107 protein-coding genes, 4 tRNA genes, 2 pseudogenes and 1 riboswitch (2 of these 114 only partly in view) are annotated in these 112,019 nt (G+C 71.5%); of the genes and pseudogenes, 72 read left to right on the top strand and 41 right to left on the bottom strand.

Annotation, left to right across the window (positions count from 1 at the left end):
- The 4 genes in view from KIS93_RS24260 to KIS93_RS24245 are tightly spaced (at most 39 nt apart) and all read left to right on the top strand, a layout consistent with a single transcriptional unit that may run on beyond the window.
- Positions 1-453: the 3' portion of an ABC transporter ATP-binding protein gene (locus KIS93_RS24260; protein WP_080045504.1), read on the top strand. It extends 300 nt beyond the left edge of the window; the window shows 453 of its 753 coding nt (coding positions 301-753); the start codon falls outside the window, past its left edge; it ends in the stop codon at positions 451-453.
- The gene (locus tag KIS93_RS24255; protein ID WP_080045505.1) at positions 450-1,199 is read left to right on the top strand and encodes an ABC transporter permease; all 750 of its coding nucleotides are present in this window, start codon (positions 450-452) and stop codon (positions 1,197-1,199) included. Before KIS93_RS24260 ends, KIS93_RS24255 begins: the two co-directional genes overlap by 4 nt.
- Entirely contained in the window at positions 1,196-1,975 is a 780-nt protein-coding gene (locus KIS93_RS24250; protein ID WP_080045506.1) for an ABC transporter permease, read from the top strand. Before KIS93_RS24255 ends, KIS93_RS24250 begins: the two co-directional genes overlap by 4 nt.
- Before the next feature lie 39 nt (positions 1,976-2,014).
- Positions 2,015-2,932 (top strand): hypothetical protein, encoded by a 918-nt coding sequence (locus KIS93_RS24245; protein WP_080045507.1) that lies wholly within the window; start codon positions 2,015-2,017, stop codon positions 2,930-2,932.
- Positions 2,933-3,084: 152 nt separating this feature from the next.
- Here the strand turns inward: KIS93_RS24245 and KIS93_RS24240 are convergent, their stop codons facing one another.
- The 3 genes from KIS93_RS24240 to KIS93_RS24230 form a co-directional block, all read right to left on the bottom strand.
- On the bottom strand, positions 3,085-3,597 hold the full coding sequence (locus KIS93_RS24240; protein WP_080045508.1) for a CAP domain-containing protein: 513 nt from the start codon (positions 3,595-3,597) through the stop codon (positions 3,085-3,087).
- A 197-nt stretch (positions 3,598-3,794) separates the two neighbouring features.
- Positions 3,795-5,339: a D-alanyl-D-alanine carboxypeptidase/D-alanyl-D-alanine endopeptidase gene (dacB, locus tag KIS93_RS24235; RefSeq protein ID WP_080045509.1), complete on the bottom strand. Its 1,545-nt coding sequence runs from the start codon at positions 5,337-5,339 to the stop codon at positions 3,795-3,797.
- Positions 5,340-5,499: 160 nt separating this feature from the next.
- Positions 5,500-6,048 carry a DUF1707 and FHA domain-containing protein gene (locus KIS93_RS24230; RefSeq protein WP_080045510.1) on the bottom strand — a complete coding sequence of 183 codons (549 nt, stop codon included), beginning with the start codon at positions 6,046-6,048 and terminating at the stop codon, positions 5,500-5,502.
- A gap of 89 nt (positions 6,049-6,137) precedes the next feature.
- Here KIS93_RS24230 and KIS93_RS24225 point away from each other — a divergent pair, with 89 nt between their 5' ends.
- The 3 genes from KIS93_RS24225 to KIS93_RS24215 are packed head-to-tail and all read left to right on the top strand — an operon-like array spanning position 6,138 to position 9,936.
- Positions 6,138-6,647: a PadR family transcriptional regulator gene (locus KIS93_RS24225; RefSeq protein ID WP_080045511.1), complete on the top strand. Its 510-nt coding sequence runs from the start codon at positions 6,138-6,140 to the stop codon at positions 6,645-6,647.
- Complete coding sequence (locus KIS93_RS24220) at positions 6,644-7,324, top strand: ABC transporter ATP-binding protein (RefSeq protein ID WP_080045512.1); 681 nt, start codon at positions 6,644-6,646, stop codon at positions 7,322-7,324. Before KIS93_RS24225 ends, KIS93_RS24220 begins: the two co-directional genes overlap by 4 nt.
- Positions 7,321-9,936, top strand: a complete 2,616-nt coding sequence (locus tag KIS93_RS24215; RefSeq protein ID WP_080045513.1) for an FtsX-like permease family protein — start codon at positions 7,321-7,323, stop codon at positions 9,934-9,936. The genes KIS93_RS24220 and KIS93_RS24215 overlap by 4 nt, the downstream gene beginning before the upstream one ends.
- On the opposite strand, the gene KIS93_RS24210 is transcribed toward KIS93_RS24215, so the two are convergent.
- The gene (locus KIS93_RS24210) at positions 9,896-11,257 is read right to left on the bottom strand and encodes an MFS transporter (protein WP_080045514.1); all 1,362 of its coding nucleotides are present in this window, start codon (positions 11,255-11,257) and stop codon (positions 9,896-9,898) included. The two genes, KIS93_RS24215 and KIS93_RS24210, sit on opposite strands and share 41 nt — an antisense overlap.
- 68 nt (positions 11,258-11,325) lie before the next feature.
- Positions 11,326-12,087 carry a hypothetical protein gene (locus KIS93_RS24205; RefSeq protein WP_230465821.1) on the bottom strand — a complete coding sequence of 254 codons (762 nt, stop codon included), beginning with the start codon at positions 12,085-12,087 and terminating at the stop codon, positions 11,326-11,328.
- Positions 12,088-12,416: 329 nt separating this feature from the next.
- Between KIS93_RS24205 and serA the strand changes: the two genes are divergently transcribed.
- Both serA and KIS93_RS24195 read left to right on the top strand, forming a co-directional pair.
- Positions 12,417-14,006: a phosphoglycerate dehydrogenase gene (gene serA / locus KIS93_RS24200; protein ID WP_080045516.1), complete on the top strand. Its 1,590-nt coding sequence runs from the start codon at positions 12,417-12,419 to the stop codon at positions 14,004-14,006.
- A gap of 539 nt (positions 14,007-14,545) precedes the next feature.
- Complete coding sequence (locus tag KIS93_RS24195) at positions 14,546-14,953, top strand: SSI family serine proteinase inhibitor (RefSeq protein WP_080045517.1); 408 nt, start codon at positions 14,546-14,548, stop codon at positions 14,951-14,953.
- Between the two features lie 49 nt (positions 14,954-15,002).
- Here the strand turns inward: KIS93_RS24195 and KIS93_RS24190 are convergent, their stop codons facing one another.
- The gene (locus KIS93_RS24190) at positions 15,003-15,407 is read right to left on the bottom strand and encodes a C40 family peptidase (protein ID WP_080045518.1); all 405 of its coding nucleotides are present in this window, start codon (positions 15,405-15,407) and stop codon (positions 15,003-15,005) included.
- A 207-nt stretch (positions 15,408-15,614) separates the two neighbouring features.
- Positions 15,615-15,760: riboswitch (cyclic di-AMP (ydaO/yuaA leader) on the bottom strand.
- Positions 15,761-15,859: 99 nt separating this feature from the next.
- Between KIS93_RS24190 and KIS93_RS24185 the strand changes: the two genes are divergently transcribed.
- From KIS93_RS24185 to cimA, 4 genes are all read left to right on the top strand, one after another.
- A complete protein-coding gene (locus KIS93_RS24185; protein ID WP_080045520.1) occupies positions 15,860-16,897 on the top strand; it encodes a 3-isopropylmalate dehydrogenase in 1,038 nt (345 codons plus the stop codon).
- Between the two features lie 233 nt (positions 16,898-17,130).
- Entirely contained in the window at positions 17,131-18,228 is a 1,098-nt protein-coding gene (locus tag KIS93_RS24180; protein WP_080045521.1) for a branched-chain amino acid aminotransferase, read from the top strand.
- Positions 18,229-18,356: 128 nt separating this feature from the next.
- Entirely contained in the window at positions 18,357-19,004 is a 648-nt protein-coding gene (locus tag KIS93_RS24175) for a DsbA family protein (protein ID WP_080045522.1), read from the top strand.
- 253 nt (positions 19,005-19,257) lie between these two features.
- The gene (gene cimA, locus KIS93_RS24170; RefSeq protein WP_080045523.1) at positions 19,258-20,835 is read left to right on the top strand and encodes a citramalate synthase; all 1,578 of its coding nucleotides are present in this window, start codon (positions 19,258-19,260) and stop codon (positions 20,833-20,835) included.
- 2 nt (positions 20,836-20,837) lie between these two features.
- Here cimA and KIS93_RS24165 read toward each other — a convergent pair whose 3' ends face one another.
- Positions 20,838-22,472: a heparinase II/III family protein gene (locus KIS93_RS24165; RefSeq protein WP_246005360.1), complete on the bottom strand. Its 1,635-nt coding sequence runs from the start codon at positions 22,470-22,472 to the stop codon at positions 20,838-20,840.
- A 112-nt stretch (positions 22,473-22,584) separates the two neighbouring features.
- On the opposite strand from KIS93_RS24165, the gene KIS93_RS24160 reads away from it, so the two are divergent.
- Positions 22,585-23,181, top strand: coding sequence for an HD domain-containing protein (locus KIS93_RS24160; RefSeq protein ID WP_080045524.1), 597 nt, complete (start codon positions 22,585-22,587; stop codon positions 23,179-23,181).
- Positions 23,182-23,184: 3 nt separating this feature from the next.
- Here the strand turns inward: KIS93_RS24160 and KIS93_RS24155 are convergent, their stop codons facing one another.
- From KIS93_RS24155 to KIS93_RS24125, 7 genes are read right to left on the bottom strand one after another with little or no spacing between them, the layout of a single operon-like run.
- Entirely contained in the window at positions 23,185-23,535 is a 351-nt protein-coding gene (locus KIS93_RS24155) for an antibiotic biosynthesis monooxygenase family protein (protein WP_186404415.1), read from the bottom strand.
- A gap of 16 nt (positions 23,536-23,551) precedes the next feature.
- On the bottom strand, positions 23,552-24,148 hold the full coding sequence (locus tag KIS93_RS24150) for a hypothetical protein (protein WP_080045526.1): 597 nt from the start codon (positions 24,146-24,148) through the stop codon (positions 23,552-23,554).
- Complete coding sequence (locus tag KIS93_RS24145) at positions 24,145-24,906, bottom strand: DUF6286 domain-containing protein (RefSeq protein ID WP_155129178.1); 762 nt, start codon at positions 24,904-24,906, stop codon at positions 24,145-24,147. Before KIS93_RS24145 ends, KIS93_RS24150 begins: the two co-directional genes overlap by 4 nt.
- Entirely contained in the window at positions 24,903-25,256 is a 354-nt protein-coding gene (locus KIS93_RS24140) for an Asp23/Gls24 family envelope stress response protein (protein WP_080045528.1), read from the bottom strand. The genes KIS93_RS24145 and KIS93_RS24140 overlap by 4 nt, the downstream gene beginning before the upstream one ends.
- The gene (locus KIS93_RS24135; RefSeq protein WP_080045529.1) at positions 25,253-25,441 is read right to left on the bottom strand and encodes a hypothetical protein; all 189 of its coding nucleotides are present in this window, start codon (positions 25,439-25,441) and stop codon (positions 25,253-25,255) included. Before KIS93_RS24135 ends, KIS93_RS24140 begins: the two co-directional genes overlap by 4 nt.
- Entirely contained in the window at positions 25,438-25,809 is a 372-nt protein-coding gene (locus tag KIS93_RS24130; RefSeq protein WP_230465822.1) for a hypothetical protein, read from the bottom strand. The genes KIS93_RS24135 and KIS93_RS24130 overlap by 4 nt, the downstream gene beginning before the upstream one ends.
- Complete coding sequence (locus KIS93_RS24125) at positions 25,806-26,303, bottom strand: Asp23/Gls24 family envelope stress response protein (RefSeq protein ID WP_080047538.1); 498 nt, start codon at positions 26,301-26,303, stop codon at positions 25,806-25,808. The genes KIS93_RS24130 and KIS93_RS24125 overlap by 4 nt, the downstream gene beginning before the upstream one ends.
- A 181-nt stretch (positions 26,304-26,484) precedes the next feature.
- Here KIS93_RS24125 and KIS93_RS24120 point away from each other — a divergent pair, with 181 nt between their 5' ends.
- Together KIS93_RS24120 and gltX are read left to right on the top strand one after the other, a co-directional pair.
- Entirely contained in the window at positions 26,485-27,261 is a 777-nt protein-coding gene (locus KIS93_RS24120; protein WP_080045530.1) for a fumarylacetoacetate hydrolase family protein, read from the top strand.
- Positions 27,254-28,627, top strand: a complete 1,374-nt coding sequence (gene gltX, locus KIS93_RS24115; protein WP_080045531.1) for a glutamate--tRNA ligase — start codon at positions 27,254-27,256, stop codon at positions 28,625-28,627. Before KIS93_RS24120 ends, gltX begins: the two co-directional genes overlap by 8 nt.
- Here the strand turns inward: gltX and KIS93_RS24110 are convergent.
- Complete coding sequence (locus KIS93_RS24110) at positions 28,521-29,927, bottom strand: MATE family efflux transporter (RefSeq protein ID WP_080045532.1); 1,407 nt, start codon at positions 29,925-29,927, stop codon at positions 28,521-28,523. The two genes, gltX and KIS93_RS24110, sit on opposite strands and share 107 nt — an antisense overlap.
- Positions 29,928-29,984: 57 nt before the next feature.
- On the opposite strand from KIS93_RS24110, the gene KIS93_RS24105 reads away from it, so the two are divergent.
- Together KIS93_RS24105 and KIS93_RS24100 are read left to right on the top strand one after the other, a co-directional pair.
- Positions 29,985-30,530, top strand: a complete 546-nt coding sequence (locus KIS93_RS24105) for a PadR family transcriptional regulator (protein ID WP_080045533.1) — start codon at positions 29,985-29,987, stop codon at positions 30,528-30,530.
- 17 nt (positions 30,531-30,547) lie between these two features.
- Complete coding sequence (locus tag KIS93_RS24100) at positions 30,548-31,375, top strand: NmrA family NAD(P)-binding protein (RefSeq protein ID WP_080045534.1); 828 nt, start codon at positions 30,548-30,550, stop codon at positions 31,373-31,375.
- A 43-nt stretch (positions 31,376-31,418) separates the two neighbouring features.
- Here the strand turns inward: KIS93_RS24100 and KIS93_RS24095 are convergent, their stop codons facing one another.
- On the bottom strand, positions 31,419-33,389 hold the full coding sequence (locus KIS93_RS24095; protein ID WP_080045535.1) for a M3 family metallopeptidase: 1,971 nt from the start codon (positions 33,387-33,389) through the stop codon (positions 31,419-31,421).
- Positions 33,390-33,553: 164 nt separating this feature from the next.
- Between KIS93_RS24095 and KIS93_RS24090 the strand changes: the two genes are divergently transcribed.
- Positions 33,554-33,625: transfer RNA gene (locus KIS93_RS24090), tRNA-Gln, on the top strand.
- A gap of 41 nt (positions 33,626-33,666) precedes the next feature.
- Here the strand turns inward: KIS93_RS24090 and KIS93_RS24085 are convergent.
- The gene (locus tag KIS93_RS24085) at positions 33,667-34,593 is read right to left on the bottom strand and encodes an alpha/beta fold hydrolase (protein WP_080047539.1); all 927 of its coding nucleotides are present in this window, start codon (positions 34,591-34,593) and stop codon (positions 33,667-33,669) included.
- Between the two features lie 109 nt (positions 34,594-34,702).
- Here KIS93_RS24085 and KIS93_RS24080 point away from each other — a divergent pair, with 109 nt between their 5' ends.
- The 5 genes from KIS93_RS24080 to KIS93_RS24060 all read left to right on the top strand — a co-directional run bounded on the left by KIS93_RS24080 (position 34,703) and on the right by KIS93_RS24060 (position 36,949).
- Positions 34,703-35,980, top strand: a complete 1,278-nt coding sequence (locus tag KIS93_RS24080) for a sensor histidine kinase (protein WP_080045536.1) — start codon at positions 34,703-34,705, stop codon at positions 35,978-35,980.
- Positions 35,980-36,594, top strand: coding sequence for a response regulator (locus KIS93_RS24075; protein ID WP_080045537.1), 615 nt, complete (start codon positions 35,980-35,982; stop codon positions 36,592-36,594). The genes KIS93_RS24080 and KIS93_RS24075 overlap by 1 nt, the downstream gene beginning before the upstream one ends.
- 94 nt (positions 36,595-36,688) lie before the next feature.
- Positions 36,689-36,764 (top strand) — tRNA-Glu (locus tag KIS93_RS24070).
- A gap of 18 nt (positions 36,765-36,782) precedes the next feature.
- Positions 36,783-36,858 (top strand) — tRNA-Glu (locus KIS93_RS24065).
- 18 nt (positions 36,859-36,876) lie between these two features.
- A tRNA-Glu gene (locus KIS93_RS24060) sits at positions 36,877-36,949 on the top strand.
- Positions 36,950-37,159: 210 nt separating this feature from the next.
- Here the strand turns inward: KIS93_RS24060 and KIS93_RS24055 are convergent.
- Together KIS93_RS24055 and KIS93_RS24050 are read right to left on the bottom strand one after the other, a co-directional pair.
- A complete protein-coding gene (locus KIS93_RS24055) occupies positions 37,160-38,869 on the bottom strand; it encodes a hypothetical protein (RefSeq protein WP_080045538.1) in 1,710 nt (569 codons plus the stop codon).
- A gap of 58 nt (positions 38,870-38,927) precedes the next feature.
- Positions 38,928-39,644 (bottom strand): IclR family transcriptional regulator, encoded by a 717-nt coding sequence (locus KIS93_RS24050; RefSeq protein ID WP_043618626.1) that lies wholly within the window; start codon positions 39,642-39,644, stop codon positions 38,928-38,930.
- Positions 39,645-39,706: 62 nt separating this feature from the next.
- On the opposite strand from KIS93_RS24050, the gene leuC reads away from it, so the two are divergent.
- From leuC to KIS93_RS24030, 4 genes are all read left to right on the top strand, one after another.
- Positions 39,707-41,092 carry a 3-isopropylmalate dehydratase large subunit gene (leuC, locus tag KIS93_RS24045; RefSeq protein ID WP_080045539.1) on the top strand — a complete coding sequence of 462 codons (1,386 nt, stop codon included), beginning with the start codon at positions 39,707-39,709 and terminating at the stop codon, positions 41,090-41,092.
- Between the two features lie 14 nt (positions 41,093-41,106).
- Positions 41,107-41,694, top strand: coding sequence for a 3-isopropylmalate dehydratase small subunit (gene leuD, locus KIS93_RS24040; RefSeq protein WP_080045540.1), 588 nt, complete (start codon positions 41,107-41,109; stop codon positions 41,692-41,694).
- Positions 41,673-41,984, top strand: a complete 312-nt coding sequence (locus KIS93_RS24035) for an SCO5555 family protein (RefSeq protein WP_186404414.1) — start codon at positions 41,673-41,675, stop codon at positions 41,982-41,984. Before leuD ends, KIS93_RS24035 begins: the two co-directional genes overlap by 22 nt.
- 99 nt (positions 41,985-42,083) lie before the next feature.
- Positions 42,084-42,383, top strand: a complete 300-nt coding sequence (locus tag KIS93_RS24030; protein ID WP_080045541.1) for an HU family DNA-binding protein — start codon at positions 42,084-42,086, stop codon at positions 42,381-42,383.
- A 55-nt stretch (positions 42,384-42,438) separates the two neighbouring features.
- Here the strand turns inward: KIS93_RS24030 and KIS93_RS65595 are convergent, their stop codons facing one another.
- Positions 42,439-42,831 carry a hypothetical protein gene (locus KIS93_RS65595; protein ID WP_230465824.1) on the bottom strand — a complete coding sequence of 131 codons (393 nt, stop codon included), beginning with the start codon at positions 42,829-42,831 and terminating at the stop codon, positions 42,439-42,441.
- Here KIS93_RS65595 and KIS93_RS24020 point away from each other — a divergent pair.
- Positions 42,797-43,969 carry an MFS transporter gene (locus KIS93_RS24020; protein WP_186404413.1) on the top strand — a complete coding sequence of 391 codons (1,173 nt, stop codon included), beginning with the start codon at positions 42,797-42,799 and terminating at the stop codon, positions 43,967-43,969. The two genes, KIS93_RS65595 and KIS93_RS24020, sit on opposite strands and share 35 nt — an antisense overlap.
- Here KIS93_RS24020 and cofC read toward each other — a convergent pair.
- The gene (cofC, locus tag KIS93_RS24015; RefSeq protein ID WP_080045544.1) at positions 43,953-44,606 is read right to left on the bottom strand and encodes a 2-phospho-L-lactate guanylyltransferase; all 654 of its coding nucleotides are present in this window, start codon (positions 44,604-44,606) and stop codon (positions 43,953-43,955) included. The genes KIS93_RS24020 and cofC overlap by 17 nt on opposite strands.
- 80 nt (positions 44,607-44,686) lie before the next feature.
- Between cofC and KIS93_RS24010 the strand changes: the two genes are divergently transcribed.
- From KIS93_RS24010 to KIS93_RS24000, 3 genes are all read left to right on the top strand, one after another.
- Positions 44,687-45,397, top strand: coding sequence for a lysophospholipid acyltransferase family protein (locus KIS93_RS24010; protein WP_080045545.1), 711 nt, complete (start codon positions 44,687-44,689; stop codon positions 45,395-45,397).
- Between the two features lie 4 nt (positions 45,398-45,401).
- Complete coding sequence (locus tag KIS93_RS24005) at positions 45,402-46,412, top strand: NAD(P)H-dependent glycerol-3-phosphate dehydrogenase (RefSeq protein WP_080045546.1); 1,011 nt, start codon at positions 45,402-45,404, stop codon at positions 46,410-46,412.
- Positions 46,413-46,476: 64 nt separating this feature from the next.
- Positions 46,477-47,571, top strand: coding sequence for a D-alanine--D-alanine ligase family protein (locus KIS93_RS24000; RefSeq protein ID WP_080045547.1), 1,095 nt, complete (start codon positions 46,477-46,479; stop codon positions 47,569-47,571).
- Here KIS93_RS24000 and KIS93_RS23995 read toward each other — a convergent pair.
- Positions 47,554-47,985 carry a DUF3515 family protein gene (locus KIS93_RS23995; protein ID WP_080045548.1) on the bottom strand — a complete coding sequence of 144 codons (432 nt, stop codon included), beginning with the start codon at positions 47,983-47,985 and terminating at the stop codon, positions 47,554-47,556. The two genes, KIS93_RS24000 and KIS93_RS23995, sit on opposite strands and share 18 nt — an antisense overlap.
- Positions 47,986-47,998: 13 nt before the next feature.
- Complete coding sequence (locus KIS93_RS23990; protein WP_080047540.1) at positions 47,999-48,232, bottom strand: Lrp/AsnC family transcriptional regulator; 234 nt, start codon at positions 48,230-48,232, stop codon at positions 47,999-48,001.
- Positions 48,233-48,300: 68 nt separating this feature from the next.
- On the opposite strand from KIS93_RS23990, the gene KIS93_RS23985 reads away from it, so the two are divergent.
- Together KIS93_RS23985 and KIS93_RS23980 are read left to right on the top strand one after the other, a co-directional pair.
- Positions 48,301-49,248, top strand: a complete 948-nt coding sequence (locus KIS93_RS23985; RefSeq protein WP_080047541.1) for a thiamine-phosphate kinase — start codon at positions 48,301-48,303, stop codon at positions 49,246-49,248.
- Positions 49,249-49,374: 126 nt separating this feature from the next.
- On the top strand, positions 49,375-51,156 hold the full coding sequence (locus KIS93_RS23980) for a hypothetical protein (RefSeq protein ID WP_155129181.1): 1,782 nt from the start codon (positions 49,375-49,377) through the stop codon (positions 51,154-51,156).
- A 129-nt stretch (positions 51,157-51,285) separates the two neighbouring features.
- Here the strand turns inward: KIS93_RS23980 and rpmB are convergent, their stop codons facing one another.
- A complete protein-coding gene (rpmB, locus tag KIS93_RS23975) occupies positions 51,286-51,471 on the bottom strand; it encodes a 50S ribosomal protein L28 (RefSeq protein ID WP_049556934.1) in 186 nt (61 codons plus the stop codon).
- 202 nt (positions 51,472-51,673) lie between these two features.
- Here rpmB and KIS93_RS23970 point away from each other — a divergent pair, with 202 nt between their 5' ends.
- The 8 genes from KIS93_RS23970 to mutM all read left to right on the top strand — a co-directional run bounded on the left by KIS93_RS23970 (position 51,674) and on the right by mutM (position 59,931).
- The gene (locus KIS93_RS23970) at positions 51,674-53,218 is read left to right on the top strand and encodes a DAK2 domain-containing protein (RefSeq protein ID WP_080045549.1); all 1,545 of its coding nucleotides are present in this window, start codon (positions 51,674-51,676) and stop codon (positions 53,216-53,218) included.
- A gap of 106 nt (positions 53,219-53,324) precedes the next feature.
- Positions 53,325-55,502: an ATP-dependent DNA helicase RecG gene (gene recG / locus KIS93_RS23965; RefSeq protein WP_080045550.1), complete on the top strand. Its 2,178-nt coding sequence runs from the start codon at positions 53,325-53,327 to the stop codon at positions 55,500-55,502.
- Between the two features lie 647 nt (positions 55,503-56,149).
- Positions 56,150-56,785 (top strand): RsmD family RNA methyltransferase, encoded by a 636-nt coding sequence (locus tag KIS93_RS23960; RefSeq protein WP_080045551.1) that lies wholly within the window; start codon positions 56,150-56,152, stop codon positions 56,783-56,785.
- A gap of 14 nt (positions 56,786-56,799) precedes the next feature.
- Positions 56,800-57,276, top strand: coding sequence for a pantetheine-phosphate adenylyltransferase (coaD, locus tag KIS93_RS23955; protein WP_080045552.1), 477 nt, complete (start codon positions 56,800-56,802; stop codon positions 57,274-57,276).
- A 54-nt stretch (positions 57,277-57,330) separates the two neighbouring features.
- A complete protein-coding gene (locus tag KIS93_RS23950) occupies positions 57,331-57,900 on the top strand; it encodes a YceD family protein (protein WP_080045553.1) in 570 nt (189 codons plus the stop codon).
- 1 nt (position 57,901) lies between these two features.
- Positions 57,902-58,081, top strand: a complete 180-nt coding sequence (rpmF, locus tag KIS93_RS23945; protein WP_033409409.1) for a 50S ribosomal protein L32 — start codon at positions 57,902-57,904, stop codon at positions 58,079-58,081.
- Between the two features lie 216 nt (positions 58,082-58,297).
- On the top strand, positions 58,298-59,017 hold the full coding sequence (rnc, locus tag KIS93_RS23940) for a ribonuclease III (RefSeq protein WP_080045554.1): 720 nt from the start codon (positions 58,298-58,300) through the stop codon (positions 59,015-59,017).
- A 68-nt stretch (positions 59,018-59,085) separates the two neighbouring features.
- Positions 59,086-59,931: a bifunctional DNA-formamidopyrimidine glycosylase/DNA-(apurinic or apyrimidinic site) lyase gene (gene mutM, locus KIS93_RS23935; RefSeq protein ID WP_080045555.1), complete on the top strand. Its 846-nt coding sequence runs from the start codon at positions 59,086-59,088 to the stop codon at positions 59,929-59,931.
- On the opposite strand, the gene KIS93_RS23930 is transcribed toward mutM, so the two are convergent.
- Positions 59,879-61,048: an MFS transporter gene (locus KIS93_RS23930; protein ID WP_080045556.1), complete on the bottom strand. Its 1,170-nt coding sequence runs from the start codon at positions 61,046-61,048 to the stop codon at positions 59,879-59,881. The genes mutM and KIS93_RS23930 overlap by 53 nt on opposite strands.
- A gap of 88 nt (positions 61,049-61,136) precedes the next feature.
- On the opposite strand from KIS93_RS23930, the gene KIS93_RS23925 reads away from it, so the two are divergent.
- The 6 genes from KIS93_RS23925 to KIS93_RS23900 all read left to right on the top strand — a co-directional run bounded on the left by KIS93_RS23925 (position 61,137) and on the right by KIS93_RS23900 (position 69,883).
- Positions 61,137-62,033: a LysR family transcriptional regulator gene (locus tag KIS93_RS23925; RefSeq protein WP_080045557.1), complete on the top strand. Its 897-nt coding sequence runs from the start codon at positions 61,137-61,139 to the stop codon at positions 62,031-62,033.
- Positions 62,034-62,043: 10 nt separating this feature from the next.
- Entirely contained in the window at positions 62,044-62,331 is a 288-nt protein-coding gene (locus tag KIS93_RS23920) for an acylphosphatase (RefSeq protein WP_080047542.1), read from the top strand.
- Between the two features lie 190 nt (positions 62,332-62,521).
- Positions 62,522-62,716 (top strand): hypothetical protein, encoded by a 195-nt coding sequence (locus tag KIS93_RS23915; RefSeq protein WP_043618321.1) that lies wholly within the window; start codon positions 62,522-62,524, stop codon positions 62,714-62,716.
- A 167-nt stretch (positions 62,717-62,883) separates the two neighbouring features.
- Complete coding sequence (gene smc / locus KIS93_RS23910; protein WP_080045558.1) at positions 62,884-66,576, top strand: chromosome segregation protein SMC; 3,693 nt, start codon at positions 62,884-62,886, stop codon at positions 66,574-66,576.
- Between the two features lie 122 nt (positions 66,577-66,698).
- Positions 66,699-67,877, top strand: coding sequence for a signal recognition particle-docking protein FtsY (gene ftsY / locus KIS93_RS23905; protein ID WP_080045559.1), 1,179 nt, complete (start codon positions 66,699-66,701; stop codon positions 67,875-67,877).
- A 308-nt stretch (positions 67,878-68,185) separates the two neighbouring features.
- Complete coding sequence (locus KIS93_RS23900) at positions 68,186-69,883, top strand: tetratricopeptide repeat protein (protein WP_080045560.1); 1,698 nt, start codon at positions 68,186-68,188, stop codon at positions 69,881-69,883.
- A 1-nt stretch (position 69,884) separates the two neighbouring features.
- Here KIS93_RS23900 and KIS93_RS23895 read toward each other — a convergent pair.
- Positions 69,885-70,163: pseudogene (locus KIS93_RS23895) on the bottom strand (helix-turn-helix domain-containing protein); the annotation flags it as partial.
- Between KIS93_RS23895 and KIS93_RS68410 the strand changes: the two are divergent.
- The gene (locus KIS93_RS68410) at positions 70,125-70,577 is read left to right on the top strand and encodes an aldo/keto reductase (protein WP_335673903.1); all 453 of its coding nucleotides are present in this window, start codon (positions 70,125-70,127) and stop codon (positions 70,575-70,577) included. The pseudogene KIS93_RS23895 and the gene KIS93_RS68410 sit on opposite strands and share 39 nt — an antisense overlap.
- A 131-nt stretch (positions 70,578-70,708) precedes the next feature.
- Here KIS93_RS68410 and KIS93_RS23885 read toward each other — a convergent pair whose 3' ends face one another.
- From KIS93_RS23885 to KIS93_RS65590, 3 genes are all read right to left on the bottom strand, one after another.
- Positions 70,709-71,830 carry an NAD(P)/FAD-dependent oxidoreductase gene (locus KIS93_RS23885; RefSeq protein WP_080045561.1) on the bottom strand — a complete coding sequence of 374 codons (1,122 nt, stop codon included), beginning with the start codon at positions 71,828-71,830 and terminating at the stop codon, positions 70,709-70,711.
- Positions 71,827-72,738 (bottom strand): NAD-dependent epimerase/dehydratase family protein, encoded by a 912-nt coding sequence (locus tag KIS93_RS23880; protein WP_080047543.1) that lies wholly within the window; start codon positions 72,736-72,738, stop codon positions 71,827-71,829. Before KIS93_RS23880 ends, KIS93_RS23885 begins: the two co-directional genes overlap by 4 nt.
- Positions 72,739-72,868: 130 nt before the next feature.
- Positions 72,869-73,042, bottom strand: coding sequence for an SDR family NAD(P)-dependent oxidoreductase (locus KIS93_RS65590; protein ID WP_230465825.1), 174 nt, complete (start codon positions 73,040-73,042; stop codon positions 72,869-72,871).
- Positions 73,043-73,343: 301 nt separating this feature from the next.
- On the opposite strand from KIS93_RS65590, the gene KIS93_RS23870 reads away from it, so the two are divergent.
- A complete protein-coding gene (locus KIS93_RS23870) occupies positions 73,344-73,925 on the top strand; it encodes a TetR/AcrR family transcriptional regulator (protein WP_080045562.1) in 582 nt (193 codons plus the stop codon).
- Positions 73,926-74,099: 174 nt separating this feature from the next.
- Positions 74,100-74,857, top strand: a pseudogene (locus KIS93_RS69090) (transposase).
- Between the two features lie 26 nt (positions 74,858-74,883).
- Here the strand turns inward: KIS93_RS69090 and KIS93_RS23860 are convergent.
- The 4 genes from KIS93_RS23860 to KIS93_RS23845 all read right to left on the bottom strand — a co-directional run bounded on the left by KIS93_RS23860 (position 74,884) and on the right by KIS93_RS23845 (position 78,884).
- Positions 74,884-75,672: an ABC transporter ATP-binding protein gene (locus tag KIS93_RS23860; protein ID WP_155129184.1), complete on the bottom strand. Its 789-nt coding sequence runs from the start codon at positions 75,670-75,672 to the stop codon at positions 74,884-74,886.
- Positions 75,669-76,682 carry a FecCD family ABC transporter permease gene (locus tag KIS93_RS23855; RefSeq protein ID WP_246005358.1) on the bottom strand — a complete coding sequence of 338 codons (1,014 nt, stop codon included), beginning with the start codon at positions 76,680-76,682 and terminating at the stop codon, positions 75,669-75,671. The genes KIS93_RS23860 and KIS93_RS23855 overlap by 4 nt, the downstream gene beginning before the upstream one ends.
- A 20-nt stretch (positions 76,683-76,702) precedes the next feature.
- Positions 76,703-77,737 carry a FecCD family ABC transporter permease gene (locus KIS93_RS23850; RefSeq protein WP_080045563.1) on the bottom strand — a complete coding sequence of 345 codons (1,035 nt, stop codon included), beginning with the start codon at positions 77,735-77,737 and terminating at the stop codon, positions 76,703-76,705.
- Between the two features lie 73 nt (positions 77,738-77,810).
- Positions 77,811-78,884, bottom strand: a complete 1,074-nt coding sequence (locus tag KIS93_RS23845) for a PLP-dependent cysteine synthase family protein (RefSeq protein ID WP_080047546.1) — start codon at positions 78,882-78,884, stop codon at positions 77,811-77,813.
- A gap of 248 nt (positions 78,885-79,132) precedes the next feature.
- Here KIS93_RS23845 and KIS93_RS23840 point away from each other — a divergent pair, with 248 nt between their 5' ends.
- The gene (locus KIS93_RS23840; RefSeq protein WP_168021809.1) at positions 79,133-79,717 is read left to right on the top strand and encodes a sigma-70 family RNA polymerase sigma factor; all 585 of its coding nucleotides are present in this window, start codon (positions 79,133-79,135) and stop codon (positions 79,715-79,717) included.
- Here KIS93_RS23840 and KIS93_RS23835 read toward each other — a convergent pair.
- Entirely contained in the window at positions 79,714-80,613 is a 900-nt protein-coding gene (locus tag KIS93_RS23835) for a sensor histidine kinase (RefSeq protein WP_246005418.1), read from the bottom strand. The two genes, KIS93_RS23840 and KIS93_RS23835, sit on opposite strands and share 4 nt — an antisense overlap.
- 350 nt (positions 80,614-80,963) lie before the next feature.
- Here KIS93_RS23835 and KIS93_RS23830 point away from each other — a divergent pair, with 350 nt between their 5' ends.
- From KIS93_RS23830 to KIS93_RS23820, 3 genes are read left to right on the top strand one after another with little or no spacing between them, the layout of a single operon-like run.
- Positions 80,964-81,269 (top strand): hypothetical protein, encoded by a 306-nt coding sequence (locus KIS93_RS23830; RefSeq protein ID WP_080045566.1) that lies wholly within the window; start codon positions 80,964-80,966, stop codon positions 81,267-81,269.
- A 30-nt stretch (positions 81,270-81,299) separates the two neighbouring features.
- Positions 81,300-82,106 (top strand): polysaccharide deacetylase family protein, encoded by an 807-nt coding sequence (locus tag KIS93_RS23825; RefSeq protein WP_080045567.1) that lies wholly within the window; start codon positions 81,300-81,302, stop codon positions 82,104-82,106.
- 31 nt (positions 82,107-82,137) lie between these two features.
- Entirely contained in the window at positions 82,138-82,788 is a 651-nt protein-coding gene (locus tag KIS93_RS23820) for a DUF2461 domain-containing protein (protein WP_080045568.1), read from the top strand.
- 11 nt (positions 82,789-82,799) lie between these two features.
- On the opposite strand, the gene KIS93_RS23815 is transcribed toward KIS93_RS23820, so the two are convergent.
- Entirely contained in the window at positions 82,800-85,205 is a 2,406-nt protein-coding gene (locus KIS93_RS23815) for a hypothetical protein (RefSeq protein ID WP_186404411.1), read from the bottom strand.
- A gap of 360 nt (positions 85,206-85,565) precedes the next feature.
- Positions 85,566-87,416: a translational GTPase TypA gene (gene typA, locus KIS93_RS23810; RefSeq protein WP_080045569.1), complete on the bottom strand. Its 1,851-nt coding sequence runs from the start codon at positions 87,414-87,416 to the stop codon at positions 85,566-85,568.
- A gap of 236 nt (positions 87,417-87,652) precedes the next feature.
- Here typA and KIS93_RS23805 point away from each other — a divergent pair, with 236 nt between their 5' ends.
- The 8 genes from KIS93_RS23805 (at position 87,653) to KIS93_RS23780 (ending at position 94,736) form a co-directional block, all read left to right on the top strand.
- Positions 87,653-88,396 (top strand): AMP-binding protein, encoded by a 744-nt coding sequence (locus KIS93_RS23805; RefSeq protein WP_155129187.1) that lies wholly within the window; start codon positions 87,653-87,655, stop codon positions 88,394-88,396.
- A 52-nt stretch (positions 88,397-88,448) separates the two neighbouring features.
- Entirely contained in the window at positions 88,449-90,131 is a 1,683-nt protein-coding gene (locus KIS93_RS65580; RefSeq protein ID WP_246005357.1) for an ATP-binding protein, read from the top strand.
- Positions 90,041-90,892: a LuxR C-terminal-related transcriptional regulator gene (locus KIS93_RS23800; protein ID WP_335673918.1), complete on the top strand. Its 852-nt coding sequence runs from the start codon at positions 90,041-90,043 to the stop codon at positions 90,890-90,892. The genes KIS93_RS65580 and KIS93_RS23800 overlap by 91 nt, the downstream gene beginning before the upstream one ends.
- Positions 90,893-90,968: 76 nt before the next feature.
- Positions 90,969-91,352, top strand: a complete 384-nt coding sequence (locus KIS93_RS23795) for an AMP-binding protein (protein ID WP_186404409.1) — start codon at positions 90,969-90,971, stop codon at positions 91,350-91,352.
- 121 nt (positions 91,353-91,473) lie between these two features.
- Entirely contained in the window at positions 91,474-93,546 is a 2,073-nt protein-coding gene (locus tag KIS93_RS23790) for an ATP-binding protein (RefSeq protein WP_186404408.1), read from the top strand.
- Entirely contained in the window at positions 93,465-93,779 is a 315-nt protein-coding gene (locus KIS93_RS65575) for a hypothetical protein (protein ID WP_246005356.1), read from the top strand. Before KIS93_RS23790 ends, KIS93_RS65575 begins: the two co-directional genes overlap by 82 nt.
- Entirely contained in the window at positions 93,749-93,973 is a 225-nt protein-coding gene (locus KIS93_RS65570; protein ID WP_246005355.1) for a response regulator transcription factor, read from the top strand. The genes KIS93_RS65575 and KIS93_RS65570 overlap by 31 nt, the downstream gene beginning before the upstream one ends.
- A gap of 10 nt (positions 93,974-93,983) precedes the next feature.
- The gene (locus KIS93_RS23780; RefSeq protein WP_230465828.1) at positions 93,984-94,736 is read left to right on the top strand and encodes an alpha/beta hydrolase; all 753 of its coding nucleotides are present in this window, start codon (positions 93,984-93,986) and stop codon (positions 94,734-94,736) included.
- A gap of 195 nt (positions 94,737-94,931) precedes the next feature.
- On the opposite strand, the gene KIS93_RS23775 is transcribed toward KIS93_RS23780, so the two are convergent.
- The gene (locus tag KIS93_RS23775; protein ID WP_080045574.1) at positions 94,932-96,365 is read right to left on the bottom strand and encodes an aldehyde dehydrogenase; all 1,434 of its coding nucleotides are present in this window, start codon (positions 96,363-96,365) and stop codon (positions 94,932-94,934) included.
- A gap of 259 nt (positions 96,366-96,624) precedes the next feature.
- Between KIS93_RS23775 and KIS93_RS23770 the strand changes: the two genes are divergently transcribed.
- Positions 96,625-97,521 carry a coiled-coil domain-containing protein gene (locus KIS93_RS23770; protein ID WP_080045575.1) on the top strand — a complete coding sequence of 299 codons (897 nt, stop codon included), beginning with the start codon at positions 96,625-96,627 and terminating at the stop codon, positions 97,519-97,521.
- Here KIS93_RS23770 and KIS93_RS23765 read toward each other — a convergent pair.
- Positions 97,503-98,816, bottom strand: coding sequence for a GH1 family beta-glucosidase (locus KIS93_RS23765; RefSeq protein WP_080045576.1), 1,314 nt, complete (start codon positions 98,814-98,816; stop codon positions 97,503-97,505). The genes KIS93_RS23770 and KIS93_RS23765 overlap by 19 nt on opposite strands.
- Positions 98,817-98,900: 84 nt before the next feature.
- Between KIS93_RS23765 and KIS93_RS23760 the strand changes: the two genes are divergently transcribed.
- Positions 98,901-99,527 (top strand): TetR/AcrR family transcriptional regulator, encoded by a 627-nt coding sequence (locus tag KIS93_RS23760; protein WP_080045577.1) that lies wholly within the window; start codon positions 98,901-98,903, stop codon positions 99,525-99,527.
- A 5-nt stretch (positions 99,528-99,532) separates the two neighbouring features.
- Here KIS93_RS23760 and KIS93_RS23755 read toward each other — a convergent pair whose 3' ends face one another.
- Positions 99,533-100,456 (bottom strand): aldo/keto reductase, encoded by a 924-nt coding sequence (locus KIS93_RS23755; protein ID WP_080045578.1) that lies wholly within the window; start codon positions 100,454-100,456, stop codon positions 99,533-99,535.
- Positions 100,457-100,535: 79 nt separating this feature from the next.
- On the opposite strand from KIS93_RS23755, the gene KIS93_RS23750 reads away from it, so the two are divergent.
- Together KIS93_RS23750 and KIS93_RS23745 are read left to right on the top strand one after the other, a co-directional pair.
- Positions 100,536-100,895 (top strand): MerR family transcriptional regulator, encoded by a 360-nt coding sequence (locus KIS93_RS23750; RefSeq protein ID WP_080045579.1) that lies wholly within the window; start codon positions 100,536-100,538, stop codon positions 100,893-100,895.
- A gap of 36 nt (positions 100,896-100,931) precedes the next feature.
- A complete protein-coding gene (locus tag KIS93_RS23745) occupies positions 100,932-102,371 on the top strand; it encodes a penicillin-binding transpeptidase domain-containing protein (protein ID WP_080045580.1) in 1,440 nt (479 codons plus the stop codon).
- A gap of 4 nt (positions 102,372-102,375) precedes the next feature.
- On the opposite strand, the gene KIS93_RS23740 is transcribed toward KIS93_RS23745, so the two are convergent.
- A complete protein-coding gene (locus KIS93_RS23740; protein WP_080045581.1) occupies positions 102,376-104,238 on the bottom strand; it encodes an ABC transporter ATP-binding protein in 1,863 nt (620 codons plus the stop codon).
- 83 nt (positions 104,239-104,321) lie between these two features.
- On the opposite strand from KIS93_RS23740, the gene KIS93_RS23735 reads away from it, so the two are divergent.
- The 5 genes from KIS93_RS23735 (at position 104,322) to KIS93_RS23715 (ending at position 111,056) form a co-directional block, all read left to right on the top strand.
- On the top strand, positions 104,322-106,688 hold the full coding sequence (locus KIS93_RS23735) for an ATP-binding protein (RefSeq protein ID WP_080045582.1): 2,367 nt from the start codon (positions 104,322-104,324) through the stop codon (positions 106,686-106,688).
- Between the two features lie 340 nt (positions 106,689-107,028).
- On the top strand, positions 107,029-107,829 hold the full coding sequence (locus KIS93_RS23730; protein WP_186404406.1) for an AMP-binding protein: 801 nt from the start codon (positions 107,029-107,031) through the stop codon (positions 107,827-107,829).
- Between the two features lie 143 nt (positions 107,830-107,972).
- Positions 107,973-109,268 (top strand): ABC transporter substrate-binding protein, encoded by a 1,296-nt coding sequence (locus tag KIS93_RS23725; protein ID WP_080045584.1) that lies wholly within the window; start codon positions 107,973-107,975, stop codon positions 109,266-109,268.
- 49 nt (positions 109,269-109,317) lie between these two features.
- Positions 109,318-110,199, top strand: coding sequence for a carbohydrate ABC transporter permease (locus KIS93_RS23720; protein WP_080045585.1), 882 nt, complete (start codon positions 109,318-109,320; stop codon positions 110,197-110,199).
- Complete coding sequence (locus KIS93_RS23715; protein ID WP_080045586.1) at positions 110,196-111,056, top strand: carbohydrate ABC transporter permease; 861 nt, start codon at positions 110,196-110,198, stop codon at positions 111,054-111,056. The genes KIS93_RS23720 and KIS93_RS23715 overlap by 4 nt, the downstream gene beginning before the upstream one ends.
- Position 111,057: 1 nt before the next feature.
- On the opposite strand, the gene KIS93_RS23710 is transcribed toward KIS93_RS23715, so the two are convergent.
- Positions 111,058-112,019, bottom strand: partial view of a 2-hydroxyacid dehydrogenase gene (locus tag KIS93_RS23710; protein ID WP_080045587.1) — the 3' portion only. 43 nt of this gene lie beyond the right edge of the window; 962 of the gene's 1,005 nt are visible here — the last part of the coding sequence; its start codon lies beyond the right edge, outside the window; it ends in the stop codon at positions 111,058-111,060.

Below are 112,019 nucleotides of genomic sequence, written 5' to 3'. Positions count from 1 at the left end.
GAGGTGGCCGGCATCAAGCCCGAACCAGGCGTGATCGACGACCTGATCAAGCTGGTCGGCCTGGAGGGGTTCGAGAAGGCCCGCCCGGCCGAGCTGTCCGGCGGCATGCGCCAGCGCGTCTCGATCGCCCGCGCCCTCGTGGTCAAGCCCAGCGTGCTGCTGCTCGACGAGCCGTTCGGCGCCCTGGACGACATGACCCGCCAGCGGCTCAACCTGGAGCTGCTGCGCATCTGGACGGAGAAGCCCGCCACCACGCTCATGGTCACCCACGGCATCGGCGAGGCCGTCTTCCTGTCCGACCTGGTGGCCGTGATGAGCCCGCGCCCCGGGCGGGTGGTGGAGATGGTGAAGATCGACCTGCCCCGCCCCCGTACGCCCGAGATGATGCGCACGCCCGAGTTCCACGCCTACCACGACCACCTCAGCGACCTGCTGTTCGGGCACGGCTCATGAGACGGCTGCAGGGCCTGGCCGGCGTCGTCGCGCTCGTCGCGATCTGGTGGCTGCTGGCCGCCACCGTCTTCGCCGGCGGCGGCGCCGTGCCCACCCCGGTCGCGGTGCTGGAGTCGATGGGCCGCGACGGCTGGGCCTTCTACGGCCCCAACGCCGGCGCCACCCTGTCCGCCGCCGTCCAGGGCTTCCTGTGGGGCAACGGGCTGGCCCTCGGCGTGGCGCTGCTCGTGCTGCTCGTGCCCCGGCTCGAAGCCGTCGCCACGCAGCTCGCCGTCATCTCCTACTGCATCCCGCTGCTGGCCATCGGGCCGATCGTGCTCGTCGTCCTCGGCGGCGACGCGACGGTGGTGTTCCTCGCGGCCATCTCCGTCTTCTTCACCACGCTCATCGGCGCCCTGCTCGGGCTGCGCTCCGCCGACCGGGCCAGCCTCGACCTGATCACCGTGTACGGCGGCGGCCGGCTGGCCAGGCTCCGCTACGTCCAGGTCATCTCCGCCCTGCCCAGCACGTTCGCCGGCCTGAAGATCTCCGCCCCGTCGGCGCTGCTCGGCGCCATCATCGGCGAGTACCTGGGCAGCAACGACCAGGGGCTCGGCGTCTCCCTGATGATCTCCCAGCAGCAGTTCCAGGTGCCGCGCACCTGGGGGCTGGCGCTGGTGGCGGGCCTGGTCGCGGGCCTCGGGTACGCCGTCGTCGCGCTCGTCGCCCGCGTGGTCACCCCGTGGTCGAGAGGGGAGGCCGCATGATCGGCCGGACCGTGCTGCGGATCGTCGGGCCGCTGGTGCCCTCCGTCGTCATCGTCGTGGCCGCCTGGTGGCTGGCGCTGGAGGCGTTCGGGATCAGCCCGCTCGTCGGCAAGCGCCCGCCGCAGGTCTGGGAGTACCTGACCGCCTCGCAGGCGCACCGCGAGGCCGTGTTCGGCGCGCTCGGCATCACGATCAGGGACGCGGCCATCGGCTTCGTCTCCGGGATGGCCGCCGCGATCGTCGTGGCCGTCGCGTTCGTGCTGCTGCGGACCGTCGAGCAGACGTTCATGCCGGTCGCCATGCTGCTGCGCTCGGTGCCGCTCGTCGTGATGACGCCGCTGATCACCCTCGTCTTCGGTCGCGACCTGCTCGGCGTCGCCGTGATCGGCGGCATCGTGGTCTTCTTCCCCGCGCTGGTCAACATCGCCTTCGGCCTGCGCTCCGCCTCGCCCCAGGCCACCGACCTGATCATGGCGTACGGCGGCACCCGCTTCACCGTGCTGCGCAAGGTCGCGGTGCCGACCGCGATGCCCGCCGTGTTCGCCTCGGCCAGGATCTCCGTGCCCGCCTCCATCATCGGGGCGCTCATCGCCGAATGGCTGGCCACCGGCGAGGGCATCGGGGCCGAGATCCTGCGCGCCATCGGCGGGTTCCGCTACGACGAGGTGTGGGCGGACATCGTGGTCGTCACGGGCGTGTCGATCCTCGCGTACGCGGTCGTCGGCGTCGTCGAAGCGCTCGTCCTGGCCCGCTTCTCCGACCGGCGCCCCGGATGAGTTGCGCCTGACACCGTGTCAGGCCCTTCACTGGGCGCCATGCTGCCTTACTCCGGTTCAGGACCGTACTGTTACGCCCACTCGCTGGCCATGGTGCTCGGCCCCGGCGCACCCGACGTGGGCGTGATCGAGACGCTGACGGGCTCCCCGTTCGGGATGCAGCTCATCGGCGGCTCCGAGCCGTTCTTCGACCCCTACGGCTGGGACCCCGAGCTGGGGCTCGACGCCGCCGTCGGGTTGCTCGGCTGGGAGTGCGAGCGCAGCCACGGCGGCACGGCCGAGCAGGCGCTCGACCGGCTGCGTGCCGCGTGCGCGGGCGGGCCGGTCCTGGTGGGGCCGGTGGACATGGGGCTGCTGGCGTACACGCCGGGCGGGGCCGGCGACCACTACGTGGTGGCGATCGCCGTCGAGGACGACGTCGTCGTGGTGCACGACCCGCACGGGCATCCCTTCGCGACGCTGCCCGCCGCCGCCTTCCTCGACGCGTGGCGCGGCGAGGCGGTCGCCTACCTCGGCACGCCTTACGTGCTGCGGACCGGTTTCGTCCGGGTGCGGCGGACGTCCGCCCTGGGCGCCTTGCGGGACTCGCTGCCCGCCGCCGTGCGCTGGCTGGAGGGCCGGGACGACCTGCCGGTCCCGCCGGGGACGCTCGGCGGGGCGGCGGCGCTGCTGCGGCTGGCCGAGCAGGTGGACGGCGGGCTCGGCGGGCCGGCGCGCGGCATGCTCGTGCACTTCGGCGTCCGCCTCGGAGCGCGGCGGCTGGCCGACGCGGCGACCTGCCTGGGCAGCCTCGGCCTGGACGAGGCGGCCGCGGCGACGTGGGAGCAGGCGCGGGTGCTCGGGAGCCTGCAGCTTCCGCTCACCACGGGCGACGACGCGGCCGTGTCGGCGGGGCTGCGGCGGCTCGCACCCGGCTACGACCGGCTGCGGGACATCCTGAGAGCAGTGGTGGGTTAGTGCGGACCCGGCCGCGGTCCGTGTGCGGGGGGAGTCGCGGCCGGGTCCGCCCGGAGGGGAGCGCGTGGGCGTGCGGTGGGAACCGGCTCGGGTGGGGCCGGCGAAAGCCCGACGCTCCCTTGGTCGGGGGGAGTGGTGCTTGTCGCGGCGCTCTAGCGGGCGCCGAAGTCCTGCGTCCAGGTGGGCCCCTTGTGGTGGTGCCCGACGCCGATATGGGTGTACGCGCAGTTCAGCAGGTTCGCCCGGTGCCCCGGGCTGTGGAGCCAGGCCTTGACCACGGCGGCGGCGGTGGGCTGCCCCTGGGCGATGTTCTCGGCGGCCCTGCGGAAGGCGAAGCCGGCGGCCTTGATCCGCTGCCCGAACGTGCGGCCGTCGCGCGAGGTGTGGGAGAAGTAGTTCCTGCGGGCCATGTCCGCCGAATGGCGCTCGGCGGCGAGGTGCAGCTTGGGGTCGTGGACGACGGGACGGCAGCCGTTCCTGGTCCTGGCGGCGTTGGTGAGCGCGACGACCCGGCTCTCGGCCGCCGACGCGAAGCCGCGGCGCGCGCCCGAGCCGTGGGCCTGCCCGGCGGCGCCGCCGGGGGTCTGCCCGGCGGCGGCGGGCGCGGGGATGCTCAAGGTCGCCAGACATCCCACACAGGCCACCGCCTGGAGCTCTCTGCGCATGGACCATCCTCCGGATGAGGGGCTCGACTGTGCGTCGAACCCGCATTCTGGTCGCCCCAAGTCGGCTTTGTACGGAAATTCAAGTCCTAACTTGGAGCTCCAAGTGGCTGAATCGTAATATCACCCCCTCTGATCTCGGTAAACCAGAGCGGCCCCCTGGACGTCAGGGGGCCGCGAGATTTTCCTTCAGCGAGCGACTAGCACGGCGCGGGCTTGAGCCACGAGCACTCCAGGTCGCCCGACGCCGGCTCCCCGGCGGTACGCAGCGCGGCCGCGTCGCCCGCCGCCGCCGTCCGCGAGAACTGCGCGAGCCGCACGGCGATCTTGTCCTCGATGTCCTTCGGCGAGCCCGACAGGTACTGGTTCAGCATGATCGAGAAGATCAGCGGCTCGCCGTCGGCGCTCGTGACGTAGCCGGACAGCGAGGTGACGCCCGTGAGCGAGCCCGTCTTGGCGTGCACGTTGTTCTCGGCGGGCGTGCCGCGCATCCGGCTGCGCAGGGTGCCGCCGGTGAACCGGTCCGGGTTGCCGGCGATGGGCAGGGACTCGTACCAGGTGGAGAACCACGGCTTGGCGCGCACGGCCGTCAGGAGCTGCACGATCGAGCCCGGCGAGAAGCCGTCGCGGCGCGACAGGCCCGAGCCGTCCCGCATGTTGATCACCTGGACGCCGTTCGCCTTGGCGAAGTCGGTGCTGACCTTCAGGCCCGCCGACCAGGTGCCCTGACCCGACACCTTGCGGCCCATGGCCTTGGTGAGGATCTCGGCGTGGATGTTGTTGCTCAGCTTCATGAACGGCACCAGCAGCTCGCCCAGCGTCATCGACTCGTGCCGGGCCAGCTCCTTCGCCCCGGACGGCGCCGCGCCGGCCGTCGTCGGGCCGAGCACCTTGACGCCGTGCCCGGCCAGCGACTTGCGGAACAGCGAGGAGACGTACGCGGTGGGGTCGTCCACCGCCACCCACTCCTGGTACGGCTCCGCCACCGTGCCGGTGATCACCACCGTGCGGGTGCCGTGCTGCCGCTCGATGAGCACGTCCGTCTCCGCGCCTACCGTGGCCTTGTTGACGATCTTCAGGTAGTCGGTCTCCGGCGTGGTCGAGACCTTGACCTTGTCGCCGTCGGCGGCCACGGAGACGATCACCGAGCCGGCGTCGTAGTCCCGGTCGGGGGAGGCCGTCAGCGCCGAGATCGGCGCCGCGTAGTACGCGGTCTCGTCGTCCCACGACCAGTCGTTGCCGAGGCGCTGGGAGTCGAACCAGGTGTCGTCGGCCACCAGCTTGCCGGTCACGACCTTGACGCCGGCGGCGGCCACCTTGGCGGCCAGCGCGTCGTAGTCCTCGGCCAGCATGGTCGGGTCGCCGGTGCCGCGCAGCACCAGGTCGCCGGTCAGCACCGAGCCTGCCTTGCGGCCGGTGCCCAGCACGGTGGTGGGGAAGCGGTAGTCGAGGCCGAGCGTCTCCACCGCGGCGGCCGAGGTGAACAGCTTGGTGTTCGAGGCCGGGGTCAGGAGCTTGCCGGCGTCGGTGGCGTACAGCTCCTCGCCGGTCTTGGCGCTCTTGACCACGACGCCCGCCCGGGCGATCGTGAGCCGCGAGTCGCTGAGGATCTGGTTGATGTCCTGGGTCAGGTCCGCGACGCCGACGGTGGGGTCGAGCGCGACGGCGGGCGTGGAGGGTCCGGACGCCCACGCGAGGGCCGCGACGAGCGTGCCCGCGACGAGGGAGGCTGAGGTGCGCCGCATGGGGTCTCCAAGTGACTGGGGGAACGCATGAGAGCATGGATCAGCCCAGTCAGCCTGTAATCCGCAAATATCCGTATTTGTTGGGGTTTGCGGGCTCGCCGGGCCCGCTGCGCAGGCGCCCCGCGTCGGCTGCCGGGCCGTCAGGTGGGCGGGCGGGCCGTCAGGTCGGCTGCTGGGACGTGACCATGAAGCCGCAGTCACCGAACGACACCTCGTCGCCCGACTTCACCCGCGCCGGCCCCACCAGCCGCCACCCGTTGAGCCGGGTGCCGTTGAGCGAGCCGAGATCGATCAGCATCCACCCGCCGTCGCCCTCGCGGCGCAGCTCGGCGTGCACGCGGGAGACCGTCAGGTCGGAGAGCACGAGGTCGCAGGCCGACCCGCGGCCCACCACGTAACGCAGGCGGTCGTCGTCGGGCAGCGCCAGCCGGGGGAGCCGGGGCCGCCGCCAGGCGGACTGGAGCCTGGTGGTGAACTCGGAGACCGAGGAGACGGCGTCGGTGAGCCGCTGGCGGAACGTGGGCCGCCGCGGCAGGTCGGCGACCAGCTCGTCGAGCTCGAACTGGTTGCGCGCCCGTAGTGCCTGGTCCACCCGCCCCACGAAGGTGTCGTGCGAGATGCGGCCCTCTACCGCGCGCTCCTTGAGCTCGTCGATCGCACGGTCACGTTCCCCATCTGAGGCGCGAAAGGGCGGATGCGTGGAGCTCATAGAGCGAGTATCGGCCTGAACCTCGGGCTGTGTCCAGAATACGCGGATCAGGTTGCCCTAGGCATACTGAGTATGCATACTCAGTATTCATGTCGATCAGGCACGGGCTGCTGGCGTTGCTGAGCAGCGGACCACGGTACGGCTATCAGCTGCGGGTGGAGTTCGAGGCGTCCACGGGGGCGACCTGGCCGTTGAACATCGGCCAGGTCTACACGACGCTGTCCCGCCTGGAGCGGGACGGGCTCGTCGAGCCCGTCGGCGCCGATGAGCAGGGCCGTGTGGTCCACACGATCACCGAGGCCGGTCGGGAGGAGCTGGCGCGCTGGTTCAGCACCCCCGTCGCGCAGACCGACCGGCCTCGGGACGAGCTGGCGATCAAGGTCGCGATGGCCGTGGCGGGCGGCGTGGACGTCGCCGAGGTCATCCACACGCAGCGCATGGCCACGATGCGCGCGCTGCAGGAGCTCACCAGGGCCAAGCGGGCCGCCGCCGGCGGGCTCGCGCAGCGCCTGGTGCTGGATTCGTTGATCTTCAAGGCCGAGGCGGAGCAGCGCTGGCTGGACCACTGCGAGGCCGTTTCCAAGGAGAAGAACCGATGAGTGTGGTGGAGCTGCGGGACGTCACCCGCGAGCACGGGCAGGTGCACGCGCTGAGGGGGGTGAGCCTGGAGGTCTCGGCGGGGGAGCTGGTCGCGGTCATGGGGCCGTCCGGCTCGGGCAAGTCCACGCTGCTCAACCTGGCGGGCGGTCTGGACCGGCCCACCTCGGGGGTGGTGACGATCGAGGGCGAGGACCTGTCGCGGGTCAAGGACGTGGCCGCGATCAGGCGCAACCGCGTCGGATACGTCTTCCAGGACCTCAACCTGATCCCGTCGCTGACCGCGGCCGAGAACGTGATGCTGCCCCGGGAGCTCGACGGCGTGCGCGCCGCGCGGGCCCGCCCGGAGGCGCTGGCCGTGCTGGCCGAGGTGGGGGTGGAGGAGATCGCCGACCGTTTCCCCGAGGAGCTGTCCGGGGGGCAGCGCCAGCGGGTGGCCATCGCCAGGGCGCTGGTGGGCGAGCGGCGGCTGCTGCTGGCCGACGAGCCGACCGGCGCGCTCGACACGGCCACCGGCGACGAGATCCTGGAGCTGCTGCGGGCCCGCTGCGACGCCGGCGCGGCCGTGCTGCTCGTCACCCACGAGCCCCGCTACGCCGCGTGGGCGGACCGGGTGATCTACCTGCGTGACGGCCTGATCGCCGAGTCGGGCGCCGTGCGGCTGGAGAGCGCCCGATGAGCGCCTTGCGCGCCGCGCTGCGCATCTCCCGGCGCGACGCCCTGCGCGCCAAGGGCCGCACCGCCCTGATCATGGTCATGATCGGCCTGCCCGTCCTGGCCATCACGGCGTTACTGACGCTGTCGAGCACCACGGACCTGACGCCGCGCGAGGAGCTGCCGTCCCGGCTGGGCTCGGTCGCCGACGCCGCGGTCCTGGCAAACCCGACCACGCTCCCCGTCGAGCAGGAGCCCGCCGGCCGCTGGGGCAGCCAGGACCCGGACAAGACCGGCGCGCCGGCGCACTGGACGACCGCCGAGGTGGCCCGGCTGATCGGCGGCAGGGCGATCCCGTTCTACGACTACACCGCCGACGCCCGGATCCAGGACGGCTTCGAGCGGGTGGACCTGCTGGAGATCGACCTGCGCGATCCGCTCACCGGCGGCCTGCGCAGGCCGGCCGAGGGCCGGCTCCCGGCCACGCCGCAGGAGATCGCGGTGACGCCCGCGCTGCTCGACCGCGGCGTGCGCGTCGGCGGCACCCTGCAGCTGACCAGGAGCGGCGCGCCGAAGCGCGTGGTCGGCGTCGTCGAGAACCCGACCAGGCCCGGCGTCATGGAGGTCGTCGGCCTGTACGGGTCGGTGCTGGCGAAGAAGGTCGACCCGCAGGGCAACGGCTGGCTGGTCGACACCCCGGGCCCGGTCACCTGGGAGAAGGTGCGCGAGCTGAACCAGGCGGGGCTGCGCGTGGCCTCCCGCGCGGTGATCGAGAGCCCGCGCGGCGAGCAGCGCGACTACGCGCGGTTCCAGCGGGACGACTGGCTCTGGCTGGCCATCGCCGTGCTGCTCGTCGTCACCGAGACGGTTCTGCTGGCGGGCCCCGCGTTCGCGGTCGGGCTGCGGCGGCGCAGGAGGGAGCTGGCCACCATCGCCGCGCAGGGCGGCTCTCCCGCACACCTGCGCATGATCGTGCTGGCCGACGGGCTCGTGCTCGGCGGCGTGGCGGCCCTGATCGGCGTCGCGCTGGGCATCGGCACCGGCGCGGTGGCGGAGTCGATCGCGGCGCGCCTGCTGGACTGGAACAGCGGCCCGGTCGACGTGCCGTGGGCCGAAGTGCTCGGCGTCGCCGCGCTCGGCCTGCTCAGCGCGCTGGTCGCGGCCGTGGCGCCGGCCGTGCAGGCGGCGCGGCAGAGCCCGGCGCGGGTGCTGGCCGGCCGCCCGGACGAGGTGCGCGACCGCCCGGCCCGCCCGCTGGCCGGTCTCGTGCTGCTCGTGCTCGGGCTCAGCTTGACGGTCCTGCTGGCGTTCCAGCCGCACTGGCTCATGTCCGTTTCCGGGGTGAGGGTCCTGTCCGAGTCCCGGCACGAGCTGCTCGTGGTGGCGGCGTCCACCGTGGTGCTGTTCGGGCTGATCCTGCTGATGCCCTGGCTGGTGCGGCGCACCGCGCCGCTGGCCGCGCGCCTGCCGCTGCCGGCGCGCCTGTCGGTCAGGGACGCCACCCGCCACCGGGCCCGCACCGTCTCGGCGGTGGCCGCCGTCATGGCCGCCACCATGGGCGCGGTCACCGTCGGCCTGGCCTACACCACCACCTACACCGCCGAGCAGCGGATGAACCGGATCGACGCGCCCGAGGGCACCTTGACGGTGCAGAGCAGCGACCTGGACGCGGCGACCTGGGCCCGGGTCCGCGCCGCCGTCCAGGAGAGGCTGCCGGGAGCGAGCCTCGTGCCGGCGCTGGAGGCCCAGGACGGCGCCGGGCACAGCATCGCGACGATGATCCAGACTGAGTCCCCGGAATGTGCCAGTGAGGAGTGCCAGCACTACGGTGTGAGCTATTTCGACGTGCCGATCGGGGATGCCCGGGTGCTCGCCCTGCTCCAGGGCCGCAGGGACCCGCAGGCCGCGGCGGCGCTCGCGGCCGGCAAGGTCGTGGTCTTCGACCCCAGGCTGGTCAGCGACGGCACCGTCAGCCTGACGATGCTGCCCAGAACCGGCGACGGTGGCCCTGAGAAGAAGCTCCGGGCGCCCGCCGTGGTGGCGCAGGGGGCGCAGCCCGAGCAGGGCGGCGCCGTGGTGCCCGCCTCCGCGGTGACGGCGGCCGGGTACAGGACGGCCGAGCGGCGGATCTACGTCCCGCCCGCCGGGCACGTGCGCGACCAGCGGGACCTGCAGCGCTTCAGCGATCACCTGCAGTCGGTGACGACCCACGCGTACGCGGGGCTGGCCCAGGACCACACCGCCCAGAAGCTCGCGACCCTGCTGGCGGCGGCGCTGGCCGCGGCGGTCGTCCTCGTGCTCGGCGGGACGTTCGCGGCGACCGGGCTCGCCGTGGCCGACATGCGCCGCGACCTCGACACCCTGCACGCCGTGGGCGGCCGGCCGCTGACCCGCAGGCTCGTGGTGGCGGCCCAGGCCGGCTACATCGCGGGGCTGGGCGCGCTCATCGGGCTGGTCGCGGGCGCGGTCACCGGCCGCTCGCTGTCGGCGTCCATGGCGTGGATGTGGGGGGACAACCCGGTCGTCGTGCCGTGGGCGTTCCTGGCCGCGCTCGTCCTCGGGCTGCCGCTGCTGGCGGCGCTGCTCGCGGGCCTGTTCACCCGGACGAGGGCGAAGCCGGCGCGCCGGGTGGCGTGAGCCGGTACTTCAGCGTGATCAGCGCGGAGGCGAAGATGATCAGCGCGGGGACCGCGGTCTGACCGATGAGGACCGCGGCCACCGCGCTGTCCGGCTGCCGCACGAACGTGCTCGGCTCCGACTCGACGAAGCCGCCGATCGTCAGGATGATCCCGAAGATGAGCGCGCCGAACGCGCTGACGCCGCTCTCGATGGCCGTCCACAGGCCGGTCAGCACCCCGGCCCGCCGCTTGCCCGTCGTGGCCGCGTCCACCGCGATGACGTCCGCGAGCATGGAGAACTGCATGAGCTGCAGCCCGGCGTACCCGACGCCGACCACCAGGATCGTCAGGTGCGCCCACAGCGGCCCGAACAGCGGCGTGGCCATGGCGGCCGTCGTGCCGCCGCCGAACAGCAGCACCGCCAGAAGCATCGCGCCGCGCTTGTCGAAGCGCCTGGCCACGCGCACCCACAGCGGCATCGTCAGCAGGATCGGGCCGACCAGCGCGGCGAAGAGCGTCTGCGTCGCGGAGGCGGAGCCCAGCGTGTACGTGGCGAAGTAGGGCGCGGCGGCCAGCATCATGCTGACGGCCAGCATCTGCACGCAGGCCAGCACGGTCAGCCACAGGAAGGCCGGGTTGTCCTTGACGGCGGCGAGCTGCTCGCGCCAGCCGCCGCGGTCCGGCTCGGGAGCGCCGGTCATGGGGGCGCGGGCGGTGCCGAAGAAGGAGCCGAGCATGGCGAGGAGCAGGATGACCGCGATGGTGAGCGCCATCACCCGGTAGCTGCCGAGCGTGCCGTCCTGGCCGTCGCTGGTCGCGATGGCCGGCGCCAGCACGCCGCTGATGGCGGTCGCCGCGCCGACGAACACCATCCGCCACTGCAGCAGCGACGTGCGCTCGTGGTAGTCGTCCGTCATCTCGCCGGGCATCGCCTTGTACGGCACCTCGAACAACGCGTACGCCGTCGCCGCGGCCAGGAAGCACGCCCCCACGTACAGGGCGGCCGGCACCCCGGTCAGCGGCGGCCCCGCGAACACCAGGAAGAACGCGATCGGCAGCGTGCACGCCCCGGCCAGCAGCCACGGCCGGCGCGGCCCCCAGCGGGAGGCCGTCCGGTCCGACCAGCGGCCGACCAGGGGGTTGACGAACAGGTCCCAGACCTTGGGCGCGGTGACGACCACGCCGGCCAGCCACGCGGGCACGGCCAGGAAGTTCGTCATGTAGAACAGCAGCAGCAGCCCTGGCACGCCGTTGAAGGTGGCGGTGCAGAACGAGCCGACGCCGTAGCCGAGGCGCACGCTCTTGGGGACGGTGACCGTACCGGCCGCCGGTGTGATCATCCCCTCATTAGAACCGAGCGAGGGCTTGTTTGGTAGGGCCCAGTTTCCCGGGCCCTGCCTCCACGTGCCTAGTCGGAGACGTTCGCGCAGACCACGTGCGCGCCGATCTCGATCATGCGGCGCTCGCTGCGGGCGTCGGCCACCCTGGCCATGAGGATCGGCGCCCCCGAGGCGGCGAACTGCGGCAGTCGGGCGCGGACCAGCCGGTGCAGGTCGCGCACGACGTCCTCGGCGGCCGACATGTGCACCTTCACGTGCAGCATGATCCCGGTGGCGCCGGAGGCCGTGCCCGCCTCGGAGATCCAGACGTGGTGCACGAGCGGGAAGTCCATGAGCAGGTACGCGATCGCCTGGCGCAGCGCGGGCAGGATCGGGTGCGTGCACCGCCGGTAGCCCGGGTCCACCTGCTGCATCGGCCCCGACAGGTGCGGCCGGGGCGCGGGCACCCAGGGCAGCGCGGGGGCCTGCGGGCTCGGCGGGGCGACCTGGGCCAGCGCGGCGCCCCGCGACACGGTGGCCATCGCGCCCGTGGCGTAGGCGGCCGGCACGGCCCCCGACAGGACGGGCGTGGGCCCCGTGCGCGTCGTGGTCATGAAGTGCTGGAGATCGTCGATGGGCACGGCGGCCGCGGCCGGCCCGGCCGCGTCGATCACGATCTCGCGCACGCCGGTGACGCGCTGGATGTCCAGGATGGTGTCGGCGTCGCAGGCCGACAGGGAATGGCTGCCGCGGTGTCTGGCATAGGTCGCGGGGCTGGTGTATCCGAGCAGGACCCGGTCACCGGCCTGTGTCGTCCCCAGGACGACGGAACGATCTGGTCGCACTGCCACCAGGACTCCACCGTCGGCAAGAGCGCCCAGCAGGCGATGGGGCGTGCCATGCTGTGCGAGCACGTCGGCAAGCGCAGGATTCCCGATGCTCATATGACGAACCATAGGTAGTCGGCCACGGCTTATCAGGCTAATGGCGAATAAATCTCCCGATCAAGACAAAGATTAGCCCGGAGTGGATGAGTTTGGCGCGAGGCGGGTAGGCCGGATCCGTCTCACATGCTGACCCCTCGTGAATACGTTCACAAGCTGCGGATACACTCTGTGGGACCGCCGGGGGGTTCCGTGGACGGTGACCCCCCTCCGCCGTGCCTTAAGGATGCACAGACGTGAACAAGCCCGTCGTTCTGGTCGCAGAGGAGCTGTCCGAGGCTGGCCTCGCCGTACTCGGTGCTGATTTCGAGGTCCGCCACACCGACGGCGCCGACCGTTCCCAGTTCCTGCCCGCTCTCGCCGACGTGGACGCGCTCATCGTGCGCTCCGCCACCCAGGTCGACGCCGAGGCCATCGCCGCGGCGCCCAAGCTGCGCGTCGTCGCCCGCGCGGGCGTCGGTCTCGACAACGTCGACGTCGAGGCGGCCACCAAGGCCGGCGTCATGGTCGTCAACGCCCCGACCTCCAACATCACCAGCGCCGCCGAGCAGACGATCGCGCTCATCCTGGCCAGCGCGCGCAACACGGCCCAGGCCCACGCCGCGCTGAAGAACGGCGAGTGGAAGCGCTCGAAGTACACCGGCGTCGAGCTCGACGAGAAGATCGTCGGCATCCTCGGTCTCGGCAAGATCGGCCAGCTCGTGGCGCAGCGGCTGCAGCCGTTCGGCGTCGAGCTGATCGCCTACGACCCCTACCTGCCGCCGGCCCGCGCCGCGCAGATGGGCGTCAAGCTGCTCAGCCTCGAAGAGGTGCTCAAGCAGGCCGACTTCCTCACCGTGCACCTGCCCAAGTCCAAGGAGACGATCGGGCTCATCGGTGACAAGGAGCTGCACCAGGTCAAGCCGAGCGTGCGGATCATCAACGTCGCCCGCGGCGGCATCGTCGACGAGGGCGCGCTCTACTCCGCGATCAAGGAGGGCCGGGTCGCCGGGGCGGGCCTCGACGTGTTCGCCAAGGAGCCCTGCACCGACAGCCCGCTGTTCGAGCTCGACCAGGTCGTCGTCACGCCGCACCTCGGCGCCTCCACCCACGAGGCCCAGGAGAAGGCCGGCACCCAGGTCGCGCGCAGCGTGAAGCTGGCGCTGGCGGGCGAGTTCGTGCCCGACGCGGTCAATGTCCAGGGCGGCGCCGTGGCCGAGGACGTCAAGCCGGGCCTGCCGCTGGCCGAGAAGCTCGGCCGCGTCTTCACCGCGCTGGCCGGCGAGGTGGCCACCAAGCTCGACGTCGAGGTGCGCGGCGAGATCGCCGCCCAGGACGTGCGGGTGATCGAGCTGGCCGCGCTCAAGGGCGTCTTCGCCGACGTGGTGGAGGAGCAGGTCACCTACGTCAACGCGCCGCTGCTGGCCAAGGACCGCGGCATCACCGTCGAGCTGATCACCAGCTCCGAGAGCCCCGACTGGCGCAACGTCGTGACCGTGCGCGGCGTGCTCGCCGACGGCCGCACCGTCTCGGTCTCGGGCACGCTGTCCGGCCCGCGCCAGATCACCAAGATCGTCGAGGTCAACGGCTACGAGATGGAGATCGAGCCGACGGCCCACCTGTGCTTCTTCACCTACGCCGACCGTCCCGGCATCGTCGGCGTGGTGGGCAGGCTCCTGGGCGAGCACAGCATCAACATCGCCTCGATGCAGGTGGCCCGTGACGCCAAGGGCGGCAAGGCGCTCATCGCGCTGACCGTCGACTCCGCCATCCCCGCCGACGTCGTGGAGCAGATCGGGGCCGAGATCGGCGCCGAGAGCGGCCGCTCGGTGGACCTGGAGGACTGACTCCGCACCTGCTCGTGAAGGGCCGTCACCCGTCCGGGTGGCGGCCTTTTCTGTCTCAGCATGCAAGATACTAGGACTTCCGAGCAGATCCTCGGGTACTGTGACTGCTAATGCGCCAGGTGTTCGTACTCATTGCCTGCCGCGGCGGGGCCTGTTAGGGCAGGTCGACGACCCGCCGCGGAGAGCGGTGTTGCGTCGGCCAGTAAGTCCCATCCGCCCGGTCCGTGACCCGGACCGTGAGATCAGGCCCGGTCGGGTTCGCGACCGGGATCCGGCTTCCCACTGGAACGCGTCCGCGAAATGAGCTGAGTGACATGTACGACATGTATGCCTGGAACCGTACGGAAGAGCAGCAGGACGAGGCCGCCGAGGCCCTGCAGACCGCGCTGGACCGGCGCGACAACGGCGGTGCCCCCCAGAACCCGAACCACTAGAGCCCCTTGGCGGTGCGCTCGGCGGGGTGACGAAGACCTCCCCTTGTGGATACGCAGAGTGTTGATAACTTCACTCTACGTATCCGTTCAAGAGGAGGTCCCCCCATGCGTGCTTCTGCTTCCGCTTCGCTGAGCATGGTCCGGCGTGCCGCCACCGTCGTCCTGCCCGCCCTGGCCGCGGCGGCGCTGATCGCCGCGCCCGCCCAGGCGCAGGAGTCCTACCTGCGCATCACCACCTACCACGGTGGCAGCACCGCGCAGTGGTTCCTCACCTGCGGCCCCGACGGCGGCGTCCACCCCGAGCCGGGAGCCGCCTGCGACCGGCTGGAAGAGCTCGGCGGCGACCTCGACCGGATCAGGTTCCGCCCCGGCGTGGCCTGCCCGAGGATCTTCGACCCGGTGCACGTCGAGATCCGCGGTGACTACCTGGGCGAGCCGGTGGACTTCACCGACGACTACCCCAACCCGTGCTTCGTGGAGCGGCTGGCCGCGCCGATCGTGCCGGCCGTCTGAGGCGGGCGGGCGGCCCGCGGGGGGAAGGCGGGGCCGCCCGCGCTTCGGCTCAGAGCGTGGCGGTCAGTGAGGCGGGCACCGGCTCACTGCGCTGTTCGCGCAGCTCCGCCCACTGGCGCACCCCCTTCGGGTCCGGCCGCACCGCGCCGACGAACGCCTGCCTGCGCCAGCTCGACAGCTTCTCCTCCTTCACCACGTCGCCCGAGTGCGGCGCGTGCACCATGTAGCCGGGCTTCGAGATCATCCCGACGTGGCCCAGGTCGCTGAAGAACACCAGGTCGCCGGGCTTGAGCCGGTCCCAGTCGATCTTCCTGTCGAACGCCCCGTACTGTTCGCGGGCGGTGCGGGGCAGCTCGATCCCCGCCTTCTCGTACGCCCGGAGCATGAGCCCCGAGCAGTCGTAGCCCCGGTCGCTGGTCCCGCCCCAGACGTACGGGATGCCGCGCTTGTCCATCGCGAACTCGAGGGCGACCTTCCAGGCGGGCTTGGGCGCCTGGGCCAGGGTGATGCGCCGGATCTCGGCGCCGGTGAGGGTGGTGGCGTCCGCGTCGATGGCGGACCCGGTGGGTGATCCTGTGGCGGCCTGTGCGGAGGGGGTGGTGGTCAGGATGAGCCCGGCGGAGGCTGCCGCCGCCAGGGTGATGCCGATGCGAGACAGAGGACTGTCCTTCCATGCGGCCGACCGGGTTAGCTGACGGGCTCGGGCCTGGAAGACAGCCCTACGGCGCGGCGCGCCGATTCGCCCCTGGGGGGAAAGTGGGTCCCCGGCTCCACGCAGCGGCTGCGTGGATTAGGCCCGACGGACTCTAACGAAACGGTCAAAAGGTCGCAAACCCCTCAAAATCGGACGTCCGAGCACTGAGATGGTGTGTTCGTCAGACGAGACGAGCCGGTATGGTTGCCGTCATGGAGTCGCGTAACATCCGCCTGGCCGTCATCCCTGGGGATGGCATCGGCACCGAGGTCGTCGCCGAGGGGCTCAAGGTCCTTGAGGCAGTAGGCACGAAGATCGAGCCCACCCACTACGACCTGGGCGCCGCACGCTATCACCGTACCGGCGAGACGCTGCCCGACGCGGTGCTCGACGAGCTGCGCGGCTACGACGCGATCCTGCTCGGCGCGATCGGCGACCCCAGCGTGCCGCCCGGCATCCTGGAGCGCGACCTGCTGCTGCGCCTGCGCTTCGCCTTCGACCACTACGTCAACCTGCGGCCGGTCAAGCTGTTCCCCGGCGTGGCCACGCCGCTGGCCGGCACGCCGACCGAGAACATCGACATGGTCGTCGTGCGTGAGGGCACCGAGGGCCTCTACGCCGGCACCGGCGGCGTCATGCGCCGCGGCACGCCGCACGAGATCGCCACGCAGGAGTCGCTCAACACCGCCCACGGTGTCGAGCGCGTGGTGCGTTACGCGTTCGAGAAGGCCAAGGCGCGCCCGCGCAGGAAGCTGACACTCGTCCACAAGACGAACGTGCTCACCTTCGCCGGTGACCTGTGGCAGCGCACGGTCAACCGCGTGGCCGAGGAGTACCCCGAGGTCAGCACCGACTACTGCCACATCGACGCGGCCTCGATGTTCTTCGTGACCCAGCCCGAGCGCTTCGACGTGGTCGTCACCGACAACCTGTTCGGCGACATCATCACCGACCTCGGCGCCGCCATCGCCGGCGGCATCGGCCTGGCGGCCAGCGGCAACATCAACCCCGAGGGCGCGGCGCCCAGCATGTTCGAGCCGGTGCACGGCAGCGCCCCCGACATCGCCGGCCAGGGCAAGGCCGACCCCACCGCCACCATCCTGTCGGTCTCCATGCTCCTCGACCACCTCGGCCTGCACGACGAGGCGGCCCGGGTCGAGCGGGCGGTCGCCGCCGACATCGCCGAGCGCGGCGCGGCTCGCAGTACCCAGCAGATCGGTGACGACATCACCGCGCGAGTATCCGGCTAGGACCGCCTAGCCCCGTACGTACGCGCCTGGCGGTCCGAGGAGGACTGCCGGGCGCGTTTTCGTGTACCCGGACCACGGCGGCAATCCGGGCTGACCACCCCATCAGCCGCTTGCCATCCCATATAGCGAGACAATAGGAAGTACGGACAGCCCCCGACGGGTGTGACAGCCTCCCGGAGGGGTGACCGGATTCCGGTAGATTTCGGTAGACCGTAGAGAGAAGGACCGACGTCATGACCATCGCTCAGAAGCTCAGCTTCGACGTGCAGCTATCCGACCACGCTCGCACCGCGGCCGAGCGGGAGCAGGTACTGGCGAACCCGGGATTCGGGCAGACGTTCACCGATCACATGATCTCGATCGACTACACCGACGGCGAGGGCTGGCACGACGCCCGGCTCATGCCGTACGGGCCGCTCTCGCTCGACCCCGCCACCTCGGTCTTCCACTACGCGCAGGAGCTGTTCGAGGGCCTGAAGGCCTACCGGCAGATCAGCGGCTCGATCGTCACCTTCCGCCCCTACGCCAACGCCGCCCGCTTCAACCGCTCGGCCGCCCGGATGGCCATGCCGGAGCTGCCGGAGGAGACGTTCGTCGAGTCGCTGGAGCTGCTCGTCGAGCACGACAAGGAGTGGGTGCCGACCACCGAGGGGCACAGCCTCTACCTGCGCCCCTTCATGATCGCCACGCAGGCGGGGCTCGGGGTCAACTACCCGTCGAAGACGTACAAGTACATGGTCATCGCCTCGCCGGCGGCCTCGTACTTCACCGGCGGCATCAAGCCCGTGTCCGTCTGGCTGTCCACCGAGTACACGCGTGCCGCCCCCGGCGGCACCGGCTTCGCCAAGTGCGGCGGCAACTACGCCGCGGCGTTCGTCGCGCAGCGGCAGGCCGTGGAGAACGGCTGCGACCAGGTGGTGTGGCTGGACGCCCACGAGCACCGCTACGTCGAGGAGATGGGCGGGATGAACCTGTTCTTCGTCTTCGGCGACAAGCTCGTCACCCCGGCGCTCACCGGCACGCTGCTGCCCGGCATAACCCGCGAGTCGATCCTGGAGCTGGCCGGCGACCTGGGCCTGGAGACCGAGGAGCGGCTCATCACCGTCGACGAGTGGCAGGAGGCCAGCGCGTCCGGCGACCTCACCGAGGTGTTCGCGTGCGGCACGGCGGCCGTGGTGACGCCGGTCGGCACGGTCAAGGGCGCCGACCGCTCGTGGACCGTCGCCGACGGCACGCCGGGCCCGGTGACGATGCGGGTGCGCGAGGAGCTCGTCGGCATCCAGTACGGCGCCCGCCCCGACACCCACAACTGGATCCACAAGATCGGCTGACGCCTTCGCCGGATGGGCCCTCCCTTCCTGAGGGCCCACCCTGCTCACCTGTGACCCGTATGCCGCGATGCGGCCCTCGTTCCCGTTTCGGGTAGGGTCTGCGCGATCAATGAGGTGAGAGTGGGCTGATGAAGAAGCGGTTGTTGGCGGTCGCGCTGGCGTGCGTGGCGATCGCCGTACTCGGGGTGCTGGCGTTCTCCTCACCGGGCGTGTCGTCGTCCGGCGAGGTGACGCTCACCCGGCAGGCGGACGGCTCGATGATCCTGGCCGACCTGGGGAGCGACGCTCCCGTGCTCGACGTGTACGAGGACTTCGACTGTCCCGTCTGCAAGGACATGCACTCCAAGGTGGACGCCACGATCAGGAAGCTCGCGCAGGAGGGCAAGGTCAAGGTCGTCTTCCACACGGTGACGATCTTCCGGGACGAGCCGATGCGCTCCAACTCCATCCGCGCCGCCGCGGCCGCCCGCTGCGTGCCGGAGACGAGCTGGCTGGCGTTCAGGGACGAGGTGTACGCCATGCAGCCCGCGCCGCACGGGGTGGCCTCCGGGTTCACCGTCGAGGAGCTGACCAGGGCGGCGCGCAAGGCGGGCGCGTCGGTCGACGCGTGCGTCACCTCGCAGACGTACGCGCAGGCGCACCTGACCGAGACGGCCAAGATCCCGCTGCAGGGCACGCCGACCGTGGTGCTCGACGGCCAGATGCTGGGCGACGAGGCGTTCGACCCGGCGGCGCTGGAGCGCCTGATCACCGGAGGCGTCGGCGTCCAGGTGTGACGAGCGGCGGTGTCCCACGTGCTGAGACCCGCGTGCCGGATGGTGAATACATATGGCAGACTGGACGGCACCATGTTCTACGGTCTGCTCATTATCGGCAGGCGCGCTGGCTGACACAGGGACACCGCCAGCGCGCAGACCTCTCACGTCCGTGAGGGGTCTTTTTGTTTTCCCGAACACGCACGTTGTCTTCCGAACACCCGAACACCCGGACACACGGACACCTACGGACCTCCGCGGAGAAGAGAGACTCATGGCCGACGACCGCTTCCACGTATACGACACGACGCTGCGTGACGGCGCACAGCAGGAGGGCCTCAACCTCACCGTCGCCGACAAGCTCGCCGTCGCGCGGCACCTGGACGGCCTGGGCGTCGGCTTCATCGAAGGGGGCTGGCCGGGCGCCAACCCCAAGGACACAGAGTTCTTCAGGCGCGCTCGAACAGAGCTCGACCTGAAGCACGCGCAACTAGCCGCGTTCGGCGCGACCCGCCGGGCAGGTGTGAAGGCCGCCGACGACCCTCTGGTGGCCGCCTTGCGCGAATCCGGCGCGCCGGTCGTGACCCTTGTCGCCAAGAGTCACGACCGGCACGTGGAGCTGGCCCTCCGCACGACTCTCCAGGAGAACCTCGCGATGATCCGCGACACGGTCTCTCACCTTCGTGCGGAGGGACAGCGGGTCTTCCTCGACGCCGAGCACTTCTTCGACGGCTACAAGTCCAACCCAGCCTACGCGCTGGAGGTCATCAGGACCGCCGCCGAGGCGGGCGCCGACGTCATCGCCCTCTGCGACACCAACGGCGGCATGCTCCCCGACGAGCTCGCCGAGATCGTCCAGGACGCCGTGCGCACCAGCGCCCGCGTCGGCATCCACTGCCACGACGACACCGGCTGCGCCGTCGCCAACACGCTGGCGGCCGTCAAGGCGGGCGCCACGCACGTCCAGGGCTGCGCCAACGGCTACGGCGAGCGCTCCGGCAACGCCAACCTCTTCACCGTCGTCGCGAACCTGCAGCTCAAGCGCGGCTTCGACCTCGTGCCCCAGGAGTCGCTGGCCGAGATGACCCGCATCGCCCACGCGATCACCGAGGTCACCAACGTCACCCCCAACTCGCACGCCCCCTACGTCGGCACCTCCGCCTTCGCCCACAAGGCCGGCCTGCACGCCAGCGCCATCAAGGTCGACCCCAACCTCTACCAGCACATCGACCCCGCCCAGGTGGGCAACGACATGCGCATGCTCGTCTCCGACATGGCCGGCCGCGCCTCCGTGGAGCTCAAGGGCCGCGAGCTGGGCTACGAGCTGACCCCCGAGCACACCAAGGCGCTGGTCGAGCGGGTCAAGGACCTGGAGTCCCGCGGCTTCACCTTCGAGGCCGCCGACGCCTCGTTCGAGCTGCTGCTGCGCGACACCGTGCACGGCGAGCGCCGGCGCCACTTCGAGGTCGAGTCGTGGCGGGTGATCGTCGAGCGCACCAAGGGCGGCGAGCTGGTCAGCGAGGCCACCGTCAAGCTGCACGCCAAGGGCGAGCGCATCGTGGCGACCGGCGAGGGCAACGGCCCCGTCAACGCCCTCGACAAGGCCGTCCGCATGGCGCTGGAGAAGCTCTACCCCGAGCTGGCCAGGCTGGAGCTGGTCGACTTCAAGGTCCGCATACTCGAGGGCACGCACGGCAGCGACGCCATCACCCGCGTCCTCATCACCTCCAGCGACGAGAGCACCGAATGGGCCACGGTCGGCGTCGCCGAGAACATCATCGACGCCTCCTGGCAGGCCCTGGAGCAGGCGGTCACCTACGGCCTGCTGCGCGCCGGCCGCGACTGCGGCTGACCTCAGATGAGCCCGGCGGAGAAGGACACGCCGTCCACGGTGACCTTCCCGCCGGAGCACGACACCTTGGGCGAGTCCGTCCCCGGCACGATGACCGTCAGCAGCGACTTCGCCGCCGGGGACACCACCACGTTCGTGGCCTGCTTCGACAGGTACGTGGGGGAGACCCAGCCCAGCTTGCCGCCGCGCTCCACCTTCTGGCCGCCGACCCGGTCGCAGGAGGAGAACTGCAGCAGGGTGACCTTGAACTTGCCGTCGGCCAGCACCACCTTGCCGCCGCCGCTGGAGACGACCTTGAGTGACGGGGCGAAGCGCCAGATAGTGCTCACCTTCTTGCCGCCCGACGCCGTGTCCAGCACCGCCATCAGATCCTCGCCGTGGTTGACCAGCACCGACCTGGTGCGGCTGACCCCGTACGCCTTGTCGGTCAGCTTGAACGCCTGCCGGTCCTTGCCGTACGAGGTGTCCACGAGCTTGCTGGACGTGCGCGGCCGGAACGTCGCGCCCACCACGGTCGGCACGTTGTGCGCCTCTGGCGAGAGCGTCCAGTAGCGGTAGGAGCTCTTCTCGTAGGAGTGGAACCCGCCGTCCATCAGGATGTCGCGGCCCTGCGCGTAGTACGTGACGCCCAGGTGGTCCTCGTGGCCGTGGAACTTCATGCCGGGGCCGAACCTGATCGAGTAGTACGCCGACTCCGGCTTGCCCCAGGCGGTGCGGCCGAAGACGTACCCGGCCCGGTACGTCTTGACCTCCTGCTTCGGCGTGCCCGTCTCCATCTTCGGCTCGGTCTCGGCGCTGCCGTCGCCGATGGGCACCATGAAGCCGTTCGGCATGGTCGCGTGGGCGATGAAGTCCTTCAGCGCCTCGGCCCGCTTGGCGATCTCGCCGGGCACCTTGCGGCCGCACGCCTTCATGTTCGTCATCGCGACCTGGAGGCGGCCGTACACGTAGACGGCGTAGCGCGGCGCCTGCTCCATGAGGGCGCCCTGCGCGTCGACGTCCAGCTTCACCGTGCCCGTCAGGCGGCGGGAGGCCAGGCTCGCCCAGTCCTTGCGGCCGTAGCGGCAGCCGATGCCCATGAGGGCGATGTCCTGGTCGATGCCGTGGTTGTGGCCCTTCTTGTACAGGCTCGGGTTCGACAGGAGCTTGGCGTGCGTGGCCAGGCTGTCCTTGAGCCAGCTCGCGTCGACGTGCCTGCTCAGGCAGAGCAGCGGCTGCGTGCGCAGCGAGACGGGGTGGTCCTTCCAGACGTACGACGGGGTGCCCTTGGCGCCGTACCTATTGCTGGCCACCCAGTCCTCGGCGATCTCGGTGGCGCGGTCGAGGTAGCGCCGCTCGCCGGTGTTCTCGTACTCGACGACGAGCGTGCCCATCCAGCGCAGCGACTGGAAGACGAACTCCCACGACCGGTTCCGGTACGGGCTGGCGGCCCAGTCGATGCTCTTGCCCAGCTTGTACGCCGGCAGGCCCACCAGCGAGATCTCGCCCTTCATCACGTCCTCGGCCGTCGGCGTGCCGGGCAGCCAGTCGCCCTGGCACTCGGCGGTGCGCGTCACCTTGTCGGCCGCCTGCGCCGGGGCCCCGGTCAGAGTGCCGGTGGCCAGCATGAAGGCAAGAGGGATCGCGAGGCGGCGCACGCCGGGTTCCTTTCAGGACAAAAAGGTGAAGGCGGGACATGCTTTCGCCATCTCGATCATCTGGTCAAGTTGAGTGCCCGATTCGTTAGCCGCCTGATGAGATGCTGGTGCCGTGAGATTCGACGACCTGGTGATCCCCGACACGCCCGCCGCCCGCGGCGCGCTGGAGGTGGCCGCCCAGTATCACACGCCTTCGCTGCTCAACCACTCGATCCGCGCCTACCTGTGGGCGGCGGCCTACGCCCAGACCCGAGGCATCGCGTTCGACGCCGAGCTGCTCTACGTGTCGGCCATGCTGCACGACATCGGGCTCGCGGCCGAGTTCGACAGCCACACCGTGCCGTACGAAGAGGCCGGCGGGCATGTCGCCTGGGCCTTCTGCGCCGGGGCTGGCTGGTCGCCCGAGCGCCGCACCCGCGCCTGCGAGGTCATCATCCGGCACATGTGGGCGGAGGTGCCCCTGGAAGAAGACCCCGAGGGGCACCTGCTGGAGCTGTCGACCGGCATGGACATCTCGGGCCGCCGCACCGACGAGATCCCCGCCCGCGTCCGCGAGGAGGTGCTGGAGCGGCATCCGCGGCTGGAGATCGCCAAGGAGTTCAGCGTCTGCATCGCCGATCAGGGCGCGCGCAAGCCGTCGAGCTTCGCGGCGCGGTTCGTGCGCGACGGCATCGTCGACCGCATCATCCGCAACCCGCTCGACGGCTGACCCCTACTCCTTCGGGCCGGTGCTCTCGGCGACCTCGAACGTCCACACTTCGGACCCGGTCGCCGCGGGCCCCTGCCCATGACCATGCCCATGGCCGCCTTGACCAGCGGCGGCGGCCGCCTGCGCGTGGCCGCGCCGGAACGCCTCGCCCTGCTGCCACTTCTGGAAGTCCTCCTCCGAGCGCCAGCGCGTGTAGACGAGGTACTGGTCCGTGCCCTCCACCGGCCGCAGCAGCTCGAACCACTCGAACCCGTCGGCCGACTCCACCATCCCGGCGCGGTTGGAGAAGCGCCGTTCGAGCTCGTCCCGCATCCCGGCGGGCACGGTCAGCACGTTGATCTTCACGACGGACACCAGAGGACCCCTCTCGTCAGCGCACGACTCGGTGCGGCGAAGGTGAGGGCTCCAGGCTAACGCGGGCCACCGCCGGCACCCGATCCCGGTCCAGCGCGTCCCGTACGTGCGGCAACGCCACCGCCGACAGGTGCCGGCTCAGCTCGCCCATGGGCGCCGACTCGTCGGCCACCACCCGCAACCGCACCTCCGGGCGCGGGCCCACCAGGTGCGCGGCGGCATGGAACACGGCCGGGCTGGACTCGACGTCCGCGGCCACCGCCTGCGCCATCCCCGACTCCGACACCTCCGTCACGCCGGTCGGGCCGTCCTCGATGCGCAGCACCCGCCGCGCGTCCCTGCGCCCCTGCACGAGCAGCCACCGCACCGCCAGCACCGCCACCACCAGCGCGGCCAGCGCCACCAGCCACCAGATCCCCGGGCTGGTGCGCGCGAAGAACGCCACCACGTTGCCGTCCACGACCGTCGTCCGCGCGGCGGCCCAGTTCTGCGGGAACGCGCCCAGCCCGCGCGCCAGCGCCGAGCCGCCCAGGATCGCCAGCACCAGCCCCACCAGGGCCAGCCCCCACCGGTTGCCGCGCCCCGTCCTCCTGCCGTTCATCCCCTTGATCACCGCTGCTCCCTGACATTCACCGACACCCGGTACGGCTCCACGAGGTCCAGCGCCGCCAGCCTCGACAGCACGGCGGCCCGCACGTCCTGGCCGAAGCCGTCCACGTCCCGCCCGCACGTGACCGGCGTGACGGCGAACGTGTGGCCGCGCAGCGTCGCACGGGCCGAGCGCACGCCCGGCACCTGCTCGGCCGCGTGCGCCAGGGCCCGGGTGACGCTCCTGGGCCGCAGCCCGATGACCAGGTCAGGATCCCCGCTGCGTACGGGCACCATCCTCGGCCGGCCCGGCACCAGCGCGATCGCCAGCAACACCAGCCCGGCCAGCGTCACCACCGCCGCACCCGCCAGCACCCTCGGGTCCGACCACAGCGTGGAGCCCGCCCAGGCCAGCATCCGGTCGTACGGGACCCAGCGCAGGGGCCGTCCGGCCAGGGCCGAGACCGTCTCGGCGAGGACGAGCAGGCTCAGCACCGCGAGCAACGCCGCCACGATCACAGCGGGAACGCGCCGCCGCGGCCGGAACGCCCGCACGGCGGCCCGATCAGCGGCCCGATCGGCCCGGTGATCGGCGCGGTGATCGGCCGGGTGATGGGCCCCGTGATCGGCCCCGTGATCGGCACGGTCCGTCCGGTGATCGGCCCGCTCAGTGGCCTGGTCGCCGGTTTCCGGGCGCGACGGGTCGGCGGTGGCCCGGTGCGCACCGCCTTCGAGGTGGTCGGGGCCGGTGGTTTCGAAGCGTGGTGGTTCGTGTTCGGTCATGGCAGGTCCCCGCCGACGTCGGTCATCGTGATGTCCAGGCGCGTGACGTGCAGGCCGGTCTGGGCGGCGACACGGTCGATGACGTGCTCACGCAGCCGGGCCGCCACCGCGTGCAGCGGCGCCGGGTAGGCCACGCTGACGTTGAGCCGTACGACGGCCTGGTCGCCGTGCACCTCGCCGGCCGACGGCGTCCACGGGAGCCCGCGCGGCTGCACGTCCCGCACCTCGGGCACTTCCGCGGCGGCCACGCAGGCGATCTTGCTCACCACCCGGTCGGCAACCTCCGTGCGGCCGCGCCGCTCGGGCGCGGGCAGGGGAGCGCGCCGCTGGGCGGGCACCGTCACGGTCATTTACGCCTCACGGACAGTCCCGACAGGTTGATCTCGCCGCTCTCGGCGATCCTGCCCACCAGGAACCCGACCGCGCCCAGGACGAGCACGAGCAGGAACGCGCCCAGCCCGCCGAACGCGCCGGCCAGCCCGAGCACGATGCCGACGGCCATGCCGATGAGCGGCATCCACTGGATGTTGTTCATGTTCCCTCCACGATGATGTCGTCGACGCGCACGTGCACCGGGCGGTCCCCGGCCAGGTCCGCCACGGCGCTGCGCACCTCGTCGGCGGTCTGGGGCAGCGGGCGGTCCAGCGTGGCCACGATCGCGATCTCCACGTCGCGCTCGTCCGCGGACACGCCCGTGAGGCGCTGTCCCGGCAGGTAGGTGGCCACCGTGCCGAACGGCCCGCCGGACAGCCGCGCCACACCCCGGCAGGCCAGCGCCCGATCGGCGATCAGCCGCGCCTCGGTGGCGGCCCCGGAGCGCTCCTCGCCGCCAGGGCCCGCCGGGCCGGCGGCGGAGCTCGGGGCGGGGCTCGGGGCGGGGCTCGGCGGGGTGGGTGCGGTCATTGGACGCGGGGCTCCGGCTGCGCGTCCCCCCTCTGCCCGTCGGACCCCCGGTCCCGGTCGCGGTCCTGGTCGGGCAAGTGGACGTCGTCCACGCGGATGTTGACCTCGGTGACCTCGAGCCCGCACATCCGCTCGACCGCCCCGATCACGTTCTTCCTGACGGCCGCCGCCAGGTCGGGGATCGCGGTGCCGTACTCGGCGACGAGGTCGAGGTCCACGGCCGCCTGCCGCTCGCCCACCTCGACCGACACGCCCTGGGCGACGTTCCGGTCCCCGCCGACGATGCCGCGCACGCTTCCCAGTGCCCGCGCCGCGCCTCCGCCCATGGCGTACACGCCGGACACCTCCCTGGCCGCCAGGCCGGCGATCTTGGCGACGACACCGTCGTCGATGCTGGTGGTGCCCTTCTCCGTGATGAGCGAGGTCGTGCTCTCCTGGGTTCTGGCCCGTGGCACGGTTCCCGTCGCGGTGGCCCCGCCGGGCCGGTTGGACATCGTGTCCGACACGATCCGTCACCTCCTTAGGTGTCTTCTTCAAGGCACAGATAACCGCTGTTACACGCCCGAAGCCCTGCAAAACGGACTCTGGATCCAAAAATGGACAGCTCCTGACCCGTGCGGGGTGGCGCGCGGAAAACGTGACGGACCCCTCCGGCGGCGGCGATAGCCTTGTCAGGTGCGTATAGCGAGGTTCTCCACAGGCGAAGGCGTCTCGTTCGGCGTGGTCGAGGGCGGCCCCGGGGAGGAGTTCATCTCCGCGATCTCCGGTCACCCGTTCGGCCAGGTGCAGTTCACCGGCGAGCGGCTCCCGCTGTCCCAGGTGAAGCTGCTGGCCCCGATGCTGCCGAGCAAGGTCATCGCCATCGGCAGAAACTACGCCGAGCACGCGGCCGAGCTGGGCAACGAGGTGCCCGAAGAGCCCCTCATCTTCATCAAGCCGTCCACCTCCGTGATCGGCCACGGCGAGAGCATCGCCTACCCCACCTCGCTGTCCGAGCGCGTCGACTACGAAGGCGAGCTGGCTGTGGTGATCGGCCGGCTCTGCCGGGAGGTGCCGGTCGAGCGGGTCAAGGACGTCATCTTCGGCTACACCTGCGCCAACGACGTCACCGCCCGCGACCTGCAGAAGAAGGACGTGCAGTTCACACGCGCCAAGGGGTTCGACACGTTCTGCCCGCTCGGCCCGTGGATCCAGACCGATCTCGACGCGAGCGACCTGGCGCTGACGACCACGGTCAACGGCGAGATCCGGCAGAGCGGGCGCACCAGCCAGCTCATCAACGACATCCCCGCGCTGGTCGCCTACGTCAGCGCGGTCATGACGCTGATCCCCGGCGACGTCATCCTGACCGGCACGCCGGCGGGCGTCGGCCCGCTCGAGATCGGTGACGAGGTCAGCGTCGGCATCGAAGGCATCGGCACACTCACGAACAAGGTGGTCTCCCGTGACTGACGTACGGGTGCGGTTCGCACCGTCCCCAACCGGCATGTTCCACGTCGGCGGCGCGCGCACGGCGCTGTTCAACTGGGCGCTGGCCGAGCAGTCGGGCGGCCGCTTCGTGCTGCGCATCGAAGACACCGACGCCTCCCGCAACCGGCCGGAGTGGACCGAGGGCATCATCTCCGCCCTCGACTGGATCGGCATCAACGGCACCAACCCGGTCTTCGAGGGCCCCTACTTCCAGTCGGCGTACGAGCCGCAGCACCGCGAGGCCGTCGCCAAGCTGCTGGCCGACGGCCGGGCCTACTACTGCGACTGCACGCGCGAGGCCCTGGTCGCCCGCACCGGCTCCGAGCACAAGGGCTACGACGGCCACTGCCGCGAGCGCGGCCTCACCGAGGGCGCCGTGCGGTTCCGCACCCCCGACGAGGGCGTGACGGTCGTGTCCGACCTCGTCCGCGGCAACGTCGAGTTCCCCAACGCCGCGCAGGAAGACTTCGTCATCGCCCGCACCGACGGCTCGCCCCTCTACGTGCTGGCCAACGCGGTCGACGACATCACCCAGAACATCACCCACGTCGTACGCGGCGAGGAGCACCTCGGCAACGCCGCCAAGCAGATGCTGCTCTGGCCGGCCCTGGGCGCGACCCCGCCCGTGTGGGCGCACCTGCCGGTGATCGTCAACGAGCAGCGCAAGAAGCTGTCCAAGCGCCGCGACAAGGTCGCCCTTGAGGACTACCGCGCCGAGGGCTACCTGGCCGAAGCGATGGTCAACTACCTCATGCTGCTCGGCTGGGGCCCCGGCGACGACCGCGAGATCATGCCGTGGTCGGAGATGGTGCCGCTGTTCAAGCTGGAGGACGTCAACTCCGCCAGCGCGTTCTTCGACGAGAAGAAGCTGCGCGCCTTCAACGGCGAGTACATCCGGGCGCTGCCGCTGGAGACGTTCGAGGAGCGCTGCTCGCCCTACCTCGACGCGTCGTGGGACCGCGAGCTGTTCAGCAAGGTCGCCGCGCTGGCCCAGACGCGCATCGGGGTGCTGTCGGAGATCCGGCAGAACGTCGACTTCCTCTTCCTCGACGAGCCCGTCTTCGACCAGGCGTCGTGGGACAAAGCCATGAAGAACGCCCCCGAGGCGATCCTCACCGGCTACCTCGAGCGCCTCGAGACCGTGAGCTGGGACCCCGAGTCGCTCAAGCAGGCGCTGGAGGAGGTCGGCACCGCCCACGGCCTCAAGCTGGGCAAGGCGCAGGCGCCGGTGCGGGTGGCGATCACGGGGCGCACGGTGGGTCTGCCGCTGTTCGAGTCGATCGAGGTGCTGGGCCGCGAACGCGCCCAGGACCGCCTGCGCGCCGCCCTGACCCGCCTGAAGGGCTGATCCTCGCAGTCCGCGCCGGCACGTCCACCGGGCTTCCGCTCGTGGGCGGTGCCGGCGCGTTCGTGAGCGGTGTGAGCGTGCCCGCGAGGCTGAGGGTGGCGCCGGCCGCCATCGAGAGCCACACGCCCGTCACGCCGAGCCAGGCGCTCAGGGCGTACGCGAGAGGCAGTTGCACGGCGAAGCCCGCCAGCGTGGCGGCGAGCAGCCGGCCGCCACGCCCGCTCGCCTGCAGCACCCCGCCCACGGCGATCAGCCCGCCGAAGGGCACCAGGTAGAGCGTCATCCAGCGCAGGAAGCCCACGGCCACCGCCGGGTCGCCGGTGAACAGCCCGGCGACCGGCGCGGCCAGCACGTTCAGGACGACCGCGACCACCGCGCCGGACCCGAGCCCGAGCAGGAGCGGCGACCCGGCGGCCTCGGACCGGGCGGTGCGGATCATCGCCGCCTGCCGCAGCGCGTAGAACACCATGACGCCGGCCAGCATGACCTTCTGCCCGATCCCGTACCCGGCCACCGCCGCCGTGCCGAACCCGGCGACGATCTCCACCAGCGCCATCCCCACCAGGGCGCGTGCCAGGAAATCTCCGGACATGGGCAGCCCGGTACGAACAACCTCGCCCGCCATCCGGCGGCCCCCACCGTCACGCCCCGCCCCGCCCGGCTCGCCCGCACCTGTGCCGTTCTCAGAAGGCGCGCCGGCGCCGGTGTCGTGCAGGTGGGTCAGTGACCTGAGAGCGATCGCCAGCGTGAGTGCCCGTGCGATCACCGTGGCCAGTGCCGCGCCCCGCACCCCCATTCCCAGCCCGTAGATGAACAGCGGGTCCAGCCCGACCACCAGCACGTTGCAGATGATCGCGTGCCGCATGGGCCGCCGGGTGTCTCCCCGCCCCTTGAGCACCCCGTCCACGACCGTCTGCGCGAAGTACACCGGCAGCCCGCCGAGCGAGATCAGGAAGAAGTCGGCGGTCAGCGCGGGGGAGTCGGTGAACAGGGCCGCCAGCGGCTCGCGCAGCAGCACTCCCGGCACGGCCACGGCCACCGAGAAGAGCGCCCACAGCACCCATCCGGTCCTGATCACGGGCCCGAGCGGCACGTGGCCGTCGCGCCGGCCCACCAGCACGGTGACGCCGGTCGGCACGGCGAGGAAGAGCCCGTAGGCCAGGTACTCGGCCGTGGTGCCCACGGTGACGGCCGCGATGGCCGCCTCGCCGAGCCCGGAGACCCAGAGCAGGTCGATCACGCCGACCGCGACCACGGCGGTGAGCAGTTCCACGTAGATGGGCAGTGCCAGCCTGATCACCGTAGATACCTCTTTTCGTTATACATCGAAAAGAGGTATAGCGTTACGATGCACCCCATGGCAAGCGGCGGCGACCTGTCCCTGACGATCCTGGGCTTCCTGAACGAGCGCCCCATGCACGGCTACGAGCTCAAGTCCCGGCTGACCGCGCTCACCGGCCACCTGCGCCCGGTCAGCGACGGCGCGCTCTACCCCGCGATCGCCAGGCTGGAGGCGAAGGGGCTGGTGGAGCGGCACGAGGAGGCGGGCGCGGCGGCGGCCCGCAGGCAGGTGCTGACGATCACGGACGCCGGCCGCGAGGAGCTGCTGCGGCGGCTGCGCGAGCCCGCCGACCTCGACATCAGTGACCAGACGCGGTTCTTTGCGCTGCTGACGTTCCTGTCGGCGCTGCCCGACCCGGCCGACCAGGCGCGGGTGCTGAGCCGCCGGCTGGCCTTCCTGGAGGCGCCCGCGAGCTTCTTCTACGAGGGTGGCCAGCCGGTCCGGGCGCGGGACGAGCCGGACCCGTACCGGCGGGGCATGCTGCTGATCGCCCGCGCCTCCAGCCAGGCCGAGAAAGAGTGGCTGCGCCGGCGGATCGCGGAACTGAACGTGCCGCAATAGTGCCTAACGTCGGCGTCATGACCTATTTGGTGACCGGAGCCACGGGCTCCGTGGGCAGGCACGTCGTCGCGTACCTTCTCGAGGCGGGCCACCGGGTCCGCGCCCTGACCCGCGACCCCGGCCGGGCGCGGCTGCCCGAAGGGGTGGAGGTCGTCCAGGGGGATCTCGGCCGTACCGAGACGCTCCGGCCGGCGCTGAAGGGCGTCGAGGGCGTGCACCTCATCGACGCCGCCGACTCCGCGTACGCGCCGCTGCGCAACGGGCCCGAGATCGTCGAGGCGATCAGGAAGGCGGGCGTGGGCAAGGTGACGCTGCTCAGTGGCTGGTCGCCGGGCACGCTCGAACCCGCCGTGACCGGCAGCGACCTGGCCTGGACGTACGTGCAGCCGACCGAGTTCATGGCCAACGCGCTGGCCTGGGCCGAGCCCGTACGGGAGAGTGGCCTGATCGAGGAGCCGTTCGCGGCGACGAAGACCGCGATGGTGCACGAGGCCGACATCGGCGCCGTGATCGCCACCGCGCTCACCGAGGACGGCCACGAGGGCCGCTCCTACGGCCTCACCGGCCCCGAGCTGCTCGACGTGCCCGCCAAGGTGCGGATCCTGTCGGAGGCGATCGGCCGCGAGATCGCGTTCAGGGAGCTGACCGTGGACGAGATGCGCGAGCGCTACCGGGCGCAGGGCGTGCCGGAGGAGATGATCGAGTTCCAGATCGAGGTCTTCGGCAACGTGCCGGAGGGCGCCTACCAGGTCACGCCCACGGTCGAGGAGGTGACGGGCCGCCCGCCGCGCACGTTCGCGCGGTGGGCGGCCGAGCACGCGGCGGCGTTCACCCGAAGCGCTTGAGCGGGCGCGCCGGGTCAGAGCCGCGCCCCTCGCGAGGCGGCGTTCAGTCGAGGCCGCGGCGCTTGAGCAGCGGCTGGATGCTCGCCTCGCGCCCCCGGAAGTTGCGGAAGGCGGTCAGCGGGTCGAGGCTGCCGCCCCTGGACAGCAGCTCGCGGCGGAAGTGGTCGCCGTTGGCCCGGGTCAGCCCGCCGTTCTCCTTGAACCACTCCACGCTCTCGGCGTCGAGCACCTCGCTCCAGATGTAGGAGTAGTAGCCCGCGCTGTAGCCGCCGGAGAAGATGTGCGCGAAGTAGTTGGTCCGGTAGCGCGGCCGGACCAGCGGGAACGCGATGCCGGCGGCCTCCAGCGCGGCCTGCTCGAACGCCTCGGGGTCGGCCACGGTCTCGCCGGGGGCCAGCTTGTGCCAGGCCCAGTCGAGCAGCGTGGCGGCGAGGTATTCGACGGTCTTGAAGCCCTGGTTGAACGTCTCGGCCGCGGTCAGCTTCTCCACCAGCTCGGCCGGCATCGGCTCGCCCGTCTCGTGGTGCTTGGCGTAGTTGGCCAGCACCTCGGGCCAGGTCACCCACATCTCGTTGACCTGCGACGGGTACTCGACGAAGTCGCGCGGCACGCTGGTGCCGGACACGCGCGGGAAGCGCACCTGGGAGAAGAGCCCGTGCAGCGCGTGCCCGAACTCGTGGAAGGCGGTGTTGACCTCGTCGTAGGTCAGCAGCGTCGGGCCGGAGGCGGGCTTGGTGATGTTGAGGTTGTTCATGACGACGGGCCGCTGGCCGAACAGGAACGACTGGTCGACCAGGTTGTTCATCCAGGCGCCGCCGCGCTTGGTGGGCCGGGCGTACGGGTCGAGCACGAACAGGCCGAGCGGGCTGCCGTCCTCGTTCGCCACCTCGAACACGGTCACGTCGGGGTGGTATCCGCCGAGGTCGGGGCGCTCGGTGAAGGTGACGCCGTACAGCTTGGTGGCGGCGAAGAACACGCCGTCGCGGTAGACGCGGTTCAGCTCGAAGTAGGGGCGCATGGCCGCGCCGTCGAAGTCGTAGCGGGCCTGGCGCACCTTCTCGGAGTAGTACGACCAGTCCCACGGCTCGATGTCGAACCCGGCCTGCTCGGCCAGCGCCTCGGCCTCCCGCTTCGCGTTGCGCACGGCGGGCCCGACGAGCTGGCCGAGCATCTCCTCGACCGCCTCGACGGTCTTGGCCGTCTGGTCGGCCACGGTGTAGGCCGCGTGGGTGGGGAACCCGAGCAGCGCCGCCCGCTCGGCCCGCAGCGCCGCCATCCTGGCCGCTATCGCGAAGTTGCCGGGGGCGCGGCCGACGCTCAGCTCGTACAGGCGGCGGCGCACGTCGCGGTCGGTGAGCTGGGCCAGGCCGGGCTGGCAGGTGAAGTTGAGCAGCGGCAGCACGTACGTGCCGTCGTCCTGGCGCAGCGACTCGATCTTGGCCTCGTCGAAGCCGTCGAGCTCCTTCGGGTCGCTCACCACGAGCGCCGACTCCGTGGACGCCTTCAGCAGGGCCTGCGCGAACTGCGTGGACAGCTTCGACAGCTCCTCGTTGAGCGCGCGCAGGCGGTTCTGGTCCGGCTCGGACAGGTCGGCCCCGGCCCTGATGAAGTCGTCGCGGTACTTCTCCAGCAGCCACGCCTCCTCGGGGTCGTCCGTCGCGACCTGCTTGATCCGCGCCCACAGCGCGCGGTTGAGCCTGATCGCGTCGCTGTGGCGGGTGAGCTGCGGGGAGATCTCCTTCTCGATCTCCATGATGCCGTCGGTCGTGTTGGACGCGGCGACGCTGAAGAAGACCGTGGCCGTGCGGTCGAGGATCCGGCCCGACCGTTCGAGCGCGGCGATCGTGTTCTCGAACGTCGGGGTCTCGGTGCTGCTCGCGATCGCCTCGACCTCCGCGAGCTGCTCCGCCATGCCGCGCTCGAAGGCCGGCAGGTAGTGCTCCTCCCGGATGTCGGCGAAGGGCGGCAGCTCGTACGGCAGGTCGCTAGGGGCGAAGAACGGATTCTCGGCCAACGCTCGGGCTCCTCCACGTGGTGTTTTGTCCCCTTCAGCTTGGCACGATCCCGCACGTGGTGTGGGCTCCGGAGGCTCCGTCCGGCAATCGTTTTGGTCTTAGCCCCCGAGCTGGGCTATTCTTTCGGACGTCGCCAAAGCGCTCCGCGAGGAGATCGCAGCGGTGGGGTATGGTGTAATTGGCAGCACGACTGATTCTGGTTCAGTTAGTCTAGGTTCGAGTCCTGGTACCCCAGCATTTCGTGAACGGATGTCTCGATTCGAGGCGTCCGTTTTTTTATTGCGCGAGCCCGTCCAGGATGTCGGTGATCTCCTGGTACGCCTTGCGCGTCGGCGCGTGCGGCGTCCGCACCGTGAAGACCTTGAAGCGGTTGCCCGGCGTCGCCTCGTCCGCCTCCCTGATCATGCGGTCCTGCAAGGCCGGCGGGATCACCCGGTCCAGCGTCTGCCTGACGTACACCCTCGGCACCCGCCCCCAGGCGTCCTTGCGGCCGCGCGCGTCCGCGCTCGACACCTCCAGGCTCTCGTCCGGCAGCGACGCGTTGAGCAGCGCGAGAAACTCCCCGTCGGTCCCCTCGTTCATGAACGCCGCCTTCGCCGCGTCGAGGAACCTGGCGTCGTTCGTGCGCCAGTTGACCCGGATCGCCTTGAGCACCTGCGGATCCCCGACGACGCCCGGCAGGATCGCGGCGCCCAGGCTCGTCCTGCCCTCCGGCGTCTCCAGGTACTCGGCGGGGGAGCGCAGCTTCGTGCAGCAGTAGGCGCCGATGTAGACGAGGCGGTCGATCAGGCCGGGCACCGCGTCGGCGGCCTTGGTGATCGTCGAGCCGCCCAGGCTGCCGCCCACGAGGATCACGGGCCCGTACCGGGAGACGCGGCGCACCACGTCCACCGTGGCCTCGACGTAGTCGTCCAGCGTCACCCCGGCCATGGCGGAGGGCAGCGTGGCCAGCTTCGCCAGGTCCTGCGGCGCCTGGTAGGCCCGGTGCAGCTGGTTCTCGGGGCCGTGGCCGGGCAGGCTCACGCCCACGGTGCGGTGGCCGCGCAGCGCCAGCTCGGCGTCGCCGGAGGCGGTGCCGTTCGAGCCGGTCACGAACACGAACGTGGTCACCTCTTTCCTCGGCTTCTGGACGGACGTCACGGCGGCGCCGGTCCCGGCGGCGGCGGCGAGCTGGAAGGCGGTTCTGCGGGTCAGATCGGTCATGTCCCGATGCTCGCCCGTGCCGCCCGCCCGCCACATCGGCCGGCCGGGCGGAGAAGCGGTTGACGGCCGCCATCCACCGATCGGTTGACGTCGTGCCAGGCTTGGGGGCATGAGCTGGGTGGACGGGCGCGAGAGGTGGGTGTACGCGGGGCTGGCGTACGCGCTGCTCGCGATCTCCGCGCTCGCCACCGCCGTCACCGGCACGAGCCCGAACGGGGTGCTGGGCGAGCAGGGGCTCTGGGCGGCGGTGCCGTGGCCGGTCGTGGCTCTGGTGGCGGCCGGCTGGCTGGCCCCCGTCCCGTGGCTCCACCGGCGCCGCGACACGCGCAGGGCGCTCGTCGTGGCCCACTATCTCGTCCTCCTGGCCCTCGCCGCGGCCCTGGCCGCCAAGAGCGCGGCGTTCGTGGTGTTCGCCTCGGCCGGCTACCCGCTGGCGATCGCGCTGCTCCCGGGCCGCCTCGTCATGGCGGGCGTCACGCTCACCGCGCTCGTCAACGTGACCGCCCAGGCGGGCCCCGAGGCGGGCACGACGCTGCTCACCGTGATCGCCGGTGTGGCGGTGCCGCTGGTCCTGGCCGGCTGGTACGTCTCCGCCGAGCACGACCGGCGCCGCCGGCTGGTCGAGCGCCTGCGTACCGCCATGGAGGAGAACGCCGAGCTGAACGCGAGGCTGCTCGACCAGGCCAGGCGGGCGGGCGTGCTCGACGAGCGGCACCGCGTGGCCGGCGAGATCCACGACACTCTGGCGCAGGACCTCGTCGCCCTGATCGGGCAGCTCTCCGCGGCCGGCCGCGCCCCGCACGAGGACGCCCGCCGCCGCCACCTCGACCGCGCGGCGGAGCTGGCCCGCCGCGGCCTGTCCGAGACCCGCAGGTCCGTACGGGCGCTGCGCCCCGAGCCGCTGGAGGACACCGAGCTGCCGGACGCGCTCGGCCACCTGGCGCGGTCGTGGGCGGAGACGGCGGGCGTGGAGCTGCGGTTCGAGGTCACGGGCACGCCGGTCGCCCTGGCGGCCGAGGTGGAGTCGACGCTGTTCCGCGTGGCCCAGGAAGCCCTCGCGAACGTGGCCAAGCACGCAGGTGCCACCAGAACGGCCCTCACTCTGTCGTACACGGACGAAAGCGTTCTCCTGGACATTCGAGACGACGGCCGGGGCTTCGACCCGCAGCGGCCCGCTGACGGCTTCGGGCTGGACGGCATGCGGCAGCGGGCGCGCGGCGTGGGCGGCACCCTGACCGTCGAGTCGGAGCCCGGCCAGGGCACGACCATCGCCGCCGCCGTCCCCGCCCTCCCCGCCGCCACCCCGGATCCTGCCGCTCCGGATCCCGCCGTCCCGAACCCAGCCGTCCCGAACCCAGCCATCCCGAACGACGAGAGGCAGGACTGATGCCCCCACTGCGGTTGCTGATCGCCGACGATCACCCGATCGTGCGTGACGGCCTGCGGGCGGCGCTCGGCGGCGAGCCCGACCTGGAGATCGTCGGCGAGGCCGCCGACGGGGAGGAGGCCGTGCGCCTGGCCAGGCACCTCGCCCCCGACGTCGTCCTCATGGACCTGCGCATGCCGGGCCTCGACGGCGTGAGCGCCATCCGCCGGATCGGCGGCACGGGGCCGAAGGTGCTGGTGCTGACCACGTTCGACACCGATGTCCTGCCCGCTCTCGAAGCGGGCGCCGGCGGCTACCTGCTCAAGGACGCGCCGCCGGAGGAGCTGGCCCGCGCCGTGCGCGCCGTCCATCGGGGCGAGACCGTGCTGGCCCCGGCCGTGGCCGGGCGGCTGGCCGACCACCTGCGCAGGCCCGCGAGGGGGAAGCTGAGCCCGCGCGAGCTGGAGGTGCTGCGGCTGGTGGCGGGCGGCGCCACGAACAAGGAGGTGGCGGCGGAGCTGTTCATCAGCGAGGCCAGCGTGAAGACGCACCTGCTGCACATCTACGCCAAGCTCGACGTCCGCGACCGCGCCGCCGCCGTCGGGGAGGGCTACCGCAGGGGGCTGCTGAGCTGATCCGGCGGCCGGATAAGCGGTTTGGTGTGGTCTTCCGGGTGCGGTAGAGTTACCTGCGTTGCCGGGGAGGCCCGGCAGAGCAGCTTGTGGGCAAGGTCCCGTCGTCTAGTGGCCCAGGACGCCGCCCTCTCAAGGCGGTAGCGCCGGTTCGAATCCGGTCGGGACTACCACTGCCACAAGCCCGCGAAGGTCCCGTCGTCTAGTGGCCCAGGACGCCGCCCTCTCAAGGCGGTAGCGCCGGTTCGAATCCGGTCGGGACTACCACTGCCACAAGCCCGCGAAGGTCCCGTCGTCTAGTGGCCCAGGACGCCGCCCTCTCAAGGCGGTAGCGCCGGTTCGAATCCGGTCGGGACTACGCTCGCCCTTTCCGTTCAGGAAAGGGCGTTTTGTGTTTTTACGGCAAGCCGTGGGCGACGCCACCCACCGCACGTGGCCGGCCCCCGTCCAGGGAAACGCTCCTCCGGTTCCCCGGCTGAGCACCGTTACGTGCGCCTCGTTGACCGTTCGCGTGCAACAAGACGCCCCCGCCGTTCGAGCCGAACGGCGGGGGCGTTCTGTTGTGGGGTCAGACCGAGCGGGCCTTGAACAGCGCCCGGCGGGCCGCCTTGGCGACCTGCTTGTCCGGGTGGACCTGGGAGATCAGGTCCAGCAGCTCCTCCACGTGCGCGTGCGGGATCTTCCAGATCACTTCGAGCAGCTCGTTGACCATCTCGGGGCCGATGTCGCGCAGGCTGCTGACGAACTCGGAGCGGCCGAGGCCGGCCGAGATCGTCCACATGTCGAGGATGAGCCAGTGGGTGTCGTCCTGGGTCGGCTCGGGCGCCCCCTCGACCCCGAGCTGGCTCAGGTGCGTGGCCGCGTAGGGCCGCAGCGACGGCTGCTTGAGCGCGGCCTGCCAGGCGGGGACCGCGGCCTCGCCGAGCGTGCCGACGACGCTGGCCGCCTGCACCCTGATGAGGGCGTCGCTGTCGTCCTCGGCGGCCGCGTCGAGCAGCTCCTCGGCGGCCTTGGCCGGCTCGCGCAGCCGCATCCAGGCGGCGAACTCGGCGTCGGCCTCCTCCTCGGGCAGCTCGGCGCTGAGCGCGAGCAGCTCGTGGGCGCTCATGGACTCGATCGCCGGGCGGGCGTCGACCTCGATGTCGGCGTCGTCGATGAGGTGGACGACGCCTTCGGTGCCGAGCGGGGTCAGGCGGACGGTGTCGCCGTCGAGCTCGACCATGCCGTACCCGATGAGCCAGTCGATGGCGGGGGCGAGCGGGTCGCCGGCCGCCTCCCACGCGTCGGCGCCGAGCTCGTCGAGGTCGGCGGCGGCCTCGGCGAGCTCCTGCGCCAGCTCGGCGCGCTCGCGCGAGCCGCCGGCCAGCAGCAGCCGGATGAGCAGGCCCCTGGTCAGGCCCGCGAGGGCCATGGTGAGGTCGTCGTCGTCGAGCTCGGGGTCGCCGTAGTCGACCGAGTGGAGGCCGAGCATCCACGCGTCGAGGACGTCCTCGTCGTCGTCGAACGGCCACTCGGCCGTGTCATCCTGGACCGCCACCGTGCCGCCCTCGCCCGGCTCGAGGAACTCGAGGTCGACGGCGAGGTTCCAGATGTTCCACAGCTGGGGGACGGCCTCGGCGATGGGGCCGTCGGTCTCGGGCCTGGGCAGGCCGGTGACGGCCAGCGCCTCCTCGACCTCGGCGTCGGTGAGCAGGGTGTCCTCGCCGACCTTGCGGCCGGAGCCCACCCAGACGGCCAGATCGCGGGCCTTGGCGACCAGCGGCGCCTGCCGGGCGGCCTCGGCCAGCTCGGTGTCGGGCCGCAGCCTGATGGTGTCGAGCTCGGCCAGCTCGTCGGCGAACGGCTCGAAGTCGCCCAGGTCGCCGCTCTCGTCCTCCTCGTCGTCGCCTTCGGTGTCGTCGAGCAGCTCCTCCATGAGGTCGACGAACTCGTCCTCGACGTCGTCCAGCTCGGCCTGCAGATCGGCGAGGCTGTCGGAGCCCTGGTTCAGCCGGCCGGTCTGGGAGAGGAACGTCAGGTACGCGTCGACGGCGGGGAGCATCCCGTCGGCGGCGGCGTCAGGGTCCTCCACGACCTTGGGCATGCGGTCGAGCAGCAGGTTACGCAGGTCGGCGCGCTTCCACGTGCCGAGGTCCTGCGAGAAGGCGAGACGGTGCCACAGAGCGGCGGGCCCCACGAGCTCGGGGTCGCTCTCAGGGGCGTTCGCGCGCGCCCACATGATGAACTCTTCGAGCAGGGGTCGCAGCTCAGTGGCGGCTACCTCGATGCGATCTGTCACGCACTCAGGCTAGTGCGCCGGGGCAGCACTCGGCTCCCCAAATACATCCTTTTCCCGATCATGACGTGCGGCGCATCGCCTCGGTGATCCGTTCGGCGGCCGCCATGACGGGCACCGCGTGGAGGCGTCCGGGGGCTCGCGTGAGCCGTTCGATGGGCCCCGAGACGGACACGGCCGCGATCACCTTGCCGCCGCTGCCCCTTATCGGCGCTGAGACGCTCGCCACACCCTGCTCCCGCTCGCCGACGCTGTGGGCCCAGCCCCGGCGGCGCACGGAGGCCAGCGTCGCGGCGGTGAACTTGGCGCCGCGCAACCCGCGGTGCAGCCGGTCGGGCTCCTCCCAGGCCAGCAGGATCTGCGCGGCGGAGCCGGCCGTCATGGGCAGCGCGGAGCCCACGGGGACGGTGTCGCGCAGGCCGCTGGCGCGTTCGGCGGCGGCCACGCAGACCCGCTCGTCACCCTGGCGGCGGTAGAGTTGCGCGCTCTCCCCGGTCAGGTCCCTGAGCTGCATCAGCACCGGCGCGGCCACCGCCAGCAGCCGGTCCTCGCCGGCCGCGGTGGACAACTCGGACAGCCGCGGGCCGAGCACGAAGCGGCCCTGCGTGTCACGGCTCACGATGCGGTGGTGCTCAAGAGCGACGGCCAGCCGGTGGGCAGTGGGGCGGGCCAGGCCGGTGGCCTGGACGAGCTGAGCCAGGGAAGCGGGTCCCGCTTCGAGGGCATTGAGTACAAGAACTGCCTTGTCGAGTACTCCGACTCCGCTAGAGTTGTCCATACACCGATACTGCAGTCTCGACATATGAGAAAGCAAGTCGGAGGATTCTCAAGGAGGAGATCATGGGCCGCACACTGGCCGAGAAGGTCTGGGAGCAACACGTAGTCCGTCGCGCCGAGGGCGAACCGGACCTGCTCTACATCGACCTGCACCTCATCCACGAGGTGACCAGCCCGCAGGCGTTCGACGGGCTCCGTCTCGCCGGCCGGAAGGTGCGGCGGCCCGATCTCACCATCGCCACCGAAGACCACAATGTCCCGACCGTGCTCGGCCCGATCGCCGACCCGGTGTCGAAGACGCAGGTCGAGACGCTGCGCAAGAACGCCGCCGAGTTCGGCATCCGGCTGCACCCGATGGGCGACGCCGGTCAGGGCGTGGTGCACATCATCGGCCCGCAGTTCGGCCTGACCCAGCCCGGCATGACCATCGTGTGTGGCGACTCTCACACCTCCACGCACGGCGCGTTCGGCGGCATCGCGTTCGGCATCGGCACCTCCGAGGTCGAGCACGTGCTGGCCACGCAGACGCTGCCCGCCTACCGCCCCAAGACGATGGCCATCGAGGTCTCCGGCGAGCTGCCGGTCGGCGTCACGGCCAAAGACCTGATCCTGGCCATCATCGCCAAGATCGGCACCGGCGGCGGCCAGGGCTACATCGTCGAGTACCGCGGTGAGGCCGTGCGCAAGCTCTCCATGGAGGGCCGCATGACGATCTGCAACATGTCGATCGAGGCGGGCGCCCGCGCCGGCATGATCGCGCCCGACGAGACCACGTTCGCCTACCTCAAGGGCCGCAAGCACGCCCCCCAGGGCGAGCTGTGGGACCAGGCGGTCGAGTACTGGAAGTCGCTGCGCACCGACGACGACGCCGTGTTCGACAAGGTCGTGGAGATCGACGCCTCGACGCTGACCCCGTTCGTCACGTGGGGCACCAACCCGGGCCAGGGCCTGCCGCTGGGCGAGAGCGTCCCCGACCCCGAGTCGTTCGACGACCCGGTCGCCCGCTCCGCCGCCGAGCGCGCCCTGGAGTACATGGGCCTGACCGCCGGCACGCCGCTGCGCGAGATCGAGGTCGACACCGTCTTCGTCGGCTCCTGCACCAACGGCCGCATCGAGGACCTGCGCTCGGCCGCCGAGATCCTGCGCGGGCGCCAGGTCAAGACGCGCACGCTCATCGTGCCCGGCTCGATGATGGTCAAGAAGCAGGCAGAGGAGGAGGGCCTGGACGAGGTGTTCAAGGCCGCCGGCGCCGAGTGGCGCGAGGCCGGCTGCTCGATGTGCCTGGGCATGAACCCCGACACGCTCAAGCCCGGCGAGCGCAGCGCCTCCACCTCCAACCGTAACTTCGAGGGCCGCCAGGGCAAGGGTGGCCGCACCCACCTGGTGTCGCCGCAGGTCGCCGCCGCGACCGCCGTCACCGGCCGCCTGACCGCGCCCGCCGACCTGTAAGGGAGACCCGTTCCATGGAAGCCTTCACCACCCACACCGGTACGGCGGTGCCGCTGCGCCGCAGCAACGTCGACACCGACCAGATCATCCCGGCCGTCTGGCTCAAGCAGGTCAGCCGCACCGGCTTCGAGAAGGGCCTGTTCGCCGCCTGGCGGGAGGACCCGACGTTCGTCCTGAACGACCCCTCCTACGAGGGCGGCTCGATCCTGGTCTCCGGCCCCGACTTCGGCACCGGCTCCTCCCGCGAGCACGCCGTGTGGGCGCTGCAGCAGTACGGGTTCCGCGTCGTGATCGCGGCCCGCTTCGGCGACATCTTCCGCAACAACTCCACCAAGATGGGCCTGCTGCCGGTCGTCCTGCCCGGCGACAAGGTCGAGGCCCTGCAGGCCGCCGTCGAGGCGGAGCCGAAGCTGGAAGTGACCGTCGACCTGGTCGAACGCCAGGTCCGCTGGGCCGATGAGGTCGTGCCCTTCGAGATCGACGACTACACCCGCTGGCGGCTGATGGAGGGCCTCGACGACATCGGGCTGACCCTGCGTCACGCCGACGACGTGGCCACGTACGAGAATGGTCGGCAGCCATGGCTGCCGACGACCGTCTAGAGGACGACGAACTGGCGCGGCGGTTGCGCGATGCGCACCGCCGCGTCCGCATGCTGCCCGCCGCCGACAAGGAGCGCCACGCCCGCCGCTACCTGTCGATCTGCGACCTGGCCAAGCGGGACCCGGAAAGGGCCGCGGCCCGCCTCGACGCGTTTCTGGCCGCCCTCGACGAGCCCCCGCACGAGCCCCCGCACGAGCCCCCGCACGAGCCCCCGCGCGGGTCCGTTTCCGGGGCCGCGCAGGAGCCGCCCGACACGCCACGCGAGCGGAAAAACACGCCGGGTGATTGAGTTCCCTCGCGATCCCGCCTACTTTCGAGCGCGTAAGGGGTTTCTACGTCGAAGTCGTGAGCTGGAACCCCGAGCCGTAACTGGGGGAGCAGGACTTTCATGAACAAGCGAGAACTCGTCGAGGCCATCGCGGATCGGGTGGGCGACAGGAAGACGGCCACGGAGGCCGTCAACGCGGTCATCGACGCCATCCAGAAAGCCGTGGCCAGCGGCGACAAGGTCTCGATCACGGGCTTCGGCGCGTTCGAGATGGTGAACAAGCCCGCTCGCACGGCACGCAACCCGTCGACCGGCGCGGAAATCAACGTCGCGGAGAGCTGGGCGCCCAAGTTCCGTCCCGGATCCGATTTCAAGGATCTGGTGAACGAGGGCGGCAAGAAGATCGGCAAAAAGAAATAAATCCGGCCGACGGATGAACCAGCACGCCCGGGCCCCGGCCCGGGCGTGACGTTTGTCACGTGTTTTGAAATTCTCCGGGCACCGGAAACGTGGACAGCGTGACATAGGCGACACGCCCGCCGGACATCCCGAGATTGACCCGCTGCCCCGTGCGCAGCAGCCGCAGCGGCCCCGCGTCGAAGGCCGCGGTGCCGAACTCCAGCACGCTGCCGTCGTCGAGGAACACCGTGCCCGAGCGCGTGGCCTCGTCGAAACTCCGTACGGTCCCTTGCACGCGTCCAGCGTAATCGGTTGCCCCCGCGCGGACGAGCACGCACGATCGCGGCATGGGTCCCCGGGGGAGCGTCGGACGCACGGCGCGGTCGAGCGGGATCCTCATGCTGCGGCCGTGCGGAATCTCCGGCTTCGGGCGCATGGTCTGGTCGAACGGGATCTCCGGCTTCGGCACCCAGATCACGATCGTCGCCCTTCCGCTGACCGCCGTGCTCACGCTGCGGGCGAGCCCGTTCCAGCTCGGCCTCCTGACGGCCGTGCAGTCCGCCGCGTTCCTCCTGATCGGCCTGCCCGCCGGCGTCTGGGTGGACCGGCTGCGCCGCCGCCCCATCCTGGTCCGGGCCGACCTGGTCAGGGGCGCGGTCCTGCTCACCGTGCCCGCCGCCGCCTGGCTGGGCGTGCTCACCCTGCCGCACCTGTACGCGGTCGCGCTCGTGCTCGGCGTGGGCGCCGTGTTCTTCGACGTGGCCCACATGAGCTTCCTACCGGCGGTCGTGCCCCCGGAGCAGCTCGAACGGGCCAACGGCCGCCTGGAGGCGACCCGGCAGGTGAGCGTGCTGGCGGGCCCGGCGGCGGGCGGCTGGCTGGTGGGCGCGCTGACCGCCCCGGTCGCGTTGCTGGCCGACGCGGCGGGCTACCTCGCCTCGGGGCTGCTGCTGTCGGGCGTGCGGGCGGACGAGCGGCCCGCGCCGGCGGAGAGAGGGCGGCTCTGGGCGGACGTCCGCGAGGGCGTCACGTTCGTGATCAGGGAGCCGGTGCTGAGCCGGGTCGCGCTGGGCGGGGCGCTCACCCGCGTCGCGCTCGGCGTCTGCGCCGTCGGCTACCCGCTCTACCTCGTCGTCCACCTGCGCGTCAGCGCCACCACCTACGGCCTGCTGCTGTCGGCGTCGGCCGTCGGCGCCCTGGCGGGGGCGATGCTGGTGGCCCGGGTGACGAGCCGCCACGGCGTCGGCCCCACCTTGTACGGCTCCGCGGCGCTCGTCGTGCTCCTCCAGCTCCCCGCCCTGGCCACCGGGCCCGGGTGGCGGCTGCTGCTCTTCCCCGTCGCCGCGGCCCTGGCGGGCGCCGCCGGGGTGGTCTTCAACGTGGCCCAGCTCAGCCACCGGCAGCGCATCACCCCCGGGCACCTCCTGGGCCGGGTGAACGCCAGCATGCGCTTCCTGATGTGGGGCACGACGCCGCTGGGCGGGCTGGCGGGCGGCGTGCTGGGGGAATGGCTGGGCGGCTACGGGGTTTTCGCGGTGGGGGTGGCGCTGCTCGCGCTGTCGTACCTCGCGATCGTCACCGCCCCCTCGATCAGGCGGGCGGGGTGATGCCGGCGTCCGGCCACAGCTCGGCGACCACCGCCGCCGTGTGCCGCCCCAGGCCCAGCGCGATGGCCGCGCGCAGGTCGTCGGGGGTGTCCACGTCGCGGCGCACCGAGTCGATGCCCGGCACGCACAGCTCCTTGGCCCCGCCGGACAGGTGCTTGGCCCGCGACTCCCCGCCGAAGCGGGGCGTGAACGGCGTGCCCGGCCGTACCCCGTAGAAGGTGGTGCCGACGTCGAGCGCGTCCGGCACGAAGGACTGGTCGAACTCGGCCGCCGCCGCCAGCGCCACCGCCAGCTCGGCCGGCCGCAGGGCGGGCAGGTCGGCCTGGAGCGCGCCCACCGCGTCGCCCGGCGCCACCCGGACGGCGTGGGCGGCCCCCGTGCGCAGCGCGGTGTTCAGGCCCCGGTCGGGGTCGGGCACCACGTCGGCGCCCAGCGCGGCCAGCGGCCCGGCGGCGGCCGGGTCGGCGGTCACCACGATCACCCGGGCGACCGGCGGGCACGCCAGCGCCGCCGCCACGGTGTCACTGGCCACCGCCACGGCCAGGCGGGTGCGGTGCGGGCCCGTCGCGGCGGCCAGCCGGGTCTTCGCCGCGACCAGCGTCTTCACCGGAATGACCAAGGACCAGCGGATGCTCATAGGGTTAAGCATCCCGCCTCGACATCCCGCGTGGCCAACCGGGAGACTTGGGCGCATCCCCGTACCGTGTTGGAGGAAGCATGAGCCGCCCCACGCGACCGTCGCGTTTCTGGGAGAGCTTCGCCGTCGCCGTGGTCAAGCCGCTGTCGCGGCTCCTGGTCAAGCGCGACTGGCGGCACGGGGAGCGCATCCCGCGGACCGGCGGCGTGATCATCGCGGCCAACCACCTGTCGTGGACCGACCCCGTCCTGCTGTCGCACTTCCTCTACAACAACGGCCGCTGGCCGGTCATCCTCGCCAAGTCGGGACTGTTCAGGGTGCCGTTCCTGGGGCGGGCCGTGACGGGGCTGCTGGCGATCCCGGTCGAGCGGGGCAGCAGCGAGGCGGCCAAGTCGCTGCGCATCTCCGCGCAGCGGCTCGACGACGGGTGCGCGATCCTGTTCTACCCGGAGGGCACCTGCACCCGCGATCCGGACCTGTGGCCCATGGTGGGCAAGACGGGCGCGGCCCGGCTGGCGCTGGAGAGCGGCGCGACCGTCATCCCGGTGGCGCACTGGGGAGCACAGGAGCTGCTGCCGTACGGTGAGAAGAAGCCCAGGTTGTTCCCGCGCAAGACGTTCCGCGTCAGCGTGGGGCCGCCTGTGGACCTGTCCAAGTACGCGGGCAAGCCGATGCACGCCGACGTGCTGCGCGAGGCCACGGCCGACATCATGGCCGCGATCACCGTGCAGCTCGCCGAGCTGCGCGGCGAGAAGGCGCCGGCGACTCCCTACGACCCGGCCGGACGGTGATCGAATGACGAAGGTGGCCGTTTTCGGCGCGGGCTCGTGGGGCACCACGTTCGCGATGGTCCTGGCGGAGGCCGGCAGCGAGACCACGCTGTGGGGCCGCAGGCAGGAGGTGGTCGACGCGATCAACCGCGACCACGCCAACGCCGACTACCTGCCCGGCGTGACGTTGCCGGCCGGGCTGCGGGCCACGACCGATCCCGCCGAGGCGCTCGACGGGGCCGAGTTCGTCGTGCTCGCCGTACCGTCCCAGACGTTGCGCGCCAACCTGACCGCCTGGCGCGACCTCATCCCCGAGCGGGCGGTGCTCGTCAGCCTGATGAAGGGCATCGAGGTGGGCACCACGAAGCGGATGAGCGAGGTCATCCGCGAGGTGGTCGGGGTGCCGGAGGAGCGCGTCGCGGTCGTCTCCGGCCCGAACCTGGTGCCCGAGATCGCCGCCCGCCAGCCCGCCGCCACCGTCGTGGCCTGCACGGACCTGTCGGTGGCCGAGCGGCTGCAGGCGATCTGCCACCTGCCGCCGTGGTTCCGCCCCTACACCAACCCCGACGTGATCGGGGTCGAGCTGGGCGGCGCGGTCAAGAACGTCATCGCCCTGGCCGTCGGCGTCTCCGCCGGCATGGGCATGGGCGACAACGTCAGCGCCATGCTCATCACCAGGGGTCTGGCCGAGATCTCCCGCCTGGGAGCCGCGCTCGGGGCCGACGCGCACACGTTCGCGGGCCTGGCCGGCATGGGCGACCTCGTCGCCACGTGCACGTCGCCGCTGTCGCGCAACCGCACGTTCGGCGAGAACCTGGGCCGCGGCATGACGCTCGCCGAGGTCATCGCGGTCACCAAGCAGACCGCGGAAGGCGTGAAGTCCTGCGAGTCGGTGCTGGAGCTGGCCAGGAAGCACGACGTCGAGATGCCGATCACCGAAGTGGTCGTCGGCGTCGTCCACGACGGCATGTCCCCGTCGGAGGCCGGCATGCTCCTCATGTCCCGCTCACCCAAGCCGGAGCGGTACGGCGTGTGAGAATGACCTGAATACGGCGTGCTCGGCTCGCTGTGACAGGGACACCCCGGTAGATTCGGACACCATGAGCAAGCCACGCGTCGCCGTCGTTTTCGGAGGCCGCAATTCCGAGCACGCCGTGTCCCTGATGGGCGCGGGCAGCGTGCTGGATGCGATCGACAGGAGCAAGTACGAAGTGATCCCGATCGGGATCGCCCAGGACGGCAGGTGGGTGCTGGCCGCTTCCGACCAGCGGTTCGCCATCGAGGACGGCGAGCTGCCGAGCGTCGACACCACGGGCGCGGCGCTCGCGCTGCCCTCGGGCTCCGGCTCCCTGGTCGCCTACGATCCCGGCGCCATCCCCGTCGAGCTCGGCTCCGTCGACGTCGTGTTCCCCGTCATGCACGGGCCCTACGCCGAAGACGGCACGATCCAGGGGCTGCTGGAGATGGCGGGGGTGCGCTACGTCGGCTCCGGCGTGCTGGCCAGCGCCGTCGGCATGGACAAGGCGTACATGAAGACGGTGATCGCCGCCGCCGGGCTGCCGACCGGCCCGTACGTCGTCATCCGCGACCGCGACTGGCGGCTCAACCGCGAGCAGGTGCTCAAGGAGGCCGAGGAGCTGGGCTACCCGGTGTTCGTCAAGCCGGCCAGGGCGGGCTCCTCGCAGGGCATCTCCAAGGCGTCCGACCGGGCCGAGCTGGAGTCGGCGGTCGAGTTCGCCCGCCAGCACGATCCGAAGGTGCTGGTCGAGGCCGCGATCGTGGGCCGCGAGATCGAGTGCGCGGTGCTGCAGTCGCTCGGCGACGAGCCGGCCGCGGCGTCGCTGCCGGGCGAGGTGCGGGTCGAGGGCGGGCAGGAGTTCTTCGACTTCGAGGCGAAGTACTACCCCGACCAGATGTCGCTGACCGTGCCCGCCGACATCCCGCAGGAGACGGCGGAGGAGCTGCGGGCGATGGCGGTGCGCGCGTTCGAGGCGCTGGAGTGCGAGGGGCTCGCGCGGGTCGACTTCTTCTACACGGCCGACGGCAAGCTGATCTTCAACGAGATCAACACGATGCCGGGGTTCACGTCGTTGTCGGTGGCGCCGCAGCTCTGGGCGGCCTCGGGGCTGTCGTACCCGGCGCTGGTGGAGCGGCTCATCCAGCTCGCGCTGTCGCGCTCACCCGGCCTGCGGTGAGAGCCGCCCGATCGGCCCGGACAGGTCGGCCAGCACCTCGGCGGCCACGTGCTCGCCGCCGACCGTGACCTCCACGTAGGCCGTGTCGGTCACCGCCGTGAACAGCGCCGGCTTGTCGGGATCGGCGAACCACCCCACGCCGCCGATCTCCTGGAGCGTGTCGGTGGGCGCCATCCTGGCCGGCCGGGGCACGCCGCAGCGCAACGCGATCGTCCCCGAGCCCCAGACGGCCACGTACGGCGACTCGGGCGCGGACGTGCCGCGTTCGTCACCGTCGAGGGTCTGGGGCAGCAGGGTGGCCAGCTTGTCGCAGGCCGCCACCGCCTCGCCCTCAGGGGTGGGCGGTTCGACCTGTACGGTGCCGCCGCAACCGGCGAGTGTCAGGAGAACGAGCAGGACGGCGGCGGCACGCATGCGACGACTACCTTCAAATGTGAACGATGGGACACGTCAGCGTACGCGTGATCCCGCTCACCGCCTGGATCTGGGCGACGACGAGCTTGCCCAGCTCATCGACGTTTCTCGCTTCCGCACGAACGATCACGTCGTAGGGCCCCGTCACGTCTTCCGCTTGAGTGACCCCGGGAATCCCGGAGATCTCGCGGGCCACGGCGGCGGCCTTGCCGACCTCGGTCTGGATAAGGATGTAGGCCTGCACCATCACGTCCTCCCGGGCGATTGGATCACGCCGAACGCCCACCGTACCCTGTGTGCGTCAGGAGGTGCGTCATCACAGTCGGAGATCTCGGCGAGTTCGGTGTAGTAAATCGTATTACCACCCGTCTGCCCCAAGGTGCGGCGGTAATGCTCGGCCCGGGTGACGACGCCGCCGTCATCGCCGCGCCCGACGGGCGCGTGGCCGTCTCGACCGACCTGCTGCTCGAAGGCCGCCACTTCCGCCGCGACTGGTCCTCCGGCTACGACGTGGGCCGCAAGGCCGCCGCTCAGAACCTCGCCGACGTGGCCGCCATGGGCGCCACCCCCACCTCGCTCGTCGTCGGGCTCGGCCTGCCCGCCGACCTGCCGCTGACCTGGCTCGACGCGCTCACCGACGGCTTCGCCGACGAGTGCGCCACCGTAGGCGCGAGCGTGGCCGGCGGCGACGTCACCCGCTGCGACCTGGTCGTCATCGGGGTGACCGCGCTCGGCGACCTGGCCGGGCGGGCCCCCGTGCTGCGCTCCGGCGCCCGGCCCGGGCACGTGGTCGCGGTGGCGGGCCGGCTCGGCTACGCCGCCGCTGGCTGGGCGCTGCTGGAGGCCGGGGTGCCCGCCGACACGCCCTTGCTGGCCGAGGCCGTGGCCGGGCACCGCGCGCCGAGCCCGCCGTACGCGATGGGGCCGCTGGCGGCCGAGCTGGGAGCCAGCGCCATGCTCGACGTCAGCGACGGGCTGCTGCAGGACCTCGGGCACGTCGCCGAGGCCAGCGGCGTACGCGTGGAGCTGGACCCCGAGGCGTTCCCCGTGGGCGAGCCGGTGGTGGCGGCGGCCAAGGAGCTGGGGGCCGACCCCCTGGAGTGGGTGCTCGCGGGTGGCGAGGATCACGCTCTGGCGGCGGCGTTCCCGGCGGACGTGCGGCTGCCGGACGGCTGGCACGTGGTGGGCCGGGTGGCCGAGGGGGAGGGCGTGCTGGTGCACGGGCGCGAAATCGGGCGTCGCGGGTGGGATCACTTTGGGTGATTATCTGTCCCGATTTAAGTGAAATTTTCCGAGTTTGGGGTAGGACTCGTGGGATTGCTGTGACAACGGCGTAGTAAAGGTGTTATGAAGATTGGCGGCCACTGTAACCGGAAAGAAAGGGCAGCCATGGGCCGCCACGGCACAGGTGGATCCGACGACGGGGACGAACGGGGGAACAGCGCATTCTGGGGTCCTGACGAGCAGGCCGAGCCGCCGGGCTGGCCGTCGCTGCCGGACCGGCCGGAGGTCACGGGGCAGTGGGCCCCCATGCCGCGGCGCACGGACGCGCCGCCGCCGCGTGGGCCGCAGCCGGAGCCGTTCGAGACCACCGGGGCCTTCGCGCTGCCCAGCGACCTCGCCGGTGGCCTCCCCCCTGCCAACGACCCCGCGGGTGCCTTCCCGCCCCCTAGAGGGCCGAAGGAGGACGAAGCCGGTCCGTTCGAGACGACCGGCGCCTTCGCGCGGCCGCCCGAGTGGGATCAGCAGGGCGGGCGTGGCGACTTCTCCGGGCCTTCGACCGGCGACTTCCCCGCGAACGGGCCCGACGGGACGGCGGTCTTCGGCGCGCCCGGAGCGCCTGGACCTGGTGCGCCTGGCTCGAACCCCTTTGACCGGCCCGGCCCGCTGGACGCCGCCGCCGAGCGCACGAGCTTCTTCGACGTGCCCGCCGAGCGCACGGCGTTCTTCGACGGGCCTCCAGACCGTATGGGCGCCCCTGCCCCCGGCCAGCCAGACCCCGGCCGTCCTGGTGATGGCCGGCCGCCCTTCGGGCGTCCTGGAGAGGGGACCGGGCCGTTCGGGGCGGCCGACCCTGAGGGTACGGCCAGGTTCGACGCGCCGTCCGGCCCCACCGGCGTCTACAGCGGCCCGCCCGAGCCCGGCGACATCAAGGTGGCCGGCGAGCCCACGGCCGCGCTGACCCCCGCCTGGGCCAGCGCCGAGACCGGCTTCCTCGACTCCGGCTGGTCGAACGACCCCGGACCGCAGGACGACGAGCCCCGGGGCCGTCGTGGCCGCCGCAAGCAGGGCCGCGGCGCCGGTGGCGGCGGTGGCGGCGACGACGTGCTGGCCGCCCCGTCAGGCCCCGGCAAGGGCCGGGTGGCCCTGCTGTCCGTGGCCGCCGTGGCCGTCGTGCTCGGCGGCACCGTGGCGGGCGTCAAGTTCATGAGCTCCTCCGGCGAGCCGGGCAAGTGCGAGGGCGCGACCTGCGCCGCCGTACAGGTCACGAGCAGCGCGCCGGGCCCCGCGGTCTCCGAGCCCGCCGAGGAGGACTCCGAGGCCCCGACGGACGAGGAGCCCGCGGAGGAGGCCGCCGAGGACAGCGAGCCCGCCGAGACCCCGACGCCGACCGCCTCCTCCAACGTCCGCACGCCGCAGCGCGTGACCACCACGCCCACGCCGTCGCCGAGCAAGAGCAAGACGAAGAAGCCGGCGGAGCCGAAGGACGAGGAGACGGAGGACCCGCCGGTCGAGGAGAGTGTGTCGGAGACCCCGAGCGACGAGGTCTCGACGCTGGACGACACCCACACCGACACGGGCGCCGGCACGCCCGGCGGCAGCACGCCCGCGCCCACGTTCACGGGCTCGGTCGGCTCGACGGGCGGCAACGCGGGCTCGGTCAACGTCAAGCAGACGATCAAGCAGCGCCTCGCCACGTACTCGGCGGACCTGACGCTGTCGAACACCTCTCCCCAGACGCTGGAGAACCCCACCGTCTCCGTCCCCGTGGACGGCCGGGTCACCGACGTGGACGGCGCGGAGTGGACGCAGGACGGCGACCTGCTCATCCTCGACCTGACGGTGCCGCTCGCGGCCGGGGAGTCGGTCGAGGTCACGTTCACGGCCACGGGCCGGGGCTCCGAGGCGCAGAACTGCGGCCTGGTCGCGGGGGAGTGCGTCGTCGCCTGATACACGGCAAAAAGGGGGGCTCCGGACGATCGTCCGGAGCCCCCCTTTTTTTGTTGGGGTCGGGCCAGGGCATGACGAAGGCCCGCAGCTCCCTCGACGGGAGAGGCGGGCCTTCGCGGACGTGCGGGACTAGCGGGTGACCTTGCCCGCCTTGATGCACGACGTGCACACGTTCAGCTTCTTCGGCGTGCCGCCGATGACCGCGCGAACCGTCTGGATGTTGGGGTTCCAACGACGGCGGGTGCGGCGGTGCGAGTGGGACACGTTGTTGCCGAAGGTCGGCCCCTTGCGGCAGACATCGCAGACGGAAGCCACGGTATCGCTCCTTAAAACAGTCGATGTAGCCCTGTCCGCTGATGCATTCCACGGGCGGAGGGCATGCCGGGACAACCGGCCAGCCAGACGAGAATATCTGATCCACGCCGATGGTCGCGAACCAGAGCATCTGGACCAGGTCCCGAGCGGCGATATTCTCCTCGGACAACGGTAGCGCATACGGGCCGGTCGGGAGGCGCACATGAAGATCCTCGACCCTCCAGCCGTACGACGCTGGGCCCGCCTGACCGCCGACGCGCTCGGCCAGGTGCGCACGGAGATCGACGCGCTCAACGTGTTCCCCGTGGCCGACGGCGACACCGGCACCAACCTGCACATGACCCTGCTGTCCGCCGCCGAGGCCGTCGAGTCGCTGCCCGACGACGTCGACCCGGCCGTGATGTGGCAGACGCTCTCGTACGGGGCGCTGGTCGGCGCGCGCGGCAACTCCGGGGTGATCGTCAGCCAGGCGCTGCGCGGCCTCGCAGAAGTGCTCAAGGACGGCCCCGACCTGCGGGCCGGGCTGCTCAGGGCGGCCGTGCTCGCCAGGGAGGCCGTCTCCAGGCCGGTCGAGGGCACGGTGCTGACCGTGCTGGAGTCGGCGGCGCGGGCCGTACAGGGGCTGGAGGGGGAGCCGTACGAGGTGGCCAGGCAGGCCGCGGGGGAGGCCCGCGCGGCGCTGCGCCGCACGACCGGCCAGCTCGACGTGCTCGCCCGCAGCGGCGTCGTGGACGCCGGCGGCGCCGGGGCGACGATCATGCTGGAGACCCTCGCCGAAGTGATCGGCGGCACCTCCGCCGGCCACTACGACGTGCCCGAGCCCACCTCCCGGGTGTCGCCGATGGGCGAGGTGGGGGCGGGCTACGAGGTGATGTACCTGCTGGAGGCCGACGACCGGGCCGTGGCGGCCCTGCGCGAGCAGCTCGACGCGATGGGCGAGTCCCTGGTCGTGGTGGGCGGCGACGGGCTGTGGAACGTCCACGTCCACGTCCCCGAGGCAGGGCCGGCCGTCGAGGCCGGGATCAGGGCGGGCCGGCCGCACCGGATCCGCATCACGTACCTGGCGGAAAGCGACCGGCGCGACGGCGCGGGCCGCGGCGTCGTCGCGGTCGCCGCGGGCGACGGGATCGCCGCGCTGTTCGAGGAGTGCGGCGCCGTCGTTGTGCGGCGCGAACCCGGCACCCGGCCCGCGCTGCCCGCCGTGCTGAGCGCGATCAGGCGGGCCGGCAGCGAGGTCGCCGTCCTGCCGAACGACGACGGCGTCCGCTCCGTCGCCGCCGCCGCGGCGGAGATCGCCCGCCAGGACGGCGTGACGGTCAGCGTGCTGCCCACGAAGGCCACCGTGCAGGGGCTCGCGGCGCTGGCCGTGCACGACCCGCTGCGGCGCTTCGACGACGACGTGGTGGCGATGACCGACGCGGCCGGCCACACCCGCTACGGGCACGTGACCGTCGCCGACAGGACGGCCTTCACCAGCGCCGGGGTGTGCCGGCCCGGCGACGTGCTCGGCATGATCGACGGCGACGTGGCGCTCATCGGCGAGTCCGTCGAGGACATGGCCACCACCGTCGTGGACCGGATGCTGGCGGGCGGGGGCGAGCTGGTCACGCTGGTCACGGGCAGGCAGGCGCCGGACGGCCTGACCGGCCGCCTGGAGGCGCACCTCAAGCGCACGCGGCCCGAGGTGGACCTGGTGGTGTACGACGGGGAGCAGGGCGGCTACCCGCTCCTGATCGGCGTCGAGTGACCTGGGGCCTTGGCCGTGGTCGCGTGGGCCTTGATCGGCGTGGAACGGCCGTGACCGCGTGCCGGCTGAGGATTCCTGTCGGCGGCAAGCGGTAGAACTTATTGCCGTGAGCCGTTTCGACGAGCCTCTGACGAAGGCGCTCGACCCGAAGACCGCCAAGCTGCTGCACAGCGTGCTCGGCCTGGAGACGGTCGGCGACCTGCTGCGCCACTACCCGCGCCGCTACGCCGAACGCGGCGAGCTGACCTCGCTCGACGCGCTGGAGGTCGACGAGCACGTCACCGTGGTCGGCGAGGTGACCCGGCTGATGCGCAAGCCCATGCGCAACCGCGGCGGCACGTGGCTGGAGGTCGAGGTCGTCGACGGCAACGGCAGCCGGATCTACCTGTCGTTCTTCGGCAAGGGCTCGCACGTGGCCGAGTCGCGGCTCAAGCCGGGCCGGCGCGGGATGTTCGCCGGCAAGGTGGGCCTGTTCGGCTCCCGTACGAACCCGCGCTGGCAGCTCGCGCACCCCGAGTTCGAGCTGTTCGAGGAGGGCGAGGCGAGCGCGGAGGAGTTCGCGGCGGCGCCGGTGCCGATCTACCCGGCGGGCAAAGACCTGACGCCGTGGGCGATCAGGCGCGCCATCGGCATGGTGCTCGACACCCTCGGCCCGCTCGACGACCCGCTGCCCGCGACCCTGCGCGCCCGCCACGGGCTCCAGGACCTCGGCGAGGCGCTGGTCGCCATCCACCGGCCGAAGGACTTCGCGGAGATCGGGCGGGCGCGGGCGCGGCTGAAGTTCGACGAGGCGTTCGTGCTGCAGGCCGTGCTGCTCCAGCGGCGCCAGGCCGCCACCGCGTGGCCCGCCAAGCCCAGGCCGCGGCGCCCCGACGGGCTGCTGGCCGACTTCGACACGCGCCTGCCGTTCTCGCTCACCGAAGGCCAGGCCCAGGTCGGCGAGGAGATCGCCGCCGACCTGGCGCGCGAGCACCCCATGCACCGGCTGCTGCAGGGCGAGGTCGGCGCGGGCAAGACGGTCGTGGCGCTGCGCGCGATGCTCCAGGTCGTCGACGCCGGCGGGCAGGCGGCCCTGCTGGCGCCCACCGAGGTGCTCGCCCAGCAGCACCACCGCTCGATCACGAACATGCTCGGCGACCTGGCACAGGGCGGCATGTTCGGCGGCACGGCCGTCACGCTGCTGACCGGCTCCATGGGCGCCGCCGCCCGTCGCGCCGCCCTGCTCGACGCCGCCTCCGGCACGGCCGGCATCGTCGTCGGCACGCACGCGCTGCTCCAGGAGCACGTGCAGTTCGCCGACCTGGGGCTCGTCGTGGTCGACGAGCAGCACCGGTTCGGGGTGGAGCAGCGCGACGCGCTGCGCGAGAAGGCGGGCGGCGGGCGTCCGCACGTGCTGGTCATGACCGCCACCCCGATCCCGCGCACGGTCGCCATGACCGTCTTCGGCGACCTCGAGGTCTCCACGCTCTCCCAGCTCCCCTCCGGCCGCGCCCCCATCACCACCCACGTCGTCCCCGCCGCCGAGAAGCCCCACTACCTCGAACGCACCTGGCAGCGGGTCAGGGAGGAGGTGGCGCTGGGGCGGCAGGCGTACATCGTGTGCCCGCGTATCGGCGACCTGGAGGGCGACGAGGGAGACCTCGCGGGGGCCTCCTCCGACGACGAACGCCGGCCCCCGCTGGCCGTCCTCGACGTGGCCGAACTGCTCACCCAGGGGCCCTTCCACGACCTGCGCGTCGCCACCCTGCACGGCAAGCTCCCGCCCGAGGAGAAGGACGCGATCATGCGCGCGTTCACGCGGGGCGAGCTCGACGTCCTCGTGGCCACGACCGTCATCGAGGTCGGCGTCGACGTCCCCAACTCCTCCGTCATGATCATCATGGACGCCGACCGCTTCGGCGTCTCCCAGCTCCACCAGCTCCGCGGCCGCGTCGGCCGCGGCGGCCTGCCCGGCCTCTGCCTCCTGGTCTCCGACTTCCCCGAAGGCACCCCCGCCCGCGCCCGCCTCGACGCGGTGGCCACCACCCTCGACGGCTTCGAACTGTCGCGGGTCGACCTGGAACAGCGGCGGGAGGGCGACGTCCTGGGGGCCGCGCAGTCAGGCAAACGCTCGTCGCTCAAGCTCCTGCAACTCCTCAGGGACGAGGACGTCATCACCACGGCCCGCGAGGAAGCGGCGGCCCTGCTGGAATCGGACCCTGAGCTGGCGCGGCACGAGGGGCTGCGCGCTGAGATCGAGCGCCTGCTGGCGGACGAACGAGCGGAGTACCTGGAGAAGACCTGACGGGCGGCTGGACGGGCGGCTGGAGGCGGGGTGTGCCGTCGCCGCACGCCCCACGGCCGCCCCGGGCCGCGCCGCGTGTCGGGGCACCGGGGCGCCGGTGCAGCGAGGTGGCGTTTCGGGGCGAGGGCGCTGCACTGGGCTGGATTGGGGCGCCGGTGCGGCGGGATGGTGTGCGGTGGGGGTCGGCGCAAGGTGGGCGGTGCTCAGGGTGGTGAGCTGTGCGGATGGTCCAACCAAGAAACTGCGCGGATGGGGGAGAGGACCACGCGGATGGGGAAGGGGCGCCGTTGCGGGGGCCGGCCACGTGCGGGTCTGTGAGCGTCTTCCTGGAGGTCCTCGGCCACGTGCGGTGGGTGGCGGTGACCTTGGCTGTGCCGTAAAAGAAGGTGATCTTGAATGATGCCCAGCCGCGGGGACGGCCTCCCCCCGAATGCCGTCCCCGGCTGGGCCCACCCTCGGGTCAGGTGCCGAGGGAACCGGCGTGCGGAAGGGCTCACGATCACGCCGGTCGGCCTTCACGTGGGTCACCTTGAAGGCCGCAGTCATCATCTTGCGGCCCCGGCCCCCCGATGTGAATCACCCTTGCGTAGTCGAGGCAGACACTTGTCCACTCTTGACCTGGGCGAACATGCGGAACAATGGGTCACATGACGCGGATCATCGCAGGCGTGGCAGGTGGGCGGCGGTTGGCCGTGCCGCCGGGGCGCGGCACGAGGCCGACGAGCGACAGGGCCAGGGAAGGGATCCTCTTGACGCTGGATTCACTGTACGGACTCCGCGGCGCCCGCGTCCTCGACCTGTACGCCGGCTCCGGCGCCGTCGGGCTGGAGGCGTTGTCTCGGGGGGCGGCCGAGGCGGTGCTGGTGGAGTCGGATCCGAAGGCGGTGCGCACGATCAGGGCGAACGTGGCGGCGCTCGGCCTCGACGGGGCCCGTGTGGTGGCCGACAAGGTGGAGCGGATGCTGGCGAAGTCTCCCGACGGGGTGCCGGCGAAGGCTTCGGACGGGGTGCCGGCGAAGGCTTCGGACGGGGTGCCGGCGAAGAGCACAGGGCCGTTCGGGATCGTGTTCGCGGATCCGCCGTACGCGGTGGCGGATGACGACGTTCAGGTGGTGCTGGCGTTGCTGCGGGACAACGGCTGGCTGGCGGATGAGGCTTTGGTGGCGTTCGAGAGGGAAAGCAGGGGAAAGCCCTTGGTGTGGCCTGAAGGCTACGTTGAGGAGAGGGTCCGTCGTTATGGCGAAGCGTCCGTTTGGTACGGTCGCGCCGCCGGGAACCCGTAGACCTGGGAGGCGTCTTGCGCCGCGTAGTCTGCCCGGGGTCGTTCGACCCCATCACCAATGGCCACCTCGACATCATCGGCCGTGCCGCACGGCTGTACGACGAGGTGACCGTGGCAGTCCTCATCAACGTCGAGAAGAGCAGCCTGTTCACCGTTGACGAACGGATCGAGATCCTGCAGACCGTGACCAAGGAGTTTCCGAACGTCAAGGTGCGGAAGTTCCACGGCCTGCTGGTCGATTTCTGCAGGCAGAACGACATCCCCGCCATCGTCAAGGGCATCAGGGTGGTCAGCGACTTCGACTACGAGCTGCAGATGGCGCAGCTCAACTACCGCATGTCGGGGGTCGAGACGCTGTTCATGCCGACGAACCCCGAGTACTCGTTCCTGTCGTCCTCCCGGGTGAAGGAGATCGCCCGGTATGGTGGGGACGTCTCGGGCCTGGTGCCCGATCTCGTGCACAAGCTGCTCGTCGAGCGGCTCAGGGGCTGAGCGCGAGCTGCTATCCTTTCATTTCGGCCTTGTACGACGGCGATCGTTTTCGCCATGCCTAGCGAGAGCAGGATGACTCAGCACCTCGACCCCCGCTCCCCGTGGGTGATCTCCACTCATGACCTGGGTAAGCGGCCAGGGACGATGCGGCAGATGACCCTGACCCTCCCGGCACCGGCGGATCTCGGCGTCGACATGATCGGTGTCCCCAAAGACGCCGAAGTCGAGCTGGATCTGCGGCTCGAAGCAGTGATGGAAGGCGTGCTCGTCTCGGGCACGGCGCAGGCCCCGCTGGCCGGGGAGTGCGCGCGGTGTCTCGATCCGGTCTCCTCGGAGATCGAGGTCGATCTGCAGGAGCTGTTCTTCTACTCCGACGAGGACGCCTCGGAGGAGGATTCGCTGCTCGACGGCGAGCTGCTCGACCTCGAGCCGACGTTCCGCGACGCGGTGGTGCTCGCACTGCCGTTGAGCCCCGTCTGCCGTGAAGACTGCGCGGGGCTCTGCACGGAGTGCGGGGTCAAGCTGGCCGAGGCCGGCGACGATCACCGGCACGAGAAGATCGACGCCCGCTGGGCGTCGTTGCAAGGTCTGATTACCGACAAAGATAACGATCAGGAGAAGTGACGTGGCCGTCCCGAAGCGAAAGATGTCGCGGAGCAACACCCGCGCCCGTCGCTCCCAGTGGAAGACGACTGCTGTCGCCCTGGTGAGCTGCCCGCAGTGCCGTTCGCCCAAGCAGCCGCACATCGCGTGCCCCACCTGCGGCACCTACAACCGTCGTCAGGTCATCGAGCCGTCCGCCTGATTCTGAAGCAGTTGACGTGATGCCGACCGGGTGCCAAAGTGCCTCGGTCGGCGTTACCGTCTCAGATGCGTGCGGCGGCGGTTCGCCCGCGGCCGTGGTGGACGCCGGGGCTAACGTGTTACCCCGACGCCCACCACGTTTTCGGGCATCTTCCGCAGTCGGCGCGCCATAGGAAGATGTCCGAGGAGGAAGCACGTGGGCGCAGGTCCGAAGCCGGTGGCCGTGGAGGTCGCCAGAGACGAGCTGGAGCGGGTCCTGTCGGTCGGTCTTGACCCCGACATCCTGGAGCGCGCGCTGACGCACCGCTCCTACGCTTACGAGAACGGTGGCCTGCCCACCAACGAGCGCCTTGAGTTCCTCGGCGACTCGGTGCTGGGCCTGGTGGTCACCGACACCCTCTACCGCAACCACCCCGACCTGCCGGAAGGCCAGCTGGCGAAGCTGCGTGCGGCGGTGGTCAACATGCGTGCCCTGGCCGACGTCGCCAGGGGGCTCGGGCTGGGCCGGTTCCTGCGGCTGGGCAGGGGCGAGGAGGGCACCGGCGGGCGCGACAAGTCCTCCATCCTGGCCGACACCCTTGAGGCGCTGATCGGCGCGATCTACGTCGACAAGGGCCTCGACGAGGCGTTCCGGGTGGTGCACCTGCTGTTCGACCCGCTGATCGTGCGCTCGGCCTCGCTGGGCGCGGGGCTCGACTGGAAGACCTCGCTGCAGGAGCTGACGGCCTCCGAGGCGCTCGGCGTGCCCGAATACCACGTGGAGGAGAGCGGCCCCGACCACGCCAAGTCGTTCACGGCGATGGTGCGGGTCGGCGGCGAGTCCTACGGGTCGGGCACCGGGCGCAGCAAGAAGGAGGCCGAGCAGCAGGCGGCCGAGGCGGCGTGGACCCGCATCAGGGCCCGTCGCGAGCAGCGCGAGAGCCAGCCCGCGGGCTGAGCGCCGGAAGGGGTGCGAACCCTCCGGGCGTTCCCGTGGGGTGAGAGTTACGTACCCGAGGAGGCCATGTGCCTGAGCTGCCGGAGGTCGAGGTCGTCAGGCGCGGCCTCGCACAGTGGGTGATCGGCCGCGAGATCGCCTCCGCCGAGGTGTTGCACCCGCGCGCGATCAGGCGGCACGTGCCCGGCGCCGACGAGTTCACCGCGCGGCTGAAGGGCCGCGCGGTGTTGTCCGCCGAGCGCCGCGGCAAGTACCTGTGGCTGCCGCTGTCGGGCGCCAATGAGGCGCTCATGGCCCACCTGGGGATGAGCGGCCAGCTGCTGGTCGTGCCGCAGGACGCGCCGCCGGAGAAGCACCTGCGGGTCCGCCTGCGCTTCGCCGACGGCGGCCCCGACCTGCGTTTCGTGGACCAGCGGACGTTCGGCCACGTCATGCTGAGCCCGCTGGTCAATGGCGTGCCGGAGCCGATCGCGCACATCGCGCCCGACCCGTTCGAGGCGGCGTTCGACGAGGCCGAGTTCACCCGCAGGCTCAGGGCCAGGCGCACCGAGATCAAGCGGGCGCTGCTCGACCAGTCGCTGATCAGCGGCGTCGGCAACATCTACGCCGACGAGGCCCTGTGGCTGGCCAGGCTCCACTGGGCCAGGCCCACGGAGACGCTGACCCGGCCGAAGGTGGCCGAGCTCCTGGCCGCCGTGCGCACGGTCATGGGGGCGGCTCTGGAGCAGGGCGGCACGTCGTTCGACAGCCTGTACGTCAACGTCAACGGCGAGAGCGGGTACTTCGAGCGCTCGCTGGAGGTGTACGGCCGGCGCGACCTGCCGTGCTCCCGCTGCGGCACCGCGATCAGGCGTGAGGCGTTCATGAACCGCTCGTCCTACTCCTGCCCGCGATGCCAGCGACGGCCGCGCTGAGCAGGGTGAGCGCGGCTCCGGCCCACATCACCGCCGAGACCGGCAGCGCGTCGGCGATCCGCCCGCCGGCGAACGAGCCGAGCGCGATGGACAGGTTGAACGAGCACACGAACAGCGCGGTGCTGAGCTCGCCGCCGCCGGAGCGCATGATCCACAGCTGCAGCGTCACGCCGACGCCGCCGTAGCCGAACCCCCACACGACGAGCGGGATGAGGGCGGGCAGCCCGGTGGTCACGAGCGCGATCATCGGCACCGCCATGAGCAGGACCCGGACGATCAGCGTGGCCCGGGGGTTCCTGGCGGCCTGCGCGCCGGCCACGAAGTTGCCCGCGACGCCCGCGGCGCCGTACAGGAGGAGTGCGGTGCTGACGAGGGCGGGGCCGGCGTGCGCGACCTGCTCCAGGAACGGCCGGACGTAGGTGTAGGCGGCGAAGTGGCCGGCGACGGTGAGCGCGGTCAGCACCAGGATGACCCTGAGGGGCCCTGAGAACCACGAGGAGCGCTTTTCCGGCGTAGGGGATGATTCCGGCTCAAGGGACGGCTTCAGCGGCGGCAGGGTCGCCGCCAGCACCGCGAGCAACGCCAGGGCCAGCACGCCGGTCGCCACGAACGCGCTGCGCCAGCCCGCGAACGACGACACGAACGTCGCCGCGGGCACTCCCAGCACGGACGCGACCGACACCCCGCCCAGGATGATCGACGTGGCCCGCCCGACCGACCGCTCGGGCACCAGCCGTGGCCCCAGACCGGCGGCGAACGCCCAGAACCCGCCGATGCTCACCCCGGTCAGCACCCTGGCCGCCAGCAGGACCGTGGCGTCGGGCGCGATCGCCCCCGCCAGGTTGGCCACCGCCAGCAACGCCATCAGGCCCATCAGGATGAGCCGCCGGTCGACCCGGCGCGCGCCCACCGCCAGCACGGGGGCGGCGACCGCGGCCACCAGCCCGGGGGCCGACATGGCCAGCCCGGCCGTGCCCGCCGAGATGCCGAGATCGCCGGCGATCGAGGTCAGCAGGCCCACGGGCAGCATCTCGCTCGTCACGATGGTGAAGGTGCCGATCGCGACCGAGGTCACGGCCAGCCACCGCGCCCTCACCTGAACATCTGTCATCGTCATGCGACTCAGCCTCTTGAGGCCGGCCTGCGGGAACAATGACGAACTCCGAAGGCTTGCTTTAGGTGGGCTAAGCGATCGGAGGTGCCGGATGGAGTTCAGGGAGCTGGAGTGCTTCGTCGTCCTCAGCGAGGAGCTGCACTTCGCGCGTACGGCCGAGCGGCTCTACCTGTCGCCGGGACGGGTGAGCCAGCTCCTGCGTGCCTTGGAGACCAGGATCGGCGGCCGGCTCTTCGACCGGACGAGCAGGCGGGTGCGGCTCACCCCGCTCGGCGAGCGGTTCCTGGCCGACCTGCGGCCCGCCTACGACGGCATGGCGCAGGCCGTGACCAGGGCGAAGGCGGCGGCGCGCGAGGTGACGGGGGTGATCAGGGTCGGGTTCCTGGCCACGCCGACGGACGTCGTGACGGGCAGCGTGCGGGCCTTCGAGCGGCGCAACCCCGGATGCGCGGTCGAGCTGGTGGAGATCACCCTGGCGGACCCGTTCACGAAGCTGCGGGCGGGGCTGGTGGACATCGCGTTCACGCTGCTGCCGCTGGCGGAGCCGGACCTGGCCACCGGCTCGGCGCTGAACCACGTCTCGCACCGGCTCGGCCTGTCCGTGCGCCATCCGCTGGCGGGGCGGGCGCGCATCTCGGCGGAGGAGCTGGCCTCCGTCCCGCTGATCGGGCTTGACGGGCCGGCGCCGCGCATGTGGCACGAGCGGATCGCACCCTCCGTGACCCCTTCCGGACGTCCGATTCCCCTGGCCGGTAGGGTGGCGACCACGCAGGAGGGCTTGACTCAGGTGGCGCTGAACCGGGGTGGGATGGTGTTCTGCACGCCCACCGCCGACCAACTCGTGCGCCCCGACCTCCGCTTCGTGCCCGTCACCGGGCTGCCCCCGTCGATCCTGGGCCTGGCCTGGGTGCGGGCCAGGGAGACGGCCGCCATCAGGGCGTTCAACGAGGCGGCGGAGCGTGAGTCGGCCATGGAGCTGGTGGCGTGAAGGGGATGTGATGGCGGGGAGCGGCGAGGACGTTCGGCTGACGGCCTGGGTGCGCGGCCGGGTGCAGGGCGTGGGCTTCCGCTGGTGGACGCGGGCGCGGGCGCTGGAGCTCGGTCTGGTGGGCTGGGCGCGCAACACCGACGACGGCCGCGTGGAGGTGGTCGCGGAGGGGCCGCGGGCGGCGTGCGTCAACCTGCTGGAGCTGCTCAGGGGTTGCGACACGCCGGGAAGGGTGGATGGAGTAGTGGAACGGTGGAGCGAACCCCGAGGTAGTTTGGCCGGGTTCATGGAGAGGTAGCACGTTTCGCCAAACCGCCCAAATAGGGTATAGTTGTATGTCGGGAGTGCCCATCAGTAGGGCGCAGCGGTTCGTTCGACTTGACCGCCCACACTGCCGGTGCGACTCTTGTTAGGTACCACGCGCACCCCTCCCGCGGAATAGAAGTGCGCGAACCAGTCTGGTCACTCAGCGTGGAGGACCCTTTACCATGGCGAAGGCTCTACTCGGCCACGTCGGCGGTCCTGACCCTCGGATGGTCTCGGAAATGCGCCGCCTGCAGCAGCGTATCCGGGATCTGGAGGCAGAACTCATCCGACTTCAGGCCACGAATGACGCTCTTGCAGCGCAAACCCGCGACGAGGCGCTAAGCCGCGTGCAGGAGCGCGAGCCGGCACTCACCTGAGAGTGATCGGAGCGCAAGATCCAGGGACGTCTCGAAGAGGCGTCCCTTGTTATTTGCCCAGAATTCACCCTTCCCCCGCCCCGACGTGGATGCCCGCGCGGGGCGGCCAGGACCAGTAGGCTTTTCCGAGGTCTGTTCAAGGTCCGTTCAGGAGAAGGGGGTCGCGCTTGTATCTCAAGACCCTCACCCTGCGCGGCTTCAAGTCCTTCGCCTCGGCCACCGCGCTGCGCTTCGAGCCCGGCATCACCTGCGTCGTCGGCCCCAACGGCTCCGGCAAGTCCAACGTCGTCGACGCCCTGGCCTGGGTCATGGGCGAGCACAGCGCCAAGTCGCTGCGCGGCGGCAAGATGGAGGACGTCATCTTCGCCGGCACCTCCTCCCGGCCCCCGCTGGGCCGCGCCGAGGTGACGCTGACCATCGACAACTCCGACGGCGCGCTGCCGATCGACTACACCGAGGTCACGATCAGCCGGCTGATGTTCCGGTCGGGGCAGAGCGAGTACGCGATCAACGGCGACACCTGCCGCCTGCTCGACATCCAGGAGCTGCTGTCCGACTCGGGCATCGGCCGCGAGATGCACGTGATCGTCGGCCAGGGCCAGCTCGACGCCGTGCTGCACGCGGGCCCCGAAGACCGGCGGGCCTTCATCGAAGAGGCCGCGGGCGTCCTCAAGCACCGCAAGCGCAAGGAGAAGGCGCTGCGCAAGCTCGACGCGATGCAGGCGAACCTGACGCGCGTCCAAGACCTCGCCACCGAGCTGCGCCGCCAGCTCAAGCCGCTCGGCCGCCAGGCCGAGATCGCCCGCAAGGCCGCCGTCATCCAGGCCGACCTGCGCGACGCGCGGCTGCGGCTGCTGGCCGACGACGTGTGCATCCTGCGCGCCACGCTGGAGCGCGAGGCCGCCGACGAGGCCGCGATCACCGCCAGGCGGCAGCAGGTGGAGGCCGAGCTGGCGCAGGCGCAGCAGCGCGAGAGCGCGCTTGAGGCCGCCGAGGCCGAGGCCCAGCCGCGCCTGGCCGCCGCCCAGGAGACGTACTTCAGGCTGTCCTCGCTGCGCGAGCGCATCACGGGCCTCGACCAGCTCGCCACCGAGCGCCACCGCCACGCCCTCGACGCCGCCGCCATCGAGCGCCGCGGCCGCGACCCCGAAGACCTCGAACGCGAGGCCGCCGAGGTGCGCGAGCAGGAGCTCATCCTCAAGGCCGAGCTGGAGCAGGCGCACGAGCTGCTGGAGGAGGCCGTCCAGCGGCGCGCCGAGGCCGAGGCCGAGCTGAGCGCCGAGGAGCAGCGGCTCGCGCTGGCCGCCAGGGCCGCCGCCGACCGCCGCGAGGGCCTGGCCAAGCTGCGCGGCCGGGTCGATTCCGTACGCAGCCGCGCCCGTGCCGCCGAGGAGGAGATCGGCCGGCTCCAGCAGGCCGTGGCCGAGGCCGGCGCCCGCGAGCGCCAGGCCAGGGAAGACCTTGAGGCCCAGCGCCTGGAGGCGCCCGCCGCCGATCCCGCGCTGGCCGAGGAGCTGGCCGCCGCGCAGGCCGCGGTCGAGGAGGCCAGGGCGGTCGCCGACGAGGCGCGTGCCGCGCTGGAGGAGGCCAAGTCCGGCCTCGACGCGCCGCGCGCCGCGCTGCAGGCCGCCAAGTCGGGCGTGAGCACGGCCCGCGCCGCCGACCAGGAGGCGCAGCGCGCGGTGGCGGCGCTGGCCGCCCGCCGCGACGCCCTGGAGCTGGGCCTGGCCAAGGGTGACGGAGGGGCCGCCCTGCTGGATGCCGACCTGGGCGGGATGCTGGGGCCGCTGGCCGCCTCGCTGCAGGTCACGCCCGGCGCCGAGGTGGCCGTCGCGGCCGTGCTGGGCCCGGTGGCCGAGGCGATCGCCGTCAAGACCCTCGACACGGCCGTGGAGGCCCTCGAGCTGCTGCGTACGCAAGGGTCGGGCCAGGCCACGCTGCTGGTCGCCGGCGGCGGGCACGGCGGGCACGGCGGGGCCGGGGGCGCCCGCGCGGCCGCGCCGGGCAACGGCCGGTGGGTGGCGGACCTGGTGACGGTGCCCGACCATCTGCGCCCTGCCCTTGAGCACGTGCTGGCCGACGTCGTGCTCGTGGACGACCTGGACAAGGCCAGGGCCGTGGTCGAGCGGCATCGCGAGCTGCGGGCGGTCACCAAGGAGGGCGACCTCGTCGGCGCCCACGTGGCCACCGGCGGGGCCGAAGGGGGCACGTCCGTCCTCCAGGTGCGGGCCGCGCTCGACGAGGCCGTCAGAGACCTGGAGGAGGCCGAGGCCAGGGCCGAGGCGAGCGCCGTCGCCCTCGACGAGGCGATCGAGGCCGAGCAGGCCGCCCAGACGGCGCTGGAGCAGGCGCAGGCCCACGTCAGCGAGGCGCAGAGCGCCGTCACCACCGCGCAGGCCGGGGTGAGCGCCGCCCAGGGCGCCCTCGACCAGGTCAGGGCCCGCCAGCGGGAGGCCGACCAGCGCAACGCCGCCGCGGCCAGACGGCTGGCCCAGATCGAGGCCGCCGCCAACGCCGCCCGCGACGAGGCCGAGCGCCTGGCCAGGAGCGTCGCCAAGGCGGAGGAGGCCCGCACGGAGGGCCAGGAGGAGCTGGCCGAGCTGGAGATCCGGCTGGCCGAGGCCGAGTACGCCCAGGAGCTGGAGTCCGAGCCGACCACCGACCTGCGCGACGACCTGGCGGCGGCCGTGGAGGCCGCCAGGCAGCGCGAGATGGACACCCGCCTCCAGGTGCGCACCGCCGAGGAGCGCGTCAAGGGCATCGAGGGCCGCGCCGACGGCCTGCTGCGGGCGGCCAGGCGGGAGCGCGAGGAACGCGCCCAGGCGGCCGCTCAGCGCGTCCGGCGCAGGCGCCAGGCCGCGCTGGCCGAGGCCGTCAGCAAGGGCGCCAAGCAGGTGCTGCAGGCGCTCGCGGCGTCCGTCGAGCTCGCCTCCAGGGAGCGCGACGAGGCCGACCTGACCAGGGTGGCGGTCGACGCCGAGCTCAAGCAGGTCCGCCTGCGCGTCCGCGAGCTGGGCCAGGAGCTCGACAAGCTGGTCAACCGCGTGCACGGCAACGAGGTGGCCCGCACCGAGCAGCGGCTTCGGCTGGAGCAGATGGAGCAGCGGGCGCTGGAGGAGTTCGGGGTCGAGGCCGAGGCGCTGGTCGCCGAGTACGGCCCCGAGGTGCCGGTGCCGGGCGAGCCGCCCGTCCCGTACGTGCGCGAGGAGCAGGAGAAGCGGGCCAGGGCGGCCGAGCGGCAGATGAACCAGCTCGGCAAGGTCAACCCGCTGGCGCTGGAGGAGTTCGCGGCGCTGGAGGAGCGGCACTCGTTCCTCAACTCCCAGCTCGAAGACCTCAAGAAGACCCGGCGCGACCTGCTGACCGTGGTCAAGGAGGTCGACGACCGGGTGGAGCAGATGTTCGCCTCGGCGTACGAGGACGTCGCCCGCGAGTTCGAGCAGATCTTCGGCCGGGTGTTCCCCGGCGGCGACGGCCGGCTGGTGCTGACCGACCCGGGCGACATGCTGACCACCGGCATCGAGGTCGAGGCCAGGCCGCCGGGCAAGAAGGTCAAGCGGCTGTCGCTGCTGTCGGGCGGCGAGCGGTCGCTGACGGCGGTGGCGTTCCTGATCTCGATCTTCAAGGCGCGGCCGTCGCCGTTCTACGTCATGGACGAGGTCGAGGCGGCCCTCGACGACACCAACACGCAGCGGCTGCTCATGCTGTTCGAGGAGCTGAGACAGAGCTCACAGCTCATCGTCATCACCCACAACAAGCGCACGATGGAGATCGCCGACGCCCTCTACGGCGTGTCGATGCGCGGCGACGGCGTGACGCAGGTGGTCAGCCAGCGGCTCAGGGAGCGCGAGAACGCCTGACCGGCCGCTGGGATGTCCGCCTGGTCGGCGGCGAGAAGCGGGTGGGTGGCGGGCGGGAAGTTCGCCTGGTCGGTGTGGCCTTGTGCGTGACCATGGTGGTCGATCTGGAAAACTGACATCTTGTGGATGGTTACCTCGGCGTCATCGTGATCGTGGCCGTCGTCGCCCTGCTGGCGGCCGGCGGTCTCTTCCTGCTGTTCAGGCCGGGCCGTAAGGCGGCCCCGCCGGTCAAGCCGCCAGAGGCCCCCGTGCTTCCCGAGGAGGAGAAGCGGCCCGCCGGAGCGGGCGAGGAGGCCGAGGGCGCGACCACCACGCTGCCCCCGCCGCCGGTCAAGCCCGCCGAGCCGGTCGTCGTCGAGCCTCAGGTGGAGGTTCCGCCGCCGTCCGCGGGCCGGATGGTGCGGCTGCGCTCGCGCCTGGCCCGCTCGCAGAACGCGCTGGGGCGCGGGCTGCTGGAGCTGCTGTCCCGCGACCGCCTCGACGACGAGGTGTGGGACGAGATCGAGGAGAGCCTGATCACCGCCGACGTGGGCGTCGCGCCGACCCGCGCCATGGTGGAGGAGCTGCGCACGAAGGTGAAGGTGCTGGGCAGCCGCACCCAGGACGAGGTGCGCGGCCTGCTCAGGGAGCAGCTCCTGGCCCAGGTCAACCCCGACCTCGACCGTACGCTGCACGTGCGGAAGCACGGTGAGCGGCCGGCGGTCGTGCTCGTCGTGGGCGTCAACGGCACCGGCAAGACCACCACCACCGGCAAGCTGGCCCGCTCCCTGATCGGCGACGGCAAGAAGGTGGTGCTCGGCGCCGCCGACACCTTCCGTGCCGCCGCCGCCGACCAGCTCCAGACCTGGGGCGAGCGGGTGGGTGCCGACACCGTGCGCGGGCCCGAGGGCGGCGACCCGGCGTCCGTGGCGTTCGACGCGGTGGCCAAGGGCATCGAGGAGAAGGTCGACGTCGTGATCGTCGACACGGCCGGCCGCCTGCACACCAAGACCGGCCTCATGGACGAGCTGGGCAAGGTCAAGCGGGTCATCGAGAAGAAGGCCACGGTCGACGAGGTGCTGCTGGTCCTCGACGCCACCACCGGCCAGAACGGCATGCGGCAGGCGCAGGTGTTCGCCGAGGTGGTCAACATCACGGGCATCGCGCTGACCAAGCTCGACGGCACCGCCAAGGGCGGCATCGTCATCTCGGTGCAGCGGGAGCTGGGCGTGCCGGTCAAGCTGGTGGGGCTGGGCGAGGGGCCCGACGATCTGGCGCCGTTCGACCCCGAGGTGTTCGTCGACGCGATCCTCGGCGAGTAGGGCTGGCCCGAAGGCTACTGAAATGTGCCTTACCAGATGAGACCTTGATCGGCGACTTTTCAATGTGTTGACATGTATCGGTCATTTGATCGTTCGGTCCCGCTTGAACGTGAAAGGCCGCTCATGAAGAAGATCGTTGTTCACAAGCCCGGCACCGTGAAGCCGAGCGCCGGAGCCGCGCCCCGCCACAGCGCCTAGTTCGCTTGTTCCCGCACGCGCGAGCCGCGCGTGCGGGGACGGGTTCGGCCCACCGGGCCGGCGTGTCAGGATGGTGCGTCGGCCCTGCCTCACCACGGGAGAGGGACCGCGTGGACACGATCTTCATCGACGCGGATCGCCGCATCGGCGGCCCGTACACTCTGGCCGCCGCGTTGCTCGGCCACCTCGTCCCGGCCGAGCTGGAGCACCGGCCCGAGCTGGTCGCCGCGCACGACATCGAGATCAGGGCGGCCGCGCCGCACCTGAGAGACAGAGTGCCCTTACGCCGCCGGTCGCTGGCCGACACGCTGCCCAGGGAGCAGCGGGTGCTCGTGCCGGGCGTGCGGCGCAGCTTACGCATCGCCAACGGGCTGGCCGAGCTCATCCGCGACTGCCTGAGCCGGTCGGGGCCGCTCACCCTGCACGTCACGAACCTCGGCGAGGCCGACCACACCGACACCGAGCTGGTCGCCGTGCTGCGGCGCAGGATCGACCCCGGCCTGCTGACCATCGAGGAGGGGCCGTCCCGGCCGGGCGCGGGGCCGCTGCCCGCCGACTTCGACCGGTACCGCGACGAGGGCTTCCACCACGCCATGGCCGAGTCGGGGCTCGAGGTGCTGCGCGGGCTGGCGTACGAGGACGAGCCAGAGCGCTGGCAGCGCCTGCTGCACCGGGTGGCCTCGTCCCTGGAGGCGGTCGGGCGCGAGGAGGAGGCCCGCGAGCTCTACGACCGGCTCCGGCGCCTCAGCACCGACCCCAAGCACCGCGCGACCGCCGCCTACGCCACGGCCATGATCCTCGTCCGCCACCACGACCACGCCCAACGCGACCCCGAGCAGGCGCTGGCCTGGATCAACGAGGCCGTCACGATCACCTCGCTGCTGCCCGACCCCCGGGAGCGGGCCTTCCACCTGGGCTTCGACCTCAACGGCAAGGCGCTGGTGGAGGTGCGCAGGGGCCGCCGCGACGCCGCCATGGAGCTGGTCGCGCGGGCCGTCGAGCTGGCCGCCGGCCTGGGCGAGGAGCACCCCGTGCACCGGCTCGTCCTGTACGCCAACCGGGCCCAGCTCCAGGCCATGGCGGGGCAGCCGGAGGCGGCGCTGGCCGACTACACGCGAGCCATCGAGATCGACCCCGGCTACCCCGACTACTACCTCGACCGGGGCAACCTGCTGCACGAGCTGGGGCGCGACGAGGAGGCACTGGCCGACTACGAGACCGTCATGCGGCTCAGCCCGCCCTTCCCCGAGGCGTACTACAACCGGTCCGAGGTGCGCTACGCCGCCGGCGACCTGGACGGGGCGCGCGCCGACCTCGACCACACGCTGGAGCTGGACCCGGAGTTCGCCCCCGCGTACGTCAACCGCTGCGGTCTGCACGTGGCGGCCGGCGACTATCCCCGGGCGCGGCAGGACGTGGAGCGGGGGCTGGAGCTGGCGCCGCGCGACCCGTACCTGCTGTGCGTGCTGGGCCAGGTGGAGCTGGCCGAGGAGCGTTACCCGGAGGCGCGCATGGCCTTCGACGAGGCGCTGGAGCTCGATCCCGAGCTGGTGGCCGCGTGGGCGGGGCGGGCGGAGCTGGCGTTCGAGCGGGGCGACCACGAGGGCGCGCTGGGGGACCTGACGCGGGCGCTGAAGCTGGCGGAGACGGCCGAGCTGCTGTTCAACCGGTCGCTGGTGTACCAGGCGGCGGGGCTGCCCGGGCAGGCGCGCGAGGACCTGCTCAGGGCCGCGGAGCTGGCCCCCGAGGACGAGGACGTCCGCCGGGCGCTGTCCGGCACCCGGGAGGATCCCCACCGGGCCGGCTAAGTAGGCGCAGGGCCTTGGCCACCGCGTCCAGGACCTCCGCCGAGAACTGCAGGCTGCGTCCCTGCTCCAGACGGACATAGTGGTCGACGCTGACCCCGGCCGGCTGCGCCAGCTCCTCGCGGCGCAATCCGGGGACCCGGCGCCGCCGTCCGTAGGAGGTCAGGCCGAACTTCTCGGGGCGAAGCCGGGCGCGGCGCGATCGGAGGAATTCACCCAGCTCGGCGTGTCGGTCGAAGGTCATATGTCCGATTATTTCCTGATTGTAGGTATGCCTGGTCATGGCATGCCTAGGCAGCGCCGGGCACTGCCTGACCTCGCGTGGAACGCCGGAGTGGAATCCGCCGGAACGGTTCCGGCATTCCGATTCACGGGGAGCGCATCACCCATGACTGTCATGCTTGGCCGTACCGGCATGGAGATCACCCGGTTGGGCTTCGGTTCGTGGGCCGTGTCGGGCTCGGGCTGGACTTTCAGCTGGGGCGCGACGGACGACGCCGAGTCGATCGCTGCGATCCGCCACGCGCTGGACGCGGACGTCAACTGGATCGACACCGCCGCGGTGTACGGCCTGGGCCATTCTGAGGAACTGGTCGGCAAGGCCATCGCCGGCCTGCCGCAAGCCGATCGCCCGTGCCGGCACCCTGGTCGGTCCAGCTGTCCTCAGTTCCGTGGCGCGTGCACGCCTTCGCGGTAGCTGGGCAGCGGGGAGGTCCATCCCGGTTCGGCCTTCGCCTTGGCGTTCGACACCGCATGGACGTGTCGATCGGGGCCGTAGCTCTGGACGCACGGCATCCGGGAAATCATGGCGATTTCCCGGATGCGCAATCAGCTGGGCAGCTTGTTGCGGCGGCCGCCGGTCATGCCGAGCATCCGCGCCGGCAGCGGGACTGACATGCGGTAGAACTTCAGCGGGCTGCTGCTGACCGCCTCCTTGTAGCGGATCGCGGCTTTCGCCTTCAGATACCAGCGACGCGGCGTGTCATCGGGGTAGGTGAACTGAATGACCGCATCCTTTCGTCCGAGCGAAACCGGCTGATGCCAGTAGCCGAAACGGAACGGGCGCGGCTGCTTGCCCCGCACCTGCCGGACGATCGATTGCGCGGCGTGGGCAGCCATGGGGATGCCGCTCTGGCACGTACCGTGGATCACCCCATAGGACTGCCGGATCGCCCCCGCGTCCCCGACCGCGTAGACGGACGGATGCGACACCGAGCGCAGGGCCTGGTCCACCACGATCCGCCCGGCCTCGTCGGTGCTGATCCCCGCCGAGGCGGCCAAAGGCGCGTAGGCGACTCCGGTCGTCCAGAGCGTTCCGTCGGTGGGCAGCAGCTCGCCGCCGCCGAGGTCGATCGCATCGGGCAGCACCTTGGCGACGCTCACGCCGGTGCGGACCTCGATGCCAAGCCGGTCGAACGCTTTGTGCATGTGGGCGCGTGCCGCCGGGCCCATCATCGCGCCGGGCTCACCCTGGCTGACCAGACGCACGTGCAGGTGGGGGTACGCCTCGGCGATCTCGGTTGCGGCCTCGATGCCGGTCAGACCGGCGCCGCATACCGTAAAGGTGCCCGTCGCATGGCGCAGGAACTCCGGCAGCCCGGGGTCGCTGATGGTGAAGGCGTGCTCGACGGGCGGGGTGTAGCTGCCGATCGCGTAGACGAGGATGTCATAAGGCAGCTCGACGTCTGCGACGAGCACTCGCCTTCTGGAGGTGTCGATGCGGGTCGCCCGGCCCTGGACGAACCGCACCCCCGTGCCCGCCACGAGCGCCGGAATGCGATAGTCACCGAGCGTCTGCCCGGCCGCGACCTGGTGCGACCGCAGTCGCTCGGCGAAGCGGTCGGTGGGGTTGACCAGGGTGACCTGCGCGTCACGGGTGCGGCGCGCCACGCCGAGCGCCGCCATCATGCCCGTGTAACCCGCGCCGAGAACCAGAACCTGTGTCTTCATGCCAGCTCCTCCTTGAAGCCCTTTCGCCACGACGGGTATCGCAGCGTCCATCCGAGCTCCCGCTTGGCCTTGGCGTTGGAGAAGCCGCGCCCTTGCGTCATCATCGTCACCGCCGTTTCCCCGGCCAAGATCCGCGCCAGCCAGACGGGGACCCGCATCGGCGGCTTGGCTCCCGCGCACGCGGCCAGGTAGGGCAGCCACTCGCGCGCCGGGGCCGGCTCGTCGTCGACGATGTTGAACACGCCGGTCGCCTTCTGCTCCGCGGCCAGGACGGTGGCGCTCGCGGCGTCGTCCAGATGTACCCAGGAGCTGTAGCCGCCGCCGCTGCCGACGACCGGATACTGCCGCTTGCGTACGAGTTCGACCTGATCGTCGGTGGCGCCGGGCCCATACAACGCGCCATATCGCAAAACCGCGCCACCCGCGTGGATGACGGCCTTCTCAAGATGACGGATCGCCGCCGCTCCCTGGCCTGTGCTCGTAGGGTCGAGCGGGTCCTCCTCGGTCTTGACCCATCCGCCTTGGCGGATGCCGTTCCAGCTGGCGTAGCTCTGCGCCACGACATGCGCTACGCCGGTCGCTTCGGCGGCGGCCAGCAGATGATCGGTGCCCTCGATACGCAGCCGGTTGGTGGTGGCGAACCAGCGGTCGAAGTTCTTGAAGTCAGGCTTGCCCGAGATCGCGGTCATCTGATGCACGATCACGTCCGGCTGCGCCGTCGCGACCGCCTCGCCGACCGACCTGGCGTCGAGCCCGTTCATCACGATCCCGTCGGCGCCCATCTTCTCCAGCAGGGCCAGCTTGGCCACGTTGGTCGCCGTCGCCGTCACTTGATGGCCCCGTGCCACCAGCTGCGGCACGAGACGGCGGCCGAGAACACCAGTACCGCCCGCCACGAACACACGCATGATCACCGTCCTTTCCTTACGGCGCTGCCGCTTTTGAAGATCTTCATGACTTCCCTCTCGAAACCGCCCGCAAGAACCTCGTCATCGGCACGATGTGAGCCCGACACGACCTGGGAGCGTGATGGGGTCGTCATGTCTGGTCCGAGCTTCCCGCTGTGTGATGAGAGGGGCTCGTCAGCAGGGTTCGCAGCTCCTCGACCGCGCCGACCTGGGCGTGGCCGGCGTTGTTCACGATGACGTCGAGACGGCCGAAGTGCTGCCTGGCCCGCTTCACGCTCTCGAAGACGGCGGCGTTGTCGATCACGTCCACAGCTCCAGCGGCAGTACGGCCTCGCCATAGGTGGCGACCAGCTCGTCAAGGCTTTGGGGTTGCGGGCGGTCGCGGCCGCCTTGTCGCCGCGCGACAGGGCGGCCTCGACGAAGGTGCGGCCCAGGCCGCGCGAAGAACCGGCGACGAACCAAACCTTGCTCATGATGTCCTTCCGTTCTCCATGGCGGGGTCATATGCCTACCGGCACGGCACGGTCTGTGCCGGGCAGGGACAGCGTGGACCAGCGGATGCGCCTGTGTCAACACGGCCCGTGCCGTTCCGATAAGGTGGCGGCATGACCGACCACCGCGCTCCTCGTTATGACAAACGGACGGAAACGATCATGCGGGCCACGCTGGACCTGGCCCGAGAGGTCGGCTACGCCAAACTCAGCATCGAGGCGGTCGCCGCCCGCGCCGGCGTCGGCAAGCACACGATCTACCGCCGCTGGCCCTCAAAAGGCCTGCTGTTCCACGACTCGCTCCTGACGCTGAACGAGCCCGTACTCGACTATCCCGACACCGGCGACATCATGGCCGACCTGCGCCGGCAGATCCACGGAACAGTCGACCTGCTGGGCACCCCACCATGGGGCCCGCTCTACCAAGCCCTGGTGGGCGAGGCTCAGCACGATCCCGCGGTCGCCGCCAGCCTCAACGAACGCTTCATCCGCCCGCAGGAGGAAAAGACCCTCGCCCGCCTCAAGGCGGCCCAAGAGCAGGGGCAGATCTCGCCCGACTTCGATCTCGACCTGGCCATGGCGATCCTGTCCGGTCCCCTGTACTTCAGATTCCTGATCACCCAGGAGCCCGTGACCCACGACTACATCGATCGCATACTCCAAGCCCTGTTCGACGGGATGGAGCCGAGACCTTGAGGCGGAAGCCGCCATGTTCCGCGACTCGCCGTCTACCCGGCAGGTATACCGGACCACCTACTCGCAGCCGGCCACGTCATCGACAAGCCGGGCACCCGGCCAGATGATTGATTCCAAGGGCTGCGGTTCAGCGATTGCCTGCGGGTATGCAGCGAGGGTGTCCAAGATCAATTTGTGACGAAAGAACGGAACACCCTCGCGACAGCACTGCATGTGAAGATCGACGATCAACTGATCGCTTCCCGGATCTGGCGCCCGAACGACCTCGGACCGGGCTGCAACCGCAGCTGAGTGACGCCGAGCCGGTCACCCTGGCGGTGCTGTCGGCGCTGCTCGGCTTCACCTCCGAGCGGCGCCGGCCGCGCTACGCCCGCGCCCACCTGAGCGGCCTGTTCCCCTACCTGCCCGGCCAATCCGGCAACAACAAGCGCCTGCGTGCCGCCACCGGCCTGGTGGTGCACCTGTTTCTTCTGGGGGCTACGCCCGCACGTGCTGTGCACCTCGGGCGGGCTGCCCGTCGCCTTCGCCCTGACCGGCGCCAAGACCGACGAGCGCACCACCCTCCTGGGCATGCTCCAAGCCGACCTCGATCTGCTGCCGTGCCATCACGGTCAGAACCTGATCGCCGACATGCAGGACTACGGTCGCGACCTCGAGCACACCCTGGCCGCCGAAGGAGTGCACCTGTTGCGCAAAGCCCGCAAGGGCGAGCCCCCGCGCCCGGGCGCGCACCTGTTCAAACCGCTGCGCCAGACCATCGAATCGATCAACCAGACCTTCAAGAGCTCGACCTCGAACGCCACAGCGGACGCACCCCCGCGGGCGCCACCATCCGCGTGATCATCCGCATCCCTGCCCTGACCAGCCTGATCTGGCACAACGACAAGACCGGCCAGCCCATCGCCCGATCACTGACCGCCTACGACCATTGATCCCGATACCCCTAGGAATCAATCATCTAGTCGCGGGGGAGCGGGCCGATCGGGACGACCAGCGGGGTGCCCGCCACCGGGTCGGCGATGACCTTGGCGTCCAGCTCGAACACCTCCCGCAGCAGGCCCTCGGTGAGCACCTCGTGCGGCGTGCCAGAGGCGACCACCCGACCGGCGCGCATGGCGACCAGCCGGTCGGCGTAGCGGGCGGCCAGGTTGAGGTCGTGCAGGACCATGACGACCGTACGCCCGGCCGCCTCGTGCAGGTGCCGGACGAGCTCCAGCACCTCCACCTGGTGCGCCAGGTCGAGGAACGTGGTCGGCTCGTCGAGCAGCAGCAGGTCCGTGCCCTGGGCCAGCGCCATGGAGATCCAGGCGCGCTGCCGCTGCCCGCCCGACAGCTCCTCCAGCGGCCGCTCCGCCAGGTCGGACAGGCCCGTCATGTCGAGGGCCGCCGCGACCGCGCCCTCGTCGTCGGAGGACCACTGCCGGTACCACGTCTGGTGCGGGTGCCGCCCGCGCGCCACCAGGTCGGCCACGGTCAGGCCCTCCGGGGCGGACGGCGCCTGCGGCAGCACGCCGAGGACCTTGGCCACCTCCCGAGTGGGGATGCGGTCGATGCGCTTGCCGTCCAGCAGCACCTCGCCGCCCTGCGGCTTGAGCAGCCGGCCCAGCGCGCGCAGCAGCGTGGACTTGCCGCAGCCGTTCGGCCCGATGATGGTGGTGACCGTGCTGGCCTCGATGCCGAGGTCGAGCCCGTCCACGATGAGGCGGTCGCCGTACCCGAGCTTGACGCCGGCTGCCTGCAGTCTCACTTGCGCGACCTCCAGATCAGGTGGATCAGGTACGGGGCGCCGAGCACGGCCGTGACGATGCCGACGGGCAGCTCGACGGGGGAGAAGACGGTCCTGGCGATCAGGTCGGCGGCCGTGGTGAGCACGGCGCCGACGACCGCCGAGCACAGCAGCGGCGGCCGGCCCGAGCGGACCAGGCGCAGCGCGATCTGCGGAGAGGCCAGGGCCACGAACGCGATCGGCCCGGCCGACGCGGTGGCCACGGCGGCCAGCAGCACGGCGGCCAGGATCAGCAGGGCGCGGGCCGGGTTCACGCGGACGCCGAGCGCGGTGACCGTGTCGTCGCCGAAGCGCAGGGCGTCGAGCGAGCGGGTGCCGAGCAGGGTGAGCGGCACCAGCACGGCCAGGGCCAGCGCCGTGGGGACGACGTGCTCCCAGCCGCGCCCGTTCAGGGAGCCGCTGATCCAGACCATGGCGCGGGCGGTGTCGTTGATGTCGCCGACGGTCAGCAGCCAGAACTTGACGTTGGTGAACACGGCGGCCACGCCGATGCCGACCAGCACCAGGCGGTAGCCGTCGAGGCCGCGCCGCCACGCCAGGCCGTACACGATCGCGGCGCCGAGCAGCCCGCCGAGCAGGGCGAGCGCGGGGACGCCGAGGGTGGCCAGCAGGCCGCTGACGGTGCCGTACGCGCTGCCGCTGAGCACCAGGCCGGCCACGACGGTGACGGAGGCGCCCGTGGTGACGCCGAGGATCTCGGGGCTGGCCAGCGGGTTGCGGGCGATCGACTGGATGATGGCGCCCGACAGCGCGAGGGCGGCGCCGACGAGGGCGCCGGTGAGCGCGCGGGGCAGCCGCAGCTCCATGATGACGAAGTGGGCGGCGCTGTTGACGTCGAACGTGCCGGTCAGCACCTCGGGCAGCGTCATCTCGATCTCGCCGATGCGCATGTCCAGGGCCATGAGCAGGGCGAGCAGGACGAGCCCGGTCAGGGTGAGCGCGACGGCGCGCGGCCGTACCCTCCAGGACACCGTGGACGTGCGGAGAGTCGTCACAGGCGTACCGGCTTTCTGCGGCGGACCAGGGCGACGAAGAACGGGGCGCCGAGCAGCGCGAGCACCACGCCCACCTCCAGCTCGCCCGGCGGGGCCACGACGCGGCCGACGACGTCGGCGACCAGCAGCAGCGCCGCGCCGATCAGCCCCGAGAACGGCAGCAGCCACCGGTGGTCGGTGCCCGACAGCGGGCGGGCCAGGTGCGGCACGATGAGCCCGACGAACGCCAGCGAGCCGCAGGCGGCGACGGCCGCGCCCGACAGGAGCGTGACGGCGGCGACGCCGACCGCCCTGGTCCTGGAGACGTTCTGGCCGAGGCCGCGCGCGACGTCCTCGCCGAGGGAGAGCGCGTTGAGCCCGGGGGCGTTCGCCACGGCGAGCACCAGCCCGGCCAGGACGAACGGGAGCACCTGCCAGGCCACGTCGGCGCCCCTGGAGGCGATCGAGCCGGCCTGCCAGAAGCGGAAGACGTCCATGGCCTGCTCGTCGAGGAGCACGATGGTCGAGGTCAGTGCGTAGAGCAGGGCGCTGACGGCGGTGCCGGCGAGCGCCAGCGTGACCGGGGTGGGGCCGCCTCTCCCGCCGGCCATGCCGAGCGCGAAGACCGCCACGCTGGCCACGAGCGCGCCCGCCAGGCCGTACCAGATGGAGGTGAGCAGGCTGGAGGCGCCGAGCAGGATGATCGAGGAGACCATCGCGAACGCGGCGCCCTGCGTGACGCCGAGCAGGCCGGGGTCGGCGAGCGGGTTGCGCGTGTGGCCCTGCATGAGCGCGCCGGCCACGCCGAGCGCGAGCCCGGCGAGGATGCCCAGGGCGGTCCTGGGCAGGCGCAGGGAGCGGATGACGATGTCGTTCTCGGTGCCGGTCGGGGCGGTGAGCGCGTGCCAGGCGTCGGCGAGCGGCACGGATTTGGAGCCGATCGTGACGCTCAGCACGACCGCGACCGCCACGGCGGCGAGCAGGGCGAGCAGGACGGTGAGGCGGCGCCGGCGGAGGCCGTGCGGGCGCGGGGCGACGGCGGTTGCGCTCACCCGGCTCCTCCTCCGCAATCCCTGATCCTGGTGAAGTATGCCAGTTTAGGATCGCCTTACCTAAATGGGGGGTTCAGCCGGGCAGGAAGGCGCGCAGCTCCGCCAGGTGCGGCTCGATGTCCAGGCCCTGGTCCGCCAGCCAGGCCGGGTTGCCGTAGGTGCCCTTGTAGCGGTCGCCGCTGTCGCACACGAGGGTCACGATGCTGCCCTGCTCGCCCGCCTCGCGCATCTCCTGGATGAGCTCGACGCAGGCCGCCATGTTCGTGCCGGTGGAGCCGCCGACGTCGAGCCCGGTCACCTCGCGGGTCCAGTGCATGGCGGCGATCGAGCGGGCGTCGGGGACGGCGATCATGCGGTCGATGACCGTGTGCTGGAACGAGGGCTCCACGCGGGGCCGGCCGATGCCCTCGATGCGCGAGCCGGGCGCGGTGACGGAGACGTCGCCCGAGGTCCAGCTCGGGTAGAAGGCCGAGCCCTCCGGGTCGACGACGGCCAGGCGGGTGGCGTGGCGGCGGTAGCGGATGTAGCGGCCGATGGTGGAGGAGGTGCCGCCGGTGCCGGCGCCGACCACGATCCAGGCCGGCTCGGGGTGGGGCTCCAGGGAGAGCTGGGAGAAGATGGACTCGGCGATGTTGTTGTTGCCGCGCCAGTCGGTGGCCCGCTCGGCGTAGGTGAACTGGTCCATGAAGTGGCCGCCGGTCTCGGCGGCCAGGCGGTGCGACTCGTCGTAGATGGCGCCGGGGTCGTCGACCAGGTGACACTTGCCGCCGTAGAACTCGATGAGGTGGATCTTCTCCGGCGACGTGGCCGCCGGCATCACCGCGATGAACGGCAATCCGAGCAGGCGGGCGAAGTACGCCTCGCTGACCGCGGTGGAGCCGCTGGAGGCTTCGACGATCGTCGTGGACGGGCCGATCCAGCCGTTGGCCAGGCCGTAGAGGAATAGGGAGCGGGCCAGGCGGTGTTTGAGTGAACCTGTCGGGTGCACCGACTCGTCTTTCAAGTAGAGGTTTACACCCCAGTGCGAGGGCAGCGGAAAGACGTGCAGATGTGTGTCGCAACTACGGTTGGCGTCGGCCTCGACCTTGCGTATGGCCTCAGCCACCCAGCGGCGTGTACCCGTATGGTGCCGGTCCACGAATCTCATGCTCATACGCTATCCCATGTGACTCTCGCCACTATTCCTACAAAATTGGGTGGGTAGTGTTATGATAATGAGACTTGTCCGGCCGTGGACGTGACCACGCACGCCGCGAGCAGATGGACGATCAACCCCTTCTGACCAAGGCGGAGTCTCTAACGCGTCCCTTAGCAGGGGCTTGCGAAGATGGAACCGCCGTCAGGCGGCTTGTGCCGAAAACGGGGGATAGCGCAAGGGGGAATGAATTGATCACTATGACCGATGAGCAGCGTCAGGACTGGTTCGAGCGCGATGTCGTGCCCGTGACGTCGCAGCTGTTCGCCTCCGCCATGCGCCTGACCCGTAACACAGCCGATGCCGAGGACCTGGTGCAGGAGACGGTGGCCAAGGCCTACACGTCGTACCACCAGTTCCGCGAGGGCACCAACCTCAAGGCGTGGCTCCACCGGATCCTGACCAACAACTTCATCAACGACTATCGCAAGAAGCAGCGCTCGCCCAAGCTGTCGGCCGCCGAGGAGATCGAGGACTGGCAGCTGCACGCGGCCGAGTCGCACAGCTCGACCGGCCTGCGCTCGGCCGAGACCGAGGCGCTCGACCGGCTGCCCGACAGCGTCGTGATGAACGCCCTGCGCTCGCTGCCCGAAGACTTCCGCGTGGCCGTCTACCTCGCCGACGTCGAGGGGTTCGCCTACAAGGAGATCGCCGAGCGGATGGGCACGCCCATCGGCACCGTGATGTCGCGGCTGCACCGTGGCCGCCGCCAGCTCCGCGGCATGCTTGAGGAGTACGCCCGCGAGGAGGGCGCCGTGCGCCTGCCCGCGCAGCGTGCCGCCTAGGAGCCCATGCCCAGGTGCAGGCGGACCCGTAACAGGCCCTCCTCCGCGCGCAACTCCACCAGGTCACAGAGCTGCCTGCTGATCCAGAGCCCGTATCCCCGAGGGGACTCGGGCTCTGGTGGTATGTAGCCGGGTAACGGGTCGTCGAGGGCGCCTCCGGGGTCGGCGATCTCGCAGACCAGCTCGCCGTCGCCGACCCACATCGCGATCGTGCCGTACCCGGCCCCGTGCTCGACGCTGTTGGCGGCGATCTCGGACACGCTGATCACCAGCGAGGTGATGAGGTTGCGGTCCATGCCGGCCGCCCTGGCGTAGTCGCCGACGGTCTGGCGCAGGCGCTTCAGCTCCCTGGCGGTGAAGCGCACGGTCTCGGCGGTCGCCGGCGGCTCGGGCAGCGGCTCGCGGTCGTCGTGCAGCACCAGCTCGTGCGGCTCGACGAACCGGCTGCTCGCCATCTCGCCGTCGGCGCCGAGCAGCACCGGATGGTTGACCGGGCCGTAGTCGAGCACGCCGCCGGGCACGTGGCGCAGGTCGTACAGGCACCACATGATCGCGGCCGTCGCGCGGAACGCGGCGTTGATCACCGACTCGTAGCGGATGAGCTCCCTGATCTCGCGGCGGCTGCGGCCCGCCCAGACGGGCTCGCCGATCACGAGGGTGCGGCGGCCCCTCGTGTACTCGTGGTAGGCGGCCAGCGTGCGGTACGGGTGGTCGTACCAGGAGGTGGACAGCCGGCTGTCGATGAGGTCCGCCTCGCGCCCGAGCGCCTCGCGCAGCCGCGCCAGCTTCGCCGGGCAGGTGATCACCAGCACCTGCCGGCCCTCCCGCAGCGCCGTGCGCACGTGCGGCACGGCCAGCTCCAGAAAAGCCTCATCGGAGTCGTACGGCACGGCCACGTGCTTCAACGACTCGCCATCGGAACGTGCCCGCTCAGGGCGCACGGGCGAAACGTAGCAAGCGCCACAGCGCCGCGCAACGGTCATGAGCGCCACTGCCATGAGTGCGCATGCGTGAGAAGCGCGCTGGGCGCCGCCGTGTCACGTGAGCCCATCACTCCCGCTATCCTCTGAACTCGCGAGGACTCGCGTGAGCAATGAGCGCGAACGCGCCCCGGATCACCCCCCGGAGTTTCATGATTACTCCATGTCTTGGACGGCTGATGCCCGTTGTTGGGTACATCCCTTGTATGCGGTGAACGCCCGCGGCGATCACCGCGCCGCTGTGAAACGTCGGCAGGGGGTGGCGTGTGAGTGAGGCCCGAGCGGCGACGGAGAAACTCCATGCGGAGCTTCATGGTCTGGGCGTCACCACCGCTTACGAGGTGGGCGACGACGAGACCATCTCGGTCTGGATCGGCCTGGTCGTCCGCTACAGGGATGGTTTTTACCGGTGGCAGGAAGGGCCGGTGAAACGTCGGCATCTGGGTACGGATCCGGTCGGATGTGCCATGCGCGTGGCGCGCCGCTACCAGGAATTGCAGGCGGATATCCCACTCTGGTGGGATGACCTGGCCAGGGAGCTGCGGGGGGCACCGGTCCAGGATTATCCGTAGGCCCCCGCATGCGGCGTTTCGGGGGGAAGCATGCGCGTATGGGCCCTGCCGCTGGCCCTGGTCGCCCTGGTGAGCTGCGTGACACAGTCGGTGCCGCGCCGCCAGCAGGCCAGAGTGCACACCGCGGCGGCCAGGCCGGTCGTCATCGATCCCGTGATGCTCGCCAAACGGCTCAGGGCGATGCAGCCGGGCTGGCCGCGCAGCCGTAAGTTCGACTGCGCCCGGCTCAAGTGCGTGGCCCTGACCTTCGATGACGGGCCGGGCGAGTACACCTGGCGGCTGCTCGACCTGCTGCGGCAGCGCGACGTGCGGGCCACGTTCTTCGTCATCGGGCAGATGGTGGCCGCCGACAAGGGCGGCCGGATCGTGCGGCGCATCGTGGGCGACGGCCACGAGATCGGCAACCACTCCTGGAGCCACCCGCCGCTCGCCGAGCTGTCCCACGAGGCGCTGCAGAAGGAGCTCAAGCACACCGAGGACATCGTGCGGCGGCTCACCGGGGTGCGGATGCGGGTGATGCGGCCGCCGTACGGGTCCACCGACGACGAGGTGGCGGCCGAGACCCGGCGCGAAGGGCTCGCCCAGATCCTGTGGAACGTCGACACCCTCGACTGGCGCGACCGCGTCGCCACCACCGTGGCCAGGCGGGCCGGGGAGGCGAAGCCGGGCTCCATCGTCCTGCTGCACGACATCCACCGCACGACCGTGGAGGCCGTGCCCGCGCTGCTCGACACGCTCGGCAGGAAGGGCTACACGTTCGTCACCGTCTCCGAGCTGTACGGCAGGACGCCCGCGCCCGGCCGCACCTACACCGAGCGCACTCCCACCGGGCGCTGAGCTGTCGGTGGCGCGTGGCACTCTTGACGGCATGGGTTTCAGCGGCTTTCCCGACGAGGCGTTCCTCTTCTACGAAGGGCTGGAGGCGGACAACTCCAAGACCTACTTCGGCCGGCACAAGCAGCTCTACGAGGAGGCGGTGCGGGCGCCCATGCTGGCGCTCACCGACGAGCTGGCCGCCGAGTTCGGGCCGGCCCACCTCTTCCGCCCCTACCGCGACGTGCGCTTCTCCAAGGACAAGGCGCCGTACAAGACGCATCAGGGCGCGTTCGTGGAAGTGATGCCGGCGATCGGGCTCTACGTCGAGATCAGCGCCGCGGGGCTGTTCGTGGCGGGCGGCGTCTACTCCACGGCCGCCGACCAGATCGCCCGCTACCGCGCGGCGGTCGACGAGGACCTGTCCGGCAAGCCGCTGGAGTCGATCACGGGCGCGCTGGCCGACCAGGGCTACGAGCTGGGCGGCGACCGGCTGAAGACGCGGCCACGGGGGTTCGGCGAGGAGCATCCGCGCATCGAGCTGCTGCGGCACCGCTCGCTCTACGCGGGGAAGCGCTTCGAGCCGCAGGAGTGGGTGCACACCCCCGAGGTGCGGGCGCGGGTGGAGCGGGCGTGGCGGGCGTTCGGGCCGCTGGTGGAGTGGCTGTCCACGCACGTACGCGGCAGCGAGCTGCCCCGCCGCTGACCTGGCGCGCCCTACGGGCCGGTGCGGGGGGTGGTGATGGTGACGATCTGGTCGCCCTTGAGGATCCGGTCCACCGTCTGCCCGGCGGCCGAGGACGCCGCCGTGGTGCCCGCCGCCAGCACCAGCGCCAGCGTGGGCGCCGCGAGGCTGCGGATGCTGCGCAGGTTGCGCACCCGCGCCCACGGCTCCCCGGCCAGGTGCATGATGCGCCACTCCCAGAACAGTCCGAGCCCGATGCACACCATCATGACCTGCCCCACCACGATGGCCACGACCTGCGTCTTGTCGAACGCCCCGATGTCCGGCTCGGCGAGGGTGGACAGGTAGCCCGACAGCTCGGTCAGCAGCGCCGCGGCGGTCAGGTGCAGGGCCTTGGTCATGGGCTGGGTGCCGCGGATGCGCGGGTAGAAGTAGCCGAACAGGAAGCCGAAGGCGGGCAGCGTGATCAGGTAGCGCCCGTCGAAGATGAAGCTGGTCAGGTCCACCCCTTCCGGCCAGCCGTAGACCAGGGCGAAGGGCAGGCTGAGCAGCAGGCTGACGGTGAAGGCGTGGATGCCGTTGTACCAGGGCGAGCAGCCGGCGGAGGTGGCGAAGGCGGTCTCCGGGTGCCGGCCGTGCCGGTTCATGGCCGCTTCGAGCGCGTTGTGCTGCTGGTCGAAGTCGGCCATGGTCAGCTCGCCCGCGCCGATCCTGGCCCGCCCGACGCGGTACAACTCCTGCTCGGCGACCAGCAGCAGCCGCTTGTGCAGGGCGGCCCTGATGAGGGCGCGGTGCTCCTCCAGGTTGACCGGCTCGGGGATGGCCATGCGGGGGCCGGTGAGCAGCCATTGTGCGGTCGCCCAGGCCACGAGCGAGGTGATGGCCAGCAGCGGCAGCGGCACGTCGATGTCGGCCAGCGTGGTGCTGCCGCTGGGCGTGATGTAGAGCACCATCAGCACGCAGATCATGGTCGACTCGGCCACGGGATTGTCGACCGCGGAGAGCTGCGCGCCCAGCCGCCGCAGCCGCAGCACCAGCATCACGAACCCGAGCAGCAGCAGCCCCATCACCCCGCGCACGATCGGGCTGAGCACGAGGTTGCCGATGCGCGGCTCGTCCTGCTGGACGGCCAGGCTCCACGACCCCGAGTCCAGCCATTCGGTGGGCCAGCCCTGCACGAGCAGGCTGATGAGCACGGCGCCCACGACGGTCTGGCGTTTCCACTGCTTGGTGGCCACGGCCAGCGCGGAGATCGGGATCAGCGCCCAGCTCAGCGCGAGCACCAGCCGGATGCTGTCGGGCGGGTACACCCCGCCGGCCAGCGCCCGCAGCCACAGGGCCAGGGCCAGCAGCCCGATCGCGGCCTCGGCCGACAGCACCGCCAGGCGGACGACGACCGGCCGTACCCCCAGGTCCACGCTGAACGCGATCGCCGAGCCGGCCGCGGCGACGGCCGCCACGGCCCCGCCGGCCAGCAGCGCCTGGCCGGACTGCTGCCCGTGCAGCCACGACCAGGCGAGCATGCCGAGCCCGATCGCGACGCCGGCGCCGGTGACGACGAGCAGGTCACGGGTGTCCCACGGCGGGCTGGTCGGCAGCACGCGGCTGGCGTGCCGCAGCGCGAGGAGGGGCACGGCGATGAAGAGGATGACGTACGCCACCACCGACCAGTCCTCGGCGAACAGCGGGATCAGCAGCGCGGGCGCGGCCAGTGCGAGCCCGAAGAACAGCTCCCTGTTGGCGAGCCTGGCCCACCAGCCCTTGCCGAGCGAGCGCAGCAGGTAGATCGCCAGCGCGATCGCGGTGAGCACGCCGAGCGCGGTGGCCCACGAGAAGTCCTCCTGGACGACCACGTCGGGGAAGCCGAAGGAGTCGGGCGCGAGCGTCAGGCTCACCGGGTACGCCCCGACGGTGAACGCCAGCCGCTCGGCCTCCTCCTGCTCCGGCGTGATGCCCTCCAGCCGCAGCACGCTCCACTCGCCGGGCAGCACGGTGATGGAGCGGCTGGTGACGATGAGCGGGAACGCCTTGGGCTCCTCGAAGCCCAGCTTCAGCAGCTGGTCGGGCCGGAGCTGGCGCAGCAGCGTCACGGTGAACTCGGCCGTGGTCCGGCCGCTTTCCGAGATGAGGGTCGGCGCCAGGCGGGTCGTCGGGGCCAGGCTGGGGCCGTCTACCTTGATGGCGCCGAACGCGGCGTCGGTGACCTGCTGCAGCGTGCCGGGGAAGCCACCGCCCTGGCGTAACGCCTCGATGAGGGTGTCGCGCGGGGCGAGCTGCAGCCGGTGCTTGACGGTCACCTTGACGTGCCGCTGGCGGGGGTCGAGCCGGCCCTCAGGGACCGGTTCCAGGTCGCTCCTGCTCGCCCTGGAGATCGACACCTCCGTGGTGGCCCTGCGGGCCCAGCGCACGTCGGGGTCGGCGCGGGTGGCCGCGGCCACCCACGGGTTGGGACCTGCGGTGCCTTTCGGCGGGGCAGGGCCCGCTACCGGTCTGGCTGCAACGGTGCACCAAACGATCGCCCCCAACGACACCAGCGCCAGCCCGAACGCGATTGCCATCCGGAGCTTTCCCACAATTTGGATGATTCTCCGGCATGCGCCATTGTTCTATCTCGTAGGGTCACGGTGTGATTACAGCTGCTCCCATGACAACTTTTCTTTACGGCGTGACCCGGGAGAGCCTTTCCATCGCACGTGGCGGAGCCGGGGTACTTACTTCCCGCACTTACCAGAAAGCCGCGCTTTGTTCGCAAAAAAGCGAGCAAAGCGCGGCTCCGGTGAAGATTTCCGGCGGCTCCGTCAGGCGCGCTTGGCGCGGGCCGCGGCGCGGCCACGGGTGGCCGCGTCGAGCACGACCTTGCGGATGCGCACGGCCTCAGGGGTGATCTCCACGCATTCGTCCTCGCGGATGAACTCCAGGGCCTGCTCCAGCGACAGCACGCGCGGCGGGATCACCTTCTCCGTCTCCTCGCTGGTGGAGGAGCGCATGTTGGTGAGCTTCTTCTCCTTGGTGATGTTCACGTCCATGTCGTCGGAACGGGAGTTCTCGCCGACGATCATGCCCTCGTAGACCTCGGTGCCCGGCGAGACGAACAGCACGCCGCGCTCCTGGAGGTTGAGCATCGCGAACGCGGTCACCGGGCCCGACCGGTCGGCCACCAGCGAGCCGTTGTTGCGGGTGCGCAGCTCGCCGAACCACGGCTCGTACGAGTCGAACACGTGGTGCACCAGACCCGTGCCGCGCGTCTCGGTGAGGAACTCGGTGCGGAAGCCGATCAGGCCGCGCGCCGGCACCACGAACTCCATCCGGATCCAGCCGGTGCCGTGGTTGGTCATGTGCTCCATGCGGCCCTTGCGGACGGCCAGGAGCTGCGTGACCGCGCCGAGGTACTCCTCGGGGCAGTCGACCGTCAGGCGCTCGACCGGCTCGTGCACCTTGCCGTCGATGACCTTGGTGACGACCTGCGGCTTGCCGACGGTCAGCTCGTAGCCCTCGCGGCGCATCTGCTCCACCAGGATGGCCAGCGCCAGCTCGCCGCGGCCCTGCACCTCCCAGGCGTCGGGCCGGTCGGTGGGCAGCACGCGCAGCGAGACGTTGCCGACGAGCTCCTTCTCCAGGCGGTCCTTCACCATGCGGGCGGTCACCTTCGAGCCCTTGACCTTGCCCACCAGGGGCGAGGTGTTGGTGCCGATGGTCATCGAGATGGCCGGCTCGTCGACCGTGATGAGCGGCAGCGGGCGCGGGTCGTCGGGGTCGGCCAGCGTCTCGCCGATCATGATCTCGGGGATGCCCGCGATGGCGATGATGTCGCCGGGCCCGGCCTGCTCGGCCGGCTTGCGCTCCAGCGCCTCCGTCATGAGCAGCTCGGTGATCTTGACCTTCTGGATCGAGCCGTCGGTGCGACACCAGGCCACCTGCTGGCCCTTGCGCAGCACGCCCTGGTGGATCCGGCACAGCGCGATGCGGCCCAGGTAGGAGGAGGCGTCGAGGTTGGTGACGTGCGCCTGCAGCGGCGCGCTCGGGTCGTAGGTGGGCGCCGGGATCGTCGACTTGATGATGTCGAAGAGCGGCTCGAGGTCTTCCGAGTCGGGCATGCCGCCGTCGGCGGGGCGCTCCATGGAGGCCCGGCCCGCCTTCGCCGAGGCGTAGACGATCGGGAAGTCGATCTGCTCCTCGGTGGCGTCGAGGTCCATGAAGAGCTCGTAGACCTCGTCCACGACCTCCTTGATGCGCGCGTCGGGCCGGTCGACCTTGTTGATGCACAGGATGACCGGCATCTTCGCGGCCAGCGCCTTGCGCAGCACGAACCGGGTCTGCGGCAGCGGCCCCTCACTGGCGTCGACCAGCAGCACGACGCCGTCGACCATCGACAGGCCGCGCTCGACCTCGCCGCCGAAGTCGGCGTGGCCCGGGGTGTCGATGATGTTGATCGTCATGCCGCCGTGCTGGACGGCGGTGTTCTTCGCGAGAATGGTGATGCCCTTCTCGCGCTCCAGGTCGTTGGAGTCCATGACGCGGTCGTCGACGTCCTGGTTGGCGCGGAACGCCCCGGACTGCCAGAGCATCGCGTCGACCAACGTGGTCTTGCCATGGTCGACGTGCGCGATGATCGCGATGTTCCGCAGGTCGTCGCGGCTGTTCAAAGGCATGATGACGTCTCGCTCTGTGTGTCGTGGGGGCGGCCGCGCGAAGTCGCGACCTACTAAGTCTAGTTGATCCCCTCAGATGGCAGGAGCGGACAGGGTGAGGAACGATGTACAGACGGATGAAGAACAAGGACCGGTGACAACTGTAGGAGCAGACGGCGGGAACGGCGGCCCACCTACATAGGGGGTTGCACATTTGTGCGCATGGCAATCTTGGTCCCGGTCCCTAGATTGTCGTCATGACCTGGACAGAGCTCGTGATGGCGGCGGCACCGATGCAGGGCGAGCAGCCGGCGGTGAGCGACGTCCGCACCGGCGAGGTGCTGTCCTACTCCGCCTTCGCCAGACGCGTCACCCGCGCCGCCGCCGGGCTGCGCGCCCAGGGCCTGCGCTACGGCGACCACGTGCTGGTCAACGTGCCGCTCGGCGCGTTCCTGCCCGTGGCCGTGCACGCCGTGGCCTGGGCCGGCGGGGTGGCGGAGCTCTCGGCCACCGGCACCGCCCGGCTGATGATCGCCCAAGACCGCTACGACCCCGAGGCCGTGAAGGTCGACCAGGTGTTCGCCTTCCGCCCCACGCCGGGGGCCCGGCCGTTCGCCGACCTGCTGACGGCGGGCGCGGTGGAGTTCGGGCCGCTGGCCGGGCCGGCGTTCACCCTCGACGGCGTGCGCGTGCTCGACAACACCGACCTGGCCACCGACCTGCGCCGGCTCGCCGCCCGGCTGGTCGTCGGCAAGGACGACGTCGTGATCAGCGCGGTGAGCGAGCCGTTCCGCGGGCTGCGGGTGATCGATCTGGCGATGACGGCCGGCGCCCACGTCGTGGTCGCCCACGAGCCGAGCCTGGTCGGCTGCCGCGTGCTGGCCCAGGAACGCCGGGCCACCATGATCGTGGCGCCGTACGACCTGGCCAGGAGGCTGCTCGGCGACCCCATTCTGCGGGTCGTCGACGAAAGGGCGGTCGTGAGCTCGCTTGGCCTGTGAAAAGTGCGACACTGTGGGAGAGTGTGATCCTTCCGCGACGCAGGGTGAGCACATGCCAGATACCCCCCGGCACAACCTTCCGGCAGAGCCCAACCGGTTCATCGGCCGCGAGCGCGACCTCGACGACCTGCGCGGCCTGTTCGGCGAGACGCGAGTGGTGACACTGTGCGGGGTCGGCGGCATCGGCAAGACCCGGCTGGCCCTCCAGGTGGCGGCCGGGCTGTTGCCGTCGTTCCCCGACGGCGTGTGGCTGGTGGAGCTGGCCAGGTTCGGCCGTCCCGAGCTCGTCGAGCAGGAGGTGGCCCGCGTGCTCGGCGTGCGCGAAGAGAGCGCCAGGCCGCTGCGCGACACCATGACGGCCCGGCTGGGCGACCAGCGCTGCCTGCTGCTGCTCGACAACTGCGAGCACGTGGTCGACACGTGCGCCGAACTGGTCTCCGCGCTGGTCGCGGCCTGCCCGTCGCTGCGCGTCCTGGCCACCAGCCGAGAGCCGCTGCGCATCCCCAGCGAGCTGATCTGGCGGGTGCCGCCGCTCGACCTGCCCGATCCGGCCACGCCCGAGGCCGAGTCCGTGCAGCTCTTCATGGACCGCGCGGCGGCGGCCGGCACCAGGCTGGGGCCCGAGAGCCTGCCCGACGTGGTGCGGCTGTGCCGGGCGCTCGACGGGTTGCCGCTGGCGCTGGAGCTGGCCGCGGCCCGTACGAGCCTGCTCAGCCCCGGCCAGATCGCCGACCGCATCGACGACCGGTTCTCGCTGCTGACCACGGGGGGCCGCACCGCCCCGCCCCGTCAGCGCACGCTGCTGGCGGCCGTCGAGTGGAGCTACGACCTGCTCTCGGCCAAGGAGCAGGTGCTGCTGCGGCGGCTGTCGGTGTTCGCCGGTGATTTCGACCTCGACCTGGCCGAGCAGGTCTGCGCCGAGCGGCCCATCCCCGAGGGCGAGATCGTCGACCTGCTCGGCGGGCTGGTCGACAAGTCGCTCGTGCTGTGCGACGAGAGCCGCAGGCGCTACTGGCTGCTGGAGACGATCAAGCGGTACGCCGTCGAGCGCCTCGACCAGGCCGGCGAGCGCGAGGTCCTGCGCCAGCGCCACCTCGACGTGCTGTGCGAGCTGCAGGAGCGGCACTTCATGACCGAGATGGTGCTGCCCGGCGTGCCGTGGGAGCGGCGGCTGGAGGCGCTGCGCGCCAGCCGCGACCTGATCGACGACCAGCGCGTGGCGCTCGACTGGGCCGTGGAGGCCGGGAACGTTCCCGCGGGCCTGCGGCTGTGCCGCACCAGCACGGGGCTGCTGCCCCTCGGCGGCAACGTGACGGAGATCGTCGGCTGGATCGAGCGGCTGCTCTCGCTCGACCTGACCGGGGTGTCCGCCGACCAGATCGCGCACGCCAAGGCGTACCTCGCCTATGGGCTGGAGGCGCGCGACGAGCTGGGCCGGGCGCTGGAGACGGCGGAGGCGAGCCTGGCGGAGATGTCGCGCGACGACCTGTTCCCGCACTGCGTCATGCACAGCCTCATGGTCGTCGTGCTGCTGCGCATGGGGCGCGCCGATGAGGCGCTGCACCACGCGGAGGAGGGCCTGGCCCTGGCCACCCGCACCGGCGACACGTGGAACCAGGCGGCGGGCTGCTCGGGCTGTCGGCGGTGGCGCTGGTGCGCGGCCGGCTGCGGGAGGCGCAGCGGCACGGCGAGGAGGCGCTGGCGCGGGCGCGGGCGCACGGCCACCGCTGGCTGATGGCCCGGACCGCGATCCAGCTCGGCTCGGTGGCCGAGGCCAGGGGCGACCTGAGCACCGCCAAGGAGCACTACAAGACGGCCGCCCCCTGGCTGCGCGAGCTGGGCGGCGGCGCCGAGCCGGGCGGCGACCCCGAGCTGACCCGGTGCCTGGCGCGGATCGGGCGGGTGGCGGCCATGCTGCACGAGTTCGGCCTCGCGCGTGAGCAGCTGTCGGCCAGCCTGGAGCTGGCGTGGGCCGGCGGGCAGCGGCAGGGCGAGGCCCGCTGCCTGGTGGGGCTGTCGGTGCTGGCCGAGTGCGAGGGCGACCTGGAGGGCGCCGTGCTGGCCGCCGCGGCGGCGGCCGGGCTGCGCGAGTCGATCGGGCAGCACTCGGCCACGACCAGGATCGAGGAGCTGCTCGGCCGGGCCCGCACGAAGCTGGGCGAGAGCCGCACCAGCGCGCTGTGGTCGCGCGGCCAGACGATGCGCCCCGACATGGCCGCCCGCCACGTGCTGTCGGGCGAGCGGGTGACGGGCAAGCCCCCGGTCAAGGCCCCGGTGGCGGCCGAGCCGGGCAGGCACTCGCTGCTGACCGCGCGCGAGCAGGAGATCGCCGGGCTGCTCACCCGGGGGCTGTCCAACCGGATCATCGCCGAAGAGCTGGTGATCAGCCCCGCGACGGTCGCCCGGCACATCGCCAACATCATGGAGAAGCTCGGCTACACCTCACGGGCGCAGATCGCGGTCTGGGCCACCGAGCACCAGAAGGACGACCCGTAGCCGTGCCGACTTCTGCATAGGGATCTGCATATTCCGCCCCATGTGTGCACGAGACGCCCTCCCTACGGTGGGCCCCATGGATGAGCGCATCGTGATGGTGGACTCAGGCACCGGCCTGAAGCTCACCGAGGAGCAGCTCGACGAGAGATCCGCGGTCGCGACCGTCCAGCTGCGGCGCAGGGGAGTGCGCTCCGGAGACACCGTGCTCATCTGCCTGCGCGTCGGGCCCGACCTGCTCGTGTCGACCAACGCGGTGATCGCGGCGGGCGGCGTCGTCTGGCCCCTGCCGCCCGATCTCGACACCGCCACGCTGCGCGACCGCATCCACGAGAGCGGCGCCCGGGTGATGATCTCCGACGTCCGGCAGGCCCTCGACGCGGCCGAGGAGTCGCGGGTGCGGATCGTGATGAGCGTCGCCGACCTGAACGGCTCGTGCCCGTCCTGGGCGCCGCCGACGTGAACGCCTCACATTCGTAGCGGGCGGGTCGCTGACTCTGCACGGAAAGTGATCGCATCGGCCCCTGGCGCGGGGGAGACTTGGCTCGTAGGAGAGCCTGCCGCGACCACTTGGGGCCCCGAAGATGACCGTGCCAGCCCCGCACAACCTCCCTGTGGAGCCCAACCGCTTCATCGGCCGCGAACGCGACGTGTCCGAGCTGGGCGCGCTCGTCCGCGCGGAACGCGTGATCACGCTGAGCGGCGTGGGCGGCATCGGCAAGACCCGGCTGTCGCTGCGCGTGGCGGCGCAGGCGCGGCCCTGGTTCGCCGACGGCGTGTGGCTGGTGGAGCTGGCCCGCGTCGGAGATCCCGCGCTGGTCGTGAACGAGGTGGCCGGCGTGCTCGGCGTCCGCGACGAGCTGCCCGGGCGGCTGCTCGACGGCCTGCGGCTGCGCCTGCGTGACGCCAGCACCCTGATCCTGCTGGACAACTGCGAGCACCTGGTCGAACGCTGCGCCGAGCTGGTCGCCCAGCTCATCGCCGAGTGCCCCCGCCTGCGTTTCCTGCTCACCAGCCGGGAGCCGCTGCGCATCCAGGGCGAGCTGGTCTGGCGGGTGCCGCCGCTGGAGCTGCCCGACGAGCGGCATCCCGACGCCGAGTCGGTGCTGCTGTTCGTGGAGCGGGCGCTGGCGGCGGGCGCGCGGGCGGTGACGGAGCACATGCCCGACGTCGTACGCCTGTGCCGGGCCCTCGACGGCCTGCCGCTGGCCCTGGAGCTGGCGGCGGCCAGGACCGGCCTGCTCAGCCCCGGCCGGATCGCCGACCGCATCGGCGACCGGTTCGCGCTGCTCACCACCGGCCACCGCACGGCGCCCGCCCGGCAGCGCACGCTGCTGGCCACCGTGGAGTGGAGCCACGACCTGCTCACGCCCAAGGAGCGGGTGCTGCTGCGGCGGCTGTCGGTGTTCGCCGGGGTCTTCGACCTGGGGCTGGCCGAGCGGGTGTGCGCCGACGGCGGCATCCTGCGCCGGGCCGAGCTGCTCGACCTGCTGGCCGGGCTGGTGGACAAGTCGCTGGTGCTGCACCAGGGCGGCGCCGGCCGCTACCGCCTGCTGGAGACCATCCGCCAGTACGCCGCCGACCGCCTGGAGGAGGTGGGCGAGGTCGCCCGGCTGCGCGACCGGCACCTGCGGGTCGTCTGCGAGGAGATGGAGCGGTGCTACGAGGGCGGCTCGCTGGAGCCGCGGATGCCGTGGCCGGCCCGGCTCGCGCACTTCATCAGGGGCCGCACGCTGCTCGACGACTGCCGGGCCGCGATCGACTGGGCCGTCGCCTCACGTGACGCGGTGACCGGGCTGCGGCTGGCGCGGGCGGCGCTGGCGATCCTGGCCGTGCGCGGCGACCTGGGCGAGAGCGTCGGGTGGCACGAGCGGCTGCTCGCGCTCGACCTGGCCAAGGTGCCCGACGACGTGGTGGCGGTGGCCGCGGCGGCGCTGGCGTACGGGCTGGAGCTGGCCGACGAGCTGGAGCGGGCCGAGGAGCTGATCGTGCAGGGGGTGGAGGAGCAGAAGCGGCATCCGTACACGCACTGGCTGGGCATCTCCTACGGCGTGGCGCTGACCGTGTTCTTCCGCACCGGGCGGACGGAGCGGGCGCTGCGGTACATGGAGGAGCTGGAGGCGGCGGCGAGCGCGCACGACGACCCGTTCAACCTGGCCACGGCCCGGATCGCGCGGCTCAACCTGGCGCTGTTCCAGGGGCGGCTGCGGCAGGCCAGGCGGCACGGCGAGGAGGCGCTGGCGCTGGGCAGGCAGGCGGGCCACCACTGGACGCAGGCCAGGGCGCTGACCCATCTCGGCGCGGTGGCCGAGGCGGCGGGCGACCTGGAGACGGCCCTGTCGTGCCACGCGGACGCGCTGCCGCTGCTGGAGGGCATGGACAACCGGGTCGAGCTGGCCCGCTGCCACGCCCAGCTCGGCCGGGTGGCGGCCGGCCTGGGCGACCGGGCCGCCGCGAGGAAGCACGTGGCCGCCGGGCTGGAGCTGAGCAGGAAGGCGGGGCAGCGCAGGGGCGTGATGCGGGCGCTGTCGGCCCTGTCGGCGCTGGCGCAGGCGCAGGGCGACCTGGAGGGGCGGTGCTGGCCGGGGCCGCCGCCACCGCGCTGCGCGAGTCGATCGGGCAGGTCGGCCCGCCGGGGCGGGTGCGGGAGCTGCTGACGCTGGCCCGCGCTGAGCTCGGCGAGGGCCGGGTGACGCTGCTGTGGGCCAGGGGTATGGAGTGGCCGCCGGACGAGGTGGCCCGGCACGTGCTCGACAGCGAGGCCGCGCACGTGCCCGGCGGCGCGGCCGGGCAGGGGGTCGGCGGCGGGCCGGGCAAGGGGGCGGCGGCGCGGACGGGCAGGGGCCGCTTCCGATCGAGGTGGGGGTCGGGCCCCGGTACGGCGGGCTGACGGCCAGGGAGCGGGAGATCGCGCTGCTGCTGACCAAAGGCTTGAGCAACCGGGCGATCGCCGCGGAGCTGGTGATCAGCCCGGCCACCGTGGCCAGGCACGTCGCCAACATCATGGACAAGCTGGGCTTCGACGCGCGCTCGCAGATCGCGGTGTGGGCGGCCGGGCACGGCATCGACGCGCAGCGGACATAACCTCATATCCATGCCTTTCGCGCCCAACTTCCCCGTCATGCTCAGGACCGAGGACGGGGTCCGCATCGACGCCGCGCACACGCCCTCCGCCCGTACGGACGTGGGGATCGTGGTGGCGCACGGCTTCACCGGGTCCTGGCGGGAGCGCACCGCGCGCCGCATCGTGCACGTGCTGAGCGGGTACGGCGGCGTCATCGCCTTCGACTTCCGCGGCCACGGCCGGTCCGGCGGCGAGACCACGGTGGGCGACCTGGAGATCCTCGACGTGGAGGCCGCGGTCAGGCACGCCCGCGTGATCGGTTACTCGAAGGTCGCGGTCGTGGGCTTCTCCATGGGCGCGGCGGTGGCCGTCCGGCACGCGGGGCTGCGCGGCGGGGTGGACGCCGTGGTGGCGGTGAGCGGGCCGGCCCGCTGGTACTACCGGGGGACCAAGCCGATGCGGCAGGTGCACTGGGCGATCGAGCGGCCGGTCGGGCGGTGGGCGGCGCGCGTGGCCAAGCGCACCAGGATCGCGCGGGGCGAGTGGGACCCGGTCCCGATGCCGCCGCACGAGGCCGCCGGGCTGATCGCGCCGGTGCCGCTGCTGATCGTGCACGGCGACGCGGACGCGTTCTTCCCGCTGGATCACGCGCGCCAGCTCTACGACGGCGCGAAGGAGCCGAAGGAGCTGTGGATCGAGCCCGGATTCGGGCACGCGGAGTCGGCGGCGACGCCCGAACTCGTCCGCCGGATCGGCAAATGGATCTCCTCGAACTTTTCCTGAGTGAAACACGTCTACCTAGGGCGGATGGCAGGAAACCGCCGGGAGAAAGTCTCTGGGGAAGGAAACCGTCGATGCGGTGGACGTGGGACATACTGCTGTAGTCGGCCGGTAGCCCAGCGTCGCGGGGGCGCGCTGGGTGACCATCCGTACAGAGGGCCCCGCCAGGGGTGGCGGGGCCCTCATTCGTGTCCCGGCTCAGCCCAGGCGGGCGATCGTCTTGTACTCCAGGTAGGAGTTGAGGCCCTCGGGGCCGAGCTCGCGGCCGATGCCGCTGGCCTTGTAGCCGCCGAAGGGGGCGTTGGTCTCCAGCATGAAGCAGTTCACGCCGTACGTGCCGGTGCGGACCTGGCGGGCCACCTCCATGCCGTGCTCGGCGTCGGCGGTCCAGACGGTGCCGGCCAGGCCGTAGTCGCTGTCGTTGGCGATGCGGACGGCATCGGCCTCGTCCTCGTACGGGATCACCGCGAGGACCGGCCCGAAGATCTCCTCGCGGGCGATGCGCATGTCGTTGCTGACGCCGGCGAAGACGGTGGGCGCGACGTACCAGCCGCGGTCGTACGGCCGGTCGAGGCCGCCCACCACGATCTTGGCGCCTTCGTCCATGCCGAGCTTGATGTAGCCCTCGACGCGCTCCTGCTGCCGCTTGGCGACCAGGGGGCCGATGCCGGTGGCGGGATCGGCGGGGTCGCCGACGGGCTGGGCGCCGACCATGGCGGCGATGGCGTCCACGACCTCGTCGTAGCGGTTGCGGGAGGCCAGGATGCGGGTCTGGGCCACGCACGCCTGGCCGTTGTTCATGAGGGAGGCCATCGACAGGAAGCCCATGCTGGCGGCCAGGTCGGCGTCGTCCAGGATGATCGCGGCGGACTTGCCGCCGAGCTCCAGGCTGACCCGCTTGAGCTGCTCGCCGCAGACGGCGGCGATGCGCCGCCCGGCGGCGGTGGAGCCGGTGAAGGCGACCTTGTCCACGCCCTTGTGGGCGACCAGGTGCTCGCCGACCTCGCGGCCGGCGACGACGATGTTGAGCACGCCCGCCGGCACGCCGGCCTCGGCCGCCCACTCGGCCAGCAGGTACGCGTCCAGCGGCGTCTCGGGGGCCGGCTTGAGCACGATCGTGCAGCCCGCGAGCAGCGCGGGCGCGACCTTGGTCATGGTCACGAACTGGGGGACGTTCCACGGCACGACGGCCGCCACCACGCCCACGGGCTCCCTGCGCACGGTGATGGGGCCGAACAGGCCGGGCCGCTGCTCCTCCTGCTCGAACGTCCGGCCGAGCTCGGCGTAGAACTGGAGCATGCCAAGCGGCTGCGGCGCCTGCGCGAGGTTGGAGAACGTGATCGGCGAGCCCATCTCCTCGGTGATGAGCTGGGCCATCTCGCTCTGGCGCTCGTTGTAGATGGCGGCCAGCCGGGCGATCACCTCGGCCCGCTCGGCGAACGTCATGCGGGGCCAGGGCCCGTGGTCGAACGCCTCCCGGGCGGCCGCGACGGCGCGCTCCATGTCCTCGGTGGTGCCGTCCGGCACCCGGCCGACGATCTCCTCGGTATGGGGGGAGATGACGTCGATCGTGCCGGTGCCCGCGGGGGCCACCCATTCGCCCCCGATGAACAGCGTGTCGTGCTGGCGCATGTCGTGAGCCTCCTGCTTGACCGAATGCTTGCTTGTCTTCGGCATGTCCCAACGCGACCGAATCATGTTCTGTCCACGCATGCAAGAGGAGGTCGGTGCGCGGCGCGCCGGGGTGCCGCCGCGCCGCGCGCGAGGGTCCCGCGCGATTCGGACAAAACCCGATAAGTTTCGCCAAAGGTGCAGCAGTTCGGCCGTTCGGATGACAGGGATCAAGATCATCTTCTATAGTTTCGGTCCGTCTAGAGGGGAGGGGACGGGTGTGAGAATCTGGCGGCTCGCCGTTCTCGTCGCCGTACTCTCCGGGCTGCTCGGACTCCACTCCCCGTCGCCGGCCATGGCCGACCCCAGCCCCGCCGAGCTGCGCAAACTCACCAAACAGGCCGCCCGGCTGAACGAGCTCTACCGCGGCCAGATCCAGAGCCTCGAAGAGATCAGGGTCCAGGCCAAGAAGGCCACCGACACCTCCGGCGACCTGGAGGCGCAGCTCAAGGCCGCCCAGGCCGAGGTGAGCCGCATCGCCCAGACCTCCTACATGTTCGGGCCCCTCGACGGCGTGCGGCTGCTCACCCCCAACGCCGACCCCTACGCCATGCTCGGCGGCGCCGCCAACCTCACGTTCATGGCCAACGAGCGGGCCCAGCGCGTCGAGAGCATCAAGAAGCTGATCGACAAGCACAACGACGCGAAGGCCAACGCCAGCGAGAAGATCGAGAAGATGCGCAAGGAGATCAAGGCGCTGCAGAACAAGAAGGACGAGATCCAGAAGCTGCTGCAGAAGTACGGCTTCCAGCAGCCGGGCGGCGCCGAGGGCCTGACGCCGCGCATGATCAACGTCCGCGCCGAGATCATGGCGAACTTCCCGATGAAGTACGGCGTCGGCTGCCTGCGCCCCGGCGACCCGGGCGAGCACGGCAAGGGCCGGGCCTGCGACTTCATGATGTCGAGCGGCGGCCGGATGGCCACCGGCTCCGACGCGGCCAACGGCGACGCGCTGGCCGCCTGGCTGATCAAGAACGGCCCCCGGCTGGGCGTCATGTACATCATCTGGAAGCAGCGCTACTACGACATCCGGTCAGGCGGCGGCTGGGACCCGATGTCCGACCGCGGCGGCGTGACCGCCAACCACTACGACCACGTTCACGTGTCGGTGTTCTGACCTTCCAGGAACCGCGCGTACCAGTGGTAGGAGCGCTTCGGCGTGCGGCGCTGGGTGGCGAAGTCCACGTGCACGAGGCCGAAGCGCTGGTCGTAGCCCTCGGCCCACTCGAAGTTGTCCAGCAGTGACCAGACGAAGTAGCCGCGCACGTCCACCCCTTCGGCCATGGCCTGCCGCATGGCGGCGATGTGGCCGTCGAGGTAGTCGATTCGGGCGGTGTCGTCGATCGTGCCGTCCGGGCCCGGGACGTCCTCCTGGGAGCAGCCGTTCTCGGTGATCAGGATGGGCGGGAGCGCGGCGCCGTACCGGGCCTTGAGGCCGGTGAGCAGCTCGCGCAGGCCGTCGGGGACGACCGGCCAGCCGAACGCGGTGGTGGGGTAGCCGGTGACGCCCGCGTCGTCGAACGGGAGCCCGTCACCGGTGGGGGCGGCGATGCGGGTGGGGTTGTAGTAGTTGATGCCGAGGGCGTCGAGCGGGGCGGCGATGGTCTCCAGGTCGCCGTCACGGACGAAGTCCAGCGCGGACGTGTATGCCGACAAATCCGGATATTTCCCGAGAAGCACGGGGTCGTTGAACAGCCGGTTGTGCAGGATGTCGTACGCGTCGGCCGCCCGCACGTCCGCCTCGCTCTCCGAGGCCGGCCAGACGGGCGTGCAGTTGTTCGTCAGCGCCACCTGGCGGGCGCCGGCCGCCCTGAGCGCCCGCACGGCCAGGCCGTGGCCGAGGAGCTGGTGGTGGGCGGCGGGCAGAGCATCGGTCAGCAGGGCCCGGCCGGGGGCGTGCACGCCCATGGCGTAGCCGTAGGCCATATGGACGAACGGCTCGTTCAGGGTGATCCACATCGGCACGCGGTCGGCCAGCCGCGCGCCGACCGTGGCGGCATACGCGGCGAACAGCTCGCTGACCTCGCGGCTCAGCCAGCCGCCGCGCTCCTCCAGCGCCTGGGGCAGGTCCCAGTGGAACAGCGTGGGCACCGGCTGGACGCCGGCCGCCAGCAGGGCGTCCACCAGCCGGTCGTAGAAGTCGAGCCCCGCCGCGTTCACCCGGCCGGAGCCCTCGGGCAGCACGCGCGGCCAGGCGATCGAGAAGCGGTAGGCGTTGACGCCGAGGCCGCGCATGAGGGCGACGTCCTCGGGCCAGCGGTGGTAGTGGTCGCAGGCCACGTCGCCCGTCTGGCCGTTCCTGGTGCGGCCGGGCTCGTGGGAGAAGACGTCCCAGACGGAGGCACCCCTGCCGTCCTCGGTGGTGGCGCCCTCGATCTGGTACGCCGCCGTGGCCGTGCCCCACCAGAACATATCCGCCTCCTATGAGGGTGGCTCATGTTTGTCCGAGGTCAAAGACTCTGACTCATCCGGGCGCGAATGCGCAAGGATGGGGGCATGACCAGTACCCTGCGCCGCCGACCCGCTCAGCGCCGGAGCGTCGAGCGCGTGGAGCGCATGCTCGACGAGTGCGCGCTCCTGCTCGACGAGGTCGGCTACGAGGCGCTGACCACGAAAGAGGTCGCGCGCCGGGCCGAGGTGCCGATCGGCACGTTCTACCAGTTCTTCCCCGACAAGCAGGGGCTGGTGGGGGCGCTGGCGCGGCGCAACCTCGAGGCGTTCCTGCAGCGCATCACCGAGCGCATCCCCACGGCCGACCTCGGCCACTGGACCGACCTGGTCGACCTGGCCATCGACGAGTTCGTCGACATGAAGCGCACCACCCCCGGCTTCGCCGTCGTCGACTTCGGCGAGGTGCTCGGCGCGCCCGGCGACAGCGGCAAGCGGGCGCTCGACGAGACGCAGGAGAACAACGTCGTCGTGGCCGAGCGCCTGCGCGCCCTGACGCTGGAGCTGCTCGGCGCGCCCGCGGGCCCGGGGCTCGACCGCGCGCTGCTGGTGGCGGTCGAGGCCACCGACGCGGTGCTCAAGCTGGCCTTCCGCGTCGATCCGGGCGGCGACCCCGAGCTGATCGCCGAGTGCAAGCAACTGGTCCGCCGCTACCTGGCCGACCACCTGCCGTAGGAGCGCTACATGGCGGCGTCCATGCGGGCGCGCTGCTCGTCGTCCAGCTTGAGCTCCGCCGCGCCGATCGCCTCCTCCAGCTGCTCCATCGTGGAGACCCCGACGATCGGCACGATCCCGTCGGCCATCAGCCAGGCCAGCACCACCTGGTTCGGCGTCGCGTCCAGCTCCCCGGCCACCTCGTGCAGGACGGCCAGCCGCCGCGTCGTGCCCGGGTGGTCGTAGATCTCGGGGATCGCCCGGTCCGGCCGCGTGTAGGCGCCGAACATCAGCGTGTTGTACGCCCACAGCGTCAGGTCCGGCTCGTCGGCCAGGTAGCCGAGCAGGTCGTCCGTCACCAGCCGGTGCCCCGACTCGGGCAGCTTCGTGCCCGGGCGCGGGCGCAGGTAGGTGTGCCGCTGCTGGACGTGGGTGTAGGGGAGCCAGCCGCGCGCCCCCGAGACGTTCCTGGCCCGCTCCAGCCGCCAGGCCGGCATGTTGCTGGCCCCGATGGCCCGCACCTTGCCGGCCCGCGCCAGCTCGTCGAAGGCCCGCAAAGTCTCCTCGAACGGGACGGACCGATCCTCGATGTGCGACCAATACACATCGATGTAGTCCGTCCCCAATCTCTTGAGGCTGCCCTCCGCGCCCCGGGCGATGGCGGCCGCGGACAGGCCCTCCGCCGAGTCCAGCGTGCGGTCGCCGGCGACGGTGGGGCGGGCGCCGACCTTCGTACTGAGGACGACCGCGTCGCGGTTGCCGCGGGCGGCCAGCCACGCGCCGATGGCCAGCTCGCTCTCGTCCCCCGTGCGGCCCTCCACCCAGAACGGGTAGTTGTTCGCCGTGTCGATCCTGGTGCCGCCGGCCTCCACGAACCGGTCGAGAAGCGCGAAAGTGGTGTCCAGGTCCACGGTGGTGCCGAACGGGATCGTGCCCAGTGCGATGTTCATGGCGCAGACTCTGAGACCTGGAGCGCACTCCATGTCAAGCGGTTGACCTGGAGTGGACTCCAGGTGAGATCCTTGGAGCGTGAGCGTCTACACACCGGCGGAGGTCGTCGAGGAGACCGGCTTCAGCATCGACACACTCCGCTACTACGAGAAGATCGGGCTGCTGGAGCGCGTCGACCGCAACGCCGCAGGTCAGCGCAGGTTCAGCCAGGAAGACATCGGCTGGCTCGGCATGGTCCGGTGCCTGCGTGACACGGGCATGCCCATCGCCACGATGCTGCGCTTCGCCGAGCTGGTCCGCGCGGGCGACCACACCATCCCCGACCGCATCAAGCTGCTGGAAGAGCACGACCGGCAGGTCCAGGCCCAGATCGCGAACCTCGCCGAGCGCCAGAGCTACATCCACCACAAGATTTCCTACTACCGCAGCCTGCTCTAGCCCTGCCTTTGCGGCCCGGTTGCTACACCTCGATCCATGGCTGGATCGAGGGGGAGGTGGCTGGACGTCCCGCTGGGCCGGGTCGCCAAGCTGTGCGCCGTGCTGCTGTTCGCCTTGCTCACGCACGTCACGCTCGTCCAGGCGTTCGGCTCGCACGCGCTCAACGCCGACCACAGGAACGAGCGCGCCCTCATCGACCGGTACGGCCGGCCGCGCGGCGACATCCGCACCTACGACGGCACGCCGATCGCGACCAGCCTGCCCGCCACCGGCGGCCCCTACCGGTACCGGCGCGCCTACCCGCGCGGCGCCGAGTACGCCGCCGTCACCGGCCACGTGTCGCTGCACCGCTCGACCGGTCTCGAGCAGGCGCAGGACGCGGTGCTGTCGGGCGAGGACCCGAAGGTCAAGGTGCGGTCGCTGGTCGGCGAGGGCGCCGTGGAGGGCGCCGACCTGCGGCTGACGATCCGCGACCGGGTGCAGCGGGCCGCCTACCAGGGGCTGCGGAACGCCGGCATCCCGGGCGCGGTGGTGGCGCTCGACCCGGCGACCGGGGCGGTGCTCGGGCTGGCGACGTACCCGACGTACGATCCGAACGCGCTGGCCACCTTCGACCGCGGGCTGCTCGCGCAGACGGCCAGGAAGCTGCGGCAGGAGCCCGCGCAGCCGCTGCTCAACCGGGCTCTGAACCGGCTCTACCCGCCCGGCTCGACGTTCAAGCTGGTCACCGCGGCGGCGGCGCTGGCGTCCGGCGAGTACACGCCGGCGGCGATCGTGCCCGCGCCGGCCCGGCTGCGGCTGCCGGGGGCGCCCGCCTACCTCCAGGCCGGCGCGCGGTGCGGGAGCGGGCGGCCCACGCTCGCGTACGCCTTCCAGGCGTCCTGCGACACCGCCTTCGCCGCCATCGGGATGCAGCTCGGGCAGGACCTGCTGCGGGACCAGGCGGAGGCGTTCGGGTTCAACCAGGCCGCGCTCCGGATCCCGCTGCTCGCCACGCCCAGCCGGTTCCCGTCCGTCGCGGACCGGGACCAGCTCGCGCTGACCGCGATCGGGCACCACGGCAACCGGGTGACGCCGCTGATGGTGGCCATGCTGTCGGCGGCGGTGGCCAACAACGGGGTGCTGATGCGGCCGTACCTGGTGGAGGAGGCGCGACTGCCGGACGGGGCCGTCATCAACCGGGCCTCGCCCGTGGCCTACCGCACGGCGGTGGCGCCCGTGCTGGCCCGGTACCTGGCGGCCATGATGACGTCGGTCGCGCCCGCGTCGGGCACGGGGGCGGGCGTTCCGGGGGTGCGGATGGCGGCCAAGACCGCCGCGTCGGGGGACGTGCCGGGGGAGAACGCCGTGATCACCGCGTTCGCGCCGGCCGAGGCTCCCGAGGTGGCCGTGGGGGTGGTGCTGGAGCGGCCGGGGCAGCGGGTGGACGCGGTGGCCACCATCGCCCGCGCGGTCATCGAGGCCGCGCTGAGCTGACGCGTCAGCGGTAGGCGGTGGCCTGGAGGGTGTAGAGGTCGGCGTAGAGGCCGTCGAGGGCCATCAGGGTGTCGTGGTCGCCGTGTTCGGTGATGCGGCCGTGGTCGAGGACGTAGATGCGGTCGGCGTAGCGGACGCTGGCCAGGCGGTGGGTGATGAGCAGGACGGTGCGGCCGTCGGCGTGGTGGCGGATGCGTTCGAACAATGCGTGTTCGGCGCGGGCGTCGAGTGCGGCGGTGGGTTCGTCGCAGATGAGCAGGTCGGCGTCGCGGTGGAAGCCGCGGGCGACGGCGATGCGCTGCCATTGGCCGCCGGACAGCTCGCATCCGTCCTTGAAGCGGCGATCCAGCAGGGTGCGGTAGCCGTGGGGGAGGGCGGTGATGACCTCGTCGGCGCCGGCGACGGCGGCGGCGCCGTGCAGGGCGGGTTCGCCCTTGTCGGTGCCCATGGTGATGTTGTAGCGGGCGGTCAGGGGCCAGCGGGTGTGGTCTTGGGCGATGACGGCGGTGCGCCGGCGCAGGGCGTCGGGGCTGACCTGGCGCAGGTCGGTGTCGTCCCAGTGGACGGTACCGGTGTCGGGTTCGTACAGGCCGGCGAGGATCTTGGCGAGGGTGGTCTTGCCGGAGCCGTTCTCGCCGACGAAGGCGATGACCTCGCCCTGCTTGATCTCGATGGACACCTCGCGCAGCGCGGGGGTGGCGGCGCCGGGGTAGGTGAAGGTCACCTCCGTGGCGGTGACGCGCTCGAAGGAGTCCGGCATCGCGGTGTCGCGGTCGCCGGGGATGCGGCGCTCGGCGTCGGCGCAGAAGTCGAGGAAGTCGGTGAAGTAGAGGCCCTCCTCGTAGAGGCGGTTGGTGGCGTACATCAGCCGGCCGAGCGAGCCCTGCGCGGAGCGGATGGCCAGCACGGCGGTGCCCGCGACGGCGAGCGGGATCGCGGCCACGGCCAGCAGGACGCCGAGCGCCACGTAGACCAGGGCTGCGCCGAGACCGCCCAGGGCCTCGCCGGCCAGGCGGGCCACGGTCTGGCGGCGGGCGAGGCCGAGCATGACGTCCTGCTCGGCCCGGGCGACCGCGTCGTACATGCGGAGAAGGAAGCCGCGCATGGTGAACGAGCGCACCTCGGCGGCGGGCTCCCGCTCGGCCAGGAGCTGGCCGATGATCCACTTGCGGCGGTTGGCGGGGATGAGCGCGTACATGGTGGCGTACTGCATGCGGGCGCTGCGGACGGCGGCCCAGGCGTCGGGCAGGACGGCCAGGAGGAGGAGCGGCAGCAAAACCGGGTGCAGGACGCCGAGCACGCCCGCCACGGCGGCGATGCCGACGGCGGCGGTGACCACGTCGATGGTGCAGGTGACGACCGAGTCGGCCATGGCGACGCCGCGCAGCCGGGCGCGTTGCAGCGCGTCGTGGAAGTCGGGGTCGTCGTAGGCGACCAGGCTCACCTGGCTGGTCAGGCCGTACAGGCGCTCCTCCGTCAGCCGGGAGACCTGCGGGTCGAGGCGGGACTGCGCCCAGCCCGCGCCCGCCTGCACGGCGGTGCGCAGCACGGCCGCGGCGCCGACGAGCGCGAGGCTGGGCAGCGCGGCCACCACCCGGTCGGGGGTGGGGCCCTCGCTGAACAGCGCGCCGAGGACGCCGGTGGTGGCCAGCAGGCCGAACGCGGTGAACACGCCCCCCAGCAGGTTGAGCACGATCGTGGCGGCGGTGTCGCGGGGGCTGGCCCGCCAGGCCATGCGCATGGCCTGGCGGATCAGTGAGGGCAGCTTCCTCGCGACGGTCAGGAAGCCGACGTCCGCCAGCTTGTCGGTGTGGGCGTGCCAGTCGGAGAAGGAGATCTCCCCGAGCTCCAGCGGCTCATCGGCCATGCTGTGAGTGTGCCCACGCGGGCTCGCACTTCTCCACCGATTAAGGCTGGGCGCGAAGCGTAGTTGATGACACACTCACAGTGATGCAGCGATTCGCGGACCCCAGCAACCTCCCGGCGGAGTCCAACACGTTCGTGGGCCGGGAGGCAGACCTCGACGAGCTCGTCCACCTGATGCGCGTCTCGCGCGTCGTGACCCTGTGCGGGGCGGGCGGCATCGGGAAGACCCGGCTGGCCCTGCGGCTGGCCTCCCGGCTGGTCGCCGCGCATCCGGGCGGCGTGTGCGTGAGCGAGCTGGCCGACCTGGAGAAGGGGCGGCTCAGGGAGGAGGTGGCCGCCGCGCTCGGCATCTCGGGCGACCTCGTCGAGACCGTCGGCGACCGGCACGTGCTGCTGCTGCTCGACAACTGCGAGCCGGTCGTCGGCGAGTGCGCCGAGCTCTGCCGCGACCTGCTGCGCGCCTGCCCGAACGTCACCGTGCTGGCCACCAGCCGCGAGCCGCTGCGGGTGCCGGGCGAGACGGTGTGGCGGGTGCCGCCGCTGTCGGTCGACGACCCGGGCGACGGCGGCGAGAGCGAGGCCGTGCGGCTGTTCGTGGCCAGGGCCACCGCCGCGCGGCCCGGCTTCGAGCTGACCGGCGAGACCCGGCCGCTGGTGGTGGAGCTGTGCCAGGCGCTCGACGGGCTGCCGCTGGCGATCGAGCTGGCCGCGGCCATGGTGCGGGTGCTGTCGGTGGGGCAGCTCGTCGAGCGGCTGGACGACCGGTTCAGGCTGCTGGCCGGTGGCGCCCGCACGGCTCCGGCCCGGCACCGCACGCTGAGGGCGGCGGTCGACTGGAGCTACCGGCTGCTCACCCCGCAGGAGCGGCTGCTGCTGCGCCGCACCGCCGCCTTCCGCTCCTCCTGGACGCTCGACCTGGCCGAATGGGTCTGCTCGGGGCCCGGGCTCGCGGAGGAGGAGGTGCTGCCCCGGCTGTGCGACCTGGTGGACAAGTCGCTGGTCGTGCTCGACGGCGAGGTGGCGGGGCACGCCCGCTACCGGCTGCTGGAGACCGTCCGCGAGTACGCGCTGGAGCAGCTCGCCGAGTCCGGCGAGGAGGCCGAGCTGCGCCGCCGCCACCTGACCGCGCTCGGCAGGCTCGCAGCCAGGTTCAAGCAGTCGCTGGCCCCCGGCGTGCGCACGTCGTGGCCGGTGGTCGAGCGCTACGTCAACCTCTTCGACGGGCTCAAGGCCGAGGTGCACTCGGCCTGCGACTGGTCGATGGCCATCGGCATGCCCGAGACCGCGCTCACGCTGCTGACCGACATCCGCTTCCTGCTGATCGGCAGCGGGCGCCGGCTCGACTCGACCGACCACCTGGCCCGGCTGCTCGACCTCGACGCCCCGCAGGTGCCGCGCGGCCTGCGCGGGCGGGCCACGATCGTCCGGGGCGAGCTGGCGCTGGCCGCGGGCGACTTCGAGCCGGCCATGCGGCACGTGCGCGCCGGGCTGGAGCTGTGCGCCGCCGCCAAAGACCGCTACGGCCAGGCCCTCGGCACGATCGCGCTGGCCCAGCTCACCGGCGAGCACGACGCCATCGAGCGCGCCCTGGAGACGGCCAGGCAGTGCGGCGACCTCGTCCTCGAGTCGCTGGCCCAGGGCACCAGGGCGCGCTACGGCCTGCACCAGGGCCGCCTGCACGAGGCGCAGCGCGCCTACCAGGAGGTGCTGGCGATCAGCGAGGAGCTCGACAACCACTACGGCCAGACGTTCGCCCACATCGGCCTGGCGCAGGTGGCCAGGAGGTCGGGCGACCGCGCCACCGCCCGGCGGCACTACGAGGCCGGGCTGCGCCTGCTGCGCCACGTGGACGCCAGGCAGCAGATCGTCAGCTGCCTGGCCGGGCTGGGCCGGGTGGCGCTCGACGAGGGTGACCTGGCGCAGGCCAGGGCCAGGCTGACCGAGGCGCTGCTGCTCAGCCGCGACGCCGGCCTGCGGGCCGGCATCGCGCGCCGGCTGGAGGCGTGGGCCGCGCTGGTCACCGCCGAGGGCGACCACCGGCGCGCGGTCCTGCTGGTCTCGGCCGCGCTGGCGCTCGGCGGCCGGCAGCCCGACGCCCGCACCGAGGACGTCCTGCGGCCGGCCCGCCAACGCCTCGGCGAGCCCGTCGTCGGCGTCCTGTGGGCGGAGGGCGCGCGGCTCACCGCCGACCAGGCCGTGGCCTGCGCGCTCGAAGGCGACCTGCCGGAGCCGCCGGCCGCGCCCATCGTGCCGGCCCGCCAGGACAGCATGCTCACGCCCAGGGAACGGGAGATCGCCGGGCTGGTCGCGAGGGGGCTCAGCAACCGGGGGATCGCCGACGAGCTCGTCATCAGCCCGGCCACCGTCGCCAGGCACGTCGCCAACATCCTGGCCAAGCTCGGCTTCTCCACCCGTACACAGATCGCCGCATGGGTGATCGGCCGCCGCTGAGCCGTCTACACATCGCGCGTACATCGTCGAATGGCCATGTCAACGCATGTGCGGGCACCCTCTGCACGCCTACCGTTTCTTTCGTGATCGACCGCACCGCGCGTACCTCGCCCCTCGCGACGGGGGCGCCGCGGCCGATCGGCAGGGGACGTCACGCGTCCGCACGGGGCCGGACCTTCTCGGAGGGGTGGGGGTCCGGCCCCAGGCGCGTGACAGCGGGCTCGAGCCGCGCAGGGCTCGGGCCCGCCCACCCCGCGCCCGCCCCCGCAGCCCGAATGCACAGCCGCCTACATACATCGGTGGATGCTCCGGCCGCACCGGCGGCCGTACGTTGACGGGCATGAGACCCACCGCTTCGACCACCGGCACGGTGATCCACGAAGTGTTCCGCCGGGCCTACGAGCGCGGCGACCGCCCCGCCCTCATCGACCTGCGCGGTGGCCACGTCTACGGCTACCGCAGGCTGGTGACCGAGGTGACCAGGGCGGCCTCCGGGCTGGTGCGCAGGGGCGCCCGGCGTGACCAGGTGGTGGGCGTGCACGTGTCCACGGCGGGCGCGCAGACGCTGGCGGTCCACACGGTGGTGGCCGCCGGCGGGGTGGCGGCGCCGATCGATCCGGGGCTGGGCGCGTACGAGGTGGCGGCGTGGCTGCGGGCGTGCGACGCCCGCGCCCTGATCACCACGCCCGACCTGGCGGAGACGGCGATCCTGGCGGCCGAGGAGTCGCGGGTGCGGCAGGTCGTCTCGCTGGGCCCGGCGCTCGACACGATCGACTTCCGCTGCCTGCTCACGCTGGAGCCCACCGCGCTGCCCGCGATCGACGCCAAGCGGCAGCTCGCCGTGCTGCTCGCCGACGGCACCCGCCTGTCCCACGAGGGGCTGCTGGCCGAGATGGCCGAGCTCGACCTGCCCGTACGCCTGGCGGAGAGCGACGTGGTGCTGACCACGTGGCTGCCCGAAGGCGGCTGCCGGCTGCTCGCCCTGGTGGGGCTGGGCGTGTCGAAGGGCGCGCTGGTGGTGGCGGCGGGCGGCGACTTCGACGGCACCACCCACGACTACGGCGTGACCGTGGTGACCCGTCCCGACGGCACGCTGCGCCGCCTGGGCTGGCCGACGGGCACGCTGCGCGGGCTCCGCTGACCGGGCTCCCCTGACCGTCCCATATATGCGGAGCTGTTACCGCCGATCCCCTTGACGGCGCGCTGCCCGAAGTGGGTTGATAGCCGTTGTTGACAACGTTGTCAAATCACCAACTTCGGGGGATTTCGAAGGGATGGTGTGGAATGCGACGGTGGTTAGCGGCCGTATCGATCACGATGGCGAGCGTGCTCGGCCTGGCGGCCTGCGGAGGCGGTGGCGCCGGACAGGCCACCCAGGCGCCCGCTGCCAGCGGCGGCGGGAAGAAGCAGGTTGAGGTCTTCTCCTGGTGGACGGGTCCGGGTGAGGCCGACGGCCTGCAGGCGATGAGAAAGATCTTCGAGGAGAAGAACCCGGACTACACCTTCTTCGACGCGGCGGTGGCCGGCGGCTCGGGTGACAAGGCCAAGGCGCTGCTGCAGTCGAAGCTCCAGGCGAACACCCCGCCCGACACCTTCCAGGGCCACGCGGGCGCCGAGTTGCAGGGCTACATCAAGGCGGGCAACCTGGAGGACCTCACCCCGCTCTACGACGAGCTCAAGCTCAAGGACGTCTTCCCCGCCCAGCTCGTCGAGCAGATCAGCGTCGACGGCAAGATCTACTCCGTGCCGGTGAACATCCACCGCTCGAACGTCCTGTGGTTCAACCCCGGCGTGCTCAAGGAGGCCGGGATCACCGCCGCGCCGAAGACGATCGAGGAGTTCATCGCGGACCTCGGGAAGGTCAAGGCCAAGGGCAAGATCCCGCTGTCCATCGGGTCGGAGTGGACGGCCACCCACCTGCTGGAGAGCGTGCTGCTCGGCACGCTCGGCGCCGACGCCTACAACGCCCTGTTCAAGCCGGGCGCCGACTGGAACAGTCCGCAGGTGACCACGGCGCTGAACAACTTCGCCAAGATCATGGAGTACGCGGGCGACCCGCAGGACGACTGGCAGCCCGCGGCCAAGCAGGTGGCCGACGGCCAGGCCGCGTTCAACATCATGGGCGACTGGGCGTACGGCTACTTCCACAACCCGCCGCAGGGCGGCCTGGGCAAGAAGTCGAAGACCGACTTCGACTGGGCGCCCTCGCCCGGCACCGAGGGCACCTACCTGTGGCTGTCCGACAGCTTCACCCTGCCCAAGGGCGCCAAGAACCGGGACGGGGCGCTGGCCTGGCTGAAGGTCGCGGCCAGCAAGGAGGGCCAGGACGCCTTCAACCCGAAGAAGGGCTCCATCCCGGCCCGCAAGGACGCCGACCAGTCGCTCTACACCGACTACCTGGCCGACGCACTCAAGGACTGGTCCACCAACAAGCTCGCCGGCTCCATCCAGCACGGCGTGTCGGTGAACCAGCCGTGGCTGGCCGCCATCAACGAGGCGGTCGGGCTCTACATCGGCAGCAAGGACGTCAAGGCCCTGCAGCAGGGGCTGGCGGACGCGGCCACCGCGAACGCCCAATAGACGACGGATACGGGGGACGGTCGCGGCCGTCCCCCGGGAGGGAAACCTTGTGAGGCGGGCACGCACGTGGCTGCCCGGACTGCTCCTCGTCACGCCGTCGATCATCCTGATCGGCGTGTTCGTGTACGGCATGCTCGGCTGGAACTTCCGGGTCGCCATGACCGACCAGCACGACGCGGTGTCCGAGGGGCGGTTCGTGGGGCTGCAGAACTTCGTCGACATCTGGGACCTGCCGCGCTGGCACCTGTCGGTGAACCACGCGATCGTGTTCACCGTCGTGTTCGTGCTGGGCGCGCTGGTGCTCGGGTGGTTGCTGGCGTTCCTCATGGAGAAGGGCATCAGGGGCGAGGGCACGTTCCGGGCGATCTATCTGTTCCCGATGGCCATCTCGTTCGTGGCGACCGGCATCGTGTGGCGGTGGCTGATGAACTCGGGCACGGGGGAGCGGGCGGTCGGCCTGAACCGGCTGTTCGAGTGGTTCGGGCTGCCGCAGTGGCAGTGGTTCAGGGACCAGGACTGGGGGATGGCCGCGATGGCGCTCCCCGCCATCTGGCAGATGTCCGGATATGTCATGGCATTGTTTCTCGCCGGCTTCCGCGGGGTGCCCGAGGAGCTGCGGGAGGCCGCGCGGGTCGACGGCTGCACCGAGTGGGGCGTCTACCGGCACGTCGTGCTGCCGCTGCTGCGGCCAGTCACGCTGTCCGCGCTGATCATCCTCGGGCACATCTCGCTCAAGGTCTTCGACCTCATCGTGGCGGTGTCCGGCAAGCAGATCATCACGGACGTGCCCGCGGTGTTCATGTGGGTGGCCGTGTTCGATTCCAACGACCCGGCCAAGGGGGCCACGATCGCGTCGTACATCGTGCTCAGCGTGGCCATCTTCGTCATCCCGTACCTGATCTGGTCGGTGCGTAAGGAGAAGCGCTCATGACGGCGGTGGCCGGGCGCAGGGCCGCGGTGTTCGGCTGGGCCAGGTTCGGGGTGCTGGCGCTCTTCGTGGTGATCTTCCTGATCCCCATCTACGTCCTGCTCGTCACCAGCTTCAAGCCGCTCACCGAGGCCGACCCCGGCCAGGCGTGGAACCTGCCGCGGGTGTGGACGACCGAGGCGTGGCAGGTCGCGTGGGAGAAGCTCGCGCCCGGCCTGTGGAACAGCGTGCTGCTCGCCGTCCCCGGCTCGCTGCTGTCGTGCGCGCTCGGCTCCATGAACGGGTACGTGCTGTCGAAGTGGCGCTTCCCCGGCGCGGACGTGTTGTTCACGCTGTTCCTGTTCGGGATGTTCATCCCCTACCAGGGGGTGATGATCCCGCTCGTGCAGCTCCTCGTGTCGGTCGACCAGCTCGCCGGGCTCCAGGGCGTCTTCTACGGCGGCATCCCCGGGCTGGTGCTGGCCCACGTCGTCTACGGCATCCCGATCTGCACGCTGATCTTCCGCAACTACTACGTGACGATCCCCGACGAGCTGATCGAGGCGTCCCGGGTGGACGGGGCGGGGATGCTGCGGGCGTACTGGTCGGTGGTGCTGCCCGTGTCCGGGCCCGCCATCGCGGTGGTGATCATCTGGCAGTTCACCTCGCTCTGGAACGACTTCCTGTTCGCCGTTTTCCTGACCGGGCCGACGAGCTGGCCCACGACCGTGATGCTGAACAACATCGCCGGAGCGCAGGCCACCCCGTACAGCCAGCAGATGGCGGCGGCCATCCTCGCCTCCGTCCCGACGATGCTGATCTACATCCTGCTGGGCCGGTTCTTCATGCGCGGGCTCATGGCGGGGGCGCTCAAGGGGTAGCTCACGGGTTGGCCACGTGGGCCAGGGGCTCGCCGCGCACGTAGCGGGCCACGTCGGCGGCCACGATCGCCGCCGCCTTCATCGCCGTCTCCTTGCTGGCGCCCGCCAGATGCGGGGTCATCACCAGGTTCGGCGTCGCGAGCAGCCGGGAGCCCGGCGGGATGGGCTCCTCCGGGAAGACGTCCATCGCGGCGCCGAACAGGTGGCCCGAGTCGAGCGCGTCGCACAGCGCGTCGTAGTCGAGCAGCGCGCCCCTGGCGCAGTTCACCAGCACCGAGCCCCTCGGCATGGCGGCGATCTCGGCGGCGCCGATCAGGCCGGCGGTCTCCGGGGTGGCGCGGGCGTGCAGGGAGACGAACAGGGAACGTTCGAGCAGCTCCGGCAGCTCCACCCGGTTCGGAGCGTCCACGTACGGGTCGTGCACGAGGACCTCCGCGCCGAAACCCTCCAGCATCCGGGCCACCCGCCGGCCGATCGCGCCGTAGCCGATCAGGCCGACCGTGTTGCCCTCCAGCTCGGGGCCCACGTTGTCGTACATGTAGTAGTCGCCCCGCCACACGCCGCCCGCCAGGTCGGCGTGCGTCCGCGGGATGCGGCGGGTGGCCGCCAGCAGCATGGCGAGCGTGTGCTCGGCGGTGGCCACCGCGTTGCGGCCCGGCGCGAACGTCACCGCCACCCCCGCCCGGGCCGCGGCCTCCAGGTTGGCGTTCACCGGGCCGCCCCTGCTCACGCAGAACAGCCGCAGGTCCGGCGAGGCGTCCAGGACGCGCTTGGTGAGCGGCGCCATCTGCGTCACGCACACCTCGACGCCGCGCAGCGCCTCGATCAGCTCCTCCTCCACGTCGGAGGCCTCGTCCACCTCGCCCACCCGGCCGAACGGCACCACCGGCCACGGCAGCGTCAGCTCCCTGAAGTCCAGCTCGGCGGGGACCGCGTGCCGGAGGGCGTCGATGAGCAGGCGGT

Origin of the sequence: [Actinomadura] parvosata subsp. kistnae (genome assembly GCF_900323885.1) — a bacterium.
In the GTDB taxonomy this organism is placed as follows: Bacteria; Actinomycetota; Actinomycetes; order Streptosporangiales; family Streptosporangiaceae; genus Nonomuraea; species Nonomuraea composti.
This window is presented reverse-complemented; position numbering and strand designations above follow the sequence as displayed.

Coding starts and splice junctions, on each gene's coding strand:
- KIS93_RS23780 (WP_230465828.1), top strand. CDS start 93,984: ATGCCTTTCGCGCCCAACTTCCCCGTCATGCTCAGGACCGAGGACGGG.
- KIS93_RS23870 (WP_080045562.1), top strand. CDS start 73,344: ATGACCGACCACCGCGCTCCTCGTTATGACAAACGGACGGAAACGATC.
- KIS93_RS23825 (WP_080045567.1), top strand. CDS start 81,300: ATGCGCGTATGGGCCCTGCCGCTGGCCCTGGTCGCCCTGGTGAGCTGC.
- leuD (WP_080045540.1), top strand. CDS start 41,107: ATGGAAGCCTTCACCACCCACACCGGTACGGCGGTGCCGCTGCGCCGC.
- typA (WP_080045569.1), bottom strand. CDS start 87,416: ATGCCTTTGAACAGCCGCGACGACCTGCGGAACATCGCGATCATCGCG.
- KIS93_RS24180 (WP_080045521.1), top strand. CDS start 17,131: ATGACCATCGCTCAGAAGCTCAGCTTCGACGTGCAGCTATCCGACCAC.
- KIS93_RS24080 (WP_080045536.1), top strand. CDS start 34,703: ATGAGCTGGGTGGACGGGCGCGAGAGGTGGGTGTACGCGGGGCTGGCG.
- KIS93_RS24220 (WP_080045512.1), top strand. CDS start 6,644: ATGAGTGTGGTGGAGCTGCGGGACGTCACCCGCGAGCACGGGCAGGTG.
- KIS93_RS24240 (WP_080045508.1), bottom strand. CDS start 3,597: ATGCGCAGAGAGCTCCAGGCGGTGGCCTGTGTGGGATGTCTGGCGACC.
- dacB (WP_080045509.1), bottom strand. CDS start 5,339: ATGCGGCGCACCTCAGCCTCCCTCGTCGCGGGCACGCTCGTCGCGGCC.
- KIS93_RS23740 (WP_080045581.1), bottom strand. CDS start 104,238: ATGGCCGATGAGCCGCTGGAGCTCGGGGAGATCTCCTTCTCCGACTGG.
- KIS93_RS23970 (WP_080045549.1), top strand. CDS start 51,674: ATGAAGATCCTCGACCCTCCAGCCGTACGACGCTGGGCCCGCCTGACC.
- KIS93_RS24185 (WP_080045520.1), top strand. CDS start 15,860: ATGGAGTCGCGTAACATCCGCCTGGCCGTCATCCCTGGGGATGGCATC.
- KIS93_RS23995 (WP_080045548.1), bottom strand. CDS start 47,985: ATGCGTGCCGCCGCCGTCCTGCTCGTTCTCCTGACACTCGCCGGTTGC.
- KIS93_RS23960 (WP_080045551.1), top strand. CDS start 56,150: ATGACGCGGATCATCGCAGGCGTGGCAGGTGGGCGGCGGTTGGCCGTG.
- KIS93_RS24190 (WP_080045518.1), bottom strand. CDS start 15,407: ATGGACAAGCGCGGCATCCCGTACGTCTGGGGCGGGACCAGCGACCGG.
- KIS93_RS24145 (WP_155129178.1), bottom strand. CDS start 24,906: ATGACCGAACACGAACCACCACGCTTCGAAACCACCGGCCCCGACCAC.
- KIS93_RS23715 (WP_080045586.1), top strand. CDS start 110,196: ATGACGGCGGTGGCCGGGCGCAGGGCCGCGGTGTTCGGCTGGGCCAGG.
- KIS93_RS23735 (WP_080045582.1), top strand. CDS start 104,322: ATGCAGCGATTCGCGGACCCCAGCAACCTCCCGGCGGAGTCCAACACG.
- KIS93_RS24230 (WP_080045510.1), bottom strand. CDS start 6,048: ATGAGCTCCACGCATCCGCCCTTTCGCGCCTCAGATGGGGAACGTGAC.
- leuC (WP_080045539.1), top strand. CDS start 39,707: ATGGGCCGCACACTGGCCGAGAAGGTCTGGGAGCAACACGTAGTCCGT.
- KIS93_RS24175 (WP_080045522.1), top strand. CDS start 18,357: ATGAAGAAGCGGTTGTTGGCGGTCGCGCTGGCGTGCGTGGCGATCGCC.
- KIS93_RS23840 (WP_168021809.1), top strand. CDS start 79,133: ATGACCGATGAGCAGCGTCAGGACTGGTTCGAGCGCGATGTCGTGCCC.
- KIS93_RS24210 (WP_080045514.1), bottom strand. CDS start 11,257: ATGATCACACCGGCGGCCGGTACGGTCACCGTCCCCAAGAGCGTGCGC.
- KIS93_RS24125 (WP_080047538.1), bottom strand. CDS start 26,303: ATGTCCAACCGGCCCGGCGGGGCCACCGCGACGGGAACCGTGCCACGG.
- KIS93_RS23990 (WP_080047540.1), bottom strand. CDS start 48,232: ATGGTGCAGGCCTACATCCTTATCCAGACCGAGGTCGGCAAGGCCGCC.
- KIS93_RS24005 (WP_080045546.1), top strand. CDS start 45,402: ATGACGAAGGTGGCCGTTTTCGGCGCGGGCTCGTGGGGCACCACGTTC.
- KIS93_RS23915 (WP_043618321.1), top strand. CDS start 62,522: ATGGCGAAGGCTCTACTCGGCCACGTCGGCGGTCCTGACCCTCGGATG.
- KIS93_RS65580 (WP_246005357.1), top strand. CDS start 88,449: ATGCCAGATACCCCCCGGCACAACCTTCCGGCAGAGCCCAACCGGTTC.
- KIS93_RS23795 (WP_186404409.1), top strand. CDS start 90,969: ATGGATGAGCGCATCGTGATGGTGGACTCAGGCACCGGCCTGAAGCTC.
- KIS93_RS24035 (WP_186404414.1), top strand. CDS start 41,673: ATGGCTGCCGACGACCGTCTAGAGGACGACGAACTGGCGCGGCGGTTG.
- KIS93_RS23845 (WP_080047546.1), bottom strand. CDS start 78,884: ATGAGATTCGTGGACCGGCACCATACGGGTACACGCCGCTGGGTGGCT.
- KIS93_RS24105 (WP_080045533.1), top strand. CDS start 29,985: ATGGCAAGCGGCGGCGACCTGTCCCTGACGATCCTGGGCTTCCTGAAC.
- KIS93_RS24085 (WP_080047539.1), bottom strand. CDS start 34,593: ATGACCGATCTGACCCGCAGAACCGCCTTCCAGCTCGCCGCCGCCGCC.
- KIS93_RS24135 (WP_080045529.1), bottom strand. CDS start 25,441: ATGAACAACATCCAGTGGATGCCGCTCATCGGCATGGCCGTCGGCATC.
- KIS93_RS23805 (WP_155129187.1), top strand. CDS start 87,653: ATGACCTGGACAGAGCTCGTGATGGCGGCGGCACCGATGCAGGGCGAG.
- KIS93_RS23930 (WP_080045556.1), bottom strand. CDS start 61,048: ATGACGATGACAGATGTTCAGGTGAGGGCGCGGTGGCTGGCCGTGACC.
- KIS93_RS23790 (WP_186404408.1), top strand. CDS start 91,474: ATGACCGTGCCAGCCCCGCACAACCTCCCTGTGGAGCCCAACCGCTTC.
- KIS93_RS24245 (WP_080045507.1), top strand. CDS start 2,015: ATGCTGCCTTACTCCGGTTCAGGACCGTACTGTTACGCCCACTCGCTG.
- KIS93_RS23725 (WP_080045584.1), top strand. CDS start 107,973: ATGCGACGGTGGTTAGCGGCCGTATCGATCACGATGGCGAGCGTGCTC.
- KIS93_RS24100 (WP_080045534.1), top strand. CDS start 30,548: ATGACCTATTTGGTGACCGGAGCCACGGGCTCCGTGGGCAGGCACGTC.
- KIS93_RS24250 (WP_080045506.1), top strand. CDS start 1,196: ATGATCGGCCGGACCGTGCTGCGGATCGTCGGGCCGCTGGTGCCCTCC.
- KIS93_RS23950 (WP_080045553.1), top strand. CDS start 57,331: ATGCCTAGCGAGAGCAGGATGACTCAGCACCTCGACCCCCGCTCCCCG.
- KIS93_RS24215 (WP_080045513.1), top strand. CDS start 7,321: ATGAGCGCCTTGCGCGCCGCGCTGCGCATCTCCCGGCGCGACGCCCTG.
- KIS93_RS23820 (WP_080045568.1), top strand. CDS start 82,138: ATGGGTTTCAGCGGCTTTCCCGACGAGGCGTTCCTCTTCTACGAAGGG.
- KIS93_RS24020 (WP_186404413.1), top strand. CDS start 42,797: ATGGTCTGGTCGAACGGGATCTCCGGCTTCGGCACCCAGATCACGATC.
- KIS93_RS24000 (WP_080045547.1), top strand. CDS start 46,477: ATGAGCAAGCCACGCGTCGCCGTCGTTTTCGGAGGCCGCAATTCCGAG.
- KIS93_RS24225 (WP_080045511.1), top strand. CDS start 6,138: ATGTCGATCAGGCACGGGCTGCTGGCGTTGCTGAGCAGCGGACCACGG.
- cofC (WP_080045544.1), bottom strand. CDS start 44,606: ATGAGCATCCGCTGGTCCTTGGTCATTCCGGTGAAGACGCTGGTCGCG.
- KIS93_RS23880 (WP_080047543.1), bottom strand. CDS start 72,738: ATGCGTGTGTTCGTGGCGGGCGGTACTGGTGTTCTCGGCCGCCGTCTC.
- KIS93_RS23755 (WP_080045578.1), bottom strand. CDS start 100,456: ATGAACATCGCACTGGGCACGATCCCGTTCGGCACCACCGTGGACCTG.
- KIS93_RS23745 (WP_080045580.1), top strand. CDS start 100,932: ATGGCTGGATCGAGGGGGAGGTGGCTGGACGTCCCGCTGGGCCGGGTC.
- KIS93_RS23775 (WP_080045574.1), bottom strand. CDS start 96,365: ATGCGCCAGCACGACACGCTGTTCATCGGGGGCGAATGGGTGGCCCCC.
- KIS93_RS24075 (WP_080045537.1), top strand. CDS start 35,980: ATGCCCCCACTGCGGTTGCTGATCGCCGACGATCACCCGATCGTGCGT.
- KIS93_RS23920 (WP_080047542.1), top strand. CDS start 62,044: ATGGCGGGGAGCGGCGAGGACGTTCGGCTGACGGCCTGGGTGCGCGGC.
- KIS93_RS24255 (WP_080045505.1), top strand. CDS start 450: ATGAGACGGCTGCAGGGCCTGGCCGGCGTCGTCGCGCTCGTCGCGATC.
- KIS93_RS23925 (WP_080045557.1), top strand. CDS start 61,137: ATGGAGTTCAGGGAGCTGGAGTGCTTCGTCGTCCTCAGCGAGGAGCTG.
- KIS93_RS24140 (WP_080045528.1), bottom strand. CDS start 25,256: ATGACCGTGACGGTGCCCGCCCAGCGGCGCGCTCCCCTGCCCGCGCCC.
- KIS93_RS23760 (WP_080045577.1), top strand. CDS start 98,901: ATGACCAGTACCCTGCGCCGCCGACCCGCTCAGCGCCGGAGCGTCGAG.
- KIS93_RS24130 (WP_230465822.1), bottom strand. CDS start 25,809: ATGACCGCACCCACCCCGCCGAGCCCCGCCCCGAGCCCCGCCCCGAGC.
- KIS93_RS24030 (WP_080045541.1), top strand. CDS start 42,084: ATGAACAAGCGAGAACTCGTCGAGGCCATCGCGGATCGGGTGGGCGAC.
- KIS93_RS24050 (WP_043618626.1), bottom strand. CDS start 39,644: ATGGACAACTCTAGCGGAGTCGGAGTACTCGACAAGGCAGTTCTTGTA.
- KIS93_RS23730 (WP_186404406.1), top strand. CDS start 107,029: ATGAGACCCACCGCTTCGACCACCGGCACGGTGATCCACGAAGTGTTC.
- cimA (WP_080045523.1), top strand. CDS start 19,258: ATGGCCGACGACCGCTTCCACGTATACGACACGACGCTGCGTGACGGC.
- KIS93_RS24195 (WP_080045517.1), top strand. CDS start 14,546: ATGCGTGCTTCTGCTTCCGCTTCGCTGAGCATGGTCCGGCGTGCCGCC.
- KIS93_RS68410 (WP_335673903.1), top strand. CDS start 70,125: ATGTCCGATTATTTCCTGATTGTAGGTATGCCTGGTCATGGCATGCCT.
- KIS93_RS23885 (WP_080045561.1), bottom strand. CDS start 71,830: ATGAAGACACAGGTTCTGGTTCTCGGCGCGGGTTACACGGGCATGATG.
- KIS93_RS23980 (WP_155129181.1), top strand. CDS start 49,375: ATGGGCCGCCACGGCACAGGTGGATCCGACGACGGGGACGAACGGGGG.
- KIS93_RS23765 (WP_080045576.1), bottom strand. CDS start 98,816: ATGTTCTGGTGGGGCACGGCCACGGCGGCGTACCAGATCGAGGGCGCC.
- KIS93_RS24010 (WP_080045545.1), top strand. CDS start 44,687: ATGAGCCGCCCCACGCGACCGTCGCGTTTCTGGGAGAGCTTCGCCGTC.